A 95,473-nucleotide genomic window follows, 5' to 3' on the forward strand; every position below is an offset into this window, starting at 1 on the left:
GCTCAAACACCCCGGCCTTAAATTGCGAACTATATTCCGCGGGGGGGCCGCCCCCCCCCCCCCCCCCCGCTTCCTCATGTCCTACGCGACATTCACCCTCCCCCAGACTTCGTCCGGGGGTACCCCCATTCAACGGGCAAGGAATTCAGGCCACATTCACCCTCCCCCAGACTTCGTCCGGGGGTACCCCCATTCAACGGGCAAGGAATTCAGGCCACATTCACCCGTTGACCGGGCGGAGCCGCCTCCAGCCAGGCCATGAAACCCGTCCGGGCGTCCTCGCTCATCGCGAGCTCCAGGCGGACGCCCTCGTACATACAGGGCTGGATCACGGCGTCGGAGAGGAGCGCGAGCTCCTCCTCGCCCTCCGGCATCCGGCGCTCCAGGGCCACGATGGAGGAACGCTCCAGGGTCCGGCGCGGGCGGGGCGCGTACGAGAAGACGCGGAACCAGGCGATCTCGTCACCGCTGTAGCGGGCGACGCCGTACACCCAGCCCTTGCCGGTCGGATCCGGCTCGTCGGGGATGTCCCAGCGCAGCGAGCAGTCGAAGGTGCCGCCGGCGCGCTGGATCAGTCTCCGGCGCAAGCCGAAGACGAAGAGTCCGATCACCACCAGTGCGACGACCAGGCCGCACACGAGCAGAGCGAGGAACATCTTCACCGACCTCCTCGCTGCGTCCCGTAGCCGGCACGGCCGGCAGAACCGAATACAACCTGCATCTGCATCGCCTCAGCCGCGACACGGTCCGGGAAATTCCGGATCGTGCCGCGGCTGAGGGCACTCCTGCTCGGCGCGGTCCGCTAGCGGACCGATACCGCGCGCAGCCGGACCTCGGCGCGCCGCTCGGCGGCACCGTCGGAGTCCGTCTTCGCACGCTCCAGCGCGCGCTCGGCGCGCTGGGCGTCGATCTCGTCCGCCAGCTCGCAGATCTCCGCGAGCAGAGACAGCTTGTCGTCGGCGAACGAGATGAATCCTCCGTGGACGGCGGCGACGACGGTCGCGCCCTCGCTCGTACGGATGGTCACCGGGCCCGACTCCAGCACACCGAGCAGCGGCTGGTGGCCGGGCATGACGCCGATGTCGCCGGAGGTGGTACGCGCGATGACCAGGGTGGCCTCGCCGGACCAGACACTCCGGTCCGCGGCGACCAGCTCGACGTGCAGCTCAGCAGCCAAGGGTGGCTCCTCGGGTCACCACCCGGCGGTCGTGCCGGGTGTTGGGGTCAATTCTAGGGGGCGTGGAGAGGGGGACGGGACGGAACCCGTCCCCCTCGGGCGAGCACGGGGCTCAGGAGACGCCGAGCTCCTTGGCGTTGTTCTTGAGGTCCTCAAGGCCACCGCACATGAAGAACGCCTGCTCCGGGAAGTGGTCGAACTCACCGTCGCAGATCGCGTTGAACGCGGCGATCGACTCGTCGAGCGGAACGTCCGAACCGTCCACACCGGTGAACTGCTTCGCCGCGTGGGTGTTCTGGGACAGGAAGCGCTCGACACGGCGGGCGCGGTGGACAACGAGCTTGTCCTCCTCGCTCAGCTCGTCGATACCGAGGATCGCGATGATGTCCTGGAGGTCCTTGTACTTCTGCAGGATTCCCTTGACGCGCGTGGCGGCGTCGTAGTGGTCCTGCGCGATGTAGCGCGGGTCCAGGATCCGGGACGTGGAGTCCAGCGGGTCCACGGCCGGGTAGATGCCCTTCTCGGAGATCGGACGGGAGAGAACCGTCGTCGCGTCGAGGTGGGCGAAGGTCGTGGCCGGGGCCGGGTCGGTCAGGTCGTCCGCGGGGACGTAGATCGCCTGCATCGAGGTGATCGAGTGACCACGGGTCGAGGTGATGCGCTCCTGGAGGAGACCCATCTCGTCGGCCAGGTTCGGCTGGTAACCCACCGCGGAGGGCATGCGGCCGAGCAGGGTCGAGACCTCGGAACCGGCCTGCGTGAAGCGGAAGATGTTGTCGATGAAGAACAGCACGTCCTGCTTCTGCACATCGCGGAAGTACTCCGCCATGGTCAGACCGGCGAGGGCGACGCGGAGACGGGTGCCCGGGGGCTCGTCCATCTGGCCGAAGACCAGCGCGGTCTTGTCCAGAACGCCGGACTCTTCCATTTCCGCGATGAGGTCGTTGCCCTCACGGGTGCGCTCGCCGACGCCGGCGAAGACGGAAACGCCCTCGTGCAGCTTGGCCACACGCATGATCATTTCCTGGATCAGAACGGTCTTGCCGACACCGGCACCACCGAACAGACCGATCTTTCCACCCTTGACGTACGGGGTGAGAAGGTCGACGACCTTCAGGCCGGTCTCGAACATCTCGGTCTTCGACTCGAGGTCCGCGAACGCCGGGGCCTTGCGGTGGATGGACCAGCGCTCGCCGACCTCCGACTCCGCCTCGGGGTCGTTCAGGATCTGGCCGAGCGTGTTGAACACGCGACCCTTGGTGACGTCGCCGACGGGCACCGTGATGCCGTCGCCGGTGTCGACCACGGGGGCCTGGCGGACCAGACCGTCGGTGGGCTGCATCGAGATGGTGCGGACGATGCCGTCACCGAGGTGCTGCGCGACCTCGAGGGTCAGCGTCTTGAGCTTGCCCTCCTCGGCCGGGTCGGCGACCTCGACGTGCAGGGCGTTGTAGATCTCCGGCATCGCGTCGACGGGGAACTCCACGTCGACGACCGGGCCGATGACCCGGGCGACGCGGCCCGTGGCGGCGGCCGTCTCAACAGTGGTCGTCATTACTTGTCACTCCCCGCGGTCGCGTCGGCCAGGGCTGCGGTGCCACCGACGATCTCGCTGATTTCCTGGGTGATTTCGGCCTGGCGGGCCGCGTTGGCAAGTCGGGAGAGGTTGTTGATCAAGTCTCCCGCGTTGTCGGTGGCCGACTTCATCGCGCGGCGCGTGGCGGCGTGCTTGGAGGCAGCCGACTGCAGCAGCGCGTTGTAGATGCGGCTCTCGACGTAGCGCGGCAGAAGGGCGTCGAGGACGTCCTCCGCCGACGGCTCGAAGTCGTACAGCGGACGGAGGGTGTCCGGCTCGCCGGCCTCCTTCGCCACCTCGTCGAGGCTGAGGGGCAGCAGCCGGGCCTCGACCGCCGTCTGGGTCATCATCGAGACGAACTCGGTGTAGACGATGTGGAGCTCGTCCACACCACCCTCGGCCGTGTCCTTCTCGATCGCCTCGATCAGCGGTGCCGCGATCTTCTTGGCGTCCGCGTACGTGGGCTCGTCCGTGAAGCCGGTCCACGTGTCGCTCAGCTTCCGCTCACGGAAGTTGAAGTGCGCGACACCGCGGCGGCCGACGACGTAGATGTCGACCGCGCGGCCCTCGCCCTCGAGCTTCGCGATGAGCTTCTCCACCGCCTTGATGGCGTTGGAGTTGAAGGCACCGGCCAGACCGCGGTCGCTCGAGAGGAGCAGGACCGCGGCGCGGCTCGGGTTCTCCGCCTCGGTGGTCAGCGGGTGCTTGTCGTTCGCACCCGTGGCCACCGCCGTGACCGCGCGCGTGAGCTCGGTCGCGTACGGAGTCGACGCCTGTACCTTGCGCTGCGCCTTGACGACACGCGAGGCGGCGATCATCTCCATCGCCTTGGTGATCTTCTTCGTCGCGGTGACGGATTTGATGCGACGCTTGTAGACCCGGAGCTGCGCTCCCATGAGTCAGGTCCCTTCCGTCGTCACTTCGAGACGTTGACGGCGGCAGGGGCGTCCGCGCCGAGCAGCTTGCCGTCAGAGGTCTCGAACTGCTGCTTGAACTCGGCGATGGCGTCGGCGACGGCCGTGAGGGTGTCGTTCGACATCTTCTTGCCCTCGCGGATGGAGGTCATGAGGCCGGAGTGGCTCTGACGCAGGTACGCCAGGAGCTCGGCCTCGAAGCGACGGATGTCGGCGACCGGGACGTCGTCCATCTTGCCGGTGGTGCCGGCCCAGACCGAGACGACCTGGTTCTCCGTGGGCATCGGCTGGTACTGAGCCTGCTTGAGCAGCTCGACCATCCGCTGACCGCGCTCCAGCTGCGCCTTCGAAGCGGAGTCCAGGTCGGAACCGAAGGCCGCGAAGGCCTCCAGCTCACGGAACTGGGCCAGGTCGACACGGAGGCGACCGGCGATCTGCTTCATGGCGGGGTGCTGGGCGGAGCCACCGACACGGGAGACCGAGATACCGACGTTCAGGGCCGGACGCTGGCCGGCGTTGAACAGGTCGGACTCCAGGAAGCACTGGCCGTCGGTGATGGAGATGACGTTGGTCGGGATGAACGCCGACACGTCGTTCGCCTTGGTCTCGACGATCGGCAGACCGGTCATCGAACCGGCACCGAGCTCGTCCGAGAGCTTCGCGCAGCGCTCGAGGAGACGCGAGTGCAGGTAGAAGACGTCACCCGGGTAGGCCTCACGGCCCGGCGGGCGGCGCAGCAGAAGCGACACGGCGCGGTAGGCGTCGGCCTGCTTCGACAGGTCGTCGAAGACGATCAGGACGTGCTTGCCCTGGTACATCCAGTGCTGACCGATGGCGGAACCGGTGTACGGCGCCAGGTACTTGAAGCCGGCCGGGTCGGACGCCGGGGCGGCGACGATCGTCGTGTACTCGAGCGCACCGGCCTCTTCCAGGGCGCCGCGAACGGACGCGATGGTCGAGCCCTTCTGGCCGACGGCGACGTAGATGCAGCGGACCTGCTTGTTCACGTCGCCCGAGCGCCAGTTGTCGCGCTGGTTGATGATCGTGTCGACGCACAGCGCGGTCTTGCCGGTCTGACGGTCACCGATGATCAGCTGACGCTGACCACGGCCGACCGGCGTCATGGCGTCGACGGCCTTGTAGCCGGTCTCCATCGGCTCGTGCACCGACTTACGGGCCATAACGCCCGGGGCCTGCAGCTCGAGGGCGCGGCGGCCCTCGGTCGCGATCTCGCCGAGACCGTCGATCGGGTTGCCGAGCGGGTCGACGACGCGACCCAGGTATCCCTCACCGACACCGACGGACAGGACCTCGCCGGTGCGCTGCACCGACTGTCCCTCCTCGATACCGCTGAACTCGCCGAGGACGATCGCACCGATCTCGCGCTCTTCGAGGTTCAGCGCGAGACCGAGGGTCCCGTCCTCGAACTTCAGCAGCTCGTTCGCCATGGCCGAGGGAAGACCCTCGACCTTCGCGATACCGTCACCGGCCAGGCTGACCGTGCCGACCTCCTCGCGCGAGGCCGCGTCCGGCTGGTACGACTGGACGAAGTTCTCCAGTGCGTCCCGGATCTCCTCCGGCCGGATCGTGAGCTCCGCCATCTGGGTTCCCTGCTCTCCTTGTTGGGCCCGAAGTTTCTTAAGGGGTCTGGGGGCCGACCCCCAGGAATCTTCTGCAATCTCTGCACGGCCCAACCGGGCCGCTGGTGATGCTGTGTTGCTGTACTGCCTGTGTGCTGCTGTGGTCGCTGTCGTCAGCCGGCCAGTCGACGGGTCGCCTCGCCGAGGCGCTCCGCGATGGATCCGTCGATGACCTCGTCGCCGACGCGCACGGTGATCCCGCCGAGGACCGCGGGGTCCACGTCCAGGTTCAGGTGCATCTCGCGGCCGTACAGCTTCGCCAGGACGCCACCGAGGCGCTGCTTCTGCCGGTCGGACAGCGGCACCGCCGAGGTGACGACCGCGACCATCCGGTCCCGGCGCGCCGCGGCGAGCTTGGACAGGGACTCGAGTCCCGCTTCCAGGCTACGTCCCCGGGGCTGGGTCACCAGACGGACGACCAGGCGCTCGGTGGTCGCGTGGGCCTTGCCGCCGAGCAGGCTGCGGAGCAGCGTGCCCTTCGCGGTGGCCGTGGCGGCCTTGTCCGTCAGCGCCGAGCGGAGCTCGGGGCTGGAGGACACGATCCGGCCGAACCGGAACAGCTCGTCCTCGACGTCGTCGAGGGCGCCCGCCTTCTGCGCCGCGGTGAGGTCGGCGGTGTTCGCCAGTTCCTCGGCCGCGTCGACCAGGTCACGCGAGCGCGACCAGCGGGAACGGACCGCGCCCGAGACCAGGTCGACGGTCTCGCCGCCCACCTGTCCGCGCAGGAGTCGCTGCGCGAGCTCGGCCTTGGCCTCACCCGACTGGGCGGGGTCGGTCAGGACCCGGCGCAGCGACACCTCGCGGTCGAGCAGCACGGTGACGGCGGCCAGCTCGTCCGCGAGCTTCGTCGCGTCGACCGGGGTGTTGTCGGTCAGCGCGTCGAGGGACTCACGGGCGGCGGACAGTGCCTCGCGGCTCGCTCCGTTCATCGGACAGCCTCGGCCTTCTCCTCGAGCTCGTCGAGGAAGCGGTCGATGGTACGGCTCTGGCGGGCGGTGTCCTCGAGGGACTCGCCGACCAGCTTGCCGGCCAGGTCGGTGGCGAGCTTGCCCACGTCCTGGCGCAGCGACGCGGACGCGGCCTTGCGGTCGGCCTCGATCTGCGTGTGGCCGGCCGCGATGATCTCCTCGCGCTGGCGCTGGCCTTCCGCCTTCATCTCCTGGATGATCGCGGTGCCCTGCTCCGTCGCCTCCTGGCGAAGACGCGCGGCCTCGTGGCGGGCCTCGGCGAGCTGGGCCTTGTACTGCTCCAGCACACTCTGAGCCTCGATCTGGGCCGACTCGGCCTTCTCGATGCCACCCTCGATGGCCTCGCGACGCTCGTCCAGAACCTTGTTGATGTTCGGGAGGAGCTTCTTGGCGAGGAAGCCGAAGACGATGACGAAGGCGATCAGGCCGATGACGAGCTCGTCGAGATGCGGGATCAGAGGAGGCTGAGGCTCCTCCGCTGCCGCAAGAAGCAGAGCGTTCACATCAGTGCCTTCCGTAAAAAGAATCGGGCAGTCGGTCCGGCTTACTGGTAGACGAAGCCCATGACGATGCCGATGAGGGCGAGCGCCTCACAGAAGGCGAAGCCCATGATCTGGTTGGTACGGATGAGACCGGCGGCCTCGGGCTGGCGGGCGAGCGCCTGCGTACCGTTACCGAAGATGATGCCGACGCCGACGCCGGGGCCGATCGCGGCGAGGCCGTAACCGATCGAGGCGACGTTGCCGACGACGTTGGTCTTGGCGCTGCCACCTTCGGCGGCGAGGTTGATCATGTCGAGAGCAGCGGACATGCCGTTACTTCCTTCTCTTTCAATGACCCGATGGGGGTTGGCCACCGGACGACTGATGGATTCGGGGGTGGAGCTACGGGGCCTTGACGGCTCAGTGGTGCTCGGAGAGCGCGCCCTGGACGTAGCTGCAGGCCAGGAGGACGAAGACGTACGCCTGGACGGCCTGGATGAAGAGCTCGAAGGCGGTCATCACGAGGACCATCACGAACGAGGCGCCGGCGTAGACGAAGCCCAGGCCGTTCATGAGGTACCAGGTGGCCAGCGAGAACATCACGATCAGCAGGTGACCGGCGAACATGTTCGCGAACAGTCGCACCGCGTGCGTGAAGGGCCGGATCAGGAGGTTCGAGAAGAACTCGAGGACGACGACCATCGGGAGAATGGCACCGAGGGACTTGTCGTAGCCGACGATGTTCTTCCAGCCGCCCACGAAGCCGTGCTTCTTGAAGGTGAGCGAGATCCACATGACGTACACGATCAGCGCGAGACCGGCCGGGAAGGCGATCAGCGAGGTGACCGGGAACTGGGCGAGCGGAATGATCGACCAGAGGTTCATGATCCAGACGAAGAAGAACAGCGACACCATGAAGGGGACGTACTTCTCGCCGTCCTTCTTGCCGATGATCTCGTAGACGATGCCGCGGCGCACGAAGTCGTAACCGGCCTCGCCGACCATCTGCATCTTGCCGGGGATCAGCTTGGGCTTGTTGAAGGCGGCCCAGAAGAACCCGACGACCACGATGGAGCCGAGAACGGCGAGCAGCATCGGCTTGGTGATGTCGATGCCCCCCACCGTGGCGATGGGCTCGTACATGAACGTGTGCAGGCCCGGCGCCGGGAAGCCACATCCACTGAAGATGTGGCAATCCGGGTCGAAGGCAAGCGTCTGGTCAGCACTCACCGCGGGCTCCTTCAGCGTGGCGCATAGGTACGGCAACCTCGTTGTGTCGGCGCGGCGCGCAGCCGCGGGTCGGCACTGGACTGGTCTTACGGATAAGGGGGCGGCGGTTCGGCATCGAGCCTCTCGCTGGGACAGGCGCCGTTTCGGATGCCCGCGTCCGCAGTGCCGCAGTTGGCACCGGACGATAGCAGGAAGCCGAACGCGGCTTTATCCCGGCCCTACCCTTCACGACTTCGGCCCCGAGTTTCCGGGGTCGATGTACGTGATCTTGGCCTTCATGTAGGCCCGGGCCTGTGCGGCGACCCACACCACGGTCGTCGCGAGAAGCGTGAAGGCGAAGGCCTTGAAGTCGAACAGGGTCGTGTTCTTCAGCAAGGCCAGGAAGATGAAGAGCACCAGCAGCTGGGCCGTGTAGAGCATCAGCCCCATGGCCTGGAAGAGGTGCGGAAACGACTTCGCCGTGCGCTGGAGAACCAGCTGCCCGATCCCCATGAAGAGAAGGACCACCAGGGTGCCGACGACGGCACCGAGCGCACCCTTGCCACCGGCGACCACCCCGCTGATGACCGTGGCGACGGCGCCGACGGCTGCGGTGGGTACGGCGGTGTGCAGAAGGATGCGTGCGTCGTTCGACGGCATGGCGGTGTCTCCGCTTGCTCTTGGAGGGGGCGATGGTGTCGTCATGGACGAGCGTAAGCCCGGTCCGAGGTGGGTCTCGGGGCCAACAGACCGTCGCACTACGGTCTTTCGGCACTGTCGCCGGGTCTCGTGAACCGTATCACAAACTATTTGAATAGGTCTTTACCCATAAGGTGTGCCAACAGTCACACATGAGAGTGACCCTGCGCGTGTGTGCGCGACAGCGAGGCGGCTTGTCTGCTATTGACCCCGGATGGGGCTTTCGTCAACCGCGCGCCCCGGCCTTACTCCTGTCGGGAAAGCGCGAGCGGTGACCGATCGCGGTCGCGCCGTTGACTCCTGCGGGCACGGGCTCCCGCTCCTCCTCCGCCGTTTCGCCGTCCCCCGCGGGCCCGGTGGCCCCGGCGGACCCTGCCGCCTCCACGGGCGCGACGGCCGGCTTGCGCCGCCGGTAGCGCGGCGGCACGACGGACTGGGCCCAGCGGGGAGCGCGCGGCGTGAACCGCGGCAGCAGGAGCAGCACCAGGCCGATCGCGCTCAGCGCGACGACCCCGAGGACGATCCACATCGACGTCGAGTGCACCGAGTAGGCCAGCGTGCCGAAGGCGATGAGCGCCGACCAGAAGTACATGATCAGCACCGCGCGGCTGTGCGAGTGCCCGATCTCCAGGAGCCGGTGGTGCAGGTGCCCGCGGTCGGCCGCGAACGGCGACTGGCCCTTCCACGTACGGCGCACGATCGCCAGGACCAGGTCGGCCATCGGGATCGCGATGATCGTCAGCGGCAGCACCAGCGGGATGAAGACGGGCAGGGCGGCGTGCGTGGCCTGCCGGGTCGAGCCCTCGAAGATCTTCAGCGCGTCCGGGTCGACCTGGCCGGTGATCGAGATGGCGGAGGCCGCGAGGATCAGGCCGATCAGCATCGAGCCGGAGTCGCCCATGAAGATGCGCGCCGGGTGCATGTTGTGCGGGAGGAAGCCCAGGCACATGCCCATGAGGATGGCCGCGAACAGGGTCGCGGGGGCGGCCGCCTCGATCGTGTAGCCGTACCAGAGGCGGTACGCGTACAGGAAGAAGGCCGCGGCGGCGATGCAGACCATGCCGGCGGCGAGACCGTCGAGGCCGTCGACGAAGTTCACGGCGTTGATGGTGAGGACCACCAGGGCGACCGTCAGGAGCGTGCCCTGCCAGGGCGTCAGCGCGACCGTGCCGACGCCGGGGATCGGCAGCCACAGGATCGTCAGACCCTGCGCGACCATCACGCCCGCCGAGATCATCTGCGCGCCCAGCTTGATGAGGGCGTCCAGCTCGAACTTGTCGTCGAGGACGCCGATCAGCCAGATCAGCGCGGCGCCGGAGAGCAGCGCGCGGGGCTCGTTCGACTGCTCGAAGACGCTGTTCAGGTTCTGCAGGTGGTCGGCGACGAGCAGTCCCGCGCACAGCCCGAAGAACATGGCGATGCCACCGAGCCGCGGAGTCGGTTCTCGGTGTACGTCGCGGGCGCGGATCTCCGGCATCGCCCCGGTCGCGATGGCGAACTTCCGCACCGGGCCGGTGAGCAGATAGGTCACCGCGGCCGTGACACAGAGCGTCAGCAGGTAATCACGCACGGGCTGCCCCACAGGAATAGCTGGCCATCTCAGCCCCACACCCTAGCCGTGCCGTCCATGTGCTGTGAGACACCTGTCCCCCCGGAACGGTTGCGCCCGGGTTTCCGTCAGGGGCCGTACGGGGGAAATTGGCTGGTCAGCTCCCGTACTTCCGCCCGTACCCGGGCCGTTTCCCCGGGTTCGTCACGCAACGCGACGGTGAACAGTGCGGCAATTCTCGCCATCTCCGGTGAGCCCATGCCCTGCGTGGTGACGGCGGCGGTGCCGAGCCGGATCCCGCGGCTCTCCCCGTACGGAAGGGCGCAGGTGTCGAGGACCATGCCGGCGGCGGCGAGCCGGGCCCGGGCGGTGCGCCCGTCGACGCCGAGCGGCGCGGGATCGGCGGTGATGAGATGCGTGTCCGTGCCGCCGGTGGTCAGCGCGAAGCCCTCGGCGGCGAGCGCGGCGGCGAGGACCCTGGCGTGTTCGACCACCTGATGGGCGTACGCGGTGAAGGCCGGGGTGGACGCCTCGCCGAAGGCCACCGCCTTGGCCGCGATCGTGTGCATCTGGGCGCCGCCCTGGGTGAACGGGAACACCGCCCGGTCGATCCGGCCCGCGAGGTCCCCGCCGCACAGGATCATTCCGCCGCGCGGCCCGCGCAGCACCTTGTGCGTGGTCGCGCACACCACGTCGGCGTACGGGACGGGGTTGGGGGCCGCTCCCCCGGCGACCAGGCCGATCGGGTGGGCGGCGTCGGCGATCAGATACGCCCCGACCTCGTCGGCGATCTCCCGGAAGACCGCGTAGTCGAGGTGGCGGGGATAGGAGATCGACCCGCAGACGATCGCCTTGGGGCGGTGGTGGCGCGCGAGGGCGGCGACCTGCTCGTAGTCGACGAGCCCGGTCTCGGCGTCGACGCCGTACGGGACGAAGTCGAACCACCGGCCGGAGAAGTTCGCGGGCGAACCGTGCGTGAGGTGCCCGCCGTGTCCCAGCCCCATGGCCAGAACCGTGTCACCGGGCCTGAGAAGGGCCGCGTACGCCGCCAGGACGGCCGAGGAGCCGGAGTGGGCCTGCACGTTCGCGTGGTCGGCTCCGAAGAGCGCGGTGGCCCTCTCCACGGCGATCCGCTCGACGGCGTCGGCGTACTCGCAGCCGCCGTGGTGGCGGGCGCCCGGATAGCCCTCGGCGTACTTGTTGGCCAGCGGCGAGCCGAGCGCGGCGAGCACGGCGGGCGACGTGAAGTTCTCGGCGGCGATCAGCTGCAGGCTGTCGGCCTGCCGCCGCGTCTCACCGAGCAGCACGTCGGCGACCTCGGGGTCCTGCCGGCGCAGGACGTCGAGTTCCTGATCAGGGGGCGCGGTGACCGGCATGAATCCAATGTAGGCGCGCCCCCACGCCCCCGCGCGCTGGTTCCCCCGACCGCGCCCCGCCCGCGGCGACCGGGCCCGTCGACACCCCGCCGCGCTCCGTCAACGCCGCGCCGAGACCCCCGTCAGGGCCGTGACGACCGGGTCCAGGGCCTGGTTGATCTCGTCGCCGATCGAGCGGAAGAACGTGATCGGGGCGCCGTACGGGTCGTTCACCTCGTCGGCGTCCACCGACGGGGCCAGGAGCCACCCGCGTAGAGCCGCCGCCGCCCGGACCAGGGCGCGGGCGCGTTCCACCATGCCCTCGTCGCGCGCGTCCGGCAGCGTGGCCGGGTCGATCGCGCGGACGAGGCGGGTGAACTCCTTCAGCGTGAAGGTGCGCAGGCCCGCCGAGTGGCCCATCGAGATGACCTGCGCGCGGTGGTCGCGGGTCGCCGTGAGGACCAGGTCGGCGCGGATCACGTGCTCGTCGAGGAGCTCGCGGCCGACGAAGCCGCTGTAGTCCGCGCCGAAGTCCGCGAGGACCAGTTCCGCGTTGGCCTCCATGGGGGCGCCCTCGTGGCCCCACGTGCCCGCGCTCTCCACGATCAGGCCGCCGCCGAGGGGGTCGCCGAGGCGGTCGCTCAGGGCATGGCGGGTCAGCCGCTCGGTGATCGGCGAGCGGCAGACGTTGCCGGTGCTGACGTGGAGGATGCGGAAGGTGCTGCTGTCGTCGTCGAACCCCGCTATGCCACGCCCCTCAGGGGCGGTCAACTGGCCACCTCGAGGTCGGGTACGACCTTCCGGAGCTCCTCCGGGGACAGCGCGCCCTCGCGCAGCAGCACCGGCACCTTGCCCGTGACGTCGACGATGGACGAGGGGACGAGGCCGGGGATCGGGCCGCCGTCGAGGTAGACGGAGACGGAGTCGCCGAGCATGCCCTGGGCCGTGTCGCAGTCCTCCGGCGCCGGGTGGCCGGTGAGGTTGGCCGAGGTGACGGCCATCGGGCCGACCTCGGTGAGCAGTTCGATGGCGACCGGGTGCAGGGGCATCCGGATGGCGACGGTGCCCCGGCTGTCGCCGAGGTCCCACTGGAGCGACGGCTGGTGCCGGGCGACGAGGGTGAGCGGGCCGGGCCAGAAGGCGTCGACGAGCTCCCAGGCCTGCTCGGAGAAGTCCGTGACGAGGCCGTGGAGGGTGTTCGGGGAGCCGATGAGCACGGGCGTGGGCATGTTGCGGCCGCTGCCCTTGGCGGCCAGCAGGTCCCCGACGGCCTCGCTGCTGAAGGCGTCCGCCCCGATCCCGTACACGGTGTCGGTGGGCAGCACGACCAGCTCGCCCCGGCGGACGGCGGACGCGGCCTCGCGCAGACCGGTCGCGCGATCGGTCGCCTCGTTGCAGTCGTATCGCCGTGCCATCAGTTCCCGGCCTCCTCGTACGCGTGGTTCGTCATGGCGGTCATGGCATCGCCTTGCGGGCGGTCGCGAAGCGCGGCCGGTTGTTCAGGTCGGGGTGGTCGGCGGCGTCCGCCCAGCCGGCCTCCTCGTTGAAGATCCACGGCACCTGCCCGCCCTGGGTGTCCGCGTGCTCGATGACGACGAGGCCGCCGGGGCGCAGCAGCCGGTGGGCGGTGCGCTCGATGCCGCGGATGGTGTCGAGGCCGTCCTCACCGGAGAAGAGGGCCATCTCCGGGTCGTGGTCGCGGGCCTCGGGCGCCACGTACTCCCACTCGGTGAGCGGGATGTACGGCGGGTTGGAGATGACCAGGTCGACCTGGCCGTCCAGCTCGGGGAGCGCGGTGAGCGCGTCGCCCTGGTGGACGGTGACGCGGGAGCCCTGCGCGTTCTTGCGGGTCCACACGAGGGCGTCGTCGGAGAGCTCGACGGCGTGCACGCGCGAGCGCGGCACCTCCTGCGCCATGGCGAGGGCGATGGCCCCGGAGCCGGTGCACAGGTCGACGATGAGCGGTTCGACGACGTCCATGGCGCGTACGGCGTCTATGGCCCAGCCGACGACCGACTCGGTCTCCGGGCGGGGCACGAAGACGCCGGGCCCCACCTGGAGCTCCAGGTACCGGAAGAACGCCCGGCCGGTGATGTGCTGGAGCGGCTCGCGGGCCTCGCGGCGGGCGACGGCCTCCCAGTAGCGGGCGTCGAAGTCCGCGTCCTTGACGTTGTGCAGCTCCCCCCGCTTGACGCCGTGCACGAACGCGGCGAGCTCCTCGGCGTCGAAACGCGGTGAGGGAACGCCGGCGTCGGCCAGCCGCTGGGTGGCCTGGGCCACCTCGGCAAGCAGCAGGTTCACGCTGGTCCTCCGTGGTGCGGGGTGGGGCTTGAGGGGGGCCTTACGCTGCGGCGAGCTTCGCCGCCGAGTCGGCGTCGACGCAGGCCTGGATCATGGGGTCCAGTTCGCCGTCGAGGACCTGGTCCAGGTTGTACGCCTTGAAGCCGACGCGGTGGTCCGAGATCCGGTTCTCCGGGAAGTTGTACGTACGGATCTTCTCGGAGCGGTCGACGGTGCGGACCTGGCTGCGCCGGGCGTCCGCGGCCTCGGCCTCGGCCTTCTCCTGGGCGGCGGCGAGGAGCCGGGAACGCAGGATGCGCATCGCCTGCTCCTTGTTCTGGAGCTGGCTCTTCTCGTTCTGGCAGGAGGCGACGATGCCGGTCGGCAGGTGCGTGATGCGGACCGCCGAGTCGGTGGTGTTGACCGACTGGCCGCCGGGGCCGGACGAGCGGTAGACGTCGATGCGCAGGTCGTTGGCGTGGATCTCGACGTCGACCTCCTCGGCCTCGGGCGTGACGAGCACGCCGGCGGCGGAGGTGTGGATGCGGCCGGCGGACTCGGTGGCGGGCACGCGCTGGACGCGGTGCACCCCGCCCTCGTACTTGAGCCGTGCCCAGACGCCCTGGCCGGGCTCGGTGGCGCCGTTGCCGCCCTTGGTCTTCACGGCGACCTGGACGTCCTTGTAGCCGCCGAGCTCGGACTCGGTGGCGTCGATGATCTCGGTCTTCCAGCCGACGCGCTCGGCGTACCGCAGGTACATCCGGAGGAGGTCGCCGGCGAAGAGCGCGGACTCGTCGCCGCCGGCACCCGCCTTGATCTCCAGGATGACGTCCTTGTCGTCGCTCGGGTCGCGCGGGACGAGCAGCAGGCGGAGCTTGTCGGTGAGCTCCTCGCGCTGCTTCTCCAGTTCCTTGACCTCGGCCGCGAAGTCGGGGTCGTCGTGCATCAGCTCGCGGGCCGTCTCGATGTCGTCACCGGTCTGCTTCCAGGAGCGGTAGGTGGCGACGATCGGGGTCAGCTCGGCGTAGCGCTTGTTGAGCTTGCGCGCGTTCGCCTGATCGGCGTGGACCGAAGGGTCCGCGAGCTTCGTCTCGAGGCCGGCGTGCTCGCCGACCAGATCCTCGACCGCCTCGAACATCGGGGGCTCCTGGGTTTTCGTCAGTTGCTACGGGGACGGCAAAGCGCCGGTCCCGGCCACCCGCGCGGGGCGGCCGAGGACCGGCGCAGGGGCTCGCTACTTGGCGGAGCCGGCCTTGCCGAAGCGGGCCTCGAAGCGGGCCACGCGGCCGCCGGTGTCGAGGATCTTCTGCTTGCCCGTGTAGAACGGGTGGCACTCGGAGCAGACCTCGGCACGGATGGTGCCCTCGGTGAGGGTGCTACGGGTGGTGAACGACGCGCCACAGGTGCAGCTGACCTGGGTCTCGACGTACTCGGGGTGAATCTCGCGCTTCAAGGTGTCTCCTAGTTTCGGGAGGGCTCCGGGTCGCCGCCGCGGTGTTGCGGACAGCGTGAACCGGGGCCGACGTACCAGTCTGCCAGGACTGGCCGCATCTCCCCAAACCGGGGTGGCGCCGGAACTATTCCCGGACTACCTGACCACGCCGTCCGCCTCGCCCGTGGCGGTGTCCTTCGTCGCCGACGCGGGGATCGGAAGGTCGCCCTTGAGCGCCTTCCAGACCTGCCGGGACTGGGCTTCGAGGGGGACGACGCGGTTGGGGTCCCGGGGGTCGTACTCGACGGGCAGGGTGACCATGTGCACGTTCTGGGCGCCGATGCCGGAGAGGCCCTTGGCGAAGCCCATGAGCTCCTGCACCGAGTCGAGCTCGGAGTCGGGCCTGATGGCCTTGGTCGCGGCGTCGGCGAGGCCGTACAGCTTGGCCGGGTTCGTGAAGACGCCGACGTGCTTGACCTGGTCGATGAAGGCCTTCATGAAGGCCTGCTGGAGCTGGATGCGGCCGAGGTCGCTGCCGTCGCCGACGCTCTTGCGGGTGCGGACGAGGCCGAGGGACTGCTCGCCGTCCAGGGTGTGCGTGCCCGGGGGGAGGTCGAGGTGGCTCTTGGAGTCCTTGATGGCCTGCGTGGTGGTGATCTCGACGCCGCCGAGTTCGTCGATGAGCTTCCTGAAGCCGGTGAAGTCGACCTCGATGTAGTGGTCCATGCGGATGCCGGACATCGACTCGACGGTCTTGACGGCGCAGGCGGGGCCGCCGACCTCGTACGCGGTGTTGAACATGGCCCGCTGCTCGCCGGGGACGGCCGTGCCCTTCTCGTCGGTGCAGGAGGGCCTGTCGACGAGGGTGTCGCGGGGTATGGACACCACGCTGGCCTTCTTGTGTCCCTCGTAGACGTGGACGACCATCGCGGTGTCGGAGCGGGCGCCGCCCTCGTCCTTGCCGTAGGCGCCGTTGTCGCCGGAGCGGGAGTCGGAGCCGAGGACGAGGATGTCGAGGGAGCCGTTGTCGACGTTCTCGGGGCGTGCGGTGCCGAGCTGGGCGTTGATGTCGACGCCCTTGAGGTTGCCGTCGAGCTTGAAGTAGACGTACCCGAGCCCGGCGCCGCCGAGGACGAGGACCGCGACGGCCCCCGATATCAGGATCGGAGCCTTGCGCCGCTTGGCGCGCTGCTTGCGGCGCGTGCCGCTGCCCGCGCCGCGTGCGCGGCCGCTCTTGCTCTGCTCGGTCATCGTCTTCCCTCAGCCCTAGGATTCACCTTCTGTGACGGCGATGCACCCGAAAGGGTTGCATGCGGGCCTGTGAGGTTTGGGTGAGCTCCGCCCGGAAACGGCACTGCGCCCACCGTGCGGGGCACGGTGGGCGCAGTGGTTCACGCAGGTCACGACGGGGTTACGGGACCGGGGTCCGGCTCTCGTCGTGTGACGCAGCTCTCGCGTCAGTCGTTGTTGCTGGCTCCCGGCGTGGTCTTCTGGATCTGGAGCAGGAACTCGCCGTTCGACTTGGTCTGCTTCATCTTGTCGAGCAGCAGCTCGATCGCCTGCTGCTGGTCGAGCGCGTGGAGCACGCGACGCAGCTTCCAGGTGACGGCGAGCTCGTCGCTGCCGAGGAGGATCTCCTCCTTGCGCGTGCCCGAGGCGTCGACGTCGACGGCCGGGAAGATGCGCTTGTCGGCGAGCTTCCGGTCGAGCTTGAGCTCCATGTTGCCGGTGCCCTTGAACTCCTCGAAGATCACCTCGTCCATGCGGGAGCCGGTGTCCACGAGCGCGGTCGCGAGGATGGTCAGCGAGCCGCCGTCCTCGATGTTGCGCGCGGCACCGAAGAAGCGCTTCGGCGGGTAGAGCGCGGTCGAGTCGACACCACCGGACAGGATGCGGCCGGAGGCCGGCGCCGCGAGGTTGTACGCGCGGCCCAGGCGGGTGATCGAGTCGAGCAGGACGACCACGTCGTGACCCAGCTCCACGAGACGCTTGGCGCGCTCGATGGCCAGCTCGGCGACGGTGGTGTGGTCCTCGGCCGGACGGTCGAAGGTCGAGGAGATGACCTCGCCCTTGACCGACCGCTGCATGTCGGTGACCTCTTCCGGACGCTCGTCGACCAGGACGACCATCAGGTGGCACTCGGGGTTGTTGTGCGTGATCGCGTTGGCGATCGCCTGCATGATCATGGTCTTGCCGGTCTTCGGCGGGGCCACGATCAGACCGCGCTGGCCCTTGCCGATCGGCGACACGAGGTCGATGATGCGGGTGGTCAGCACGCCCGGGTCCGTCTCCAGACGGAGGCGGTCCTGCGGGTAGAGCGGGGTCAGCTTGTTGAACTCCGGGCGGCCGCGGCCGGAGTCGGCGGCCATGCCGTTCGCGGAGTCCAGGCGGACCAGCGCGTTGAACTTCTCGCGGCGCTCGCCCTCCTTCGGCTGACGCACGGCGCCGGTGACGTGGTCACCCTTGCGCAGGCCGTTCTTGCGGACCTGGGCGAGGGAGACGTACACGTCGTTCGGGCCGGGCAGGTAGCCGGAGGTCCGGATGAACGCGTAGTTGTCGAGGATGTCCAGGATGCCCGCGACGGGGATCAGGACGTCGTCGTCGGCCACCTGCGGCTCGCCGGCCTGGAAGTCGTCGCGGCCACGACGGCCGCGGCGGTCGCGGTAGCGTCCGCGACGGCCGCGACGGCCGCCCGCCTCGTCGTCGTAGTCGTCCTGCGGACCGGCCTGCTGGCCACCCTGCTGCCCGCCCTGCTGGCCCTGGCCGCCCTGGCCCTGGCCCTGGCCGCCCTGGCGCTGGCGCTGGCCGCCCTGGCCACCGCCCTGCTGCTCGTCGCCCTTGCGGTCGCGCTGACGGTCACGGCGGTCACGGCGCTCGCCGCGCTCCCCGCGCTCGCCCCGCTCGCCGCGGTCACGGCGGCCGCGGCCCTCGGCGCCGTCGACGGCGGCCTCGGCCTTGGCGTCGGCCTGCGGCTCCGCCTTGACCTCGCGGGTCTCGGTCTTCACGACCTGCGCGGCCTCGGCCTTGGCCTCGCCCTCCGGGGAACCGGCGGGGGCGGTGGCGCGACGGCGGCGGCGCTCGCCGGCCGGGGCGTCGTCGGAGGCCGGCTGGCCCGGGATGTCGATCTGCTGCTGGGCGACGGCCTTCTCGGCCTTCTCCGCCTTCGGCGCGGCGGCCTCGGCGGTCTCGCCCGTACGGGCCTTGGAGGTGGCGCGGCGCTTCGGCTTGGCGTCGGCGGCGTCGGCGGTCTTGGCGGGGGCGGCGGAGCCGCCACCGGCCTGCGCCTCCTTGATGACCTCGATCAGCTGGCTCTTGCGCATCCGCGCGGTGCCCCTGATGCCGAGGCCGGACGCGACCTGCTGCAGCTCGGCCAGGACCATGCCCTCGAGGCCGGTGCCGGAGCGGCGGCGCCGTGCGGTGCCGGTGGCACCTGCGGCGGGCGCGGCGTTGTCGACACTGTTGTCGGCAGTCACGCCCATCAGATCGGTGGTGTCGCTCACGAAGGGTCCTTCCCTGGAGCGGACGTCGGCCATCTGGCTCGGCGACCGGTTGTGCTGTCCGGCAGCGGTCCCGTGTTGGGTGGACCGTGTCCGGGGCGGTGGTCCCGCCGGGTACGGCGGAGAGAAAACGTGCTGGGGTCCGGCCCGAGCGCCCCCTGCTCGGCCCTCGCGAGAAAGAAGAGCGAGGGGTGTCGTGCCGGTTCCGGAGCGTGCTCGAAACTGCTCAGGCAGGCTGCTCAGGCAGTTGGGGAGGCTCCCGGAAGAATCGGTGGTCCCTGATGGGGACACTCAGCACCGCGCCACAAAGGCGCCGGGTGCTGACTTGAGGTTAACACTACCGGCTCCAACAAACATTCCCCCTCTCCCTCACCGGCAATCTCCAGTCCGGACGCTGCCCGGCGTCCGGCCGCCACGCGCCTAGGGCGCCAGCGGCAGGACGCTCGCTCCGGACGCGTCGAGGTCGAGCCGGTTCGCGGCCCATCCCTCGCCCGCGAGGCGGGCGACCTTGTCGGCCGTCCCGGGTTCGGCCAGCGCGAGGACCGTGGGGCCCGCGCCGGAGATGACCGCGGGGACGCCGTCCGCGCGCAGCCGGTTCACCAGGGCGACGCTCTCCGGCATCGCGGGGGCGCGGTACTCCTGGTGCAGCCGGTCCTCGGTCGCCGGGAGCAGCAGCTCGGGGCGGCGGGTCAGGGCCTCGACGAGGAGGGCGGCGCGTCCGGCGTTGGCGGCGGCGTCCACGTGCGGGACGGTGCGCGGCAGGAGTCCGCGGGCGGTCTCGGTCAGGACCGGCTTCCCGGGGACGAAAACCACCGGAACGATGGAATCCGAGGGATCCATCCTGATCGCCCGCGCGGCGCCGGACTCGGTCCAGGCGAGCGTGAAGCCGCCGAGGAGGCAGGCGGCGACGTTGTCGGGGTGGCCCTCGATCTCGGTGGCCAGCTCCAGGAGGGCGGCCTCGTCGAGCCGGGCGTCCCCGCCTATGGTCACGGCGCGGGCGGCGACGATGCCGGCGCAGATGGCGGCGGAGGAGGAGCCGAGGCCGCGGCCGTGCGGGATGCGGTTGGCGCAGACGACCTCCAGGCCGCGCGGCTGTCCGCCGAGCAGGTCGAAGGCCGTGCGCAGGGAGCGTACGAGCAGGTGGCTCTCGTCGCGCGGGAGCGTCTCGGCGCCCTCGCCGGCGATGTCGACGTGCAGCCCGGAGTCGGCGACCCGGACGACGACGTCGTCGTAGAGCCCCAGCGACAGGCCGAAGGCGTCGAAGCCCGGGCCGAGGTTGGCGCTGGTGGCGGGGACGCGCACCCGTACGGCGGCGGCGCGGAACGCGGGACCGGCCATCGCTCGATGACTCTCCTTGATTGCGACAACGGGTATTTCAAGAGAAGTACTCGGAGACCCGGGGGCCGTTTCGGCCACGGGGGCGACAACGGCAACGACACCGCGCATATGCGTCGGGGCGGGTTCGGTACAGCCTATCGAAGGAAGGTTCTGTGGCGACATAGGGCGCACAGGAGGCGCACGATGCGTGTCGCGCGCCAACCTGTGCGCCTATGTACGTTCCTGATCGGGTTTCGATCAGTACTGCTCCCCCGGTTGAGGGGGTCGGATCAGGCCAGACCGAGGCGCTCGGCGGCGGCCGCGGCGTCGACCGGAACGGTCACCGGCTGCGGCGCGCCGGCGACGGCCCAGTCGGGGTCCTTGAGGCCGTTGCCGGTGACGGTGCAGACGATCCGCTGGCCGGGGTCGACCTTGCCCTGCGCGGCGGCCTTCAGCAGACCGGCGACCGAGGCGGCCGACGCGGGCTCGACAAAGACGCCCTCCTGAGCGGCCAACAGGCGGTACGCCTGCAGGATCTCACGGTCCGTCACCTCGTCGATGAAGCCGCCCGACTCGTCGCGCGCGGCGATCGCGTAGTCCCACGAGGCCGGGTTGCCGATGCGGATCGCGGTGGCGATCGTCGACGGGTCCTTGACGACCTCGCCGCGCACGAGCGGGGCGGAGCCGGAGGCCTGGAAGCCCCACATGCGCGGACGGTGCGTGGCGAGACCGTCGGCGGCGTACTCGCGGTACCCCTTCCAGTACGCCGTGATGTTGCCGGCGTTGCCCACGGGCAGCACGTGGATGTCGGGGGCGTCGCCCAGCATGTCCACGATCTCGAACGCGGCGGTCTTCTGGCCCTCGATGCGGACCGGGTTGACCGAATTGACCAGCGCCACCGGGTAGTTCTCGGAGAGGCTGCGGGCCAGCGTCAGGCAGTCGTCGAAGTTGCCGTCGACCTGGAGGATCTTCGCGCCGTGCACGAGCGCCTGGCCCATCTTGCCGAGCGCGATCTTGCCCTGCGGCACGAGGACGGCCGAGACCATGCCGGCGCGGACCGCGTAGGCCGCGGCCGAGGCGGAGGTGTTGCCGGTGGAGGCGCAGATGACGGCCTGCGCGCCCTCCTCCTTGGCCCTGGTGATGGCCATGGTCATGCCCCGGTCCTTGAAGGAGCCGGTGGGGTTGGCGCCCTCGACCTTGAGGTGCACCTCGCAGCCCGTGCGCTCGGAGAGGACCTGAGCGGGGACGAGCGGCGTGCCGCCCTCACGGAGCGTGACGACCGGCGTCGTGTCCGTGACCGGAAGGCGGTCCCGGTACTCCTCGATGATGCCGCGCCACTGGTGGGTGCCCTTGTGGGTCATGGGTCCTTACTCCCCTTCAACACGCATGATGCTGGCGACACCGCGCACGGTGTCGAGCTTGCGCAGCGCCTCGACGGTCCCCGAAAGGGCGGCGTCGGGCGCGCGGTGGGTGACGACGACGAGGGAGGCCTCGCCGTCCTTGCCCTTCTGGCGCACCGTATCGATGGATACGCCGTGCTCGGCGAAGACCGTCGCGACCTGGGCGAGGACGCCCGGCTTGTCGGCCACGTCGAGACTGATGTGGTACCGCGTGACGACCTCGCCCATGGAGCTCACGGGCAGCTGGGTGTACGCGGACTCGCCGGGGCCCGTCGCCTCGTTGAGACGGTTGCGGCAGACGGCGACGATGTCGCCGAGTACGGCGGAGGCGGTCGGCGAGCCGCCCGCCCCGGGACCGTAGAACATGAGCTGCCCGGCGGCGTCGGCCTCGACGAAGACCGCGTTGTACGCCTCGCGGACGGACGCCAGCGGGTGGCTGAGCGGGATCATCGCCGGGTGCACGCGCGCGGTGACGGACGCGCCGTCGGCGGCCCGCTCGCAGATGGCGAGCAGCTTGATGGTGCAGCCCATCTGCTTGGCGGAGGCGAAGTCGGCCGCGGTGACCTCGGTCATGCCCTCGCGGTAGACGTCGTCCAGACGCACGCGCGTGTGGAAGGCGATCCCGGCGAGGATGGCGGCCTTGGCGGCGGCGTCGAAGCCCTCGACGTCGGCGGTCGGGTCGGCCTCGGCGTACCCGAGCGCGGTGGCCTCGTCGAGCGCCTCGGAGTATCCGGCGCCGGAGGTGTCCATCTTGTCGAGGATGAAGTTCGTCGTGCCGTTGACGATGCCCATCACCCGGTTGATCTTGTCGCCGGCGAGGGACTCGCGCAGCGGCCGGATGAGGGGGATGGCCCCGGCGACGGCGGCCTCGTAGTAGAGGTCCTGCCCGTGCCGCTGGGCGGCGGCGTAGAGGCCGGCGCCGTCCTGGGCGAGCAGCGCCTTGTTCGCCGAGACGACGGAGGCGCCGTGCTCGAACGCGGTGGTGATGAGGGTGCGGGCGGGCTCGATGCCGCCGATGACCTCGACGACGACGTCGATGTCCCCGCGTTTGACCAGGGCGGTCGCGTCGGTGGTGATCAGCTCCGCGGGGACGCCCCCGCGGACCTTGTCGGGCCGGCGGACGGCCACGCCGGCGAGCTCGACCGGCGCGCCGATGCGCGCGGCGAGGTCGTCGGCGTGCGTCGTCATGATGCGCGCCACCTCTGAGCCGACCACTCCACAGCCCAGCAGCGCCACCTTCAGCGGACGCGTACGCATCATCCGACCTCGTTTCTCGTCCTGCTTCGTATCTCTACGGTTCGTATCTCTACGGAGAACCAGTCTCACTCACCGGACGAGGGATTCCGCCCCACGTCCGGATCCTGAGACATCGATTTCATCACTCGACTATTTCACCACGCGACTATTTCATCAGCCCACGTCGAGACGCAGGAGATCTTCCTCCGTCTCGCGCCGCACGATGACCCGCGCCTCGCCGTCGCGGACGGCGACGACCGGCGGCCGGAGCGCGTGGTTGTAGTTGCTGGCCATGGAGCGGCAGTACGCGCCGGTGGCCGGGACGGCGATCAGGTCGCCGGGCGCCAGGTCCGAGGGCAGGAAGGCGTCCCGCACGACGATGTCGCCGCTCTCGCAGTGCTTGCCGACGACACGGGAGAGCATCGGCTCGGCGTCACTGGTCCGCGAGACGAGGCTGACGCTGTACTCGGCGTCGTACAGGGCGGTCCGGATGTTGTCCGACATGCCGCCGTCGACGCTCACGTACGTCCGCAGCCCTTCGAGGGGCTTGACGGTGCCGACCCGGTAGAGGGTGAAGGCGGTCGGGCCCACGATGGCCCGCCCCGGCTCCACGGAGATCCGCGGCGTCCGCAGCCCCGCGGCCTCGCACTCCCGCGTGACGATCTCGCCCAGCGCCTTGGCGATCTCGTGCGGCTCGCGCGGGTCGTCCTCGGAGGTGTACGCGATCCCCAGCCCGCCGCCGAGGTCGATCTCGGGCAGCTCGACGCCGTGCTCGTCGCGCACGTCGGCGAGCAGCTGGACGACGCGCCGCGCGGAGACCTCGAACCCGGCCATGTCGAAGATCTGCGACCCGATGTGCGAGTGGATGCCGATGAGCTCGAGTCCGTCGAGCTTGAGCGCGCGGCGCACGGCCTCTGCGGCCTGCCCGCCGGCGAGGGCGATGCCGAACTTCTGGTCCTCGTGCGCGGTGGCGATGAACTCGTGGGTGTGGGCCTCGACGCCGACGGTCACCCGGATCTGCACGCGCTGGCGCCTCCCGAGGGACTGGGCGACGTGGGCGACCCGCACGATCTCCTGGAAGGAGTCGAGCACGATCCGCCCGACCCCGGCCTCGACGGCGGTCCGGATCTCCTCCTCGGACTTGTTGTTCCCGTGGAAGGCGATGCGCTCGGCGGGCATGCCGGCGGAGAGGGCGGTGGTCAGCTCGCCGCCGGAGCACACGTCGAGGTTCAGCCCCTCCTCCTTGAGCCAGCGCACGACGGCGCGGGAGAGGAAGGCCTTCCCGGCGTAGAAGACGTCGGCCTCCTTGCCGAAGGCCTCGGCCCAGGCGCGGCAGCGGGCGCGGAAGTCGGTCTCGTCGAGGAAGTAGGCGGGCGTGCCGAACTCCTCGGCGAGGGCGTCGACCGCGATCCCGCCGACGGTGGCGACACCGCGCTCGTCCCGCGCGACGGTCCGGGACCAGACCTTGGGGTCGAGGCGGTTGAGGTCGGCGGGCGGGGCCGCGTAGTGGCCCTCGGGGAGGACATCGGCGTGGCGGGGCCCGGCGGGGTGGGCGGAACGGCTCATGGTCTGCGTCTTTCAGATCTGGTCGGGTGCGCTGATGCCGAGCAGGGAGAGGCCACCGGCGAGCACCGTCCCGGCGGCTTCGGCGAGCGCGAGCCGGGATCGGTGGGCGGCCGAGGGTTTCTCGTCGCCGAGCGGCAGAACGGTGTGCTGGAACGCGAGCAGCGCGTCGGCGGTGGCTTCGAGGTGCCGGGCGACCCGGTCGGGGGCGCGGTGGCGGGCGGCGGTCAGGAGGACGACGGGGTGGTCGCCGAGGACGCCGAGAAGCCCGGGGGCGTGGAGGTCGGTCTCGTACGCGGCCTCGTACCCGGCCTCGTACCCGGTCTCGGTCTCGTACTCGGGCCGGACGCCGAGCTGCGCGCCGTTGACGAGCAGCCTCCGCACGCGGGCGTGGGCGTACCGGACCCGGAAGAGGGAGTTGCGCTCGTGCTGGACGAGCAGGGGCGGTCCGTCGAGGGCACGGTCCTGGGGCGCGGCCCGCAGCAGGCTCCACCGGGCGGCGTCGACGCCGAGGGTGCCGGGCAGGTGGTCCCCGGGGCGCACGGGGATCCGCTCGTCCCCGCCGAACCCGGCGTCGGCCCCCTGGCTTCGCAGCAGCCGGACGACGACATCGGTGACGACCCGGGCCCGGGACTCTGTCACGTCGGCGAACCGGACGACGGTCCCGGCGAGGGCGGAACCGTGTCCGTACGAGGCTCCGGCGGCACCGATCACCCGTACGAGATCGCCGGCGGCGTCACGGCGGAGGGTGAAGTTCAGGAAGCCGGGCCCGGTGATGTCGACGGCGAGGATCCCGGGGGCTCCCTGGAGCCGCTCCTTCAGGACCCCGGCGACGTCGAGGGCGCTGCGCCCTGCGGGCCGGGCGAGGGTGAGCGCGACACTGCTGGCGTACTCCCCCGTCCCGCCGGGGCGGGCCCGCTCGACCTTGACGCGCGGGGGGACGTCGACCCGCAGCGCACCGTCGTCGACCGCACGGCGCACGGCGTGCAGCACGGTGAGGGAGAGGTCCGCGGGGGTCACGGGACAAGCGTAGGGGAGGAGGGGGGTCGGAACGCGAACCGGTTTCGCCATGCGGGCACCGGACGGAACTCAGGTCACCCGAGCGACCCGCGCGCACTCCCGGCCCGCCGGGGGTCCTGCTCCGGGAGGGGCTCGACTGCGGCGGGTTCCTCTCCCCCGTCGGGCCCGGCGGACTCGGGCCGCTCGCGCCGCTCCCGGTGCATCAACTGCCGCACGACACGCACGAGCTCCGAGGGCTCGAAGGGCTTGGCGAGGAAGGCGTCGACACCGGACGAGACCCCACCGACCTCGTGCTCGCCGCAGGCACTGATGATCGCGACGGGCAGATGACTGGTCCGGGGATCGGCGCGCAGCCGCTCGGCGGTCTTGATCCCGTCCAAGCGGGGCATGACGACGTCCAGGGTGACGACATCAGGACAGACCCGATGTACGACATCCAGACACTCGGCACCATCGGCCGCGGTCACGACCTCGAACCCCTCGAGTTCGAGATTGACCCTGATCAACTGCCGGATCACCTTGTTGTCGTCGACAACGAGCACCCGACCGGACACGCCTGACACACGAACGAGAGTAGGGCGCCCTTAGCGGCTGCGTCCGGGTTTTACCCACTTCTGACCCGTGCGGGGGACCCGACCCCCGGTGACGCCCCGGAAATACCTGTTCACAGGCACGCCCGCAGAGCTGGTAGGGTTCTACCCGTCGCCGCCGAACGCGGCGGACGCCCCCGTAGCTCAGGGGATAGAGCAACGGCCTCCGGAGCCGTGTGCGCAGGTTCGAATCCTGCCGGGGGCACTTCGCAGGAAGTGCCACACAGACCCCGTGATCAGCGGAAACGCTGAGAGCGGGGTCTTGTTGTATGTGCGGGCGTGCGCCGGGGGTCGCGGCCTATGCGCGGCCTGGGCCGTGCGGCGTCGGCGCAGGTCAGGGCCGGGGGTCGGACCGACGAACGAGGGGAAGCAGCGGGTGGGTTCGGGAGCCGGGGAGACCACGACGAAGCCGGTTCGGCCGGTGTGGGTGCTGACCCCGCTGGAGAGCATTGGTCCGCTGCGCTTCGGCATGTCCGCCGGCGAGGTCCGAGCCGCTCTTCCGGAAGCCGTCGAGCTGAGCCGTTTCTCCGCCGAGCCCTTCTACCCGGAGATCTACGGCCTCCAACTCGGCTTCCATCCAGCGGTGCCCGCTGTCTACGCGTACTTCGAGGGCACCGGCCGGCTCTTCTGTGTGGCTGTCGACGCTGCCCACGGCCCGCACGTGACCCTGGACGGAATGGAACTGACCGGCCGCGTGCCGAGCGTGCTCCAAGACGCGGTTCTGGACCTCTATTCCTCGCCTGCTCGCAGGGTGTCGTACGGACCGCGGGGCAACCCCGGGATCACCGACTTCGGCCTGGTCCTGCGTGTCCAGGACACCACGGGCGGGGTGCTGACCCGGCCGGTACTGGTGGGCCGCGAGTGGGCCGACCGCTGCACCGACGACTGGGAAGGCTCCGTACCGGAGTGCGAGTGGCTCGGCCGTCAGTGGTGCGTGTACAACGGCTCGGATGTCTGGCCCCCGCCCGGATACGCGACGAACTGGCCGGTGGGGTGGACTGCCCCGTTCTAGACGTCGTCCGTGCGGAATCGCAGCGGCTGAACGTCGAAGAGGCCCCCGGACAGGTCCAAGGGCCGTGGATCGGAGTGTCAGGTGGCGCTCACTCGTACTCGCGCAGCAGCCCTTCGATACGCCGGTTCGCCACCTCCTGGCGGCCGTCGAGGCACTTCGCGTACTGAGTCAGCAGCACCTCCACACTGTTGCCGGCGCGCTCGGCAACCTCGGTAGCGTCCACGCCCGCGTTGCGCCACGTGGAGAGCGCGGAGTGCCGGAGGTCGTACGGCCGCCGGGCGAGCGGCACGGCGACGACGGCTGGCGGGAGCGCGAGCTCCCGGGCTTCCTGCCAGGCCCGGTAGTAGGTGGAGGAGGACACCACTCCCCCGTTCTCAATGAAGAACAACCGCCCGTCAGCTGCGGTGCCGAAGGTCTCAACGTTGTGGTCCATGCGTATCAGCGCCTCTGCCAAGAGCGCTTCACGAACCGTCTCCTCCGCGACGAGGAGGGTCACATCCTCAGCCACGCTCGTCGGTGACGAGCGACGGCGTACACGGCCTCCACTTGTTCGGGCGTGAGTGCGCCAGCGAGAGGACCGAGAGCGGCGACCTCTCGTTCCTGATAGACGCGGACGGCGTACTGGGTAGCCGTCCGCTGTAAGCGCTCAACGCCGACGAACACAAGGACCGGCTCCACGGGCACGTCGAAATCGCAGTAGCGCCCCAACACCCCTCGCACGTAGTCGGCCTCAGCCTTGCTCGCGGCTGCATAGGGGTGCGGTTTCCCGCCGTTGACCTTGGCCATCGTGTCGCCAACCCAGACCGAAGCACCCGGATGGGTCTTGGTGTTGATGCTGAACACGCCGCCAGGACCGATCAACAGGTGATCGATGTCGCCCCCATTGCTCTTCTCAATGCCGTGAAGGACCCGCCAGCCGAGCGGAGAGAGACGTGCCAGCTCTCGACCGACCCGCTGCTCCCCGTCAAGCCCGGTGTACCAGCTGTCCCAGTCGGAAGACTGTCGCAGCAACTTGGTCTTCAAGCGTTGAGCGGTTGAAGGGCCCCGCTCAGCGATCAGCCCAAGGAGTCGAGCGCCAGGGCGGTTCCTCTGCAGGTCCTCACTGGGTGCCAGGGGTGGGAGGGACGCCAACCGTGGAGCGCGCCGCTCAGGCGTCGGAGGGGACTGTTGAGCGCGAGGCACAGGGTCCGACGCGGAAGCGCCGGCAAATGAGGAGCCGACGGTGACGCCATCGCCGAGGTGCCTCCGGAGTAAGGCCAGCGCTTCATCCTGGTACTTCTGAACCTTGATCGTCACGACCTTGGTCGCTCGGTCAGCCCATGCGACAGCAGCCCCGTTCGGCAGGTTCACGTACAGCCGATCCTTGCCGTGCCGCTTCCACGGATTCACCGTCAGATCGCTCATCGATCGCCCCCCATACATGCGTCCCCACACACATGCCAGCAGCTGGCGGCCACGCCGACAAGACCGCCTGGATCAGAGCGAGCTGTTACAGATTTCTCTACCTCATCAAGGCACCCGCCGCGCACAGCGCGGCGCGCGCGGCCCGCCGCCCGGGCTTGCGACCCTGTCTGCGCCCCGCTCCAGCCCGACCGCCGTCCGCACGCCTGACAGCTCGGGTTGATGGGCAGCCGAAGCGGTCCTTCAGGCACGGCAACCGTCACATGGCATGCGTAGCCACGAGCGCTGCCGACTGCGGCCAAGACGGGCGGCCCAAAGACAGCCAGCGGCGAGGGAGAGGTGGCCCTTGCGCATGGCCGGCCGACTGCGGGGCCTGAGTAGGGCGAGTCGCCGTACCCCCGCCCTCGCGGATGACGGGAGCGTGAGGCGACCGCACTACCGGGAATGGGCGGGCGGGGAGCAGCTGCTGCCGCGATGTGGCGGAGGTCGGTGTGGTCGCTCCGCGTCGGTGCCGGCATCACCGCGGCTGATGAGCGCGTCGTCTAGGTACCAGGACCTGTGCCCGCTTCACAGCGTGTGGGTCGACGGCAGACGGGAGCGGGGGCGAGTGGTGGCAAGGTAGGGCAGGCTCGGCGTCTGGGCTTCTAGGAACGGGCCCGAGAGAACACCCACTTCACTGGCTGAATCTTTCGACCAGGGCTTGCTGCTCTGCGTTGCGGATGTACAGACGCTTCCAACGGACGTGGTCGAATCCAGGCTCCTCCCGCCATGGCTCGGCCATGCACACCAGCCAGTTCCAATGCAGGAGGATCGCGCTGCTAAGCCGCTCGGCGTTTGCAGATCGTTCCATTGCCGTACCCAAGGGAGGGAGCGACATTGCTTGGATGTAAGAACTCAAGATCGGGACGACCTCAGACAGCAGGTTGGACACGCCCGCTGCGGCCCGATGCTCGTCGGACTCAGGCGGCTGAGTGTCTTGCACCTGACGGAGTCTCGGCACAAGGAAGCGCTCGATTGTCTCCACGTCCGAGCTAGAAAGCTCATCGGACCACCGCAGCATCCGGTCCATTAATCCCCCACCTCTTTCACACGGACACAGGCAAGAATTGGCCCTGGCTCTACCCCGCCGCGAGCGACCTCCACCAGGAACAACAGTTGCCGTGCCCCTTGCGTGCCCAATCGGACGGGAACCTGCGGGGAACAACAGGGGCCCGGGGAGAACGAGTGGCAGAACGGCCCCTGACCGATGCGCCTGACCAGAGGCCGTCCACCTGCGGTGGGTGTGGGATTTGAACCCACGGTGACATCGCTGCCACGACGGTTTTCAAGGCTGTTCCCCACACGTTCACATCGCAGCAGCCCTGGGCCGTACTGCTGCAGCCGTCCTATCCATCAAGCAGGCTCGCCTGGCCATCCCCCATCCCCACAAAGAGGTACTCAGTCGACCGTACGCGCCCAATCTTGTCTTTCTTCTTGACCACTTGAACAACGAACGAGACGTTCATTCCCAGTTCCAAGTGCATGCCCATCAAGCTTTCCGGCTCGATGCGCACCTCATAAGCCGCTGACCGGCGACTCACTCCAGCCTTAACTTTGACCAATCCCGATTCGCGGAGCTCCGTAATGCGCCCCACGACAACTGTTCGAGATCTATGCATATCCAGATTCCGCAGGCTTCGCACGTAGCCCTTCCCTCGCCCAGAAAGGGAGGAGGATCGCACTGTCCCGTCAAGGCTTTTCCAGCACATTTCCATGGCCAGGTCAAACTTATCCAGAGCCTCAACTACGCCATCTAGGCCCGGCACCATTCTTTCCCACTGGCGAACATCCTGCTCATTTTCAGCCGCATCTACAAGCTTCAGCAGGTCCCGCATGGCAGGATCGGCGGCGGATGAATCGATACGCGCCAGCTTCGCCTGTTCATCCGGATCGGAAAACTCTGCAATCTTAGGGCGGACATGCAGAACCGTGCTGCCCTGCGAAAGACCAGTTAGCTCCAGCTCGATATCCTTTCGGGCTGCAGCGCTAACACCGTCCCTCAGCGGCTTAAGCAGTGCATCGCCGATCCTGAAGTCGAGCGCACCATTGTCCGCCGCTTCCCCCTTAAGGCGAACAGTCAGCTCCTCGTCGAGACTTGCGGCCGGATCGTAGTGACGCGCCGCCTCTAGCCAGAACCGCCGCAGCTCCTCTTCATAGCTGTCACTGTCCTGGTGATCTTCACCCAGCTCAGCGAAGAAGTGTCGATTGGCTTCCCGGTTGCGCTCGAGGGCACGTCGCCGCCAACTCGCACTCATAGCGTCACCTCCAGGTAGCCTCGCCGTGGCACCACTGTCTCAAGCGTGGGCTCTGTCTTGTCTACCCCATTGGGCCGACAGCGCTGCCACCAATCGTCCCAGGCTCCCCGTTCCCGAAGGTACGCCTGATCGTCCGGCTCCAGCAGCTCCGCGCGGAAGACGGACACGACGGGTCGATACCCAACCCGCAGAGGCGACACCCCAAAATCGGCGAGCCTTGCCTTGCGGTTGAACGCCGAACTCAGCCACCTTGAGCCCGCCAGCCCCTTCATCGAGGCAACGACACTCTCGTCGATCAGTACCGTTAGGTCGATGTTCTGAGGGTTCAGCTTTGTGCTCACATAGCTCCCACCCAGCCAAATGGCATGGACGAGCCCTTGATCACCAATGGCACCCCTATGGCGATCCTCAAGATCGAAGAAGCGACTCAGATACGTCTCTAGCCCATCCCAGAGCTGCCGGCGAGTCTCCGAGCTGCTGAAACGCTCATCCTCGACAAGCAGTCGCTCGGCAGTTTCGGGGTCGAGCCTGTATCTACCCGGCGGCAGGAAGCCGCTATCGCCCCACTCCGGAACCATATACCCCCCCTGGGTGCATAGCTGTCCCAGATGATGATCCTCTGGTACGCCACCGTCGGCAAGGGTTCGTCACATGGCGTAACCCTGTGCCGTTAGATCGAGATGCGCGGTCGCGCCCGAGCAGGCACGGTCACACAACCGCCAAAGCCCTCTGTAGACGTCTAGATCGAGGTCTTCTCCGTCGTCCTACAGGACAGGACGCGGCCCATCCATGGACGGCAGGGCCGCGCCAAAGCCTCTACTGCCCCGTGACCAGCAGCAATACCCGAGACACACGGGGCCTCCGGAGCCGTGTGCGCAGGTTCGAATCCTGCCGGGGGCACTCCAGCTCGGACAGCGCGAGCAAGCCGCTGACCTGCTGAAGTGCCGAAGATGAAGGGTCGGACTCACTCTCACTGAGTCCGACCCTTTGTCGTTGTGTGCCACTGGTCGCGCGTGAGTGGCGCGTGAGCTGCATCCGGGATGAGTAAGCCAGGACGGCAGCCGATACGACCTACGCGGTCGGCCGACTCCCAGTACGCTCCCCAAGAGCAGCGGATCACCTGGGGGATGAATGAGACGAGCGCTGGTTGGCCTGTCGGGACCGATCGCATTCGATTACGCGAACCCGTCCGACGTACCGGTACCCTGGATGGGCGGAGAATTCCAGCCTAATCCAATCCTTGAGAACACTACCGGCCTCTTGCTGTGCTACGACGAGATTTGGTTTCCCACACGAGACCTCTGCCCCGCGGACATGCAAAATCTCCCGTACGTAAACTTCATCGAAGATGATGAAATTCTTTCAACCCGGTGCGTCACGGCAGCGACCCAATTCAAAGAAGCCCTTGCCATAACTACGGATCGCGAGTTCCCAGAGATCTCTCAAATAGCCGGTCGCACATTCGAAGGAATTCGGCGAGGCGCTCGCTTCGATCTTGTGGCAGACAGCCACAATCGCGGCACCACAATAAATGGCGAGCACATCGGTGTCGGATCACCTTGGGCAGCAGAGAACTCTTTCATCGACGCAGGAATCGCCATCGCCCTCTCCGAGAACCTGGGATCGTCCACTCATTCGATCGATGTCGTCAGCAACTCGGCAGTTTCCAGTGCGCTGGTCACCACGAGCCCAACTCCGCTCGTCGGCCAAGGGTTGCAGTGGTGGCAACGAGAGGCCGTGGACTTCCTCAGCCCCGTGCGTTCCGTGTCCTACCTCGGCCCACAGGGGAGCTACCACGAAAGCCTGGAGGAGCTTCGCGCACACCGCAATATCCAGGATTTCAGGAATTACCTGGGGACAGCCACCAGGGCCGATAAAGACGGGCAGGAACTCGCAAAAGAAGTCAGCCGCCTGGCCGACAAGCACGCCCGGGATGTACTGGAAAGGTTCCTCGCCGGCAGAAGCAAGATTGCCACTGCCGGCAGCATCGGAGCGGGGATGGCAGGAAACGCGGTGCTACCTCCTCTGGGGAGCGTGATCTCGGGCGCCATTTCGGCTTTGGAATGGATGCGGGAATCCCGTCGGCGCAAAGCAGTGTCATGGTCCCTCTTTGTACTCGACCTGAAGAATCAGGGAACCATCTAGGAGCTATCTGACAGAGAATCAAAGCGCGGTTGACCGCACCAACTGCCGTTGCTCTTGAGGCCATCCCATAGCCATTTTGATCTTCTCGTTATCCAAAGCCTCCTGGCCGTCAATGCAGCCTTCATTGCGACGGTGAATTACCTCGGTAGACTTTCCTGCCCGCCGAGCGACTTCGGTGACGGGGACGCCTGTGTTCAGCCAGTTCGTGATGCACGTGTGGCGGAGATCGTACGGCCGACGGGCAAGAGGAGAATCGGCCCTACCTGGCAGGTGGGCGAGCAAGCGGGCTTCCCGCCAGATCCTCCAGTAGCTGGACGTCCCGAGGACAGCTCCGCGCTCGTTCATGAAGAGTCGGCCGTCGGTTGCGGTGCCGAATTCCGAGATGTGGACGCGAAGCATCGCGCCCAGGAGGGATGGCATCGGAACCGGGCGATCCGCCTTCGGTGCACTGGACTTGAGGCCGTGCCTGTTTCTGCTGACAGGGGGCACGGCCTCCTGAGCCGTGTGCGCAGGTTCGAATCCTGCCGGGGGCACTTCGCAGGAAGTGCCACACAGATCCCGTGATCAGCGGAAATGCTGAGAGCGGGGTCTTGTTGTGTGTGCGGGCGCGTGCCGGGGTGGGCGGCTGTGTGGCGAGGTCCGTGGACGAGGCGTGGACGGATCTTGGGGCGTTGGCGCAGGTGGGAACCGTGGCGATGGCGAGTGCCCGGTAGTGCCATGGGATCGCTCTGGCGAGCAGGCCGCCGGCGTAAGTGATGAAGCATCACCGCAGCCAAGGGTCGCGACGCGGGAGGCCCCGGGGAGCCTGCATGGGGTCTCTGTGTCGGGGCGGCTCACTCGTAGTCGCGGAGTGGAGCCGCATGGCGGGTGGTGCCGGGTGGTTACCCGGTTGCCGTAGGCGGCCTCGTCGCGTCGGTGTGGGTCGTTGGTGCTGGGTGTGGGTCGCAGGAGAGCTCGGTCCACCACTCCGGGGTGTCGCACTCGGCGAACGACCACTTCTCGGCCGAGTACTGATCGTCCGTACTGTCGGTGTACAGCTCGAGCCTGCCTTGCGGCGTCAGGTGGTAGTACTCGCGAATCGGGTCGCCCTCCACCGTAGGACGGGTCACCTTCAGTTCCGCGCCCTCGCCGTTCTTGAGGGCTCGCTGGAGGCAGGTGATCTCCCGCACCGCCATTTTCTGCATCTGCTCGCCCTGCTTCAGGCTCACCTCGCCACAGCTCGAAGACGCGGTTCTGGACTGCCAGCGTTCCTCGACCGGATCGTTCGGTGTGCCGCAACCGGCGGCCAGCAAGGACATCAGCGCTACCGCGACGAGCCGCGCGCGCATCGGAACAGCCGACGCGCGACCACGACGGGTTCTGCCTTGAGCCATCACGCCGCCCCCCTTTTCCTGGCCGTCAGACGTGGCTTCGGGGAAACCGGTTCCGTGCGCGTCGGGTGGCGGCGCCGAGGAAGCCCCCGGGGGGCGTGCGCCACGCCGAAAGCACGCCCGGCGGCCGTGGGGCGGCCGGGCGTCCTCGGGGTGGGGGGGTTACTTGACGTTGATCGCCGTCCAGGCGGAGGCGACCGCGTTGTACTGGGTGCTGCTCGCGCCGTAGAGGTCCTTGGCGGCGTTCAGGGTGGCCGTGCGGGCGGCCGCGTAGTTCGTCGTGGACGTCATGTACGTGGTCAGGGCCTTGTACCAGATCTTGTACGCCGCCTGGCGGCCGATGCCCGTGACCGTGGAGCCGTTCGACGTCGGCGAGTTGTAGGTGACGCCGTTGATCGTCTTCGTGCCGCTGCCCTCGGACAGCAGGTAGAAGAAGTGGTTCGCCGGGCCCGACGAGTAGTGGACGTCGAGGCGGCCGACCGACTTCGACCAGTAGTCGGCGGAGCCGCCGTCCTTGCTGGGCTTGTCCATGTAACGGAGCGGCGAGCCGTCGCCGTTGATGTCGATCTTCTCGCCGATGAGGTAGTCGCCCTTGTCCGACGCGTTGTTCGCGTAGAACTCGACCGACGTGCCGAAGATGTCGGAGGTCGCCTCGTTCAGGCCGCCGGACTCACCGCTGTAGCGGAGGTTCGCCGTGGAGGACGTCAGGCCGTGCGACATCTCGTGGCCGGCCACGTCCAGGGACGTCAGCGGGTGGGTGTTGCCGATGCCGTCGCCGTACGTCATGCAGAAGCACGAGTCGTCCCAGAAGGCGTTCACGTACGCGCTGCCGTAGTGGACGCGCGAGTAGGCGGCGACGCCGTCTCCGCGGATGCCGTTGCGGCCCAGCTCGTTCTTGTAGAAGTCCCAGGTCACGGCCGCGCCGTAGTGGGCGTCCGCCGCCGCCGTGGCGCGGTTGCTCGCGAGGCCGTTGCCCCACGTGTCCGTGGAGTTGGTGAAGAGGCTGCCGGTGCCCGACGTGCCGCCGTTCAGGTCGTACGTCTTGTGGCCGCCGCGCGCGGTGTCCGTCAGCGTGTACGAGGGGGCCGTGCCGAGCGTCACCTGCCCGCTGTACATCGTGTTGCCGACGCCGGTCTCGATCGCCTCGTCGGAGAAGAGCTCCTTGCCGGTGGTGGCGTCGGTGATGACGGTGCGTCGGCTCGGGGTGCCGTCGTGCTGGACGCCCGTGACGACGGTCTCCCAGGCCAGGACGGGCTTGCCGGTGGCCGCCCAGATCACCTTGCGGGCGCCGGACGCGGACTCCTGGGTGTTCGCGGCGGAGGCCAGGGCGGCCTTCTTCGCGGTGGCGGGCGTGACCGCGGCGGTGGTGCTCGCCACGGATATGCGGGCCTCGGTCGCCTTCGTGGTCGTGCGGGCGCCCGTCTTCTTCTGGTGCACGACGAGGTCGCCGCCGAGGACCGGGAGGCCCTGGTAGGTGCGCTCGTAGCGCGTGTGCACGGTGCCGTCCGCGTCCTTGACGACGTCGCGGGCGACCAGCTTCTCCTGGGCGGGCAGACCGATGGCGGCGGCGGTGGCGGTGGCCTCGCCCTGGGCCTCGTGGATGGCGGCGGCACGCTGGGGGCCGGACAGCTTGATCGCGGTGGCACCGGCCTCGCGCTGGGCATCGGCGCTGGCGGATCCGGTCTGGACTCCGACGACGACCATGGCGGCCGATGCGATGAGGGCGGCGGCGCGGGCGGTGGTACGGCGGTGCGAGGACTGCTGGCGGGTCACGCGGGCTCCTTCGCTGAAAAGCGTGGGGGTTGTGGGGGTGGGTGGTGCGGGTGTGAGCGTGCCAGCGAAGAAGTCTGTTTGACAGGTCTGCAACAAGAATTTGACCATGTGTTGTCCGAAGGACGACTAACTCTGTTCGTTATGCGGGGAGTTCGGGCGCTCTCGCGATCCTCCCTGCCCAGATTCGGGCAACACTGAGCCCCCCGGTGCAATCACCGGGGGGCTGTGGTCTTTCGGGCTGTCTGGTTGCCTTTGCGGGGAGTTGGAGGTCAGGCCGGGCGTCGCTTCTGCGCGGTCGTCTTGTGCGCGGCCGTCTTCTTCGTGGCCGTCTTCTTCGCCGCCGTCTTCTTCGCCGTCGCCTTCTTCGCCGTCGTCTTCTTCTCGGCCGTCTTCTTCTCGGCCGTCTTCTTCGCAGGCGTCGCCTTCGCCGTCTTCTTCGCCGCCCCGCGCGGCTTCAGCTCCGTCACCACCGCGTCCTCCCCGCGCGCCTCCCTCGCCGCCCGGACGCTGCTCTCCAGGGCCGCCATCAGGTCGATGACCCGGCCGCCCTCCTCCTCGCCCGGAGCCGGGGGCGCCACACCCTCCCCGCCCGCCGCCTTCGCCGCGATCATCTCCTCGACCGCCGTCCGGTAGTCGTCGTGGAGGGTGGTGATGTCGACCTCGCCCAGCGTGGCCATCAGCGCGTCCGCCAGGTCCAGTTCGGCCTCGCGCACCGTCACCGGCGTCTCCGGGGCGACGCCCTCCGGGGCCCGGATCTCGTCCGGCCAGAGCAGGCCGTGCATCGCGATCACGTCGTCCACGACCCGCAGCATGCCGAGCCGTTCCCGGCCCCTCAGCGCGTACTTCGCGAGCGCCACCCTGTCGCTGCGCTTCAGCGCCTCGCGGAGCAGGGTGTACGGCTTGGCCGCCGGCACGCCGTTCGCCGACAGGTAGTACGCGGCGTCCATCTGGAGCGGATCGATCTCGCCGGCCGGCACGAACGCGACGATCTCGATCGTCTTGGCGGTCGGCAGCGGCAGCGCGGCCAGGTCCTCGTCGGTGATCGGGATCATGGTCCCGTCGGCGTCCTCGTACGCCTTCCCGATCTCCGCCTGCGGGACCTCCTCCCCGTCCAGCTCGCACACCTTCTTGTAGCGGACCCGGCCGCCGTCCTCGGTGTGGATCTGGCGGAAGGAGACGGACCGGCTCTCGGTGGCGTTCACCAGCTTGATCGGGATGCTGACCAGCCCGAAGGATATGGCGCCGTTCCAGATGGATCGCACGTCTCTTCCCTTTCGAGTCGAATCACCCGTAAACGTGGGATTCTCATCGTATGACGCCGATCACAGAGGTGGAGGGGCGGCGCCTGGCGCTCAGCAACCTGGACAAGGTGCTCCACCCGGTCACCGGCACCACCAAGGGCGAGGTGCTCCACTACTACGCGACCGTCGGAGCCCTGATCCTGCCCCATCTGCGCGACCGCCCGGTGTCCTTCCTCCGCTACCCCGACGGCCCCGAGGGGCAGCTCTTCTTCACCAAGAATCCGCCGCCCGGCACACCCTCCTGGGTGAGGACCACCCCCGTGCCCCGCTCCGAGGACCCCCGGGCCCGCCAGGTGGTGATCGAGGACCTGCCCTCCCTCATGTGGGCCGCGAACCTCGTCGTGGAGTTCCACACGCCCCAGTGGCGCGCCTCCTCCCCCGCCGTCGCCGACCGGCTCGTGTTCGACCTCGACCCGGGAGCGCCCGCCGCGGTCGCCGACTGCTGCCGGGTCGCGCTCCACCTGCGCGAGCGGCTCCTGGCGGACGGCCTGGAGCCCTTCGCCAAGACCTCCGGCTCCAAGGGCCTGCACCTCCTCGTCCCGGTGGTGCCGACGCCGTCCCCGCGCGTCTCCGCGTACGCCAAGCGGCTCGCCGTCGAGGCGGAGGCGGCGCTGCCGGACCTCGTCACGCACCGGATGGCGCGGGCGCTGCGGTCCGGGAAGGTCTTCGTCGACCACAGCCAGAACGCCGCCGCGAAGACGACCGCCACCCCCTACACCCTGCGCGCGCGTGCCCGGCCCACCGTCTCGGCGCCCGTCACCTGGGAGGAGGTGGAGGCGTGCGCCGCCCTCGCCGACCGGGGCGGGCGGGGAGGCCTGGGCGGCCGTCCCGGTGGCCCCGGCGACCCCTCCGATCCCTCGGCGCTTGTCCTTCTCATGGGCGACATCGCGCCACGTATGGAGCAGTACGGGGACCTCCTGGCGCCCCTGTTCGCGCCCGAGCGCGCGGGAGCCGTGCCGTGAGCGGGGCCCCCGGGGCGGGCGTGGGCGGCGGGATCTCCGGAGCCGCCGGGCACGCCGCCGTCCCGCTGCTGCCTCCCGTCGACGTCATGCGGCCCCGGCCCGCCGACGAGATCCCGGCGCAGGCGGAGCCGCCCCGGGACCTCCAGTACTCCCTCAAGCTGGACGGCTTCCGCGCCCTGGCCTTCGTCCTCGACGCCGGGCGGGTCGTCCTCCAGTCCCGCTCCCGCCGGGACCTCGCGCCGGAGTTCCCCGGCATCGCCGCCCACCTCCGCGACCAGCTGCCGCCGGGGATCGTCCTCGACGGCGAGCTGTGCGCCTACCGGGACGGGCGGCTGAGCTTCACCGACCTGCTCCGCTCGCACGCCGACCGGGTCCGGGCCGGGGTGCCCGTCTCCTACGTCGCCTTCGACCTGCTCGCCGTCCCCGGGCGCGACGTACGGGCGCTGCCGCTCCGCGACCGGTGGGAGCTGCTCGGGGCGGCCCTGCGGGAGGCCGAGCCGCCGCTCCAGCGGGTCCTGGCCACCTCGGACGAGGAGACCGCGCGGGGCTGGTTCCGGGACCTGCGGGACGCGGGCGTGGAGGGGGTCGTCGCGAAGCGGCTCGACGCGCCCTACCGGGCGGGCTCCACCTGGGCCTGGCGCAAGGTCCGGCACTCCGACACGAGCGACGCCCTCCTGATCGGCCTCGTCGGGCCCCCGGAGCGGCCCCGGGCCCTGGTCGTACGGCTCCCCGACGGCAGCGAGCAGACCACCTCGCCCCGGCTGACCCCGGCGCAGTCGCGGCAGGTCGGCGAGCTGGCGGGCGAGCGCGCGGGTCCCCTCGCGGAGGATCCGGAGCACGGGCCGGTGCGTTGGGTCGACCCGCCGCTCCCGGTCGAGCTGCGCCAGGTCGCGGGGCGGCACGGGACACCGGCCTTCGTGCGGGTCCGGTCGGAGGGGTGACGCGGGGGACGACAACGGGGGGGACGACAGCGGGGGGGACGACAGCAGGGGGCGGACGACAGCAGGGGGGCGGACCAGGGGGTGCCACCGCTGGGCGGCCGGGGGACGACACGGGTGGGCCGGACCGGGGTCGACGGGGTCGACGGGGCCGACGGGGCGGAAGGCCTCGGCCGCGGTCCGGTCCGGGGGGGCGCGGCGGACGGGGCCGGCGGGGCGAGGCGGACGGGGTCGGCCGGGCGGTTCTCCACCGTTCATATACCGAGCGCAACTGCCCTGCTCCGCACCGTACATGGCGCAAAGAGACCGCAACAGGCGCCCCGGGCACGGCAGGTGTCGCCGGTTCGGCTTTGTTGTCGTTCCCGTGGTGCACACTTGCTGCCTGGCACAGCGCTCACGGGGAAGGCGGCCTGGCAATGCTGACGGGGATCGAGGAGGTCGACTGGGCCTCGTTGGGGCATGCGTACGGCCCCGCGGACGACGTGCCGGAGCTGCTCCGAGGGCTCGCCTCCGCCGACCCCGCGGAGCGCGAGACCGCACTCGACGGCATGTACGGGGCGGTGCACCACCAGGGCGACGTCTACGACTCGACGCTGGCCTGCATCCCCTTCCTCCTCGAACTGGTCGCCGACCCCGGCGTCCAGGACCGGGGCTCCCTCGTCGAGCTCCTCACCAGCATCGGCGGCATCGAGCTCGACGACGACGAGGAACTGGACGAACTCGGCGCGGAGGACGAGGAGTTCATCCCCGCCGCCAACTACGCGATGGCCGCCGCCGCCATCGCCGCGGGGGCCGACGTCTTCCTCGGGCTCGTCTCGGACGCCGATCCCGAGGTGCGGCTCGCGGCGCCGTGCGCGCTCGCCTCCCTGCACCCCGAGCCCGCCCGGGTGCTGACCCTGCTGCGGGAGCGGCTCACCGTCGAGCGGGACACCGAGGTGCGGCTCGCCCTGGTGGCCGCCGTCGGGCGGATCGCCCTGCGGCACGCCGCCCTGCGCACCGAGACCGTCGACTGGCTCGACTGGCTCGCCCGCGCCGCCCACGACCCCGGGCTCCGGCTCGCCGCGCTCGCGCAGCGGGCGCGCTGCGCGCCCGGTGACATTCCGGACGATGTCGTGCCGTGGGTGACGGGGCTCCTGGAGGAGATCAGGACCTCGGCGAGCGGGCCGGCCGTCCCGGGCGGCGAGCGCGCCGCGACGCCGACCCTCATAGGACAGGTCCGCGAGCTGCTGGAGGAGCATGCCGCCGGCCGGCCCGCGCCGTGGACCGAGGAGCTGCTGCGGACCCTGCACGCCGCGCTCGACGACCGGGTCGACGACCGGATCGCCCTGATCGTCGCGCAGCTGCGCAGCCCGGACTGGGGACAGCGCTCGGACGCGATCTGGTTGTGCGGCGGTCTGATACGGATCTGGCGCGGGCGGTACGAGGAGGTCGTCCGGCTCGTGGGCGCGCAGCTCCAGGACCCCGAGCCCCGGCTCCGGGAGGCCGCCACGTCCTTCCTGGAGCGGGTCTTCGAGCTGGGCGCGCCCGCCGCCGACGCGCTGGCGGCGCGCCTGGCCGCGGTGCCGTCCACCGCTCCCCCCCGCCCGAACCAGGCCTTCGTCGGCCGGTCCGGGCGGGACGGGGCGCTGCTCGCGCTGGCCCGCGCCGGGGACACCCGCGCGGTCCCGCTGCTGGCCCGCGCCCTGGAGGAGCCCGAGGTGCGGCGCGAGCTGCTGTACGCCATGGACGGCCTCGGCCCGTCGGCGGCGATCCTCGCGCCGCTGCTGCGGCGCCGGCTTGCGGAGGTGGAGCTCGACGAGCGGCTGTACGACCGCGCGGCGCCGCTGCTGTACGCCCTGGCGGCCGTGCGGGGCGCCCAGGCCCTGCCGGAGGTGCTGCGGGTGCTGCGCGGGGCGCCGGCGCACCGGCGGGACTGGGTGCGGGAGGCGGCGCTGCGGACCCTGACCGCCTTCGGGCCCGCCGCCCGGGAGGCCGTACCGGACCTGCGAAGACTCCTGGCCGCCGAGTCGGCTGCGGTCGCCACGGCGGCCGCGCGGGCCCTGTGGGCGGCCGAGGGGGACCGGGGGGACGTGCTGCCGGCCCTGGAGCGGTGGCTGCGGCCGGGTGCGGCGGCCACGGACTGGGCCGCCGCGGCACAGGCGCTCGGCGAGATCGGCCCGGCGGCGGCCTCGGCGGCCCCCGCCCTGCTGCCCGGCCTGGCCTCGCGGGACCTGTGGGTGCGGGTGCGCGGCGCGGCGGCGCTGTGGCGGGTGTCCGGCGACGCGTCGACGGCGCTGCCGGTGCTGCTCGCGGCCTGGGAGGAGAACCGGCACGCGCGCGTGGACATCGCGGAGTGCCTGGCGGAGATGGGCCCGGCGGCCACCGACGCGCAGCTGGTGATCCTCACGGAGCTGACCCGCAGGCGCCGCCACAACGCCCGTGAGGGTGCGTCCGGCAGCCATGACATCCATGTCGACGAGAAGCTCCTGACCCTCTGCCGGGCGGCGCTGGCGCGGATGGAGCGCGGGGGGTTCTAGTCACCTTCGGGACGCCCTGAAGAAACGTTCCGGACACCCGCCCCGGACACCCGCCCCGGGCGCACGTACCGGGGACATTCCGGGGCGCGATGTTCCGGGGGGAGTTGCGGGGGGGGGTCCAGGGGGCGGGATCCGGGAGACGGTCCGCACGGCACCCCACCCCCGAGGGACCCCGGTGCGGTCCGGACCACACCGGGCCCGCGCAAGCCCACAGCGATCAGGACCGCACCCCGCCGGCCGCCGCCACGAGACCCCCGTCGGTCCCATGATCATCGGATGATGAGACAAAAAGGACTTCACTCCGCATAAGGTCTACTGGGAGCCGGGTGAGCCGACCCCCCGCCGAACGACCACCGAGGAGCAGGAGCAGAGTGAGACCGCGCGGAGTCCGGAGCGCCGCGGGCGTGGCCCTGTGCGCGCTCGGTCTCGCCGTCGTGCTCACCGGCTGCGGCGGCCGCGAGGGCGGGCTCAGGAGCGCCGGTCCCACGCCCACCGCCGTGGGACCCGTCCGGCTCTGGCCCGATCTGCCGCCCGCCACGAACCCTCCGATCGACTACGGCGAGTCCGACACCCAGCGCGTCCCCGGCGTCGAGGTCCCCGACAACGACGTCCGCTCCGTCGACCCGGTGGCGGTCGTCCGCGCCGAGGTGCGCGCCCACCCCGACGCCCGCTCCGGAGCGGACGGCCTGTACGCGGAGACCGCCCGGGCGATCGAGGCCTGCGGCACGGCCCCCGCCGCCTGCCCGGTCATGCGGCCGTACTACCGCGACCTCACCGGCAACGGCCGGGACGAGCTCATCGTCGGGATCCGGATGCCGGACCAGCAGGTCGCGGTGCGGGTCTACCTCGCCGAGAACGGCGGCCTGACCCGGATCATGTCCACCGTCGACCAGGTCATCAGCGTGGAGCTGGCCGGCCGGGCGCTGATCCTGCGGGTCGGTTCCGCGGGGATCCCCGGGTACGAGTACCGGACCGCCTGGACCTGGGACGAGGAGCAGGGCAGCATGCTGCCCACCCGGGACGAGATCATCCGGGTGAAGCCGCCCGGCACGGGCCCCTCGACGGTCCCCGCGCCCCGCCTGGTGAGCCCGACGCCCGTCCCGCCGCGCACCCCCGCGCCCGCGCCCTCGCCCGCGCTCCCCGAGGCGACGCCGTGAGGACGCCGCGGCGGCCCGCCTGGACCGCGACCCTGACCTGGAAGGCCGCGCTCTTCATCGCGGTGATGTGCTGCGCCCTCGCCGCGCTGCTCGGCGTCCTCGTCCATGTGTCGGTGGCCGGCCAGACGGTGAGCGACTCCCGGGACAAGGCCCTGACGCGGCTCACCGAGGTCAGCGGGCTGTACGAGGCGGGCGAGCCGCTCCCCCGGTTCGCCGGTGTGGATCCGCCGGGCCTCCCGGCCTCCCTCCGGGCGCTCGCCGCGCGCGGGGAGCGCGGCACGGCGGTCACGGAGTACGAGGGCCGGCCGACGATGTGGGCGGCCGGGCCGGCGGACGGCCGGGCCCTCGCCGTCCGCCTCGACTACACGCAGAGCGCCGAGACGATCGACGCGCTCGACCGGTCGATCCTCGGCTCCTCCGTGCTGGCGATCGGGGCCACCCTGCTCGTCGGCGTCTTCGCCGTCACCCGGGTCACCCGTCGGCTGCACCTCACCGCGCAGGTGGCCCGCCGGATCAGCGCCGGCGACCTCGACGCGCGCGTGGACGATCCCCGGACGAAGGACCCCTCGCGCCCGCAGGACGAGGTGGCCACGGTCTCCGGGGCGCTCGACACCATGGCCTCCTCGCTCCAGCGCAAGCTGCAGACCGAGCAGCGGTTCACCGCCGACGTGGCGCACGAGCTGCGGACCCCCCTGACGGGCCTCTCGGCCGCGGCCGAGCTGCTGCCGGAGGGGCGGCCCTCGGAGCTCGTACGGGACAGGGTGCGGGCGATGCGCGGGCTGACCGAGGACCTCCTGGAGATCTCGCGGCTCGACGCCCGCACCGAGACCGTGGACCTGGCGGTGCACGAGCTCGGGCCGCTCGCCGAGCGGGTGGTGCGCGCCTCCGGCACGGACACCGAGGTGCGGGTCGTGCGGGACGCGACGGTGGAGACGGACCGGCGGCGGGTGGAGCGGGTCCTCGGCAATCTGGTGGCCAACGCGCACCGGCACGGGGCACCGCCGGTGGTGGTCACGGTCGACGGCCCGGTGGTCTCGGTGCGGGACCACGGACCGGGCTATCCGGCGTACCTCCTGGAGTCGGGGCCGCAGCGGTTCCGTACCGAGAGCGGGGGCAAGGGACACGGTCTCGGGCTGACGATCGCGGTGGGGCAGGCGGAGGTGATCGGCGCCGAGCTGGTCTTCGCCGGAGCCCCGGACGGGGGCGCCGAGGCCCGGCTGCGGCTGCCGGAGTACGTGCGGCTCGCGCCCTCCGACACGGAGGAGTAGCCGCCACACCGTCGGCCCCCGACGCGGAGGAGGGACCGCACACCGTCGACCCTCCGACACGGAGGCGGGACCGCACGCCGTCAGCCCTCCGGCACGGAGGAGCGACGGCACACCGTCACACAAAAGGGACATAGGGCATACCGCTTGCTACGTTGCGGCCATGACCGCACCACGGCGCCCGGACGCACCCCCGCCCGGCATCCGTGTCCCGAAGCGGCGCGGCGTGGAGCTGTCGCTCCTGATCGGCGCGGTCCTGATCTCCGTCCTCGGTTACGCGGAGGTCGGCCTCGCCCGCAGCGGCGCCGTGCCGCCCGACGCCGCGCGCTACGGGGCGGGGCTCGGGCTCCTCGCGCTGGTCGCGCATCTCGCGGTCCGGTTCCGCGCCCCCTACGCCGATCCCCTGCTGCTGCCCATCGCGGTCCTGCTCAACGGCCTCGGCCTGGTGCTGATCTACCGCCTGGACCTGGAGACGCCCAAGGACCAGGCGGCGGCGACGCAGCTGGTCTGGTCGACGCTCGGGGTGGCGCTGTTCATCGTGGTCGTCGCGCTGCTGCGCGACCACCGCACGCTCCAGGGCTACGCGTACGTGTCGGTGGCCGCCGCGCTCGGCCTGATGATCCTTCCGATCTTCTTCCCCGCGGTGAACGGGGCCAAGATCTGGATCAGGGTCGACGGGCTGTCCTTCCAGCCGGGCGAGTTCGCCAAGATCCTGCTCGCCGTCTTCTTCGCCGCCTACCTCGCCGCCAACCGCAACGCGCTCGCGTACACCGGCCGCCGCATCTGGAGGTTCCAGTTCCCGACGGGCCGGGTCCTCGGGCCGATCGTGGCCATCTGGCTGCTGAGCGTCGGCGTCCTCGTCCTGGAACGCGACCTGGGCACCTCGCTGCTCTTCTTCGGCCTCTTCGTGATCATGCTGTACGTGGCGACCGGCCGGACCGGCTGGATCGCGGTCGGCCTCGTCCTGGCCTCCGCCGGGGCCTTCCTCGTCGGCTCGCTCGAACCGCACGTCCACAGCCGGGTGCAGGACTGGCTCGACCCCTTCGCCTCCATCCGCGCGGGTGACGGACCGGGGCAGCTCGCCCAGTCGCTCTTCGCCTTCGCCGCGGGCGGGATGCTCGGCACCGGGCTCGGCCTCGGCCATTCCGTCCTCATCGGCTTCGCCGCCAAGTCCGACTTCATCCTGGCGACGGCCGGCGAGGAGCTGGGCCTGGTCGGCCTCACCGCGCTCTTCCTGCTGTACGCGCTGCTCGTCGCCCGCGGCTACCGCGCCGGGCTGTCGCTGCGCGACCCGTTCGGGCGGCTCCTCGCGATCGGCCTCGCCTCGATCGTGGCGCTCCAGGTCTTCGTCATCGCGGGCGGGGTGATGGGCCTGATCCCGCTGACCGGCATGGCGATGCCGTTCCTCGCCCAGGGAGGCTCTTCCGTGGTGACCAACTGGGTGATCGTCGCCCTCCTCATCCGGGTCAGCGACTCGGCCCGCGCACCCCAGCCGGACGACGCGGACACCGGGGAGCTCAGCCGCATCGGGGAGGGCGCGCGGTGACCGGGCCCGCCCGCACGTCGGGAGGCGCGCGGTGATCCGGTACATCCGGAGGGCCGCCGCCCTCTGTCTGATCCTCCTCGTCGCGCTGCTCGTGAACGCCGCCCGGGTGATGGTCTTCGAGGCCGAGTCCCTGGACGACGACCCGGCCAACCGCCGCATCGCGATCGACCGGTACGCGAAGCCGCGCGGCGAGATCGTCGTGGACGGGACGCCGGTGACCGGCTCCCGGGACAGCGGGCAGCAGCTCCGCTGGGAACGGACCTACACCCGGGGGCCGTTGTACGCGCCGCTGACCGGCTACGCCTCCCAGACGTACGGCACGACGCTCGTCGAGAACGCCGAGGACGACATCCTCGCGGGCACCGACCCGATGCTCGCACCGCTGCCCCTCTGGGACGACCTCACCCGGGGGCGGCAGCCCGGCGGCGACGTGCTGACCACGATCCGCGCCCCGATGCAGGAGGCGGCGTTCCGGGGGCTCGACGGGAAGCGGGGCGCGGTCGTGGCGGTCGAGCCGTCCAGCGGCCGGATCCTGGCGCTGGTCAGCTCGCCCTCGTACGACCCGGGGGTCCTCTCCGGGACGGGCCGGGGGGTCGAGGACGCCTGGCGGCGGCTCAACTCCTCGCCGAACCAGCCGATGCTGAACCGGGCGCTGCGGCAGACGTACCCGCCGGGCTCCACCTTCAAGATCGTGACGGCGGCGGCGGCCCTGGACGCGGGGGTGGTGCGGGACGTGGAGGCGCCGACGGACACTCCGGACCCGTTCGTGCTGCCCGGCACCCGGCAGGTCCTGCCGAACGAGGCGAAGGGCTGCGGCGACGCCTCCCTCGCGTACGCGATCCAGTGGTCCTGCAACACGGTGATGGCCGGGCTCGGGGTGCAGGTGGGTCTCACGGGGATGGTCGACGCGGTCCAGCGGTTCGGCTTCAACGACGCGGGGCTGCGGGTGCCGTCCTGGGTGGCCAAGTCCAACTTCGACCGGGAGATGAGCCCGGACCAGCTGGCGCTGTCGTCGATCGGGCAGTTCGACACGACGGCGACGCCGCTGCAGATGGCGATGGTGGCGGCGGCCGTCGCCAACAACGGGGAGATCGCCCAGCCGTACCTCGTCGACCGCACGACGACCTCCGGCGGCACGACCGTGGACCGGACGGGCCGCCGCAGCTACCGGCAGGCGATGAACCCCGCGACGGCGATGCAGCTCCAGCGGCTGATGCTGCGGGCCGTGGAGGAGGGCACGGGGACGAACGCGGCGATCCCCGGGGCCCGGGTGGGCGGCAAGACGGGCACCGCCCAGCACGGCTTCGGCAACACCGGCACCCCGTACGCCTGGTTCATCGCCTGGGCGCAGGCGGAGGACTCGGCCCGGCCGGCGGTCGCGGTGGCGGTCGTCGTCGAGGACGCGGAGGCCGCCCGTACGGACATCAGCGGGGGCGGCAGCGCGGCGCCGGTCGCGAAGGCCGTGATGGAGGAGGCGCTGAGGCTGGAGGCGGAGGCGCGGAACCCGTAGCCGGGTCCGCCGGGGCCCCGGCCGCGGGGATGTCAGCCGATCGGCTTGAGGATCTCGGCGCGGATCCTGACCGTCTTCTCGGCGAGTGCGGCCAGGTCGATGTCCTTCGGGTCGGCCGTGGCCTCCCCGGCACCGACGACGGCGACGGCGGCGGCGGTGTTCTCGTCGCCCCAGGCGCACATGGGCAGCGTCGTCGCGCCGAGTCCGCTCTTCGACGTGGTGACCTGGCAGCTGACGGTCACGTCGTACCCGGCGGGGGTGAAGTCCCTGGGCTTCACGGCGAGCGTGGAGCCCTTGTCGGTGGCGGCCCCCCTGAGGATGGACGAGCGGGTGGTACCGGGGCTCTTGATCTGCCCGTACAGCCCGGAGAGGACGAGGACGGACCCGTCCTTGCCGCTGTACTGCCCGACCGCCGCCTTCGCGTTCTTCACGGTGAGGTCGGGGGTGTCCTCGATCTCCTTGCCCTGGGTGTCGGAGAGGTCGGAGACGAGGGTGAACTCGCCGCCGAGGACGGTCTTCGGGACGACCAGCCTGTTCCTCGCCTCGGGGAAGGGACCGGTGAGGCCGTCGAGCCCGGCCTTGACCCCGTAGCCGATGCCGCCGACCACGACCAGGGCCCCGAGGACGATGCCGACGATCGCTCCGGCCGACAGCTTCTTCTTCGGCGGGGGACCCAGGGGCGGCTGCCCCCAGGCTCCCGCGCCCGACCCGGGGTACTGCGGCGGGACGCCGTGCGGCGGGTACCCCTGCGGAGCCCCGAAGGCGCCGGGCTGCGGCGGGACCGGTACGGGACCGCCGTACGGCGGGTGGGGCGGCGGACTCTGCGGGGGCGGAGGCATGCTCATGACGGCACGCTACGTCACCCCTGTGACACCTCCGCCGCCCCCTCCTCGATCGCCGCCTCCACCTCGGCGACCCGCTCGGCCTCCTCCGCCGCGAAGCGTTCGCGGTCCAGGGCCTCCGCGATCTCCTCGTCCTGACGCATCAGCAGGTCCAGGTTGGAGTCGCCCAGGTCGAAGACGCCCATGTCGAGGTAGGCCTTCTGGAGGCGTGCGCCCCAGAGGCCGATGTCCTTGACGCACGGGACGATCCGGCTGAAGAGGAGCTTGCGGAAGAGGTGCAGGAACTCGCTCTGCTCGCTGAGCTCCTCGGCCTCCTTCCTCGGGATGCCGAAGTTCTCCAGGACCTCCACTCCGCGCAGCCGGTCGCGCATGAGGTGGCAGCCCTCGATGACGAACTCCTCGCGCTCGCGGAGCTCGGCGTCGGTCAGCTGCCGGTAGTAGTCGCGCAGTGCCATCCGGCCGAAGGCCACGTGCCGGGCCTCGTCCTGCATCACGTACGCGAGGATCTGCTTCGGCAGCGGCTTGTCGGTGGTGTCGCGGATCATGCCGAAGGCGGCGAGGGCGAGCCCCTCGATCAGGACCTGCATGCCGAGGTAGGGCATGTCCCAGCGGGAGTCGCGCAGGGTGTCGTCGAGGAGGCCCTGGAGGTTGTCGTTGACCGGGTAGAGCATGCCGATCTTCTCGTGGAGGAAGCGGCCGTAGATCTCGGCGTGCCGGGCCTCGTCCATGGTCTGGGTGGCCGAGTAGAACTTGGCGTCCAGGTCGGGGACGGACTCCACGATCCGGGCGGCGCAGACCATGGCGCCCTGCTCGCCGTGGAGGAACTGGCTGAACTGCCAGGAGGAGTAGTGCCGGCGCAGGTCGCCCTTGTCCTTCTCGGTCATCTTCGCCCAGTGGCGGGTGCCGTGGAGGGTGAGGACCTCATCGGGGGTGCCGAGCGGGTCGTACGGGTCGACCTCGATGCCCCAGTCGATCCGGGTGGCACCGTCCCACTGCTTGTCCTTGCCCTTCTGGTAGAGGGCGAGGAGGCGCTCGCGGCCGTCGTCGTAGTCCCAGGAGAAGCGGGCCGCTCCGGCGGCGGGCACCTCCCAGACGGGTCCGGCGGGGGCGTTCACGTAGAGGTCGTGCGTCGACACTGACGACTCCTTCCGTCCGTTTCCAGCAGGCTCACACGGTGGTAGACGGATCGTCAACAAGTCGTACGGAGGCGATTGCCGGACCGGGAGGCCCTCCCCGGGGCCACGCGCCCCACGGGGAGCCGCCGCGCGGTTACGCTGCGGTCCATGACGAGCGCCGCCACCCCCGCGTACCGCAGGCTCAGCGTCGAGGAGCGGCGCGGGCAGCTCCTCGACACCGCCCAGGGGCTCTTCGCCCACCGGGCACCCGAGGACGTCTCGCTCGACGACGTCGCCGAGGCGGCCGGCGTCTCGCGGCCCCTCGTCTACCGCTACTTCCCCGGCGGCAAGCAGCAGCTGTACGAGGCGGCCCTGCGCTCCTCCGCCGACGCCCTGAACCGCTGCTTCGCCGAGCCGCGGACCGGACCGCCCACCGAGCGGCTCGGCCGGGTGCTCGACCGGTACCTGGCCTTCGTCGACGAGCACGACGCCGGGTTCAGCGCCCTGCTCCGCGGTGGCAGCGTCGCCGAGACCTCCCGGACCACCGCGATCGTGGACGAGGTCCGGCGGGCCGCGGCCGAGCAGATCCTCGTCCACCTCGGGGCGGGGCGGCCGGGACCCCGGCTCGGGATGCTCGTCCGGACGTGGATCGCCGCCGTCGAGGCGGCCTCGCTCATCTGGCTCGACGAGGAGAAGCGGCCGCCCGCGCGCGCGTTGCGGGAGTGGCTCGTCGACCATCTCGTCGCCCTGCTCGCGGCGACCGCGGCGGGCGACGAGGAGACGGCGGACGTCGTACGGCGACTGCTCGCGCAGGAGACGCCCGACGGACCGGTCGCGACGCTGGCCCGCCGGGTGATCCCGGTGCTGGACGAGGCGGCGCACCTGCTCTGACCCGGCGGGCCGGGAGAGACTGTGGGGGTGAAGAGCGAGAACACCTCCTTCCGCGGCGGCCCCCTCGACGGCCGGACCCTGCCGATCCTGCTCGGCCCGATCGGCCACCCCCCGAAGTGGTACGAGATCCCGGTCCCGGCGCACGACGGGCACCCGCCGACCCTGCACACGTACCGGCGCGAGCCCTCGGGCTACACGAAGCGGCTCGGGCTCCAGCGCGGCTGGATCTACGTGTACGCCCCCGAGGGGCGGGAGCGGCGGGAGGTGCGGTGGCCGTGGTCGAAGCCGGCCCCGAGGCCGAACGGGTGACACGGCGAGGCGCGCCCCGATTCATACGGTAATCGGATGAAGTGAGCCGTCATCATCCCCGTGGAGGTGGTGACGTGACGCGAAGGCTGCCGCACGCGGTGCGCTCGGTCCGCTCGGTCCGCCCGGGGGCGCTCGCCACGGCGACGGCGCTCACGGGACTGCTCACAGGGCTGCTGACGGGCCCCCCGCCCGCCACGGCCGCGGCCCCGGACCCACCCGTGGACCCGCCCGCGGAGGCCCCCGTCGCCTGGGCGGACCCGTCGGCGGAACCGGTGGGACCGGTGGACCCCGCGACGCAACCGGTGGACCCGTCGACGGAAGCGGTGAACCCGTCGGCGGGACCCTTGGATCCCTCCCTCCCGGAGGCCACGACCCCCTCCCCCACGGCCGCGCCCCCGGGAGAGGGCGACGCCACCGCGCCCCCCGCCGAAGGGACCACCGCCCCGGCCGCGCCCCCCGCCGAGGACGACGCCGGCGCGCTCCCGCCCCCCGGCGGGGACTCCGTCGGCGCGCTGCTCACCCGGCTGCGGACGGTCTACCGGCAGGCCGAGGAGGCGACCGAGCGGTACAACGCGGCCGAGGAGGCGCTGAAGCTCCAGGCCGCCGACACGAAGAAGGTCACCGCGCGGCTCACGGCCGCGCGGACCGCCCTCGCCGAGGGCCGTGCCGCGGCCGGACGGATCGCCCGGGACCAGTACCAGGGCCGGTCCGAGATCTCCTCGTACCTGCGGCTGCTCTTCGCCGCGGACCCCCAGTCGGCCCTGGACGAGGGGCATCTGATGGCCCGCGCGTCCCGTGAACGCGTCACCGCCGTCACCCGGCTCACGAGCGCCGAGCGGCAGGCGGGCAGCCTCGCGAGCGCCTCCCGCAAGGCGCTCGACCGGCAGCAGGGGCTCGCCTCGGCACAGCGCCTGCGGCGCGACGAGGTGCGGGCCAGACTGCTCGACGTGGAGAAGCTGCTCGCCGGCCTGTCGCCGGAGCAGCTGACCCGGCTGACCGAGCTCGAACGCGTCCAGACCGCCGGGGCGCAGCGCGAGCTGCTCGACTCCGGGGTCCTGGACGGCGCGCGCACCCCGTCACGGGCGGGCGCGGAGGCCCTGCGCTTCGCGGTGGAGCAGATCGGCAAGCCGTACGAGTGGGGGGCGGAGGGCCCGGAGGCGTACGACTGCTCGGGGCTGACGCAGCAGGCCTGGGCGGCGGCCGGCCGGGAACTGCCGAGGACCAGCCAGGAGCAGTGGGCGAGCCTGCCCCGGGTGCCGCTCGCCGAGCTCCGCCCGGGCGATCTGGTGGTCTACTTCCCGGGCGCGACCCATGTGGCGCTCTATCTCGGCGAGGGCCTGGTGGTGCAGGCGCCGCGCCCCGGCGGGAAGGTGAAGGTCTCACCGCTCGCGGCGAACCCGGTGCTCGGGGCCGTACGGCCGGATCCGGGGGGAACGGCCCTGGAGGCGTACAGCCCGCCGACGCTCCCCGAGGGAGCCAGGGACGGCGGCGACGAGGGATACGACCGGAGCTGAACTCCCGTGCCCCGCACCCCTCTTGCCTTCATGCGTAATATCCAAGAAGCTACCGGAGTCCTTACCGCAGGTCGATCGCCGCCGGTGCTCGACGACCCGGACACGGAGCTCCGCCATGCCCAGAACGCTTCCGGACACCCGGCCCCAACGCGCCCTCGCCACCTCCAACTTCGTCAACGCCGTCGGCAGCGGGCTCTTCCTGACCGCCGGTGTCCTGTACTTCACCCAGGCCGTGCGGCTCCCGGCGGCCGCCGTGGGTCTCGGGCTCGGCATCGCCGGGCTCCTGTCACTCGCCGTGGGCATCGCCGTGGGGCACCTCGCGGACCGGCGCGGGGCGCGGGGGGTCTACGTGGCCACCCTGACGGTGCAGGCGTTCGCCACGGCGGCCTTCGTCCTCGCCGACAGCTTCTGGCCGTTCGTGCTGGCCGTCTCCACGGCCACCGGCGCGAAGGCGGCGGGACTCGCCGCCCGGGCGCCGCTCATCCGGCACCACGGAGGGGACCGGCCCCAGGAGTTCCGCGCGTACCTGCGGGCCGTGACCAACGTCGGCATCTCCGTCGGCGCCCTCCTCGCGGGGTGGGCGGTGCAGGTCGGCACGCTCGGCGCGTACCAGGTCCTCGTGGCCGGGAACGCGTGCGCGTTCGCGGCCTCGGCCGCGGTCCTGTTCCTGCTGCCGCCGGTCGCCCCCGCTCCCGCCGCCCGCGGCCCCCGGTGGATCGCGCTGCGGGACCGCCCCTATCTGGCGCTCACCGCACTCGACGGCGTGATGGCGATCCAGTTCAAGGTGCTCACCGTCGCGATCCCGCTCTGGCTCGTGGGGTCCACCACCGCCCCGCACTGGCTCGTCTCCGGCACGATGCTCGCCAACACCGTCCTGGTCGTCGGCCTCCAGGTGCGGGCGAGCCGCGGCGTCGACTCGCCCCGGGCCGGCGGCCGCGCCTACCGGCGGGCCGGGGCGGCCTTCCTGGTCTCCTGCGCCCTCGTCTCGCTCTCCGCGGGGACGCCCGTCGCGGTCGCGGTCGTCCTGCTCCTGACCGCCGTGGTCGTCCACACGGTCGGCGAGCTGTGGCACGCGGCGGGCGGTTTCGAGGTGTCGTACGCGCTCGCGCCGCCTCACGCCACCGGCCAGTACCTGGGCGTCTTCGGCCTGGGCGCGGGCCTCTCCGAGGCGCTCGGCCCCGGCCTGCTCATCGCCCTCTGCATCGGCTGGGGGCGCCCGGGCTGGTTCGCCGTGGGCGCCCTCTTCGCGGTGACCGGCCTGCTGGCGCCGCTCGCGGTCCGCCGTGCGGAGGCCGGCTACGCGAAGAGCGCGAGGACACCGATCACCCAGACCGCCAGGAAGGCGACGGTCCCGGCCAGGCAGCCGAGGCCGGCCAGTACGCCCGCGACCGTCCAGCCGCCGCCGTCCGGCGCCCGCTCCTCGTCCGCGTCCTCCCCGTAGGAGGCGGCGTCGTCCCAGTCGACCGGTCACCCCAGCTCCGCGACGCGGGCGGCGCGCACCGCCGCCAGCCGTCCCTCGGCGAAGGCGGTGGCGGCGAGCGCCTCGGGCCCGCGCCACGCGAGGGCCCTCATCCGCCGCGCGGGAGAGGCGTACCGCTCCTCGAAGGCGGCAGTCTCCTCCGGGCACCGGTCCTCTTCGAGGTACCCCCAGCGCCCCGCCTCGGCCGCGTCCCCGTACAGCCGGTACACCTCGGCGAGCCGGCGGCGCAGCGTCAGGTCGTACGGGAACGAGGAGACCAGCCCGCGCAGCCGCTGACGCGCCATGGGCACACGGCCCGCGGCGAGGTCCGCGTCCACGCGGGAGAGGGTGTTCTGCTGGGACATGCCCTCATGATCGGCTCCGGGGGCCCGCCGCATCCACCGGATTCGGCCCGGTCAGCTCCCGGCGACCGAGGCCAGGTAGGCGTTCGTCTTCTCCTCCTCGAAGAAGAAGTGCTCGAAGTCGGCCGGGTCGTCGAAGCCGTTCGCGAAGCGGTCGGCGACGGGCTGGAGCTGGCCGGCCGCGCCGAGGAGGTTCAGGACGTGCTCCGGCGGGGGCGCCAGCATCGCGTTCGTCCACTTGGTGACGTGCTGGGCCGTCTTCCAGTAGCGGTCGAACGTGCCCCGCATCCACTCCTCGTCGAAGGGCCCGTCGCCCTGCTCGACGATGGCGGCGAGGTACGCGGCGGCGCACTTGGACGCCGAGTTGGAGCCCTGGCCGGTGATCGGGTCGTTGGCGACGACGACGTCGGCGACACCGAGCACCAGGCCGCCTCCGGGGAGCCGGCCGACGGGGTTGCGGACGGTCGGCGCGTACCGGCCGGCGAGGGTGCCGCCCGCGTCGGTGAGCTCCACCTTGGTCGCCCGCGCGTACTCCCAGGGCGTGAACTTCTCCATCAGCTCCAGCGTCAGCGCCAGGTGCTCGGAGGGGTCCTTGACGCCCCGGAACACGTCGAGCGGGCCGCCCGGGACGCCCTCCCAGAAGAGGATGTCGGCGCGGCCGCCGGTGGTGAGGGTCGGCATGACGAAGAGCTCGCCGACGCCGGGGACGACGTTGCAGCGCACCGCGTCGAAGTCGGGGTGCTCGGGGCGCGGGCCGAGGCCGTGGACGTACGCGACGGCCAGGGCGCGCTGCGGCTCGCTGTACGGCGACCGGGACGCGTCACGGCCGAACATGGAGACCAGCTCGCCCTTGCCGGCGGCGACGAGCACCAGGTCGTAGCCGCGGGCGAAGTAGTCGAGGTCGCCGACCGCCGCGCCGTGGATCACGAGCTGGCCGCCGCGCTGGACGAAGGTGTCCATCCAGCCGGCCATCTTCACGCGCTGGTCGACGGACTGGGCGAACCCGTCGAGCTTCCCCACCCAGTCGATCAGGCGGCCCGAGTCGGGACCCGCGACGGAGACGCCGAGGCCCTCGATGCGCGGGGCCTGGGACTCCCAGAAGTTGAGGCCGAGGTCCCGCTCGTGCTGGAGGGCGGTGTCGAACATGCACTGGGTGGACATGACCCGGCCGTTGCGGATCTCGTCCGCGGTCCGGTTCGACATGAGGGTGACCTCGTACCCCTGCGACTGGAGTCCGAGGGCGAGCTGCAGGCCGGACTGGCCGGCGCCGACTATGAGTATCTTCCGCATGGGCGGGGCTCCTGGGCGTGACGGGTCGAACGGTGTCGAGCTGATCGGGAGGGGCGGGCTATTCGGGCGTGGCGTCGAGGGCGTGCGCGACCATCGCGAGCAGGCTCTCGACGACGCTGTACCGCTTGCGCGCGTCCATGATCACCACGGGCACGTGCGCGGGCACGGTCAGGGCCTCCCGGACGTCCTCCGCCTCGAACAGCTCCGTGCCCTCGAAGTGGTTGACCGCCACGATGTACGGCAGCCCGCAGCTCTCGAAGTAGTCGAGCGCGGGGAAGCAGTCGGTGAGCCGGCGGGTGTCGGCGAGCACGATCGCCCCGATCGCCCCGCGCACCAGGTCGTCCCACATGAACCAGAAGCGCTGCTGCCCCGGCGTGCCGAAGACGTACAGCACCAGGTCGTTGTCGAGGGTGATCCGCCCGAAGTCCATCGCCACCGTGGTGGTGAGCTTGTCCGGGGTGGCGCTGAGGTCGTCGGTGTCCTCGCTCGCCCGGGTCATCAGCGCCTCGGTCTGGAGCGGGGTGATCTCCGAGACGGCGCGGACGAAGGTGGTCTTGCCGACGCCGAACCCGCCCGCGACGACGATCTTCGTGGCGATCGGCGCGCGGGTGAGGTCGAGCTGCCAGTCCTGGGCGCCCTCTTCGGTGTCGGGCACGGGATCCTCGGGACCCGGCTGGGCGGGGATGCCGGCGAACGCCGGGGTTTCGGAGACGGCGGTGGCGTCAGAGACGACGGAGTCCACTCAGCACCCTTTCGAGGAGCGCGCGGTCGGGCTGGCCGGTGCCGTGACCGGTCCCGTACACACGGATCTTTCCCTGGTCGGCCAGGTCGCTGAGCAGCACCCGGACGACCCCCAACGGCATCTTCAGAAGCGCCGAGATCTCCGCGACCGTCCGCATCCTGCGGCAGATCTCGACGATGGCCCGCATCTCCGGCATCAGCCCGCGGGCGGCGGGCCCGCCGTCGGTCAGGACCTTGCGGGCCGCGGGCGCTTCGAGCGCGGCCACGAAGGTCTCGACGAGCAGGATGTGACCGAAGCGGGTACGGCCGCCGGTCAGCGAGTACGGGCGCACGCGCGCGGGGCGCCGTCCCTCCCCGCGTACCGGCAGCTTGAAGGCGTGATGAGCCGAGGACATCGCCGTCACTGGGTGCTCTCCATCGATTTGCGCAGCTCACTGCGGACTTCGGGGGTGAGTACGTGACCGGCGCGGCCCACGAAGAGCGCCATGTGGTACGCCACGACGCTCATGTCGCAGTCGGGCGTGGCGTGCACGCCGAGCAGCGAGCCGTCGCTGATCGACATGACGAAGACGCTGCCCTCCTCCATGGCGACCATGGTCTGCTTGACGCCGCCGCCGTCCATCAGCCGGGCGGCGCCGATGGTGAGGCTGCCGATCCCGGAGACGATGGTGGCCAGATCGGCGCTGGAGCCGCGCGGCCCCTCGGGACGGCCGGCTTCGGCGGCGACCGTGCCGGCCTGCTGGGTGGCCGGGTCCGACGAGAGCAGCATCAGGCCGTCGGAGGAGACGACGGTCACCGAGCGGACACCCGGGACCTCCTCCACCAGATTCCCCAGCAGCCATTGCAGGTTGCGGGCTTCCGTGCTCAGTCCGAACGTTCCCGTCGCGGTCAACTGCGTGCCTCCTCGACTGTGTCCCCCGTCATCTCCTCTGTGCGTGTCGTGCTCGCGCCTTCCGGGCGCGCCGTGTCCAGCTCCGCCTCCACGTCCCGGCGCCCGGCCTTGGCGCCCTGGTGGAAGCCGCCGAGCCGGCGGCGCAGGGCCTCCGCGTCCACGCCGCCCTGGCGGGGCGTGGTGGCGGCGGCGGGCTGGCGGACCACCTGCGGGGTGCGCTTGGGCAGGCCCTTGTCGGTGACCCGCTCCCACTGCGCGGGGCGCGGTCCGGGAACGGTCCCGTCGGCGGAAGGCTCCCCCGCCCGGTCCGTTTCGGGGCCCGGGACCGGGTCCGGGACCGGCGCCGGCGCTTCGGCCGGGACCGGGATCGGGTCCGGGACCGGCGCCGGCGCTTCGGCCGGGACCGGTTCGCCGTCGGCGGCGCGCTCGTGGGTGTCGGGCTCCGGCGGCGGGTCGGGCAGCCGGACCTGGAGCGTGGTCTCGGAGACGGACTCGTACGGGGCCTCGTACGGGACCTCGTACGGGACCTCGTGCGGGGCCTCGTGCGGGGCCTCGTGCGAGACCTCGTGCGGGGCTTCCGGCTCGGGGGCGTGCACCGCCTCCGGCTCGGGGGCGTAGGCCGCCTCCGGCTCCTGCGTCTCCTCGGGCGCGGAGGCCCGCTCCTGAGGCTGTTCCGTCTCCGCCGCCAGGAACGCGGCCTCCGCCGCGTCCACGAGCGGGTCGCGGTTGCGCGACGGCAGGGTGTTGGAGTTGGCCTCGGCGGCCGAGCCGGGCAGCTGGAGCACGGGCCCGGCGCCCGCGACCCGTACGGGCTCCGTCACGGCCGTCGGCGGGGTGGTCGGCAGCAGGGGCAGCGGCAGGACCACGACGGCCGCCGTGCCGCCCGGCTTCTGCTCGCGCAGCTCGACGCGGACCCCGTGACGGGCGGCGAGCAGGGCGATGACCCGCATGCCGAGCCCCTCGCCCTCGAAGGCGTCGGGGTCGGCCTCGGCCAGGCGCGCGTTGAGCTCGGCGAACCGGGAGGCGGTCATGCCGATGCCCGCGTCCTGCACGGAGAGCATCACCTCGCCGCTCTCCAGGAGCCAGCCGGAGAGCTGGACCTCGGCGTCGGGCGGCGAGAAGGAGGTGGCGTTCTCCAGGAGTTCCGCGACCAGGTGGCTCAGGTCGTCCGCGGCGAAGCCGGCGACCTGGGCATGCGGCGGCAGGGACTGGATGGTGACCCGCTCGTACCGCTCGATCTCGCTGACGGCGGCGCGCAGCACGTCGACGAGCGGGACGGGCCCGGCGTGGCCGTGGACGTGCTCGTGGCCGGCCAGGACGAGGAGGTTCTCGCTGTGGCGGCGCATGACGGTCGCCATGTGGTCGAGCTTGAAGAGGGTCGCGAGGCGGTCCGGGTCCTGCTCGCGCTCCTCCAGCTTCTCGATGACGCCGAGCTGCCGCTCGACGAGCCCGAGGCTGCGCAGCGAGAGGTTGACGAAGGTGTGGTGGACGGAGTTCCTGAGCCGTTCGAGGTCGGCGGTCAGGAGCGCGACCCGGCCCTGGAGGTCGGCGCGCTGGGCGGCGAGCTCGGCGGCCGCGGCGTCCTTGGCGGCGACCAGCTCGGCGCGCTCGTCGGTGAGCCGCTCGGTCTGCGCGGCGAGTCCCGAGAGCTTGCCGTGCAGGGTGTTGAGGGAGCGGACGACCTGGGCGAACTCGTCGTTGCGCCCGGTGAAGCGGACCGCTTCCTCGGCGTGCGGTTCGGGGGCGGCGGCGAGCCGCGCGGCGCCGAGGCGGAGCACGGCGAGCGGCCGGGTGAGGGTGCGGGCGACGTAGGTGGAGATGCCGATCGCGACGAGGAGGCAGCCGCCGAGGAAGGCGATGCGGATTTCGAGGGCCTCGACGTCGTCGTCGCGGAGCGCGGCGAGGCGTTCGACGCGCTCGGTGGCGAGGGCGGACTCGACGCCGCGCATCTGCTCGACGCGGGCGGAGAGGGCGGCCTCCAGGCCGGCCGGGTCCGTGCCGCGCTCGGCCTCGGTCAGCTTGGGCTGGTCGGTGAGCTGGGCGAGCGCGAGCTCGGCGCTCTTGACGTCGGGGCCGGTGACGGTGGCGGCGAGGGAGTCGCGGGCGGTGGCTCCGGCGGCCTGGTCGAAGTCGCCGAGGGCGGCGAGTTCACGGACGCGGGCCTGCTGGGCGGCGGCGGTGAGGCCGTCGCGGGCGCGCTCGGCCTCGGCGGCGCCCTCGGGCTCGTCGGCGACGTAGGTGCCGGTCTGCGGGTCGTAGTGGACGTTCCCGGTGGGCTCGGGCTGCGGCACGGAGAGCGCGCCGAGGAGCAGGCCGCGGGTGGCGGAGGCCTGTTCGACGGCGCGGCCGAGGGCGGCGGGGGCGCGGGTGGCCTCGGTGAGGGCGGCGTCGGAGGCGCGGGCCGGGGTCTTGTCGGCCAGCTCGTCGGCGAGGGCCTGGAGCTTGCCGATGATGTCCGAGTACGCCTTGTGGGCCTCCAGGGCCGTGCCCTTGCCGGTCAGCGCGGTGCGGCGGACGGAGGGGACTCCGGCGAGGTCGCGGCGGAGGTCGGCGGAGGCGGCGGGGCGGATCTCGTCGATCTGGCGGTCGACCCGGGTGGACCGGGCCTCGGTGATCCGTCGCTCGTGCTTCGCGTCGCCGCTCTGGTTCTCGCGTCCGGCGGCGATGTACGCCACGACCTCGTCGCGCTCGTCGGCGAGGGAGTGCGCCAGGGTGACGGCCTGCCGGTCGAGTTCGGCGAGGGTGACGAGGCGCTGGGACTCGGTGAGCTCGGTGGAGGCGGCGAGGATCGCGGGGGCTCCGGCGGCGAGGACGGTGACGCCCACGAGGGCGACGCCGGCGACCAGCCGGTTGCGGACACGCTTGGGCCGGCCGGCGGGGGCCTGCGGCTCACCGGGGGTCTGACTCTGCGTGCCGTTGTTGCTCCGAGGCCGCTTCTTCTGCACCGGTGCTCGCATTCTTGATTCGTCCGCCGATGAAGCAGAGGTGACGGCCGGTCACATGGAGCGCCCCCACCCCTGGTAAGGCTTCCGACCCTCCCAGCGCTTCCGGCAAGGGGGCGGGCATCGGCCGCTCCGCCACCCGAACGAGTGAACAACACTCAGTAGTTGGCGAACAACTTCCGGCGGCGGCCGCCGGGGGCTCGCGCGGAGTGCCGGTTGGATCTTCCGGGCGGGCTTTGGCAGGATGCCCGCCCGCAGCTCCCCGGAGGTGCCCCTTCCGGCTCGGGCGCCATCTCCGCGGGGTTGGTACAGGCCTTTTCCGGTCATTTGCAGGTCTCGTGAAGGAGTTCACCGGGGAGCACGCGGGGGCGGGCACACTGGATGCCATGCGCAGCGAAGTCGCCTCCCTTCCCGGCAGCCCCGAACGCCCCAACGAGGACTGGGCGGCCGCTGCCCTGCCCGCCTCGGGGAGCGGGGGGACGGTCGTCCTGCTCGACGGCGTCACACCGCCCGCCGGTGATGACGGTTGTGTGCACACGGTCCCGTGGTTCACCGCGCGACTGGGCGGGGCTTTGACCGAACTGTCCGGTTCCCGCCGGGACATGCCCCTGTCCGAGATCCTGTCGCTGGCCATCCGGCGCACCGCGGACGCCCACCGCGACACCTGTGACCTTTCTCACGTGCGAACGCCGCAGGCGACCGTGGTCCTCGCCCGCTGGGACGAGGCGTCGGTCGAGCACCTCGTCCTCTCCGACTCCGCGCTCCTCCTGGAGGGCCCGGACGGGACGGTGCGGGCCGTGCTCGACGACCGGCTCGACCGGGTGCCGGACGAGGTGCTGCGCTCCCTGGAGGCGACGGACCGGCTGCGGAACCGCGAGGGCGGCTTCTTCACCGCGGCGGCGGACCCGGCGGTCGCGGGGCGGGCGGTGACCGGGACGAGCCCGCGCGCGGAGGTGCGGGCGCTCGCCGCGCTCACGGACGGGGCGAGCCGCTGGGTGGAGCTGTTCGCCGAGGGCGGCTGGGCGGACTGCTTCGGCGTGCTCCGCCTGGAGGGCCCGGCCGGCCTGCTGGGCCGGGTGCGGGCCCTGGAGGCGGCCGACGCGCGGGCGGGCGGGGCGCGCCGCTGGAAGCTGCACGACGACGCGACGGCGGTGTACGCGGAGCTGGCGGACCATTGACGCCCGCCCGGCCTCAGCCCTCCGAGCGGAGGTTGAAGTGGTTCAGGAGGCGGGCGAGTTCGGCGACCTCGGCGCGGTCCCAGTCGGCGAGTTTGCGGACGTAGCGTTCGCGGCGGGCGTCGCGGACCCTGCGGAAGCGGCTGCGGCCCTCCTCGGTGAGGCGGACCAGCGAGGCGCGGCCGTCGGCGGGGTCGGGGTCGCGGGCGACGAGCCCGAGGTCCTCCAGGGCGCGGAGCTGGCGGCTCATGGTGGCCTTGCCGACGCCGAAGTAGTGGGCGAGTTCGGTGGCCCGCTGGGGTCCGGCGTCGTCGAGGCGCACGAAGAGGCCGTAGGCGGCGGGCTCCAGCTCGGGGTGGACCTCGCGGGCCATCTCGCCGGACTGGGCGCGGGCGCGCCGCAGGAAGACCGCCAGTTCCCGTTCGAGGGCGAGGAACTCCTGGTCCACACCACCTCCGGCGGTGACCCGGCCTTCGCTTCCCGTACCGCTTCCGTGCACGTCAGCACCTCCCGCGCGCTTTCCGACCGCTGAAAGTTTCTTCCGACGGCGTCCATCGCCGCAGCTCCTTCAGTATTTCGCAGGCGTAGACCAACGGCGGCAACCGGGCCCCCTTCCGTCGGGCGGGTCTACGTGCGTAGCGTCTTGTCCGGCAGCCCCGAATGACATGTCCATTCCAGGTCGCGTCGAGGGTCATGCCGCCACCGCTCCCCCACCGAGCCTTTCGGAGGCACGCAATGCGTGTGCACAGATCCGGAACGACCCTCGCCGGCGCCGCCCTCGCGGCCCTGGCCCTCCTCCTCCCCCTCGGCCTCCCCGGCACCGCCGCCGCGGCCCAGGACCCCGGCGCCCGGCAGGCGGCCCCCGCCCGGGGCTCCGCACACATGGGCATGGGCGTGATCGCGCACGACGGCCAGGGCCCCACGTCCGGCGGCGCGGCCCTGGCCGCGCAGACGGAAGGCGTGGACGTCTCCAGCCACAACGGCAACGTGGCCTGGTCCACGCTGTGGAACAGCGGGGTCAAGTGGGCCTACGTCAAGGCGACGGAAGGCACGTACTACAAGAACACGTCCTTCGCCCAGCAGTACAACGGCTCCTACAACGTCGGCATGATCCGCGGCACGTACCACTTCGCCACCCCGGACACCACGACCGGAGCCGCCCAGGCCGACTACTTCGTCAACAACGGCGGCGGCTGGTCGCAGGACGGCCGGACGCTGCCGGGCGTGCTCGACATCGAGTGGAACCCGTACGGCGCGGCCTGCTACGGCAAGTCGGCGGCCGGGATGGTCGCGTGGATCCAGGACTTCGTGAACCGGTACAAGGCCAGGACGGGCCGCGACGCGGTGATCTACACGGCCACCAGCTGGTGGAAGCAGTGCACCGGCAACTCCTCGGCCTTCGCCTCCACCAACCCGCTGTGGATCGCGCGGTACGCCTCCGACGTCGGCGAACTCCCGGCCGGCTGGCCGTACTACACGATCTGGCAGTACACCTCCTCCGGCCCGACGGTCGGCGACCACAACCACTTCAACGGGGACTACTCGCGCGTGCAGGCGCTCGCGAACGGCTGACCCCGCCCCCGCGTCCCGCGGCCTCCCGGGTGTGCGGCACCCCGGGGGGCCGCTCCGGGTTTTTCCACCCACCCCCTTGCCCATTGGTATGGACCAATGCGAGGCTTCCTCCGCCGGTCGCCCGGAATCCAACTTCCGTGCGCCCCGCGCGCGTTGCTCGTCCCGTACTCCCCCACGCACGAGAGAGAGCCCCCGCATGCCCTCCTACCGCCGTACCGCCACCGGCGTCGCCGCGCTGTCCGCCGCCGCTGCCCTGGTCAGCCTCACCCCCACCACCGCGAGCGCCCACGGGGCCGTCTTCAACCCCGTGAGCCGGGTGGCGGCCTGCTACGCCGAGGGCCCCGAGACGCCCAAGTCGCAGGTGTGCAAGGACCTCGTCGCCGACTCCGGCACCCAGCCGCTCTACGACTGGAACGAGGTCAACATCGCCAACGCCGCCGGGCAGCACCAGGCCCTGATCCCGGACGGCAAGCTCTGCTCGGCCAACCGCGAGAAGTACCGGGCGCTGGACTGGGCGCGCACCGACTGGCCCTCGACGGCCGTGGCCGCGGGCTCGTTCGACTTCAAGGTCCGGGTGACGGCCGCCCACTCGGGCACGATGACGATCTACATCACCAAGGCGGGCTTCGACCCGACCAAGCCCCTGAAGTGGTCGGACCTGGACGCGACGCCCGTCGCGGTCTACAACACCACGCGCACCGCGACCGACGGCTTCTACAACTTCACGGGCAACCTGCCGGCCCGCACCGGCCGCCACATCATCTACAAGGTCTGGCAGCGCAACGACAGCCCCGAGGCGTTCTACAGCTGCTCGGACGTCACCTTCGGCGGTGCGGCGGCGGGCACCCCGGCGCAGAAGCAGGCCCAGGCCCCGACCGAGGCCAAGATCGCGGCGGGCGCCTCGCTCTCCACCGTGAGCCACGCGGGCCACGGCGGCGACGAGCAGCCCCCGGCCCTGTCCGCCGAGACGGCCGAGGCCCCCGCCTCGCCGCTCCCGACGGCCCTCGCCGCCGCGGGCGCCCTCGCCGCCTTCGCCGGCGGCAGCCTGCTCCTGAGCCGCCGCCGGAACTCCTCCGCGTCCTGACCACGCGGGGCGCGGACCCCTCCGCGGCCCGGCCGTCACACGGCCACGGCGCCCGCGCGTCCTGACCGCCCGGGCCACGGAACCCTCCGCGGCCCGGGCGTCATACGCGCCACGGACCCCTCCGGCTCCTAGGAGCCGGAGGCACCGGGCGGGAAGAGGGCGGTGAGCCGGGGCATCGCCAACCCCTCCGGCCGGGACCCCCGGGCCTGATCGCCCTCTTCCCACTCCCCCGCCGCCTCGGCGGCGTCCTCCGCCTCCTCGACGGCGTCCAGGAACTCCTCGCCGTCGTCGCCCTCCTGGCCCGTCAGCTCGTCCCACACGTCCTGCGCCACGTAGTCGAGCTCCTCCCACTCGGGCCACTCGTCGTCGTCCCACGTGTCGCGGTGGCGGCCCACCAGCGCCCGCACGCCGGGCACGTCGGCCAGCGCGTCCGGGTCGGCGAGGACCGACTCGTACACCTTGCGCCCCTGACCCACCAGCCAGAGCGTGAAGTAGTGGAAGCCGTCGTCGGTGCAGTCCCCGCCCTCGATCCGGTCCGCCGCCTTCCACAGCGCGCGCGTGTCCGCGACCTCGCACGCCCTCTCCAGACGCACCTGGAACTCCACGCTCTCGGCCGCCGGGCGCCGGATCAGGTCGGCCCGCAGCCGATCCAGTCGCTCGTCCCGGTCACCGGGACGGCGGCTCAACTCGTCGATGAGAGCCCAGAAGGCGTCGTCGTTCATGCGTACGAGCATGCCAGCCCCGACTGACATCCCGGTAACGGGATTCGGACGCGGGGGGGGGGGGGGGGGGGCGGGGGGCGGCCCCCCCCCGCCCCGGGGGGGGGGGGGGGCCAGCCCCGCCCCCCCCCCCCCCCCCCCCTCCCGCTTTTACCCCCGTCTCCGGGGTTGGGGCCTGGCGGGGGGGGGTTGCGGCATCCCCCCCCGGGTCGGGCGGAAGGGGAGTTACGCGGCCACGTCCACCGGCACCACCGCCGGGGCGAGCGCGATCTCCAGGACCTGGCGGACGTCCGTCACCGGGTGGACCTCCAGCTTCTCCAGGATCTCGGCCGGGACGTCGTCCAGGTCGGCCTCGTTCCGCTTGGGGATCACGACGGTCGTGATGCCCGCCCGGTGCGCGGCGAGGAGCTTCTGCTTCACGCCACCGATCGGCAGCACCCGGCCGGTGAGGGAGACCTCGCCGGTCATGGCCACGTCCGTACGGACGAGCCGGCCGCTCAGCAGGGAGGCGAGGGCGGTGGTCATGGTGACGCCCGCGCTCGGCCCGTCCTTGGGCACCGCGCCCGCCGGGAAGTGGATGTGCACGCCCCGGTCCTTGAGTCCGGTGACCGGCAGCTCCAGCTCCGCGCCGTGCGAGCGGAGGAAGGAGAGCGCGATCTGCGCCGACTCCTTCATCACGTCGCCCAGCTGTCCGGTGAGGGTGAGACCGGCCGCACCCGTCTCCGGGTCGGCGAGGGACGCCTCCACGAAGAGGACGTCGCCGCCCGCACCGGTCACGGCCAGGCCCGTGGCGACACCCGGCACGGCCGTCCGCCGCTCCGCCGGGTCCTGGGCCGACTCCGGCACGTGGTGCGGCCGCCCGATGAGCTCCCGCAGGCCGTCGGGCCCGAGGGTGAACGGCAGCTCGCGGTCGCCCAGTTCGTGCTGGGCCGCGATCTTGCGGAGCAGCCGGGCGATCGAACGCTCCAGGGTGCGGACGCCGGCCTCGCGGGTGTACTCGCCGGCCAGCTTCCGCAGCGCCGACTCCTCCAGGACGACCTCGCCCGGCTCCAGGCCGGCCCGCTCCAGCTGGCGCGGGAGCAGGTGGTCACGGGCGATGACGACCTTCTCGTCCTCCGTGTAGCCGTCGAGGCGCACCAGCTCCATGCGGTCCAGGAGCGCGTCGGGGATGGCTTCGAGGACGTTGGCGGTGGCGAGGAAGACGACGTCGGAGAGGTCGAGTTCGACCTCCAGGTAGTGGTCGCGGAAGGTGTGGTTCTGCGCCGGGTCGAGGACTTCGAGGAGCGCCGCCGCGGGGTCGCCGCGGAAGTCGGACCCCACCTTGTCGATCTCGTCGAGCAGGACCACCGGGTTCATGGACCCGGCCTCCTTGACGGCGCGGACGATCCGGCCGGGCAGGGCGCCGACGTAGGTCCGCCGGTGGCCGCGGATCTCCGCCTCGTCGCGGACGCCGCCGAGGGCGACGCGGACGAACTTCCGGCCCATGGCGTGGGCCACCGATTCCGCGATCGACGTCTTGCCGACGCCGGGCGGACCGACGAGGGCGAGGACGGCTCCGCCGCGGCGGCCGCCGACGACGCCGAGGCCGCGCTCGGAGCGGCGCTTGCGCACCGCCAGGTACTCGGTGATGCGTTCCTTCACGTCGTCGAGTCCGGCGTGCTCGGCGTCCAGGACCGCGCGGGCGCCCCGGATGTCGTACCGGTCCTCGGTCCGCTCGTTCCACGGGAGTTCGAGGACGGTGTCGAGCCAGGTGCGGATCCAGGAGCCCTCGGGGGACTGGTCGCTGGACCGCTCCAGCTTCTCGACCTCCTTGAGGGCGGCCTCGCGCACCTTCCCGGGCAGGTCGGCGGCCTCCACGCGGGCGCGGTAGTCGTCGGACTCGTCCCCCTCGGCCTCGCCGTTGAGGTCGCGGAGCTCCTTGCGGACGGCTTCGAGCTGACGGCGGAGCAGGAACTCGCGCTGCTGCTTGTCGACGCCCTCCTGGACGTCCTTGGCGATGGTCTCGGCGACGTCCTGCTCGGCGAGGTGCTCGCGGAGGTGGGTCGTGGCCAGCCGGAGGCGGGCGACCGGGTCGGCGGTCTCCAGGAGTTCGACCTTCTGCTCGACGCCGAGGAAGGGCGAGTACCCGGAGTTGTCGGCGAGGGCGCCGACGCCGTCGATCTGCTGGACGCGGTCGACGACCTGCCAGGCGCCGCGCTTCTTGAGCCAGCTGGTGGCCAGCGCCTTGTACTCCTTGACCAGTTCGGTCACGGCGCCGGGCAGCGGGTCGGGCAGGGTCTCCTCGACGGCGTTGCCCTCGACCCAGAGGGCGGCGCCGGGGCCGGTGGTGCCGGCGCCGATGCGGACGCGGCCGAGGCCGCGGATGAGGGCGCCGGGGTCGCCGTCGGACAGGCGGCCGACCTGCTCGACGATGCCCAGGACGCCGGTGCCGGCGTAGGTTCCGTCGATCCGCGGGACGAGGAGCACGCGGGGCTTGCCCGTTCCGGAGCGGGCTGCGGCCTGGGCGGCCTCGACGGCGGCCCGTACGTCGTTGTCGGACAGGTCCAGCGGCACCACCATTCCGGGCAGCACGACCTCGTCGTCGAGCGGCAGCACAGGCAGAGTGAGCGGCACGGACGCCATGGACTCAGAAGCCATGATCTCCCCTTCGGCAGTCAAGTTGAGCTATACGCACTCAATGCTTGTGAGCCCGGGGATGTTCCCGGACATTCGTTCGCTCTGAGCGATCACCCCGCACGCGCCCGCGTGCAGCCGATGTAATGCCCTCATGACCATAGAAGCCATTACAGATGCCTGGGTGGCGGGCTGGACCGTCTCCCGGGGCACCCCGCCCGCCGTCGCCGAACCCTGGGGCTACCGGATCGACGTCGGCCTGCCCCGGCACGTCGTGCGTCACGTCCTGCCCGCCCCCGACGCGGCGTCCGTCGGGGCGCTCTGCGCACGGCTGACCGCGCCGTACAGCTGGCTCAAGGTGATGGCGGGCCCCGAGGAGGCCGCCTCCTGGATCACCGAGGGGTGGACCGTCCCCGACGACCCGGGATTCATGATGGTCAAGCCGCTGGACCCCGGAGCCCGCCCCGCGCCCCCCGAGGGGTACGCCAGGACCGTCGAGGTCGAGGACGGCGTCGTCCGGGTGAGGATCCTCGCCCCGGACGGCACCCTCGCCGCCCGCGGCCAGATCGCCCCGACCGGCTCCACCGCCGTCGCGGACCAGATCGAGACCGACCCCGCGCACCGGCGCCGCGGCCTCGGGGCGAACGTCATGCGGACCCTGGAGGCCGCCGCCGCGCAGGCGGGCGCCGTGACCGGGGTGCTCGCCGCGACCACGGACGGGCTCGCGCTCTACGACTCCCTGGACTGGCGCTACCGGGGACCGGTCACCGGGATCGTCCGCACGGGCCCCGAGGGCCCCTGACGGGTGGAATCCGGGCCTTCCGGCTGCGCGCGGGACCCCGGACGGGGCATGCTCGACCCATGGTGCGAGGCGTACGGAGTACGGGGACGTGGTGCGGGGCCCTGCTGCTCGCGGGGGCCCTGGCGGGCGGCCTGAGCGGCTGCGGCCCGGGGGTGCCGTCCGCGCCCGGCGGCCCCCCGTCGAGCACGGACGCGCCCGCCGTGCCGAGCCCCACCACCGGGCCGGGCACACCGGCGGCGGACCCGCAGCCGGGCGAGGTGCTCGTCGAGGTGGTCGTGAGCGGCGGCTTCGCCGGCGTCCACAACCGGCTCGTCGTCCACTACGACGGCTCCTGGACCAGCCGGTCCGGCGCCGAGCCGCCGCGCGCGGGCAGGCAGACCCCCGCCGAGGCCGCCGAGCTGCGGGCGGCCCTGGAGGACCCCGCCTACGCCCTGGTCCCGGAGCGCCCGACGGGCCGCCCGGTCGCGGACGGCTTCCAGTACTCCGTGACCTACCGCCACCGCCTGGTCGTCGCGGGCGACGGCGAGCGCCCGCCCGCCCTCCAGCGCGTCTTCGCCGCCCTCCCGGAGGGCGGCCCGCCGACGAGCCCGTGAGCCCGCGCGCGGGTGCCTCGCGGACGCGACCGGCACCGCGCTGCACGCCTGGCTCCGGCGCGCGCCGGAGCACGCGGGGGGCCTGAGCCCGGTCGCCGGGCGCCCGTCAGTCGCGGGGCGCCGCGATCTCCGCGTACCGGCGCCGGAGGTAGGCCCCCACCCGGGCCGGCATGTCCATCGAGGCCGGGTCGAGCGCCCACTGGATCTGGAGGCCGTCCATGACGGCGAGGAGCTCCTGGGCGACGGCCGGGCCGTCGAGGCCGGGGCGGAGCTCGCCGCGCCGCACGGCCTCGTCCAGGATGCCGACGGTGTGCCGGAGCACGCGCGCGTAGCGCTCCTTGAAGTACGCGTGGGCGGGGTGCCCGACGTTGCCGGACTCGCCCACCAGGACGTTGAACATCCGGACGATGCCGGGGCGGCGGGTGTTCTCCTCGACGAGGGCGACGAGGGTCTCCAGGTAGGCGGCGTACGAGTCGGGGTCGACGCCGAACAGGCGCTCCTCGTCGTGCTGCTCGCTCTGCGCGAGGACCGAGAGCAGCAGGTCCTCCTTGCTGCGGAAGTGGTGCAGGAGGCCGCCCTGTGTGATGCCGCAGTCGTTCGCGATCCGGGCGAGGGAGGAGGCGTGGAAGCCCCACCGCCCGAAGTGGTCGACGGCGGTGTCCAGGATCTTCTGGCGGCGCGCGTCGCCGACCGCGTAGCCGCCCCTGCCTGCGGTCCTGCGGTTCGTTCGGCCCGTGTTCTCCGGCATGCGGCCACCTTAGCCGGGCCCGGAATGCCCGCTTCGCCCTGTGACCCAGGACACAAACCAGAAACCTAGTGGTCACTCGGTTTTCACGCTTAGCCTGTGGTCGCCCAAGGTCGGCGCCGCCGCCGGCCCGTCACCGGCGGCACCCTCCCCCCGGCCGTCGGTCGATCAGCCCCGGAGCCACCATGCACCCGTACCAGGACGCCGGCCGCCCCGTCGACGAGCGCGTCGAGGACCTCCTCTCCCGCATGACGCTGGAGGAGAAGGCCGGACAGCTCTTCCACAGCATGCTGATGATGAACGCCGACGGTTCCCCGGTGACCGAGACCGACGGCGCGACGCTGCCGCTCACCACCCCGCAGCTCATCGAGGACCGCCGGCTGACCCACTTCAACCTGCTCGGCACCCACGGCGCCCGCGAGATGGCCCTCTGGCACAACGCGATCCAGGAGATGGCGGCGGGCACCCGGCTCGGCATCCCCGTCTCCCTGTCGACCGACCCCCGCCACGCCTTCACGGACAACATCGGCGCCTCGTTCAACTCCGGCGCCTTCTCCGCCTGGCCCGAGGCGCTCGGCCTCGCCGCGATCGGCGACCCGGAGCTGGTCCTCGACTTCGCCGACACCGTCCGCCGCGAGTACCTCTCCGTCGGCTTCCGCACCGCGCTCCACCCGCAGATCGACCTCGCGACCGAACCCCGCTGGTCCCGTCAGTCCGGCACCTTCGGCTCCGACGCGAAGCTGACGGGCGAGCTGGTCCGGGCGTACGTGCGCGGACTCCAGGGCCCCGAGCTCGGCCCGGACTCGGTGGCCGCGATGGTCAAGCACTTCCCCGGCGGCGGCCCGCAGAAGGACGGCGAGGACCCGCACTTCCCGCACGGCAAGGAGCAGGTCTACCCGGGCGGGATGCGGGAGCACCACCTGGAGCCGTTCCGGGCCGCGATCGCCGCCGGCTGCTCGCAGATGATGCCGTACTACGGCCAGCCGGTCGGCACGGACTGGGAGGAGGTCGGCTTCGGCTTCAACAAGGGCGTCATCACGGGCCTGCTCCGCGAGGAGCTGGGCTTCACCGGCATCGTCTGCACCGACTGGGGCCTGCTCCGGGACTCCTCGATCTTCGGCGAGGTGCACGAGGCCCGCGCCTGGGGCGTCGAGCACCTGAGCGTGGCCGAGCGGGCCGCGAAGGCGCTGGACGCGGGCGCGGACCAGTTCGGCGGCGAGGAGTGCCCCGAGGTGATCGTGGAGCTCGTCGCGGCGGGCCGGATCTCCGAGGAGCGGATCGACGCGTCCGTACGGCGGCTGCTGCGGGAGAAGTTCGTCCTGGGGCTCTTCGACGAGCGCCGCTACGTCGACCCCGACGAGGCCGCCGAGACGGTCGGCCGCGCGGACTTCGCGGCCGCGGGCGCCGCCGCCCAGCGCCGCTCGCTCACCGTGCTCACCGACGGACCGCTCCCCGTGGCGGGGCGGCCGAGGCTGTACGTGGAGAACGTCGACCCGGCGGTCGCGGCGGCGTACGGCGAGGTCGTCGGCGACCCGGCCGAGGCCGACCTCGCGGTGCTGCGGCTGCGCACCCCGTACGAGGAGCGCCCCAACCGGTTCGAGTCGTTCTTCCACTCCGGCGACCTCGCCTTCGGCGCGGAGGAGCTGGCCGGGATCCTCGCGCTCCTGCGGGCCGTCCCGACGCTGGTCTGCGTGAACCTGGAGCGGCCGGCCGTCCTGCCGGAGATCGCCGAGCACGCGGCCGCGCTGATCGCCGACTACGGCGCGAGCGACGAGGCCCTCCTCGACGTGGCCTTCGGCCGGGCGAAGCCGGAGGGGAGGCTGCCGTTCGAGCTGCCGCGCTCGATGGCGGCGGTGGCGGCGTCCCGGCCGGACGTCCCGAACGACACGGTGGATCCGGTGTTCGCGCACGGCCACGGCCTGGAGATCTGAGATCTCCCACAGACCGCGGGGCATCTGACGACCCCGCGCACGATCCGGGGCCCTCCCGTGGGGGGCTGGGCCCCGGATCCTCTTCCCTGCTCGCATGTCATGCCCATGAAGGGACGTTTCCCATGCGCACGTACCTCGCGCTGTCCGCCGCCGCGGCCGTACTCGCCGCCGCCGGAGTCACCGCCCACGCCGTCACCCCCGACAGGACCGAGAGGCCCCTCCCGCTCGCCGGGATGCGGATCCTGATCTCCAACGACGACTCGATGCAGGCGGCGAGGGCGAGCAACTCCGACGGTCTCGGCCTGTACGAGCTCCGCCGCGCCATGTGCGCCGCCGGCGCCGACGTCGTCGTGATGGCGCCCTGGCAGGTCCAGTCCGGCAAGGGCACCGCCGTCACCAACGGCGGCGTCCTCACCGCCCAGCGCCGCACCGCCCTGCCCGCCGGCTACGAGGACGACTGCGCGCAGGCGCCCGCCCGGGGCGCGGTCTACGGCGTCTGCCTCGCCGACGGCCCGTGCGGCAAGGACTCCCCGTCCGCCACCCCCGCCGACACCGTCAAACTCGCCCTCCGCGCCGGGCTCAGAGCCAAGGCCGGATGGACCGGCGCCCCCGACCTCGTCCTCACCGGCATCAACTCCGGCCCCAACGTCTCCGCGAGCGTGAACGACTCCGGCACCGTCGGGGCGGCCGTCGCGGCGATCGACCAGGACGTCCCCGCGATCGCGTTCTCCTCCTCCGGCGACGAGACGAACACGAGCTTCCCCCGGGTCAACTACCGCGCCAACGCCGAGTTCGGGGCCCGCCTCGTCGCCGGCCTCCGGCAGCGCGCCCTGCTGACCTCCGCCTTCGCCCTGAAGGTCGACTACCCCGACGTCAGCGCCGGGCGGCGGGCCGGCACCCCGGTCTGGACGCGCGTCGGGGACGGGGCCGTGGTCTACCACGCCTTCGAGCAGCGCGGGAACGGCGACTCCTTCGACATCGCCCTCGGCCTCTGCCCGGTGGACGGCACCGGCGAGGGCGAGTGCGCCGAGGGCCGCAGGGACGCCGACTCCACCTGGCTGCTCGGCAGGGGCCACGTCACGATCGCGCCGGTCACCTGGGACCGCACCTACGGCACCCCGGTCGGCGCACGGCGCGAGCTGACGGCGGTCGAGCGGTACGTGGAGCGCGAAGCCCCGCGCCCGTAAGGCTCGTTAAGGGTTTGTCCCGGCCTTCGCCGCCGTCCAGGATGGCCGGGACGAACCGTACGCAACCGAGCCTCGGAGTGATCATGACCAGCCCCGTCACCCTCGACCGACGCGAAGGGCCGTACGGAGAGGTGGTGCTCCGCAGGCGCGCCGAGCACTACGAGATCATCGCCAACGGCACCTTCCTGATGGACACCTCCGACGGGCGCTCCGAGCGGCTCCTGATCGACGCCGCACTGGCCGCCCTCCCCGAGGAGTCCCGCACCGGCGCCTCCGTCCTGATCGGCGGCCTCGGCGTCGGCTTCTCCCTCGCCCATGCCGCCGCCGACCCCCGCTGGGGCCGGATCTCGGTCGTCGAGCGCGAGGAGGCGATCATCGACTGGCACCGCGGAGGACCCCTCGCGGCCCTCTCCGGGGCCGCGCTCGCCGATCCGCGCACCGTGATCCTGCACACGGACCTCGTGGCCCACCTCCGCACCACCACCGACACCTACGACGCCCTCTGCCTCGACATCGACAACGGCCCCGACTGGACGGTCACCGAGGACAACGAATCCCTTTACTCGCCCGAGGGATTGGCCGCCTGCGCGGCCCGGCTGAACCCCGGCGGAATCCTCGCCGTGTGGTCCGCCCGGCCGTCCGCCGATTTCGAAGACTCGTTGCGGAATGCCGGATTCAGCGGGGTACGGACGGAAGAGATCCCCGTTGCCCGGGGCGTCCCCGACGCGGTCCACCTCGCGGTCCGTCCCTGATAACTCCTGGATAGCCTGGACGCCGCCGGTACCTCTAGGCTGCTGAGCCGACATCGGCGACGCGAGGCGGGGCAATGGAGCAGACACACACCACTCACCACGGTGCGGCGGCCACTCCGGGGGCCCAGCGGCGCGTCCTTGTGGTCGAGGACGACGCCACGATCGTGGAGGCGATCTCCGCCCGGCTGCGCGCCGAGGGCTTCCTCGTGCAGACCGCGACCGACGGCCCGGCGGCCGTCGACGCGGCCGAGGCCTGGCAGCCCGACCTGATGGTCCTGGATGTGATGCTCCCCGGCTTCGACGGCCTGGAGGTGTGCCGCAGGGTCCAGGCCCAGCGGCCCGTCCCGGTCCTCATGCTGACCGCCCGCGACGACGAGACCGACATGCTGGTCGGCCTCGGCGTGGGCGCGGACGACTACATGACCAAGCCGTTCTCGATGCGCGAGCTGGCCGCCCGGGTGCACGTGCTGCTGCGCCGCGTGGAGCGGGCCGCGCTCGCGGCGGTCACCCCGCGCAGCGGGATCCTGCGCCTGGGCGAGCTGGAGATCGACCACGCGCAGCGCCGGGTCCGGGTCCGGGCGGAGGACGTGCACCTGACCCCGACCGAGTTCGACCTGCTGGTCTGCCTCGCGAGCACGCCCCGCGCGGTCCTCTCCCGCGAGCAGCTGCTCGCGGAGGTGTGGGACTGGGCGGACGCCTCGGGCACCCGGACCGTCGACAGCCACATCAAGGCGCTGCGCCGGAAGATCGGGGCCGAGCGGATCCGCACGGTCCACGGCGTCGGCTACGCGCTGGAGACCCCGGCGCCGTGAACCGGCCGGGGCCCGGGAGGCCGCACACGGGGCGGGACGGGCAGCGGACGCGCCGCATCGTGATCTCGATCAAGACCAAGCTGGGCACCCTGGTCGTCGGGGCGGTCCTGCTGACCTCCTGCCTGGCCCTGGTCGCGATCCGCACGTCCACGGAGTTCCGGTACATCACGATCTTCGCGATGATCGCGACCCTGCTGATCACGCAGTTCGTCGCGCAGTCCCTGACGGCGCCGCTCGACGAGATGAACACGGTGGCCGGCTCGATCTCCCGCGGGGACTTCAGCCGCCGGGTCCGGGGCGCCGACCGGCGGGACGAGCTGGGCGACCTCGCCTCGACGATCAACCGCATGGCGGACGACCTGGAGGCCGTCGACCGGCACCGCAAGGAGCTGGTGGCGAACGTCTCGCACGAGCTGCGCACGCCGATCGCCGCGCTCCGGGCCGTCCTGGAGAACGTGGTGGACGGGGTGTCGCAGGCCGATCCGGAGACCATGCGGTCGGCGCTGAAGCAGACGGAGCGGCTCGGCCGGCTGGTGGAGACGCTGCTGGACCTGTCACGTCTTGACAACGGTGTCGTCGCGCTGCGGGCGGGCCGTTTCGAGGTCTGGCCGTATCTGTCGGGGGTGCTGCGGGAGGCGAACCTGGCGGCGTCCCAGCGCGGCCTCTCGTCCACGTCGGGCCTGCACCGCCGTACGGACGTGCATCTGCACCTGGACGTGTCGCCGCCCGAGCTGGTCGCCGTCGCGGACGCGGAGCGGCTGCACCAGGTCATGGCGAACCTGATCGACAACGCGGTGAAGCACTCCCCGCCGCACGGCCGGGTCACGGTCCGGGCCCGGCGCGGCCCGTATCAGGACTCGCTGGAGCTGGAGGTCGAGGACGAGGGCCCCGGCATCCCGGAGTCGGAGCGGCACAAGGTCTTCGAGCGCTTCAACCGGGGGTCGTCCCCGGACCGGCACGGCCCCGGGAGCGACGGCGGCACGGGCCTCGGCCTGGCGATCGCGCGCTGGGCGGTGGATCTGCACGGCGGCGGAATCGGAGTGGCCGAATCGTCACGTGGCTGCCGCATCAGAGTCACTCTTCCGGGCAGTCTTCCCCGGAGAGATTGACGTAGGGTTCGAACCGGAAGAGCACGTTCTGCGTGTACGTGAACAGGACGTGGTCAGGGGTGCGGTCGAACAGGGCCGTGCTCGGGCTTTTCCGTACCCTCACACATGCGGAACCACGGTTGTTTCCCGCCATTCACGGCGCCGAAACACCTCGTCAAGTGTGACTTGCGCGACGTTGGCAGTGCCCGGCCTGCACCTCCCGGCCGGACAGGCGTAGCCTTTATTTCCGCTGTCCATCACCTTGCGAAGCGGAAGAGGGCGGTTGCCGCCGTGTCGTCTCAGTCCCCCAGTACCCCGAGCTCCCCGGCCCACCAAGACGGGCAGGGCGTGAGCCCCGCAGCCGCCTTCGGTGCCAATGAGTGGCTCGTCGACGAGATCTACCAGCAGTACCTCCAGGACCCGAATTCGGTCGATCGTGCCTGGTGGGACTTCTTCGCCGACTACAAGCCCGGAGCGTCGGAGACCCCGGCCGCCCAGGCCCCCACCACCACTCAGAGCGCGCCGGTCGCGCAGCAGGCGGGCCCCGCACAGGCCGCACCTGCCGCGCCGGCGGCCGTTCCGGCTCCCGCGCCCGCCCCGGTCGCGGCCCCGGCCCCCGTGAAGCCCGCCGCGGCTCCCGCGCCGGTCGCCGCGAAGCCCGCCGCCGCCGCTCCGGCGCCGGCCAAGGCCGCTCCGGCCGCCGAGGCCCCCGCCGGTCCCGAGCTGATCACGCTGCGCGGCCCCGCCGCCGCGGTCGCGAAGAACATGAACGCCTCCCTGGAGGTGCCGACGGCCACGTCCGTCCGCGCCGTCCCGGTGAAGCTGCTCTTCGACAACCGGATCGTGATCAACAACCACCTGAAGCGCGCCCGGGGCGGGAAGATCTCCTTCACGCACCTCATCGGCTACGCGATGGTGCAGGCGATCAAGGCCATGCCGTCGATGAACCACTCCTTCGCGGAGAAGGACGGCAAGCCGACCCTGGTCAAGCCGGAGCACGTGAACTTCGGCCTCGCGATCGACCTGGTCAAGCCCAACGGCGACCGCCAGCTCGTCGTCGCGGGCATCAAGAAGGCCGAGACGCTCAACTTCTTCGAGTTCTGGCAGGCCTACGAGGACATCGTCAAGCGCGCCCGCGTGGGCAAGCTCACGATGGACGACTTCTCCGGCGTGACGGTCTCCCTGACCAACCCCGGCGGCCTCGGCACCGTCCACTCCGTGCCGCGTCTGATGCCCGGACAGTCGGTCATCATGGGCGTCGGCTCGATGGACTACCCGGCCGAGTTCCAGGGCACCTCCCAGGACACCCTGAACAAGCTGGGCATCTCCAAGGTCATGACCCTGACCTCGACGTACGACCACCGCGTCATCCAGGGCGCCGCCTCCGGCGAGTTCCTGCGGATCGTGGCGAACCTCCTCCTCGGCGAGGAGGGCTTCTACGACGAGATCTTCAAGGCCCTGCGCATCCCCTACGAGCCGGTCCGCTGGCTCAAGGACATCGACGCCTCGCACGACGACGACGTCACCAAGGCCGCGCGCGTCTTCGAGCTCATCCACTCCTACCGGGTCCGCGGCCACGTCATGGCCGACACCGACCCGCTGGAGTACAAGCAGCGCAAGCACCCCGACCTGGACATCACCGAGCACGGCCTCACCCTGTGGGACCTGGAGCGGGAGTTCGCGGTCGGCGGCTTCGCCGGCAAGTCGATGATGAAGCTCCGCGACATCCTCGGCGTGCTCCGCGACTCGTACTGCCGCACCACCGGCGTCGAGTTCATGCACATCCAGGACCCGAAGCAGCGCAAGTGGATCCAGGACCGCGTCGAGCGCCCGCACTCCCGCGTGGAGCGCGAGGAGCAGCTGCGGATCCTGCGCCGGCTGAACGCGGCCGAGGCCTTCGAGACCTTCCTGCAGACGAAGTACGTCGGCCAGAAGCGCTTCTCCCTGGAGGGCGGCGAGTCCGTCATCCCGCTGCTCGACGCGGTCATCGACTCGGCCGCCGAGTCGCGCCTCGACGAGGTCGTCATCGGCATGGCCCACCGCGGCCGCCTGAACGTCCTGGCGAACATCGTCGGCAAGTCGTACGCGCAGATCTTCCGCGAGTTCGAGGGCAACCTCGACCCGAAGTCGATGCACGGCTCCGGCGACGTCAAGTACCACCTGGGCGCCGAGGGCACCTTCACGGGCCTCGACGGCGAGCAGATCAAGGTCTCCCTGGCCGCCAACCCCTCCCACCTGGAGGCGGTCGACCCGGTCCTGGAAGGCATCGTCCGCGCCAAGCAGGACGTCATCAACAAGGGCGGCACGGACTTCACCGTCCTGCCCGTCGCCCTCCACGGCGACGCGGCCTTCGCGGGCCAGGGTGTCGTCGCCGAGACGCTGAACATGTCGCAGCTGCGGGGCTACCGCACCGGCGGCACGGTCCACATCGTCATCAACAACCAGGTCGGCTTCACCGCCGCCCCGGAGTCCTCGCGTTCCTCGATGTACGCGACCGACGTGGCCCGCATGATCGAGGCGCCGATCTTCCACGTGAACGGCGACGACCCGGAGGCCGTGGTCCGCGTCGCGCGGCTCGCCTTCGAGTTCCGCCAGACGTTCAACAAGGACGTCGTGATCGACCTCATCTGCTACCGCCGCCGCGGTCACAACGAGGGCGACAACCCCTCGTTCACCAACCCGCAGATGTACAACCTGATCGACAAGAAGCGTTCGGTGCGCAAGCTGTACACCGAGTCGCTCATCGGTCGCGGCGACATCACCCTCGAAGAGGCGGAGCAGTCGCTCCAGGACTTCCAGGGCCAGCTGGAGAAGGTCTTCGCGGAGGTCCGCGAGGCCACCACCGCCCCGGCGGCGACGACCGTCCCGGACGCGCAGGCCGAGTTCCCGGTCGGCGTCACCACCGCGGTCTCCCAGGAGGTCGTGAAGCGGATCGCCGAGTCGCAGGTCAGCATCCCGGAGCGGACCACGGTCCACCCGCGTCTGCTCCCGCAGATGCAGCGCCGCGCCGCGTCCATCGACGACGGCACCATCGACTGGGGCTTCGGCGAGACCCTCGCCATCGGCTCCCTGCTGATGGAGGGCACCCCGGTCCGCCTGTCGGGCCAGGACTCCCGCCGCGGCACGTTCGGCCAGCGCCACGCGGTCCTGGTCGACCAGGAGACCGGCGAGGACTACACCCCGCTGCTCTACCTGACCGAGGAGCAGGCCCACTACAACGTCTACGACTCGCTGCTCAGCGAGTACGCGGCGATGGGCTTCGAGTACGGCTACTCGCTGGCCCGCCCGGACTCCCTGGTCATCTGGGAGGCCCAGTTCGGCGACTTCGTCAACGGCGCGCAGACCGTCGTCGACGAGTTCATCTCCTCGGCCGAGCAGAAGTGGGGCCAGACCTCCGGCGTCACGCTGCTCCTGCCGCACGGCTACGAGGGCCAGGGCCCGGACCACTCGTCCGCGCGCCCGGAGCGCTTCCTCCAGATGTGCGCCCAGGACAACATGACGGTCGCCATGCCGACGCTGCCGTCGAACTACTTCCACCTCCTGCGCTGGCAGGTGCACAACCCGCACCACAAGCCGCTCATCGTCTTCACCCCGAAGTCGATGCTGCGTCTGAAGGCCGCGGCGTCCAAGGTGGAGGAGTTCACCACCGGCGGCTTCCGCCCGGTGATCGGTGACTCGACGGTCGCCCCGGCCGACGTCCGCAAGGTCGTCTTCTGCGCCGGCAAGGTCTACTACGACCTGGAGGCCGAGCGTCAGAAGCGCGGTGACACGGAGACCGCGATCATCCGTCTGGAGCGCCTGTACCCGCTGCCGGGTGCCGAGCTGCAGGCCGAGATCGCCAAGTACCCGAACGCCGCGAAGTACATCTGGGCCCAGGAGGAGCCGGCGAACCAGGGTGCCTGGCCGTTCATCGCCCTCAACCTGATCGACCACCTGGACCTGGCGGTCGGCGCGGACATCCCGGCGGGCGAGCGCCTGCGCCGGATCTCGCGTCCGCACTCCTCCTCCCCGGCGGTCGGCTCGGCCAAGCGCCACCAGGCGGAGCAGCAGCAGCTGGTCAACGAGGTCTTCGACGCCTGATCGACCGCTCCGTACGCGTACGGAAGGAGGCCCGGCACCCCACTCGGGGTGCCGGGCCTCCGGCGTTTCCGCCGCCGGTGCTCAGCCCAGGTTGGCCTCGAAGTCCCAGTAGGGCCGGTTGCGCTGCCGCGCCGACAGGGTGTGCGGGTGCTGGGCGCCGAGCGTCCGGGTGAGGCTGAGCAGCGCGTCCTCCTCCAGCTTGGCCGCCTCCTCGTTCTCCCTGAGGCCGCGCAGGTCGGTGGCGAGCGCCACCTGGCTGGACAGGGTGAGGGGATGCTCGTTGCCCAGGGTGTGGCGGGCGCGGCGCAGGGTGTCCCGGCTGAGCTCGGCGGCGTCGTGCACCCGGCCGTTGAAGTTGCGCGCGGCGCCGGTGTTGAGCGCGCAGCCGAGGACCCAGGGGTGGTCGGATCCGAGCGAGGAGGTGAGTCCGGCGAGCGCGGCCTCCAGGATGGCCAGGGCGTCCGCGCGTTCGCCGGACGCCTGGAGGACGAGGGCGGTGTTGGCCAGGACGCCGGTGGCGACCGGGTGCGCGGGACCGAGGAGGGCGCGGTATCCGGCCTCGGCCTCGCGGCTGAGCTCGCGGGCGTGGTCGAGGTCGCCGTGCTCCCGGAGGTAGTTGGCGTAGTTGTTGAGGGAGGAGAGGGTCACGTAGTGGGTGCGGCCGTGCACCTGCTCCAGCTGGTCGAGCAGGCTGGCCATGGTGGCCCCGAGGTCCTGCTGGAAGCCGCCCTCGCGTCGCCGGCAGAGGGCCAGCTGGGTGCGGGCGTACAGGGTCTGCAGGTGCTGCGGTCCGAGCACCTGCACATGGCGCAGGACGTTGGCCTCCTGGCGGGCGAGTGCCTCGCGGTACTGCCCGAGGAGCCTCAGGTCGTGGGCGAGGGCGTTGCTGGAGTTGAGGGTCTGGGAGTGGCGCTTGCCGAGCACCCGCTCGCTCTGGGTGAGGGTCTCGGCGTCGGACTCGTACGCCTCCTGGAAGCGGCCGAGCTGCCGCAGGGTGACCCCGAGGTTGTGCCGGGCGACGAGGGTGGAGAACTCGGAGCCGCCGAGCAGGCGTTCGGCGTCGGCGAGGACCTGGCGCTGGAGCCGCTCCGACTCCTTGTACTGGCCGAGGAAGCGCAGGTCGCTGGAGATGGCGCTGCTGGAGAGCAGGGTGCCGAGCTCGTTCGGGGGCTGGGCGGTGGCGAGGCGTTCCCGCTGGGCGAGGTCGAGGTCGTACGCCTCGCGGAAGCGGCCGAAGGACCGCAGGATGTTGCTCTGCTGGGTGGTGAGGTCGAGCATGGGCTGGTCCAGGGGGTCCATGAAGGTGGACCAGTTGTCGCGGATCTTCTCGGCGAGCTGGATGCCGGCCCTGAACTCGCCGCTGCGGAAGCAGTAGCGCAGACAGTTGAGTACGGCGGTCTGGGTGCGCGGGTTGTGGCTGAGGAGCGCGCCGGAGGGTTCCAGGTGGGGCAGGAGTTCGGCGTAGCGGGGCCAGTGCCGGCTGTCCATGGGGTTGCCGGGGTCGGCCTCGGCGAGCAGGGTGCGGACGGCCTGGCGGTGGGCGGCCCGGTGGTCGCCCTCGGTGAGCCGGGCGACGATGTCGTGGACGAGCCGGTGCATGTGCACGGACTCCTGGTGCGGGCCCACCTCGGCGTTGTTGACGGGGCCCCGGGTCTCGCGGGTGAGGACGGAGTAGTTGACCAGGGTGTCCAGGGCCCGGGACCAGGCGGCGAGGTCCGTGGCCATCCAGCGCAGGTCCTCGGGGAGGTCGGCCTGCGGGTAGGCGCGGATGAGGCCGAGCGGGATGCGGCCGGGGGCGAAGGAGGCGCACAGGCTGAGCACGTCGATGGCCTGCGGCTGGGCGCGTCGGAGCCGGTTGATCAGTATCGACCAGGAGGTGAGGGACGCCTGCGGGAAGCCGTCGCCGGAGGGCTCGACGGCGGAGATCCGTCCTTCACGGACCATGTGCAGGTACTCGGACACCTCCATGCGGGACTCGCCGAGCCAGGCCGCGGCCTGGACCAGCGGCAGCGGTACGTCCCCGAATTCGGCGGCGACCTCTTCCGCCTCGGGCGCCGTGATGTGCGGGGCGCGGCGCATCAGGTAGGCGGTGGACTCGGCGCGGTCGAAGCCGGGGACTTCGAGGATGTCGGTGTAGTCGCCCCAGCCCCGGTTGCGGGAGGTGACGAGGACGTGGCCGGGGCCGTGCGGCAGCATGACGTTCGCGCCGTCCGTGTCGTCCCAGCCGTCGAAGACGATGAGCCAGCGGGAGTGCGGGTCGCCCCGGCGCAGCGCCTCGCGGACGGCGCGGATGCGTTCGCCGGGCTCGTTGCCGGTGGGGAGGCCGAGTTCGGTGGCGAGCTCGCCGAAGCGGTCGCGCTGCACGTTGCGGTCGTCGGAGCTGACCCACCACACGACGTCGTAGTCGGAGCTGAAGCGGTGGGCGTACTCGGCGGCGATCTGGGTCTTGCCGATGCCGGACATGCCGAGCAGGGTGCACGCGGCGCTGCCGCGCTCGGCGTCCATGAGGCGTTCCTGGAGCTCGGAGAGCAGGTCGTCGCGGCCGGTGAAGCGCGGGTTGCGGCGCGGGATCTCGCCCCAGACCTCGGGAGGGGTGTCCGGGAAGCGGACGAGCGATCCGGGCGGGAGCCTGCGGCCGGCGGCGCGGCGGGGTTCGACGGCGAGCCGGCTGAGCAGCCGGGCCTCGGCCTCCTCCTCGCCGACGCCCCAGAGGCTGACGGGTTCGAGGACGGCGGTGGCCGGGAGCAGGGTGCGATTGGTGAGGTTGACCGCGGCGAACCGCTCGGAGTGGGCGGCGACGAAGCCGCGCAGGACGTCGTTCCACTCACCGGCCGCACGGGGGCCGAGCTGGAAGAACCAGTCGTCCAGGACGAGCAGCACCTGGCCGCGGGCGAGCAGCAGGTCGCCGAGCGAGTCCTCCAGGGGGACCTCGCGCGGCGGGTCCCAGCGCTGCAGGCTCGCGCGCACCCCGTAGGCGTCGAGCCGTTGGTTGATCCAGGTCGCCCACGGGCGGTGGTAGCCGGGGAAGACCACGAGGACATGTTCCGGAGCGCTTCTGACTCCCTGCTCCGCCGCGCCGCCCGATCGCTGTTCCGCCATCTGTCGTGTCTCCCGTCCCGCTCCCGCGCAACGCGGTGTCATGTGCCGTGGGCACAGTGTTACCCAGCAGCCAGGGGGGCCGTGCCGAGGCTCGCGTGGTGCAGCCTCATTTGATGCACGAACTCCCTTCCTTCCACGGTCAGTTCATCGGATTCAAGCAGGATCCGCAGAGCCGCGCCCACCTGATCGTGGATGTCGTCGAACTGTTGCCCGGCAGCGCGCCGCCAGGCCGGCGGCACCCCGTCGGCGGTGACCGCGCGCCACCACAGGTCGGTCAGGGCCATGTGCGCGTAGGCGCCGTGCAGCACACCGGCGATGGGCCTCGGGTCCGGCCGCCAGCCGACCCGGTGCACGGCCTCCCGCCCGGGGCCGTACAGGGGCATGAGTTCGTGGAGCGTCGCCAGCTTGCTGTGGTGCATCTCGTGGACCACCGTTTCGACCATCCCCCGGCCCCCGTGGGGCAGGGAGGTCAGTACGGCGCCGGGGGCGGCGCTCAGCGTGGCCCCCAGGTGCCGGGGGCCTCGCGGCAGGACGGGGACGACGGCACGGACCCCGCGGGACACCTCGGCCGCCCGTCCGGGGTCCGTGCGGGCCAGGAGGTCCCGGGCGGCCCGCCAGGTGGCCGACCAGGCGGCGTGATCGGTGTCGGCGGGGTCGGCCGCCACGACCACGGTGCCGCCCGCTCCGGACGGCACGCGGTACGGGTCGACGTCGTCCAGGCGCGCGGTGCCGCCGTGCAGGGCGCGGACCGCGCGCCAGCCGGGCCCACGGCCCGCGAGGACGCCGTGGCTCCGGCCGGTCAGGGTCAGGACGGCGGGTACGGCGTGGTGGGCGCCGTCCGGGTGGAACCGGACGGTCCGCCCGCCGGAGCTGACCCGGACGCGCTCCGCGGCGACGCTCAGCCGGCCCACGCCGGGCAGCGGGAGCAGGCCGTCCGGAGTCTCCACGGTCAGGTCGAGCGCGCCGCCCGCGCACAGGGCGGCGGTGACCGCGAGGTGGTCGAGGTGACCGAGCAGCCCGTCGAAGGCCGGCCCGGCGGGCTCGGCGAGCGCACCGGCCAGCCAGGCCCCGGTGGTCGGGTAGTCGAGGACGTCACGGACCACGGCGGGATGGTGCCGCTCGACCCGTTCGAGCAGATCCCAGGAGCGCTCGAAGCGGCCGAGCGCTCCCGGCTCGACGGAGGCCCGGTGCCGGTGGACCCGCACCAGGAGGGCCTTGAGGAGCAGCAGCCGCCGGGTGTGCAGGGCGGACCCCAGCAGCGCGAGCCCGTCCGGGGCCGGGCTGAGCCGGGCCAGCCGGGCGACGACGGGCGCGGGCAGGGGCGCGCCGCTCACTCGCGCCTCCACGGGGCTGCGGCGGGTGGTGCGCATCTGACCGAAAAGGGCCGGTCGGCGTGGCCGCTCCACCTGAGGTCAGCCGTCGACCTTGTCCCCGCCGCTCTCGACGAACCAGGACGGCTCCAGCTCCAGCGGATCCCAGAGGACCCGCTCGACGGCGGCCGCCAGCTCGGGATCGTCCATGAAGCGCAAGGTCCGCAGGTCCACGGCGGTGAGGTCGGGCAGGCCCCATGGCCGTTCGCCGCCCCGGTCGACGCCTGCGACCCGCTGCGTGTGCTCCAACACCCTCGGCTCCTCCTCACCGACCCTTGTCCCCCACGGTCGTAGCGGCGGAGCGGTTCTTCCCGACGCCTCGAAGACGGAAACCCGTTCGACTCAACTGCGCCCATGCGCGCCCCCGTTATCCAGCCGTTCCGCGTCCTCTTCGCGCCAGGCCCACCAGGGCGGCGTGATCCGGCGCCGCTCCTCGCGGGAGAGGCCGTCCGGGCGCGGCCGGGGGGCGGCGCCGACCTCGGCGAGCAGGGTCCGGGTCCGCTCCACGTCCGCCCAGTCCACCGGCACCAGCATGCCGTCCAGGCGTCGCCACTGCTCGGCCGCCTCCCGCAGGACGGTCGCTGCGTGGCCGAGCCGGTCCATCAGGTAGAGCACCGTCCCCTGGGCGTGCAGCGCCCTCGCCAGGGTGACCGTGCCGGGGGTGTCGCCGCGGGCGGAGCGGCTGTCGTCGGCGGCGCGCCGGAAGGCGGTGAGGGCGTCGACGAGCTGCCCGTCCCTGGCCGCCTCGCTCAGCTGCAGCTGCACCCAGCCCAGTTGGAGCCAGATCTCGGCCCGGATCGCCACGTCGCGGGCGGTGCGGACGGCCTCGTCGAGGAGGTGGCGGCTCTCGTACAGGTCGGGCAGGAAGCCGGCGCGGTCGAAGCGGAGGGCGAGGACGCTGCCGATGAGGATCCTCGCGCGGTCGCGGGCCGCGGCGCCGGCGGGGAGGCAGGTGAGGGCCTCGCGGAGCACGGACTCGGCGCGGTCGACCGGCCGTGTCCCGGTGCCGGCGGCGGCGCGGCGCAGCAGGGACTCCCCCCAGGTGAGCAGGAGCCGGCCGCGCTGTCCGCTCTCGGCGGGGGCGAGCAGGGTGGCCTGCTCGTACGCCTCGTCCGCCGCCGCGCCGTCGCCCGCGGTCTCGTACAGGCGGGCCCGCGCTGCGGTGTGACGCAGCCTCAGGGCGTGGCCGTCGCCGAGGAGCGCCTCCGCGCGGTCGAGCACGGGGCCGACGCGGTCCGGTCCGGCGTCGGCGAGGTGCAGGGCGTCGGCGAGGTCGAGCAGGGCCGCGGCGCTCTCCCCGAGGGCGAGGGCCGCCGTGAGCTCCTCGGCCGCCGCGGCGCCCTCGCCGCGCGCCAGGAGCAGCCGTCCGCGGCGCAGGTGCAGCGTGGGCCGGGACGAAGGGGGCCACTGGCCGGTGTCCTCGGCGAGGGCGGCGAGCGCGGCGTCGAGCTGCCGGGGGTCCTCGGTCTCCTGCCACAGGGCGTGGTGGACGACGGCCCGTTCGAGGCGGGCCTCGGCCCAGTGCTCGTCTCCGGGGCGGGCCTGCGCCCCGGCCCGGACGAGCGCGTCGGCCGCCTGGGTGAGGAGCTCGTGGCGGCGGCCGGTGCGCCGGACGGCGCCGGTGCCCGCCTCCGCGTACAGGATGCGGCCGAGGAGGACGCGGGCCGCGACGGGCGCGGCGGGGAGGGCCTCCTCGGCCCGCTCGCGGGCGGCGGCGAGCAGGGCGGGGTCGGACTGGGCCCGTCCCTGGTCGAGGAGGCGGCGGGCCTCGGTGAGGGGGTCGGGGGTGACGAGGTCGGGGTGGTAGAAGCGGAGCACGCGCGCGGGGATGCGGGCGAACAGCTCCGCCTCGGCGTCCTCGGGCGCGAGGGGGTCGTCGGACCCGTCGGACGGGGTCGGGAGGCCGGGGCCGCCGTCGCCCCCGTCGGCGGGGCCGTGGCCGTGCCCGGCGAGGCGGGCGGCGGCGAGCGCCGGGAAGTTGCGCATGCCCTGGCCGAAGTTGCGCTCCACGTACTCCGAGCAGTGCTTGAGGACGAGGGCGGCGGCGCCTGGATCGAGCGAGCCGAGGAGGAACTGCTGGATGCCCGGCGGATAGCTGAAGCAGGGGTACGGGGCGGGTCCCGGCAGCCGCCGCAGCAGTCCGCTGAGCAGGACCTCGGCCAGCTCCATGGGCCCGGTGTCGGGGAGCATGGCGCGCTGGACGAGCTGCATGACGGGCAGGGTCAGCGGGGCCGCCGCGAGGTGGACGGCGAGCCGGAGCGCCCCCGGGGAGGCGCCGGCCCGGAAGGCGCGCAGGAGTTCCTCGTCGCCGCGCGGGGCGCGGGGCGCGGCGGGCGGGCGGGGCGCGGCGGGGTCGGGGTGGAGCCAGGCGGCCCAGCCGCGGACGGTGTTGCCGCCGTGGCCGGTGTGGAGCCGGGCCCAGGAGGCGAAGGCCTCGGGGGTGGGGGTGAGCACGGGCACGGCACGCCGGGCCGGGTCGGGAACCGCCCAGGGTTCGTCGTCGGACCGGAAGGAGGCGGGTCTCCCGGGGCTCGCGGAGCGCTGGAAGGTGCCGGGTTCGGCGGGGAGCGCGGTGCGGGGCCACAGGCGCGGCGGCAGGGGCTGGACGAGGGCGAGCGGGGCGTGGCGGGGCCACTGGCGGAGGAAGCGCTGGGCGGATCCGCGCTGCCAGAGGGGTCCCACGCAGTCGCTGACGACGAGGGTGAGGCGGCGCCCGGTGGGGTCGTGGAGCTGGTCGACGGGGCGGAGCCGCGGGCGGCCGTCGGCGCCGGAGGTGGTGGTGACGAGCGGGGGGCCCTCGCCGGTGTCGTACAGGCGGTGCACCTGGACGTCGCGGAAGGCGCCGGACTGCTGGCAGGCCTGGCGGAGCTCCTCGACCATGCGGTCCCAGACGACCATGGCGGGGCCGGTGTCCATGAGCAGCTGGATGTCGGGGCGGCGGCCCGCGGCGGGGCGCAGGACGGGCGTCAGGATGCCCGCGGCGGCGCTGCGCTCGGCGGTGGCCTCCTCGTCGAGGGTGCCCTCGCCGGGGCGCGGCGGGGCGGGCGCGTACCCGCGCAGCGGGCGCAGGGCCTTCTGGAGGCCGAGGAGTCCGGGCAGGGCGTTGGCGCCGGGGGCGCGGACGGGCAGGGCCGCGCCCCGTCCCGTACCCCCGCCCGCGCCGCCGCGCGTCCGGTCCGCCACGGGGGCTCCGGCGCGCATGTGGAGGGCGACGGACTCATGGCCTCCGGTGCGGACGGGCCCGCGGGCGGGTGCCTCCCCGCGATTGGCCGGATCTCGCCCCCCGTCGGCGGACCGGGCGGTCTCCGCGCTCCCGCCGCCGTCGCTCCCGCCGTCCGCGCGGGACGGCGGCTCCGGATCGGGAGTCTCCGGTTCCGGCAGCCACTGGGACAGCCAGAGCGCGTCCGCGACCGCCTCGGCGGACGGGTCCGCCCCGCCCGCCCGCAGTCTGCGGGTCAGCTCCTCCAGAGGCATCCGGCGCGTCCGGTGCATCCGGTCATCACCTCGGCTGATCGAGCGGCTGCATGAGCATGTCCGCGATGCGTTCCCTGGTCACCCGCTCGGCGCGGGAGGCGTGCTGGGTGAGGTAGAGGGCGTTGAGCAGCTGGTCGGTGGCGATGACCTCGCCCGGCTCGCGGTTCAGGAATCGCTGGACGAGTCCCTGCTCGCCGTCGCCCGCGGCGGCCTCGGTCCCCAGGTGGGCCTCGATCATCGCGCCGATCTGTTCCTCGCCGGGCGGTTCGAGCTCCAGGCGGATGCAGCGGCGCAACAGGGCGGCGGGAAAGTCCCGTTCGCCGTTGGAGGTGAGCACGATGAACGGGAAGGTGGAGCAGCGGACGCGGCCGCCGTGGACCGGCACCTTGCGGCCGTCGTCGCTGAGCACCTCGACGACCGGCTCCCGGTCGGCGAGCCGCTCCAGCTCGGGGATGGCGAACTCGCCCTCCTCCAGGGCGTTCAGGAGGTCGTTGGGCAGGTCGAGGTCGCTCTTGTCGAGCTCGTCGATGAGCAGCACGCGGGGCTGCTCGGAGGGGAGCAGCGCGGTGCCGAGCGGTCCGAGCCGGATGTACGAGCCGATGCCGCCCGGGGCCGCGGCGGCGGAGCCGGAGGCGCCGGCCTGGGCGCGCTCCAGCTGGACGTCCTGGAGGCGGCCGATGGCGTCGTACCGGTAGAGGCCGTCCTGGAGGGTGGAGCGGCTGACGATCGGCCAGCGCAGCACCCGGCCGAGGCGCAGCTCGTGGGCGACCGCGTGCGCGAGCGTCGACTTGCCCGTGCCGGGGTTGCCGGTGACCAGGAGCGGCCGCCGCAGGTACAGGGCGGCGTTGACGGCGTCGGTCTCGGCGGGCCGGGGGTGGTGGTTCTGGACGAGCCTGCGCTTGACGCCGAGCCGCCGGTCGGAGCCGGCCAGGGTGTCGTCGGCGCCGCCCGTCGAGAAGTCGCGCCAGGGCGGTGGGGCGGGCAGGCGCTGTATCTCGTCGTGCGGATGCCCGGCCCCGCGGTAGATCCGCCAATCGTTCACGATGAACTCCTCCTGGCTGTGGTGTGCCGGCCGGGCCCTCCGCAACGTACTGCCCACGACGGCCCCTGCCGACCCTCAAATCGGTCGTCCGCGAAGGGGCCGCGCGCGGCGGGGCACGCGGGGCGGACGGGGGCGTGCGGAGGCGGCGTCCGAGGCGGACGCACCGGACCGGACGCCCCCTGCGCCCGAACCACCCGCGCGGGCCCGACCGGACGGGACGGCCGCGGTACCTGCGCCGCGCCCGCGAGGCGCCCGGGAACGGACGGGCGCCGTGGCCGGGACACGCTCACGAGGTGCCCGGGAACGGACGGGCGCCGTGGCCGGGGCACGCTCACGAGGTGCCCGAAGCCGGACGGTCGATGTAACCGAGCCGCGCCCGCCGGGCGACCCTGAGCGGACGGTCGCCGTGGCCGTGGCCGTGAAGGGTTCGCTGCACGCCCCGGAGCGGACGGTCGACGTGGCCGTGGAGGGTGCGCCGCGCGCCGGGCCGCCGTCACGGGTCCTCCTCGCCGAGCATCGGCGGAGCCTCCAGCCGGCCGCCGTGCGGCGGACGGTCGGGCGGGTCGTACAGGACGGCGATGGTCTCGGCCCAGGCGAGGTCGGCCCGCTCCGGCGCCAGGGTGCGCAGGGACCGGACGGGCTTGCCGAGCCCGTCGGCGGTGAGCGCGTCCGTGAGCAGCCGGTCGGCCTGCTCGTGGAAGTCCGCGCAGTCGGTGTGGTCGTGGGCGCCGGTCCGCCAGAGGGCCAGCGGATGGCCGGCGGTCAGGGCCGCGTTCATGGCCATGAGCCCGTCACCGCTTCCGACGGGGCCGCAGAAGACGGGGACCGTACCGCCCTCGGCCTCCCTGAGCCGGTCGTACGTCTCCGCCCAGGTCTCCCGCCGCACCCGCGCGGCGTGCGCGTCCGGGACCGCGCCGGGCACCTCCGCCCGCAGCGGCGCCGCGCGCAGCGGGCCACGCTGCCCGGCCTCCCAGCGCTCGCGCCACTCGGGCGCCGGCTCCTTGTCGTGCCGCCGGGCGTCCCTGATGACCACGATGCGGCGCTGCCCGAGGGTGATGGCCCCCCACGCCTCGTCGGGGCCCTGCGGAAGTTCGAGCCGCCAGGTGTCGAGCGGCTCGTCGAAGAGCTCGCGCGGCAGCACCGCCTCCACGGCGGCCAGGTGGGGCCCGTTGTCGCCGAGCCGGAGCGCCTCGGCGAGCGGCCCGCGCAGGGTCTGCTTGAGCTGGGCCCGCTCGACGCCGCTGTCGTCGCCCTTGAGCGGGGTGACCATGTGCCCGTCGCGGAGCAGCTTCACGCGCCAGGGGTAGCGCCGCCCCCAGCGCGGCGTGTCGATCTCCAGGAGCACGTCCGCGCGTGCCCGGCGGTCACGGACGGCGACGGGGGCCGCCGCACGGCCCGGGCCGATCAGGTCGTCGATCTCGCGGCGGAGGAACGGGCCCGCGTCGGCGGCCCGGTCGATGAGCCAGCCCCGGAAGGCGGCCGCCTCGCCCAGCCCGCCGGGCCGCCCGGAGACGCGGCGGACGACATGGGCCGCGTACAGGAGGACGGCGTCGAGGCCGGGGTCACCCGGATCGCTGCGGTCGGGCGCGCGCAGCCCGTACAGCAGGGCCGCTCCCTCGCTCCAGGTGCGCGGGTCGTCCTCGAACGCGTCCGGGGTGGTGGTGTTCCGGATCCAGGCCTTGACCCGGTCGACCACGTCCATGATCTCGCCGGGGTTGATCGGCGGGGGGAGCGCAGCGAGTTGCCCCCGCAGGCGGGTGCGCAGCTTCGGGCTGAGCGGGTGCGGGCCGCCGTGCCGTTCCTGCGCGCGCGTCCAGTCGGATCCGTCGTCCAGGGACTGGTGGTAGTGGTCGAGGTGATGACGGTCGTGCGCGCGCAGGGCCTCGGCCCAGAGCTCGCCCCCGGGCACGTCGTGCAGGCGGCGCAGGACGGTGAGGGGGACGAGGGCGCCCCGGTCGGACCAGCGTCCCTTGTTGAAGCCGATCACGGCGCCCATGGCGTCGTCGACGACCGGGCCGCCGGAGCAGCCCTCGACGGGCAGCACCCCGTCCGTCACGAGGGCGCGGGCGTCCACGCCGCTCAGCTTGCCGTGGACCTGGCGGATGCCCAGCTCTCCGGTCTCCCGCGACCAGCCGTGCAGGCCGATCCTGGTGGTGCGGTCGGGGGGCAGTTCGGCGAGGAGGACGCAGGAGGCCCTGCGCGTGCCGGGCACGCGCACGAGGGCGACGTCGGGGAAGCCCCAGGGCTCGGGGCGCACGTCGGGGTCCTCGGGCCGGGGCAGGGCGAGCACCACGGTGCCGATGGACCGGCGGGTGGTCCTGCCGTCCTGCCAGGTGATGCCGACGGCAGGCTCCTTCCTCCACACCTCGCCACCCCCCTCGGCCACGACATGGGCGCAGGTCAGGACCCAGCCGGGGGCGATGAAGAAGCCGGTGCCCCAGAACCGGTCGCCGTCCAGGTCATACCCGCCGTCGGGAGCGCCGATGCGTACGAGTGCGGGGCGTACGAGAGCGTCGAAGGCGCTCATGCGATCTCATCGGCCGCCGGGCGCGCGCTGGGCACCGGGGGCGCGGCCGGCAGGGGCGGCGCGACGGGCGCGGGCGGCACGCTCGGCGCCGGGGGGACGGGGTCGGCGGTGCCTCCCTGTCCGGCCGTGGGGCTTCCCTGTCCGGCCGTGGGGCCGGCGGCCGCCTCCGTGTCCTGCCCGGCCGCCGGACCCGCGGCGGGCGTCGGGCCCGGTTCGGTCCAGGTCAGGGACACGTTCACGGAGGCCTTGCCCGCGCCGTCCGCCAGGACGCCGATCACCTTGCCGGACTGCGCGGAGAGTTCGATGCCGAAGCTGACGGCGACCTCCACCGGCCCCTGCGGGTCGAGGCCCGCGCGCAGGGAGCCGACGACCCCGCGCACCACGTCCGTGAGCCCGCCGGCCATCGAGACCACCCGGTCCCTGACTCCGGTGTCCCGGAAACCGCCGCCCCCGCCGAGCTCCTCCGCGTCGCTGACGCGCGCCCAGACGGGTGTGCCGTCGTCCAGTCGAATCCGCGCGATCCCGTGTGCCACAGCGGCCCCCGCTCCCCGAAGCGATGTTGGATCCAGAAGGCTAATCGGTGGGACTGACGGGCGACAGGGGACGTGAGGGGGTACGGCCTATCCTGATCACATGTACTTCACCGACCGTGGCATCGAGGAACTGGAGAAGCGGCGCGGCGAGGAGGAGGTCACCTTCGAGTGGCTCGCCGAGCAGCTGCGGACGTTCGTCGACCTCAACCCCGACTTCGAGGTGCCCGTCGAGCGCCTCGCGACCTGGCTGGCCCGTCTGGACGACGACGAGGACGACGACGAGTAGGAGACCGGTCCGGCTGCGGGGTCACCGCTCCCGCAGCCGGTCGTAGGCGAGCCCGAGCGCGCCGTGCGCGACGAGCAGCGCCCCGGCCGTCGCCCATCCGCCGCTGCGCCGGCCGGCGCCCCAGACCAGCAGCGGCAGCCCCACGAGCAGCTGCGCCCCGCTCAGTACGCGCGCCCGTGGGCCGCGCAGGTACGGGCCGAGAGGGCCCTCCTCCACCACGTCCAGCTCCGCGCGCACGGCGTCCCGCCAGCCCGCCCATTCGAGCTGTTCCGCGCCCTGGGCGAGAGCGACGGAGCGGAGCCGGTCGGCGCTCTCGCCGGGGACGATCCCGGTGGGCAGCGCGAGCCCGGCGCGGGCCAGGACGGCGACGACGCCGACCAGCCGACCGTGGGCGTCGACGTCCGGATCGGGGCCGGTGAGGGGTTCGAGGGCCTGTACGTCCAGGACGGGATCGAGGGCGAGCCGGGCGGCGAAGGTGCGCATGGCCTCGTCCTCGCCGACGGGGGTGCCGTCCGCGAGCCAGGTGTAGCCGACCGTACGGCGGAAGCCGGCGGCGAGCGTGAGACCGGCCCGGTCGCGGTCCCACCAGAGCGCGACGACGGGCCAGGAGGCCGAGACGGCGAGGGCGGTGGCCCAGCCGGTGACGACCTGTTCGACGGGCTCGCCGCCGTGCAGCCAGGGCTTCCCCTCCGGTACGAGCACGCTCCACTCGGTCCCGGCGGGGGCGAGGAGCAGCTGTTCCCGGAGGAGTTGGGCGGGCGGCCGGACCGCCGGGGGCTCGGCGCGGCAGAGCAGGAGGGCTCCGGCGGGGTGCGGCCCGGGTGTCGCGTTCATGGGCCCCACGCTAGGGCAATTTGTCACGTTGTGAACGCTTTTACCCCTCACATATCAGGGATGAGTCGGGGTTGACTTCGCAAGACCGCGATATATCGTGTCTATCGAGAGACGCGATATGTTGCGTTGCCGATACGGGAGGTCAGCACCATGACAGAGTGGTCCGTCACCGAGCCGACGAAGCTGGCTCCGGCCGACCCCGTGACGCTGCTGCAGGTCCGCATCGTCAACGGCACGGTGAACGTGGTGGGGACGGACGAGAGTTCCGCCCGCGTGGAGATCTCCGAGATCGAGGGTCCGCCGCTGATCGTGACGCAGGACGGCTCCACGCTGACCGTGACCTACGAGGACCTGCAGTGGAAGAGCATCCTCAAGTGGTTCGAGCGCAAGGAGTACCGGCGCCGGGCCGTCGTCTCGGTCGCCGTCCCGGCGGGCGTCGACGTCGAGGTGGGGGTGGTCGGCGCCGAGGCGGTCGTCACGGGGATCAGAGGGCGCACCGCGGTGCGCGGCGTCACGGGCGACACCACGCTCCTGGGGCTGTCCGGCCCGGTCCGCGCCGAGACCGTCTCGGGGAACCTGGAGGCCCAGTCGGTCACCGGCGCACTGCGCGTCAACTCCGTGACCGGCGACGTGACGGTGATCGAGGGCGCCGGGTCCTCGGTGAAGGCCGACACGGTCAGCGGCGACATGGTCATCGACCTCGACCCCGGCCGGCTCGACGGACCGCCCGCCGACATCCGGCTCACGAGCGTCTCCGGCGAGGTCGCCATCCGGCTCCCGCACCCGGCCGACGCCCGGGTCGAGGCGAGCACGACGAGCGGCGCCGTGTCGAACGCCTTCGAGGACCTGCGGGTGGGCGGCCAGTGGGGCGCCAAGTCCATCACCGGCACGCTCGGTTCGGGCCGGGGCACCCTCAAGGCGACCACCGTCTCCGGTTCGATCGCCCTGCTCCGCCGGCCCGAGCCCGAGGAGGGCGGCGACGCCGCCACCCCGTCCTCCACCTCCTCCGCCCCCTCCGCGACCGGAAAGGTGCTCTGACATGCCGCCCGTCTTCGCCCACGGACGCCTCCGCCTCTACCTCCTGAAGCTGCTCGACGAGGCCCCCCGCCACGGGTACGAGGTGATCCGGCTCCTGGAGGAGCGCTTCCAGGGGCTGTACGCCCCGTCGGCGGGCACGGTCTATCCGCGCCTCGCCAAGCTGGAGGCCGAGGGCCTCGTCACCCACGCCAGCGAGGGGGGCCGCAAGGTCTACTCGATCACCGACGCCGGCCGCGCCGAGCTGGCCGGGCGCGGCGCCGAACTGGACGACCTGGAGCGGGAGATCCGCGAATCGGTCTCGGAACTGGCGGCGGAGATCCGCGACGACGTGCGCGGTGCGGCCGGCAGGGTGCGCAGCGAGATGCGCGCGGCGGCGGGCGAGAACCGCACGGTGGACGCCCCCTCGTTCGCCGAGGCGAAGGAGGAGATGCGCCGCTTCAAGCAGGAGTGGACGCAGCAGGCCCGCGAGGCCCGCGAGGAGGCCCGGTCGGCGCGGCGCCAGGCGAAGGAGTTCCAGCGCATCGCCCAGCAGGTGCAGGACGAGGTCCAGGACCGGTTCTCGCGGGGCGACTGGCCCAAGGGGGTCTGGGAGGGGATCTCGGGCATCACGGCCCAGCTCGGCGACCTGGTGGCGGGCACGACCCACCCGAGGGCCGCCGCGCCGCAGGCACCGTTCACGAAGGCCCCGGCGGACGAGGTGCCGGAGTGGGCGCGGGACACGGCGGGCACGGGCGACCCTGCCCGCGACCTGGACCGGCTCCTGGACCGCTTCCGCGACGAGATCCGCGACGCGGCCCGCGACCACGGAGTGACCCAGGAGCAGCTGAAGGAGGCCCGCCACCACCTGTCGACGGCGGCCCTCGGCATCAGATCCCTCCTGAACCCCGAACGAAAGGCCTGACGGGGCGGCCTGACGGATCGACCGGACCGGGCGACCGCCCGGAGACGCACCGCCGCCCGGTGCGCCGCCGCCGGGCGGGCCGCCACCGGGCGGGCCGCCCGGACGGCCCGGACAGCCCAGACGGCCCGACGTGCCCAGACGGCCCGACGTGCGCGGACGCGCCCGGACGTGCCCGGCCGCGCCCGGACGGCCCAGCGGTGGCGCGGCGGGGCGGCGGTGGGCCTGCGGTGGCACGGCGGCCCGGCGGTGGCACGGCGGCCCGGCGGCCCGGCGGTGGCCCGGCGGCCCGGCGGTGCCTCGGCGCGGCGGCGGTTGCCCGGATGGTGCGTCAGCCGCGGGTGGCCGTGACGGTGATCCGGGCGTTCGGGGTGGCCAGGACCCAGGCCCGGCCGCGGTCCCTGCGGAGGACCAGCGCACCGCCCCGAGCGGTCACCCGCCAGTCGCCGGGCGGCAGGGAGAGCTCGGTGACGCGGGAGCCGCGCCGGCCGGCCGCGTCGTACGAGAGGCGGTAGACCCCGGCCGCCGGGTCGTAGGAGGCGGAGCGGACCGTGCCGGCGACCGCCTCGGCGTACGGCTCGGCGGTCAGCTCCTTGTTCGGGCGGAAGGCCCCGGTGCCGTCCACGGCGCAGTAGCCCCCGCCGTAGCACCACTCCCAGCCGGTCCAGCCGGAGCTGTAGCGGCCGAGGGAGGCCATGGCCTCGCGGTAGAAGCGGTTCATGTTCGGAAGGGAGTTGTTGAGCGGTCCCCACTCCCCCACGACGACCGGCACCTTGTACGTCTCGGGGTACTGGGTGACGGCGGCCTCGTAGTTCTCGATCCAGCGGGCCGAGGGGTCGTAGTCGCCGCCCGCCTCCATCGTGCCGTTGTAGAAGTGCGGGGAGTAGACCACCTTCGGGTCGTCGATCCTCCCCAGGCCGGTGGGCACGCCCTCGCCGACGATCGGGGTCGGCTCGACGAAGATCCACCCGTCCTTGTCGACCGCGCGGATCTGGTCCGCGATCCGGTTGTGCATCGGGGTGATCTGGTCGCGCTCGATGCGCCGGGCGGCCGTCGCCAGGTCCTCGCCCTCGCGCAGTTCGCCCATCGGCTCGTTGATGGGGTCGTAGCCGAGGACGGCGGGGTGGTCCTTGACGCGGTCGGCGAGCACCCGCCACATGCGGGCCTGGGCGCGCTGCAGGTCCTCGTCCTCGTAGAGGTGGGTGAAGGCGCGCTGGACGGCCGGCTCGAAGTACTCGGAGAACCAGTCGTCGGGGTGCGGGGTGAAGGGGAGTCCGTCGGTCCTGGTGGCCCAGGCGGGTACGCCCCGGGAGCCGAACGCGGGCCCGAAGACGTCCTGGTGGGCGTCGAGGATGACCTTGACGTCGTACTTCTCGGCCCAGTCCAGGATCCGCTCGACCTTGCGGAGGTACGCCTGGCTGTACTGGCCGGGGCGGGGTTCCAGGTCGTCCCAGAAGACCAGGAGCCGGGCCGTGTTGTAGCCCTTGGCCCGCATGTCCCGGAGGTACTTCTCGGTGATCGCGGAGAGGGCGGTGTCGCCGCGGTGCGACTTGTCCGCGAGGTTCCAGCCGCGGAGGGTGAGGACCCGGCCGCGGGAGTCGGTGAGGGCGGGTATCCCCTCACCGCCCTTCCCCGCACGGGCGGAGCCCGGGGGCCCGGGGGGGGCGCCCCCCCCGGGCGGGGGGGGCGGCGGGGGGGGGGGGGGCGGCGGGGGGGGGGCGGGGGGGCGCCCCCCCGGGGCGGACGAGGTGGACGCCCGGGGGGGTGG

At 72.1% G+C, this 95,473-nt stretch carries 78 protein-coding genes, 2 tRNA genes and 3 pseudogenes; 29 read left to right on the forward strand and 54 right to left on the reverse strand.

Translation table 11 applies throughout. From position 1 onward, the window contains the following. Positions 1–209: 209 nt before the first annotated feature. The 25 genes from ACFV2S_RS18000 to ACFV2S_RS18120 all read right to left on the reverse strand — a co-directional run bounded on the left by ACFV2S_RS18000 (position 210) and on the right by ACFV2S_RS18120 (position 25,877). The gene (locus ACFV2S_RS18000; protein WP_383796295.1) at positions 210–656 is read right to left on the reverse strand and encodes a DUF2550 domain-containing protein; all 447 of its coding nucleotides are present in this window, start codon (positions 654–656) and stop codon (positions 210–212) included. A 146-nt stretch (positions 657–802) separates the two neighbouring features. After that, complete coding sequence (locus tag ACFV2S_RS18005) at positions 803–1,177, reverse strand: F0F1 ATP synthase subunit epsilon (protein ID WP_383796293.1); 375 nt, start codon at positions 1,175–1,177, stop codon at positions 803–805. A gap of 112 nt (positions 1,178–1,289) precedes the next feature. Then, entirely contained in the window at positions 1,290–2,732 is a 1,443-nt protein-coding gene (atpD, locus tag ACFV2S_RS18010; protein ID WP_384568049.1) for a F0F1 ATP synthase subunit beta, read from the reverse strand. After that, on the reverse strand, positions 2,732–3,649 hold the full coding sequence (locus ACFV2S_RS18015) for a F0F1 ATP synthase subunit gamma (protein ID WP_352021426.1): 918 nt from the start codon (positions 3,647–3,649) through the stop codon (positions 2,732–2,734). Before ACFV2S_RS18015 ends, atpD begins: the two co-directional genes overlap by 1 nt. A 20-nt stretch (positions 3,650–3,669) precedes the next feature. After that, on the reverse strand, positions 3,670–5,268 hold the full coding sequence (atpA, locus tag ACFV2S_RS18020; RefSeq protein WP_189799852.1) for a F0F1 ATP synthase subunit alpha: 1,599 nt from the start codon (positions 5,266–5,268) through the stop codon (positions 3,670–3,672). 152 nt (positions 5,269–5,420) lie between these two features. After that, a complete protein-coding gene (locus ACFV2S_RS18025) occupies positions 5,421–6,236 on the reverse strand; it encodes a F0F1 ATP synthase subunit delta (RefSeq protein ID WP_385559610.1) in 816 nt (271 codons plus the stop codon). Further along, positions 6,233–6,778, reverse strand: coding sequence for a F0F1 ATP synthase subunit B (locus tag ACFV2S_RS18030; RefSeq protein WP_366371949.1), 546 nt, complete (start codon positions 6,776–6,778; stop codon positions 6,233–6,235). The genes ACFV2S_RS18025 and ACFV2S_RS18030 overlap by 4 nt, the downstream gene beginning before the upstream one ends. A gap of 41 nt (positions 6,779–6,819) precedes the next feature. Further along, positions 6,820–7,086 carry an ATP synthase F0 subunit C gene (gene atpE, locus ACFV2S_RS18035; protein WP_024761915.1) on the reverse strand — a complete coding sequence of 89 codons (267 nt, stop codon included), beginning with the start codon at positions 7,084–7,086 and terminating at the stop codon, positions 6,820–6,822. A 91-nt stretch (positions 7,087–7,177) separates the two neighbouring features. Further along, on the reverse strand, positions 7,178–7,987 hold the full coding sequence (atpB, locus tag ACFV2S_RS18040; RefSeq protein ID WP_189799855.1) for a F0F1 ATP synthase subunit A: 810 nt from the start codon (positions 7,985–7,987) through the stop codon (positions 7,178–7,180). 225 nt (positions 7,988–8,212) lie between these two features. Beyond that, positions 8,213–8,626, reverse strand: a complete 414-nt coding sequence (locus ACFV2S_RS18045; protein WP_383789891.1) for a hypothetical protein — start codon at positions 8,624–8,626, stop codon at positions 8,213–8,215. A gap of 265 nt (positions 8,627–8,891) precedes the next feature. Continuing rightward, on the reverse strand, positions 8,892–10,235 hold the full coding sequence (locus ACFV2S_RS18050) for an MraY family glycosyltransferase (RefSeq protein WP_385559615.1): 1,344 nt from the start codon (positions 10,233–10,235) through the stop codon (positions 8,892–8,894). A gap of 107 nt (positions 10,236–10,342) precedes the next feature. Further along, entirely contained in the window at positions 10,343–11,590 is a 1,248-nt protein-coding gene (glyA, locus tag ACFV2S_RS18055; protein WP_385559618.1) for a serine hydroxymethyltransferase, read from the reverse strand. A gap of 99 nt (positions 11,591–11,689) precedes the next feature. Then, positions 11,690–12,340: a protein-tyrosine-phosphatase gene (locus tag ACFV2S_RS18060; RefSeq protein WP_383789882.1), complete on the reverse strand. Its 651-nt coding sequence runs from the start codon at positions 12,338–12,340 to the stop codon at positions 11,690–11,692. Then, the gene (locus ACFV2S_RS18065; protein WP_383789879.1) at positions 12,337–12,984 is read right to left on the reverse strand and encodes an L-threonylcarbamoyladenylate synthase; all 648 of its coding nucleotides are present in this window, start codon (positions 12,982–12,984) and stop codon (positions 12,337–12,339) included. The genes ACFV2S_RS18060 and ACFV2S_RS18065 overlap by 4 nt, the downstream gene beginning before the upstream one ends. Before the next feature lie 40 nt (positions 12,985–13,024). Then, positions 13,025–13,870 carry a peptide chain release factor N(5)-glutamine methyltransferase gene (prmC, locus tag ACFV2S_RS18070; RefSeq protein ID WP_030688886.1) on the reverse strand — a complete coding sequence of 282 codons (846 nt, stop codon included), beginning with the start codon at positions 13,868–13,870 and terminating at the stop codon, positions 13,025–13,027. 40 nt (positions 13,871–13,910) lie between these two features. Further along, on the reverse strand, positions 13,911–14,987 hold the full coding sequence (gene prfA, locus ACFV2S_RS18075; protein ID WP_383789876.1) for a peptide chain release factor 1: 1,077 nt from the start codon (positions 14,985–14,987) through the stop codon (positions 13,911–13,913). Positions 14,988–15,083: 96 nt separating this feature from the next. Then, complete coding sequence (rpmE, locus tag ACFV2S_RS18080) at positions 15,084–15,302, reverse strand: 50S ribosomal protein L31 (protein ID WP_030321069.1); 219 nt, start codon at positions 15,300–15,302, stop codon at positions 15,084–15,086. Positions 15,303–15,437: 135 nt separating this feature from the next. Then, complete coding sequence (locus ACFV2S_RS18085; protein WP_385559625.1) at positions 15,438–16,532, reverse strand: LCP family protein; 1,095 nt, start codon at positions 16,530–16,532, stop codon at positions 15,438–15,440. A 206-nt stretch (positions 16,533–16,738) separates the two neighbouring features. Continuing rightward, a complete protein-coding gene (gene rho, locus ACFV2S_RS18090) occupies positions 16,739–18,781 on the reverse strand; it encodes a transcription termination factor Rho (RefSeq protein WP_385559628.1) in 2,043 nt (680 codons plus the stop codon). 417 nt (positions 18,782–19,198) lie between these two features. Continuing rightward, the gene (thrB, locus tag ACFV2S_RS18095) at positions 19,199–20,116 is read right to left on the reverse strand and encodes a homoserine kinase (protein WP_385559631.1); all 918 of its coding nucleotides are present in this window, start codon (positions 20,114–20,116) and stop codon (positions 19,199–19,201) included. Between the two features lie 269 nt (positions 20,117–20,385). After that, positions 20,386–21,456 carry a threonine synthase gene (gene thrC, locus ACFV2S_RS18100; protein ID WP_383789864.1) on the reverse strand — a complete coding sequence of 357 codons (1,071 nt, stop codon included), beginning with the start codon at positions 21,454–21,456 and terminating at the stop codon, positions 20,386–20,388. A 6-nt stretch (positions 21,457–21,462) separates the two neighbouring features. After that, positions 21,463–22,755: a homoserine dehydrogenase gene (locus tag ACFV2S_RS18105; RefSeq protein ID WP_385559635.1), complete on the reverse strand. Its 1,293-nt coding sequence runs from the start codon at positions 22,753–22,755 to the stop codon at positions 21,463–21,465. 150 nt (positions 22,756–22,905) lie between these two features. Next, positions 22,906–24,297, reverse strand: coding sequence for a diaminopimelate decarboxylase (lysA, locus tag ACFV2S_RS18110; RefSeq protein ID WP_385559638.1), 1,392 nt, complete (start codon positions 24,295–24,297; stop codon positions 22,906–22,908). Positions 24,298–24,309: 12 nt separating this feature from the next. Continuing rightward, complete coding sequence (nrtL, locus tag ACFV2S_RS18115) at positions 24,310–25,314, reverse strand: ArgS-related anticodon-binding protein NrtL (protein WP_385559641.1); 1,005 nt, start codon at positions 25,312–25,314, stop codon at positions 24,310–24,312. 74 nt (positions 25,315–25,388) lie between these two features. Further along, on the reverse strand, positions 25,389–25,877 hold the full coding sequence (locus ACFV2S_RS18120; protein ID WP_383789854.1) for a response regulator: 489 nt from the start codon (positions 25,875–25,877) through the stop codon (positions 25,389–25,391). 160 nt (positions 25,878–26,037) lie between these two features. Here ACFV2S_RS18120 and ACFV2S_RS18125 point away from each other — a divergent pair. Together ACFV2S_RS18125 and ACFV2S_RS18130 are read left to right on the forward strand one after the other, a co-directional pair. After that, positions 26,038–26,109: transfer RNA gene (locus tag ACFV2S_RS18125), tRNA-Arg, on the forward strand. Between the two features lie 171 nt (positions 26,110–26,280). Beyond that, positions 26,281–26,916, forward strand: coding sequence for a hypothetical protein (locus ACFV2S_RS18130; RefSeq protein WP_385559644.1), 636 nt, complete (start codon positions 26,281–26,283; stop codon positions 26,914–26,916). Positions 26,917–27,004: 88 nt separating this feature from the next. Here ACFV2S_RS18130 and ACFV2S_RS18135 read toward each other — a convergent pair. The 5 genes and pseudogenes from ACFV2S_RS18135 to ACFV2S_RS18155 form a co-directional block, all read right to left on the reverse strand. Then, positions 27,005–27,337, reverse strand: a pseudogene (locus tag ACFV2S_RS18135) (site-specific integrase); the annotation flags it as partial. Between the two features lie 71 nt (positions 27,338–27,408). Further along, on the reverse strand, positions 27,409–28,320 hold the full coding sequence (locus ACFV2S_RS18140) for a nuclease-related domain-containing protein (RefSeq protein ID WP_385559647.1): 912 nt from the start codon (positions 28,318–28,320) through the stop codon (positions 27,409–27,411). A 670-nt stretch (positions 28,321–28,990) separates the two neighbouring features. Continuing rightward, positions 28,991–29,386: a hypothetical protein gene (locus tag ACFV2S_RS18145; protein WP_385559650.1), complete on the reverse strand. Its 396-nt coding sequence runs from the start codon at positions 29,384–29,386 to the stop codon at positions 28,991–28,993. 316 nt (positions 29,387–29,702) lie between these two features. Continuing rightward, complete coding sequence (locus tag ACFV2S_RS18150) at positions 29,703–30,611, reverse strand: hypothetical protein (RefSeq protein ID WP_385559653.1); 909 nt, start codon at positions 30,609–30,611, stop codon at positions 29,703–29,705. Beyond that, the gene (locus ACFV2S_RS18155) at positions 30,608–31,189 is read right to left on the reverse strand and encodes a DUF6932 family protein (RefSeq protein WP_385559656.1); all 582 of its coding nucleotides are present in this window, start codon (positions 31,187–31,189) and stop codon (positions 30,608–30,610) included. Before ACFV2S_RS18155 ends, ACFV2S_RS18150 begins: the two co-directional genes overlap by 4 nt. A gap of 553 nt (positions 31,190–31,742) precedes the next feature. On the opposite strand from ACFV2S_RS18155, the gene ACFV2S_RS18160 reads away from it, so the two are divergent. Together ACFV2S_RS18160 and ACFV2S_RS18165 are read left to right on the forward strand one after the other, a co-directional pair. Continuing rightward, positions 31,743–32,756, forward strand: coding sequence for a hypothetical protein (locus tag ACFV2S_RS18160; RefSeq protein ID WP_385559660.1), 1,014 nt, complete (start codon positions 31,743–31,745; stop codon positions 32,754–32,756). 459 nt (positions 32,757–33,215) lie between these two features. Beyond that, a tRNA-Arg gene (locus ACFV2S_RS18165) sits at positions 33,216–33,289 on the forward strand. Between the two features lie 348 nt (positions 33,290–33,637). Here ACFV2S_RS18165 and ACFV2S_RS18170 read toward each other — a convergent pair. The 3 genes from ACFV2S_RS18170 to ACFV2S_RS18180 all read right to left on the reverse strand — a co-directional run bounded on the left by ACFV2S_RS18170 (position 33,638) and on the right by ACFV2S_RS18180 (position 37,161). Continuing rightward, the gene (locus ACFV2S_RS18170) at positions 33,638–34,084 is read right to left on the reverse strand and encodes a hypothetical protein (protein ID WP_385559663.1); all 447 of its coding nucleotides are present in this window, start codon (positions 34,082–34,084) and stop codon (positions 33,638–33,640) included. 204 nt (positions 34,085–34,288) lie between these two features. Next, positions 34,289–35,899 carry a M4 family metallopeptidase gene (locus ACFV2S_RS18175; protein ID WP_385559666.1) on the reverse strand — a complete coding sequence of 537 codons (1,611 nt, stop codon included), beginning with the start codon at positions 35,897–35,899 and terminating at the stop codon, positions 34,289–34,291. Positions 35,900–36,168: 269 nt separating this feature from the next. Continuing rightward, positions 36,169–37,161, reverse strand: coding sequence for a Ku protein (locus ACFV2S_RS18180; RefSeq protein WP_385559669.1), 993 nt, complete (start codon positions 37,159–37,161; stop codon positions 36,169–36,171). A gap of 50 nt (positions 37,162–37,211) precedes the next feature. On the opposite strand from ACFV2S_RS18180, the gene ligD reads away from it, so the two are divergent. The 7 genes from ligD to ACFV2S_RS18215 all read left to right on the forward strand — a co-directional run bounded on the left by ligD (position 37,212) and on the right by ACFV2S_RS18215 (position 47,094). After that, complete coding sequence (gene ligD, locus ACFV2S_RS18185; protein ID WP_385559672.1) at positions 37,212–38,162, forward strand: non-homologous end-joining DNA ligase; 951 nt, start codon at positions 37,212–37,214, stop codon at positions 38,160–38,162. After that, positions 38,159–39,103 carry a DNA ligase gene (locus ACFV2S_RS18190; protein WP_385559675.1) on the forward strand — a complete coding sequence of 315 codons (945 nt, stop codon included), beginning with the start codon at positions 38,159–38,161 and terminating at the stop codon, positions 39,101–39,103. The genes ligD and ACFV2S_RS18190 overlap by 4 nt, the downstream gene beginning before the upstream one ends. Positions 39,104–39,516: 413 nt before the next feature. Then, complete coding sequence (locus ACFV2S_RS18195; protein ID WP_385559678.1) at positions 39,517–41,616, forward strand: HEAT repeat domain-containing protein; 2,100 nt, start codon at positions 39,517–39,519, stop codon at positions 41,614–41,616. Positions 41,617–41,987: 371 nt separating this feature from the next. Further along, entirely contained in the window at positions 41,988–42,773 is a 786-nt protein-coding gene (locus ACFV2S_RS18200; RefSeq protein WP_385559681.1) for a hypothetical protein, read from the forward strand. Continuing rightward, positions 42,770–44,041, forward strand: a complete 1,272-nt coding sequence (locus ACFV2S_RS18205; RefSeq protein WP_385559684.1) for an ATP-binding protein — start codon at positions 42,770–42,772, stop codon at positions 44,039–44,041. The genes ACFV2S_RS18200 and ACFV2S_RS18205 overlap by 4 nt, the downstream gene beginning before the upstream one ends. Positions 44,042–44,201: 160 nt before the next feature. After that, a complete protein-coding gene (locus ACFV2S_RS18210; RefSeq protein ID WP_385559687.1) occupies positions 44,202–45,584 on the forward strand; it encodes an FtsW/RodA/SpoVE family cell cycle protein in 1,383 nt (460 codons plus the stop codon). Positions 45,585–45,615: 31 nt separating this feature from the next. Further along, positions 45,616–47,094, forward strand: coding sequence for a penicillin-binding transpeptidase domain-containing protein (locus tag ACFV2S_RS18215; protein WP_385559690.1), 1,479 nt, complete (start codon positions 45,616–45,618; stop codon positions 47,092–47,094). Between the two features lie 32 nt (positions 47,095–47,126). On the opposite strand, the gene ACFV2S_RS18220 is transcribed toward ACFV2S_RS18215, so the two are convergent. Together ACFV2S_RS18220 and ACFV2S_RS18225 are read right to left on the reverse strand one after the other, a co-directional pair. Beyond that, positions 47,127–47,939, reverse strand: coding sequence for a hypothetical protein (locus ACFV2S_RS18220; RefSeq protein ID WP_385559693.1), 813 nt, complete (start codon positions 47,937–47,939; stop codon positions 47,127–47,129). Between the two features lie 14 nt (positions 47,940–47,953). Further along, positions 47,954–49,072, reverse strand: coding sequence for a ferritin-like domain-containing protein (locus ACFV2S_RS18225; RefSeq protein WP_385559696.1), 1,119 nt, complete (start codon positions 49,070–49,072; stop codon positions 47,954–47,956). A 147-nt stretch (positions 49,073–49,219) separates the two neighbouring features. On the opposite strand from ACFV2S_RS18225, the gene ACFV2S_RS18230 reads away from it, so the two are divergent. From ACFV2S_RS18230 to ACFV2S_RS18245, 4 genes and pseudogenes are all read left to right on the forward strand, one after another. Beyond that, on the forward strand, positions 49,220–49,942 hold the full coding sequence (locus ACFV2S_RS18230; RefSeq protein ID WP_385559699.1) for a TetR/AcrR family transcriptional regulator: 723 nt from the start codon (positions 49,220–49,222) through the stop codon (positions 49,940–49,942). Positions 49,943–49,969: 27 nt separating this feature from the next. Further along, entirely contained in the window at positions 49,970–50,251 is a 282-nt protein-coding gene (locus ACFV2S_RS18235; RefSeq protein WP_385559701.1) for a hypothetical protein, read from the forward strand. A 74-nt stretch (positions 50,252–50,325) separates the two neighbouring features. After that, positions 50,326–51,765 carry an NlpC/P60 family protein gene (locus ACFV2S_RS18240; protein WP_385559704.1) on the forward strand — a complete coding sequence of 480 codons (1,440 nt, stop codon included), beginning with the start codon at positions 50,326–50,328 and terminating at the stop codon, positions 51,763–51,765. Between the two features lie 115 nt (positions 51,766–51,880). After that, positions 51,881–52,789: pseudogene (locus ACFV2S_RS18245) on the forward strand (MFS transporter); the annotation flags it as partial. A gap of 272 nt (positions 52,790–53,061) precedes the next feature. Here ACFV2S_RS18245 and ACFV2S_RS18250 read toward each other — a convergent pair. The 6 genes and pseudogenes from ACFV2S_RS18250 to ACFV2S_RS18275 form a co-directional block, all read right to left on the reverse strand. After that, positions 53,062–53,589 (reverse strand): annotated as a pseudogene (locus ACFV2S_RS18250) (DUF6584 family protein). Between the two features lie 51 nt (positions 53,590–53,640). Continuing rightward, positions 53,641–54,876 (reverse strand): styrene monooxygenase/indole monooxygenase family protein, encoded by a 1,236-nt coding sequence (locus tag ACFV2S_RS18255; protein WP_385559707.1) that lies wholly within the window; start codon positions 54,874–54,876, stop codon positions 53,641–53,643. A gap of 58 nt (positions 54,877–54,934) precedes the next feature. Further along, positions 54,935–55,618: an ATP/GTP-binding protein gene (locus ACFV2S_RS18260; protein ID WP_385559710.1), complete on the reverse strand. Its 684-nt coding sequence runs from the start codon at positions 55,616–55,618 to the stop codon at positions 54,935–54,937. Continuing rightward, on the reverse strand, positions 55,599–56,012 hold the full coding sequence (locus ACFV2S_RS18265; RefSeq protein WP_041134250.1) for a DUF742 domain-containing protein: 414 nt from the start codon (positions 56,010–56,012) through the stop codon (positions 55,599–55,601). The genes ACFV2S_RS18260 and ACFV2S_RS18265 overlap by 20 nt, the downstream gene beginning before the upstream one ends. Positions 56,013–56,017: 5 nt before the next feature. Next, a complete protein-coding gene (locus tag ACFV2S_RS18270) occupies positions 56,018–56,509 on the reverse strand; it encodes a roadblock/LC7 domain-containing protein (RefSeq protein ID WP_383794555.1) in 492 nt (163 codons plus the stop codon). After that, positions 56,506–59,466, reverse strand: a complete 2,961-nt coding sequence (locus ACFV2S_RS18275; RefSeq protein ID WP_385559714.1) for a nitrate- and nitrite sensing domain-containing protein — start codon at positions 59,464–59,466, stop codon at positions 56,506–56,508. Before ACFV2S_RS18275 ends, ACFV2S_RS18270 begins: the two co-directional genes overlap by 4 nt. Positions 59,467–59,837: 371 nt before the next feature. Between ACFV2S_RS18275 and ACFV2S_RS18280 the strand changes: the two genes are divergently transcribed. Beyond that, complete coding sequence (locus ACFV2S_RS18280) at positions 59,838–60,629, forward strand: hypothetical protein (protein WP_385559717.1); 792 nt, start codon at positions 59,838–59,840, stop codon at positions 60,627–60,629. Between the two features lie 13 nt (positions 60,630–60,642). Here the strand turns inward: ACFV2S_RS18280 and ACFV2S_RS18285 are convergent, their stop codons facing one another. Beyond that, positions 60,643–61,125 (reverse strand): MarR family winged helix-turn-helix transcriptional regulator, encoded by a 483-nt coding sequence (locus ACFV2S_RS18285; RefSeq protein WP_383794564.1) that lies wholly within the window; start codon positions 61,123–61,125, stop codon positions 60,643–60,645. A gap of 236 nt (positions 61,126–61,361) precedes the next feature. Between ACFV2S_RS18285 and ACFV2S_RS18290 the strand changes: the two genes are divergently transcribed. Together ACFV2S_RS18290 and ACFV2S_RS18295 are read left to right on the forward strand one after the other, a co-directional pair. Continuing rightward, entirely contained in the window at positions 61,362–62,198 is an 837-nt protein-coding gene (locus ACFV2S_RS18290; RefSeq protein ID WP_385559721.1) for a lysozyme, read from the forward strand. Positions 62,199–62,394: 196 nt separating this feature from the next. Beyond that, positions 62,395–63,282 carry a lytic polysaccharide monooxygenase gene (locus ACFV2S_RS18295; RefSeq protein ID WP_385559724.1) on the forward strand — a complete coding sequence of 296 codons (888 nt, stop codon included), beginning with the start codon at positions 62,395–62,397 and terminating at the stop codon, positions 63,280–63,282. A 128-nt stretch (positions 63,283–63,410) separates the two neighbouring features. Here ACFV2S_RS18295 and ACFV2S_RS18300 read toward each other — a convergent pair whose 3' ends face one another. Together ACFV2S_RS18300 and lon are read right to left on the reverse strand one after the other, a co-directional pair. Further along, positions 63,411–64,004 (reverse strand): DUF4240 domain-containing protein, encoded by a 594-nt coding sequence (locus tag ACFV2S_RS18300; protein ID WP_385559727.1) that lies wholly within the window; start codon positions 64,002–64,004, stop codon positions 63,411–63,413. 222 nt (positions 64,005–64,226) lie between these two features. Then, positions 64,227–66,638: an endopeptidase La gene (gene lon / locus ACFV2S_RS18305; protein WP_385559730.1), complete on the reverse strand. Its 2,412-nt coding sequence runs from the start codon at positions 66,636–66,638 to the stop codon at positions 64,227–64,229. Positions 66,639–66,768: 130 nt separating this feature from the next. Here lon and ACFV2S_RS18310 point away from each other — a divergent pair, with 130 nt between their 5' ends. Beyond that, positions 66,769–67,416, forward strand: coding sequence for a GNAT family N-acetyltransferase (locus ACFV2S_RS18310; protein WP_385559733.1), 648 nt, complete (start codon positions 66,769–66,771; stop codon positions 67,414–67,416). Positions 67,417–67,475: 59 nt separating this feature from the next. Further along, the gene (locus ACFV2S_RS18315; RefSeq protein WP_385559736.1) at positions 67,476–68,009 is read left to right on the forward strand and encodes a hypothetical protein; all 534 of its coding nucleotides are present in this window, start codon (positions 67,476–67,478) and stop codon (positions 68,007–68,009) included. A gap of 106 nt (positions 68,010–68,115) precedes the next feature. Here the strand turns inward: ACFV2S_RS18315 and ACFV2S_RS18320 are convergent, their stop codons facing one another. Beyond that, positions 68,116–68,757 carry a TetR/AcrR family transcriptional regulator gene (locus ACFV2S_RS18320; protein ID WP_385559739.1) on the reverse strand — a complete coding sequence of 214 codons (642 nt, stop codon included), beginning with the start codon at positions 68,755–68,757 and terminating at the stop codon, positions 68,116–68,118. A 182-nt stretch (positions 68,758–68,939) separates the two neighbouring features. Between ACFV2S_RS18320 and ACFV2S_RS18325 the strand changes: the two genes are divergently transcribed. From ACFV2S_RS18325 to ACFV2S_RS18350, 6 genes are all read left to right on the forward strand, one after another. After that, entirely contained in the window at positions 68,940–70,685 is a 1,746-nt protein-coding gene (locus ACFV2S_RS18325) for a glycoside hydrolase family 3 protein (protein WP_385559742.1), read from the forward strand. Positions 70,686–70,807: 122 nt separating this feature from the next. Then, complete coding sequence (gene surE / locus ACFV2S_RS18330) at positions 70,808–71,872, forward strand: 5'/3'-nucleotidase SurE (protein WP_385559745.1); 1,065 nt, start codon at positions 70,808–70,810, stop codon at positions 71,870–71,872. 83 nt (positions 71,873–71,955) lie between these two features. Continuing rightward, positions 71,956–72,624, forward strand: coding sequence for a spermidine synthase (locus ACFV2S_RS18335; protein ID WP_385559748.1), 669 nt, complete (start codon positions 71,956–71,958; stop codon positions 72,622–72,624). A 74-nt stretch (positions 72,625–72,698) separates the two neighbouring features. Continuing rightward, entirely contained in the window at positions 72,699–73,436 is a 738-nt protein-coding gene (locus ACFV2S_RS18340) for a response regulator transcription factor (RefSeq protein ID WP_030688813.1), read from the forward strand. After that, the gene (locus tag ACFV2S_RS18345; RefSeq protein WP_385559752.1) at positions 73,433–74,545 is read left to right on the forward strand and encodes an ATP-binding protein; all 1,113 of its coding nucleotides are present in this window, start codon (positions 73,433–73,435) and stop codon (positions 74,543–74,545) included. Before ACFV2S_RS18340 ends, ACFV2S_RS18345 begins: the two co-directional genes overlap by 4 nt. A 270-nt stretch (positions 74,546–74,815) precedes the next feature. After that, positions 74,816–78,604, forward strand: coding sequence for a multifunctional oxoglutarate decarboxylase/oxoglutarate dehydrogenase thiamine pyrophosphate-binding subunit/dihydrolipoyllysine-residue succinyltransferase subunit (locus ACFV2S_RS18350; protein WP_385559755.1), 3,789 nt, complete (start codon positions 74,816–74,818; stop codon positions 78,602–78,604). A gap of 81 nt (positions 78,605–78,685) precedes the next feature. Here the strand turns inward: ACFV2S_RS18350 and fxsT are convergent, their stop codons facing one another. From fxsT to ACFV2S_RS18385, 7 genes are all read right to left on the reverse strand, one after another. Beyond that, positions 78,686–81,703 carry an FxSxx-COOH system tetratricopeptide repeat protein gene (fxsT, locus tag ACFV2S_RS18355; protein WP_385559758.1) on the reverse strand — a complete coding sequence of 1,006 codons (3,018 nt, stop codon included), beginning with the start codon at positions 81,701–81,703 and terminating at the stop codon, positions 78,686–78,688. A 59-nt stretch (positions 81,704–81,762) separates the two neighbouring features. Continuing rightward, on the reverse strand, positions 81,763–83,037 hold the full coding sequence (locus ACFV2S_RS18360) for an aKG-HExxH-type peptide beta-hydroxylase (protein ID WP_385559761.1): 1,275 nt from the start codon (positions 83,035–83,037) through the stop codon (positions 81,763–81,765). Positions 83,038–83,115: 78 nt separating this feature from the next. Further along, positions 83,116–83,325 (reverse strand): hypothetical protein, encoded by a 210-nt coding sequence (locus tag ACFV2S_RS18365; protein WP_385559764.1) that lies wholly within the window; start codon positions 83,323–83,325, stop codon positions 83,116–83,118. A gap of 90 nt (positions 83,326–83,415) precedes the next feature. Next, complete coding sequence (locus tag ACFV2S_RS18370) at positions 83,416–86,565, reverse strand: SAV_2336 N-terminal domain-related protein (protein ID WP_385559767.1); 3,150 nt, start codon at positions 86,563–86,565, stop codon at positions 83,416–83,418. A 7-nt stretch (positions 86,566–86,572) separates the two neighbouring features. After that, entirely contained in the window at positions 86,573–87,589 is a 1,017-nt protein-coding gene (locus ACFV2S_RS18375; RefSeq protein ID WP_385559770.1) for an AAA family ATPase, read from the reverse strand. 493 nt (positions 87,590–88,082) lie between these two features. After that, complete coding sequence (locus ACFV2S_RS18380; protein WP_385559773.1) at positions 88,083–90,116, reverse strand: trypsin-like peptidase domain-containing protein; 2,034 nt, start codon at positions 90,114–90,116, stop codon at positions 88,083–88,085. Further along, complete coding sequence (locus tag ACFV2S_RS18385; RefSeq protein WP_385559776.1) at positions 90,113–90,649, reverse strand: CU044_2847 family protein; 537 nt, start codon at positions 90,647–90,649, stop codon at positions 90,113–90,115. The genes ACFV2S_RS18380 and ACFV2S_RS18385 overlap by 4 nt, the downstream gene beginning before the upstream one ends. A 100-nt stretch (positions 90,650–90,749) precedes the next feature. On the opposite strand from ACFV2S_RS18385, the gene ACFV2S_RS18390 reads away from it, so the two are divergent. Further along, positions 90,750–90,935, forward strand: a complete 186-nt coding sequence (locus ACFV2S_RS18390; protein ID WP_024761804.1) for a DUF6104 family protein — start codon at positions 90,750–90,752, stop codon at positions 90,933–90,935. Between the two features lie 21 nt (positions 90,936–90,956). Here the strand turns inward: ACFV2S_RS18390 and ACFV2S_RS18395 are convergent, their stop codons facing one another. Beyond that, positions 90,957–91,769: a hypothetical protein gene (locus ACFV2S_RS18395; RefSeq protein WP_385559779.1), complete on the reverse strand. Its 813-nt coding sequence runs from the start codon at positions 91,767–91,769 to the stop codon at positions 90,957–90,959. Positions 91,770–91,919: 150 nt separating this feature from the next. Here ACFV2S_RS18395 and ACFV2S_RS18400 point away from each other — a divergent pair, with 150 nt between their 5' ends. Together ACFV2S_RS18400 and ACFV2S_RS18405 are read left to right on the forward strand one after the other, a co-directional pair. Next, positions 91,920–92,807: a DUF4097 domain-containing protein gene (locus tag ACFV2S_RS18400; RefSeq protein ID WP_385559782.1), complete on the forward strand. Its 888-nt coding sequence runs from the start codon at positions 91,920–91,922 to the stop codon at positions 92,805–92,807. 1 nt (position 92,808) lies between these two features. Continuing rightward, the gene (locus ACFV2S_RS18405; protein WP_385559785.1) at positions 92,809–93,708 is read left to right on the forward strand and encodes a helix-turn-helix transcriptional regulator; all 900 of its coding nucleotides are present in this window, start codon (positions 92,809–92,811) and stop codon (positions 93,706–93,708) included. A gap of 328 nt (positions 93,709–94,036) precedes the next feature. Here the strand turns inward: ACFV2S_RS18405 and ACFV2S_RS18410 are convergent, their stop codons facing one another. Beyond that, positions 94,037–95,320, reverse strand: coding sequence for a cellulase family glycosylhydrolase (locus ACFV2S_RS18410; protein ID WP_385559960.1), 1,284 nt, complete (start codon positions 95,318–95,320; stop codon positions 94,037–94,039). Positions 95,321–95,473 lie beyond the last annotated feature (153 nt).

Origin of the sequence: Streptomyces sp. NPDC059695, from assembly GCF_042733785.1 — a bacterium.
In the GTDB taxonomy this organism is placed as follows: Bacteria; Actinomycetota; Actinomycetes; order Streptomycetales; family Streptomycetaceae; genus Streptomyces.

Coding starts and splice junctions, on each gene's coding strand:
- glyA (WP_385559618.1), bottom strand. CDS start 11,590: ATGCCGGTCACCGCGCCCCCTGATCAGGAACTCGACGTCCTGCGCCGG.
- ACFV2S_RS18105 (WP_385559635.1), bottom strand. CDS start 22,755: ATGATGCGTACGCGTCCGCTGAAGGTGGCGCTGCTGGGCTGTGGAGTG.
- ACFV2S_RS18145 (WP_385559650.1), bottom strand. CDS start 29,386: ATGGACCGGATGCTGCGGTGGTCCGATGAGCTTTCTAGCTCGGACGTG.
- surE (WP_385559745.1), top strand. CDS start 70,808: ATGCGCACGTACCTCGCGCTGTCCGCCGCCGCGGCCGTACTCGCCGCC.
- ACFV2S_RS18150 (WP_385559653.1), bottom strand. CDS start 30,611: ATGAGTGCGAGTTGGCGGCGACGTGCCCTCGAGCGCAACCGGGAAGCC.
- ACFV2S_RS18340 (WP_030688813.1), top strand. CDS start 72,699: ATGGAGCAGACACACACCACTCACCACGGTGCGGCGGCCACTCCGGGG.
- ACFV2S_RS18210 (WP_385559687.1), top strand. CDS start 44,202: ATGACCGCACCACGGCGCCCGGACGCACCCCCGCCCGGCATCCGTGTC.
- ACFV2S_RS18390 (WP_024761804.1), top strand. CDS start 90,750: ATGTACTTCACCGACCGTGGCATCGAGGAACTGGAGAAGCGGCGCGGC.
- ACFV2S_RS18085 (WP_385559625.1), bottom strand. CDS start 16,532: ATGACCGAGCAGAGCAAGAGCGGCCGCGCACGCGGCGCGGGCAGCGGC.
- prfA (WP_383789876.1), bottom strand. CDS start 14,987: ATGTTCGAGGCGGTCGAGGATCTGGTCGGCGAGCACGCCGGCCTCGAG.
- ACFV2S_RS18315 (WP_385559736.1), top strand. CDS start 67,476: ATGGTGCGAGGCGTACGGAGTACGGGGACGTGGTGCGGGGCCCTGCTG.
- atpA (WP_189799852.1), bottom strand. CDS start 5,268: ATGGCGGAGCTCACGATCCGGCCGGAGGAGATCCGGGACGCACTGGAG.
- ACFV2S_RS18320 (WP_385559739.1), bottom strand. CDS start 68,757: ATGCCGGAGAACACGGGCCGAACGAACCGCAGGACCGCAGGCAGGGGC.
- ACFV2S_RS18395 (WP_385559779.1), bottom strand. CDS start 91,769: ATGAACGCGACACCCGGGCCGCACCCCGCCGGAGCCCTCCTGCTCTGC.
- ACFV2S_RS18405 (WP_385559785.1), top strand. CDS start 92,809: ATGCCGCCCGTCTTCGCCCACGGACGCCTCCGCCTCTACCTCCTGAAG.
- lon (WP_385559730.1), bottom strand. CDS start 66,638: ATGGCTTCTGAGTCCATGGCGTCCGTGCCGCTCACTCTGCCTGTGCTG.
- ACFV2S_RS18280 (WP_385559717.1), top strand. CDS start 59,838: ATGCGCAGCGAAGTCGCCTCCCTTCCCGGCAGCCCCGAACGCCCCAAC.
- thrC (WP_383789864.1), bottom strand. CDS start 21,456: ATGACCCACAAGGGCACCCACCAGTGGCGCGGCATCATCGAGGAGTAC.
- fxsT (WP_385559758.1), bottom strand. CDS start 81,703: ATGGCGGAACAGCGATCGGGCGGCGCGGCGGAGCAGGGAGTCAGAAGC.
- ACFV2S_RS18300 (WP_385559727.1), bottom strand. CDS start 64,004: ATGAACGACGACGCCTTCTGGGCTCTCATCGACGAGTTGAGCCGCCGT.
- thrB (WP_385559631.1), bottom strand. CDS start 20,116: ATGGCCGGTCCCGCGTTCCGCGCCGCCGCCGTACGGGTGCGCGTCCCC.
- ACFV2S_RS18230 (WP_385559699.1), top strand. CDS start 49,220: ATGACGAGCGCCGCCACCCCCGCGTACCGCAGGCTCAGCGTCGAGGAG.
- ACFV2S_RS18335 (WP_385559748.1), top strand. CDS start 71,956: ATGACCAGCCCCGTCACCCTCGACCGACGCGAAGGGCCGTACGGAGAG.
- ACFV2S_RS18370 (WP_385559767.1), bottom strand. CDS start 86,565: ATGCACCGGACGCGCCGGATGCCTCTGGAGGAGCTGACCCGCAGACTG.
- ACFV2S_RS18255 (WP_385559707.1), bottom strand. CDS start 54,876: ATGCGGAAGATACTCATAGTCGGCGCCGGCCAGTCCGGCCTGCAGCTC.
- ACFV2S_RS18310 (WP_385559733.1), top strand. CDS start 66,769: ATGACCATAGAAGCCATTACAGATGCCTGGGTGGCGGGCTGGACCGTC.
- ACFV2S_RS18065 (WP_383789879.1), bottom strand. CDS start 12,984: ATGGCACGGCGATACGACTGCAACGAGGCGACCGATCGCGCGACCGGT.
- atpE (WP_024761915.1), bottom strand. CDS start 7,086: ATGTCCGCTGCTCTCGACATGATCAACCTCGCCGCCGAAGGTGGCAGC.
- ACFV2S_RS18140 (WP_385559647.1), bottom strand. CDS start 28,320: ATGAGCGATCTGACGGTGAATCCGTGGAAGCGGCACGGCAAGGATCGG.
- ACFV2S_RS18195 (WP_385559678.1), top strand. CDS start 39,517: ATGCTGACGGGGATCGAGGAGGTCGACTGGGCCTCGTTGGGGCATGCG.
- ACFV2S_RS18015 (WP_352021426.1), bottom strand. CDS start 3,649: ATGGGAGCGCAGCTCCGGGTCTACAAGCGTCGCATCAAATCCGTCACC.
- ACFV2S_RS18170 (WP_385559663.1), bottom strand. CDS start 34,084: ATGCGCGCGCGGCTCGTCGCGGTAGCGCTGATGTCCTTGCTGGCCGCC.
- ACFV2S_RS18325 (WP_385559742.1), top strand. CDS start 68,940: ATGCACCCGTACCAGGACGCCGGCCGCCCCGTCGACGAGCGCGTCGAG.
- ligD (WP_385559672.1), top strand. CDS start 37,212: ATGACGCCGATCACAGAGGTGGAGGGGCGGCGCCTGGCGCTCAGCAAC.
- ACFV2S_RS18265 (WP_041134250.1), bottom strand. CDS start 56,012: ATGTCCTCGGCTCATCACGCCTTCAAGCTGCCGGTACGCGGGGAGGGA.
- ACFV2S_RS18290 (WP_385559721.1), top strand. CDS start 61,362: ATGCGTGTGCACAGATCCGGAACGACCCTCGCCGGCGCCGCCCTCGCG.
- ACFV2S_RS18380 (WP_385559773.1), bottom strand. CDS start 90,116: ATGAGCGCCTTCGACGCTCTCGTACGCCCCGCACTCGTACGCATCGGC.
- ACFV2S_RS18155 (WP_385559656.1), bottom strand. CDS start 31,189: ATGGTTCCGGAGTGGGGCGATAGCGGCTTCCTGCCGCCGGGTAGATAC.
- ACFV2S_RS18025 (WP_385559610.1), bottom strand. CDS start 6,236: ATGAACGGAGCGAGCCGCGAGGCACTGTCCGCCGCCCGTGAGTCCCTC.
- ACFV2S_RS18000 (WP_383796295.1), bottom strand. CDS start 656: ATGTTCCTCGCTCTGCTCGTGTGCGGCCTGGTCGTCGCACTGGTGGTG.
- ACFV2S_RS18275 (WP_385559714.1), bottom strand. CDS start 59,466: ATGCGAGCACCGGTGCAGAAGAAGCGGCCTCGGAGCAACAACGGCACG.
- ACFV2S_RS18220 (WP_385559693.1), bottom strand. CDS start 47,939: ATGAGCATGCCTCCGCCCCCGCAGAGTCCGCCGCCCCACCCGCCGTAC.
- ACFV2S_RS18045 (WP_383789891.1), bottom strand. CDS start 8,626: ATGCCGTCGAACGACGCACGCATCCTTCTGCACACCGCCGTACCCACC.
- atpD (WP_384568049.1), bottom strand. CDS start 2,732: ATGACGACCACTGTTGAGACGGCCGCCGCCACGGGCCGCGTCGCCCGG.
- ACFV2S_RS18295 (WP_385559724.1), top strand. CDS start 62,395: ATGCCCTCCTACCGCCGTACCGCCACCGGCGTCGCCGCGCTGTCCGCC.
- lysA (WP_385559638.1), bottom strand. CDS start 24,297: ATGAGCCGTTCCGCCCACCCCGCCGGGCCCCGCCACGCCGATGTCCTC.
- ACFV2S_RS18400 (WP_385559782.1), top strand. CDS start 91,920: ATGACAGAGTGGTCCGTCACCGAGCCGACGAAGCTGGCTCCGGCCGAC.
- ACFV2S_RS18160 (WP_385559660.1), top strand. CDS start 31,743: ATGAGACGAGCGCTGGTTGGCCTGTCGGGACCGATCGCATTCGATTAC.